The following is a 100,518-nucleotide window of genomic DNA, read 5'->3' on the forward strand; positions in this document are numbered from 1 at the left end:
CGCTCCAGTGGCTGGGAGAAGGTGAGCGCTCCGCTTTCCGGCGTCTCGCCATCATTCCCGGCGCTCACTTCGACGACGACCTCGCCGCGGTCGCGACCGGCACACCGGCGGACGAGATCGGCGCGGTGCTGGACTCGCTGGTCGAGATGTCGCTGATCAACGTCATCGGCGATCCCGTTCGACTTCAGTTCCACGATCTGGTCCGGCTGTTCGCGTACGAGTGCCGGCTCGACGAGGAACCGGAGGAGGAGCGGGACCGGCTCCGCGACGAGCTGTACGCCCATGTCCTCAGCCTGGGCACTGCCGCCGGCCGGCTCTTTCTCCCGACGGTGCGGGAGATCTCGGACGACTGTCCGTTCCGGTCGCAGCGGGAGGCAGAGGACTGGCTGGAAGAGAACGTCACGACGTGGTCCGAGGTGTGCAGGGAAGCCGTGCAGCTGGGCTGGCACGAACAGGTGTACGACTTCGTCTGGTCGTTGCACACCTACATGCCCGGCCGGGAGTACGGGTACGGCTGGAACAAGATCTTCGAGTGCGGACTCCAGGCGGCGCGAGCGCTCCGGGACCGCGTCAAAGAAGCCGAGATGCTCGCACTGATGGGCTGGACGCTGCACGCGTCCGCCGGTGAAAGCGACCGCGCGCTCAGCGTGCTCCACGAAGCACTGGCTCTCGCCCGGGAGATCGACCACCGGAGGATGGTCCTGGCGTCGCATTCAGCACTGGGGCTCACCTCGGCAGCGCTGGGGCGGCCGGCCGAAGCCGTCGAACACAGCAGACAGGCCTACCTCGTGTCGAAGGACCTCGGTTTCTTCGAGGAGCGCCTGTGGGCGACGCTGTCGTTCGGCACGTCGCTTCTGGCGGCGGGTGAGTTCCAGGAGGCTCTGGAGCTGCATAGCGCGTTGCTCGTCGAAACGAGGGATCGCAGTGATCAGACGAACCACGGCCTCGTGTCGAAGATGGAAGCGCACCTGCTCGCGCTGACGGGTGACTCCTTCGCCGGGCTGAACCGCTGGGAAGAGGCGGCGGAGTCCTACCGCGCGGCGCGGTCACAGCCGGGCATCGACCAGGCCCGCTACCGGAGTGAGGCAGAGCTGGCGCTCAGCGAGGGCGTCGCGTGGCGCAACGTGGGCGACGTCGACCGCGCACGCAGGTGCCTGACGTTCGCCCACGCCCGGTTGGACGGACCGGTCAACCAGTCGATGCGAGAACGCGTCGAAGCGGAGTTGGCGCTCCTGCCCGAGTGACCCGGGCGCACGGCTCACACCGCGGCGCGGCGGAGGCTGCCGATCGGTTCGTCACCTGGCGCGCACACCCCGGGTCTCGAAACGGAGTCCCTGGGAGGCCGGGTGCTAGGGCTGCTGGGCCGTGAGCCCGGCCTCGTGCGCCACGATCGCCGCCTGCACCCGGTTCTGCGCCCCGAGCCGGGTCAGGATGGCGCTCACGTGCCCCTTCACCGTGCCCTCCACCAGGTCCAGCCGCCGGGCGATCTGCGCGTTCGACAGCCCCTCCCCCAGCAACGCGAGCACGTCGCGTTCGCGTGCGGTCAGCGACTCGACCTGACCGCGCGCGGCGCCGACGCGGGAGGTGCGGAAGCGGGTGATCATGCGGGCGGCGACCTTGGGCGCGAGGTAGGCGCCGCCGGCGGCCAGTGCGTGCACGCCGGCGATGAGCTCGCGGGGGTCGCCGGACTTGAGCAGGAAACCGCGCGCGCCGCCGTCGAGGGCCTGTTCGAGGTAGGCGTCGTCGTTGAACGTCGTCAGCATCGCGACACCGAACCCGTGCCGCGCCAGCTCCTTCGCGGCGTGCAAGCCGTCCAGGCGGGGCATCCGCACGTCGAGCAGCACGACATCCGGGCGGTGCTTGAGCGCCAGGTCGACGGCCTCGTGCCCGTCGGCGGCCTCGGCGACCACCTCGATCGCCCCGTCGGCACCGAGGATGGCCCGCACGCCCGCGCGCACCATCGCCTCGTCGTCGGCGAGCAGTACGCGGATCACTGGTCCCCCGGATGTGGCAGCGTCGCGACCAGCTCGAACCTGCCCCCGTCGCGCGTGGTCCGCAGCGTACCCCCGGCCAGGCGCACCCGTTCGCGCAACGCGACCAGGCCCAGCCGGCTGCCCGTGCCGCGCCGCAGGCCGACGTCGTTGCCCGCCTCCACGACGGTCGTGGCGTCCGCAGTCGTGACGGCCAGCCGCAGCACCGAACGGGGCGCGTGCTTGGCGGCGTTCGTCAACGCCTCCTGCACGATCCGACACACGGTCGGCTCCACTGTGGACGGCAGCGGACCATCCGAAGTGAACTCCACGGCCAGCCCGGCCCGTCGCGCACCGTCCACGAGGTCCTGCACGCCACCGGCCGCGACCGGCTCGCCGTCGCGCAGCAGGAACACGAGGTCCGCCAGCCGTTCCGTGGCGCCGGCCGCCGACACCCGCAGCCGCGCGGCCGCTTCCCGGTGCTCCTCGGGCAGCGTCATCTCCAGCGCACCCGCCTGCAACGCCAGCAGGCTCAGCTCGTGGCCGAGCGTGTCATGCGCCTCGTGCGCGATCCGGGTGCGTTCCCGCAGGTGAGCGGCCTCGACGGTGGCGGCGGCGAGCGCGGCCTGCTGGTGCGCGACACGGCCGAGGAACCACGGCAGCGCCACGGCCAGCCCCACCACACCGAGCGCCAGGAACCCCGCCGCGCCGCTCAGCAGGAACAGCGCGGCCGGCCACGCGGACGCGGTGCGCCGCCCCAGGAGGAACGACACCGCGAACAGCGGCACCACGACCGCACCCGTCCACGGCGGCACGTTGTCGTGCATTGCGAACGACACGGCCACCGCCGCCGCCACGCACGCCGCGAGCGCCGCGGCCGCCTTCACCGACGCCACCGCACGACCGCCACACCGATGTTCATCACGCTGGACACGCCCAACCACACCACAAGCGGCAGTGAATAGTGCGCCAGTTGGAAGAACGTGATGTCGCGCCCGCCGCCGTACAGCAACCCGGTCATCGCCGGCAACGCCACCAGCACCCCCAGCGGCACGAACCGCACCACCTGCCACGCCTTGTGGAACCGCCGCGGCCGCCGCAACGCGCGGATGGTCAGCCCCAGCGACGACAACGTCAGCGCCGCCAGCACCAGGTCGATCGCCAGCCGCGGTGACGACGGCTCCGGCGGCACCGCGCCGTCGAGCAGGTCGGCGATACCGTCCTCCAGCCCCGACGTGCCCTCGTTGCCGAACCCGACGCCGCTGTTGGTCATGACCGCGATGCCGTACCCCGACTTCGTCAGCAGCTGCCCGGCCGTCCCGGTGAACCAGATGCCGCTGTGCCGCAACGACCCCCGCTCGTCGGCCGTCCAGCCCAGGCCGTCCCGCGGTGCCAGCGCCTGCTGCGCCGCCAGCCACCTCGCCATGTCCGCGGCGGTGCTGATCACGCCGTCGGACCCGGCGACGAACCGGTGCGGCTCGGCCGCCGCGACCGACACCCCGTAGGCGTAGACGTGGCCCTCCCGGTAGTCGGACGGCAGGTCGCGCGGCGTCACGTCGATCGCGACCGTCTCGTTCATGCCCAGCGGCTCGAAGATGTGCTTTTTCAGGTATGCGTTGAAGTTCTCGCCCGACACGACCTCCACCAGCCGCCCGGCCACGTGGTAGTTCGTGTTGGTGTACCGGTTCTGCACGCCGGGATCGGCCGCGAGCGTCGCCTGCCTGGCCCGTTGTACCGCCTCCGCGGGCGTGTTCGGCTGCGGCAGGCTCTTCTCCGGCAACGTCCGGTCGGTGATGCCCGAGGTGTGGTTCAGCAGGTGCCGCACGGTGATCCGCTCACCGCGCGGGTCCGCGACCTCGAAGTCGGGCAGGTAGGTGCGGACCGGCCGGTCCAGGTCGAGTTCGCCCGCGTCGGCGAGCTGCCGCACGGCCAGCGCGGTGAACGACTTGCTGACCGACGCGATCGCCATCTTCGTGTGCTCGGTGACCGGCGCGCCGGACGAGTCGTGGCCGTAGCCCTTGGCGGTGATCACCTGATCGCCCTTGGTGATCGCGACCGCGACACCCGGATACCCGGCCTCCGCGCGGTAGGAGGAGACATAACCGTCCACCGCGGACACATCAGGGGGTGAGAGGAGGGCGGCGACCAGGCCGATCGCCCAGATGCTGTTCATGGTCGCAACGGTAGGAAGCGCGGAGCGCCGGCACCCGACCCGGAAGACAGGGCGGACCCCCGACGAAAGTCGGGGGTCCGCGCCGGTACGAGCGGGAGGTCAGTGACCCGCGGCCAGCTCCGCCGCCAGCCGCTCGTCACCGCTCTGCTCCTTCAGCGGCTTCTCCTTGATGAACAGCACCGCGAGCAGCGCCAGCACCGCGAACGGCGCGCCCACCAGGAAGATCTCGGCCGTGGCGGTCGCGTAGATCTCGGCGATGACGGCCTTGACCTCCGGCGGCAGCACGGTGATGTCCGGCACCGCGTTCTCGCCACCGGCGGCGGCGATCGGGCCGAACTTCTCCTCGGTCAGCGACGTGACCTTGTTGGCCAGCACCGCGCCCAGCGCCGAGACGCCGATCGCGCCGCCCAGGGAGCGGAAGAACGTCAGCGTGGACGTGGTGGCGCCCAGGTCGCGGGCGGGCACGTCGTTCTGGGCGGCCAGCACCAGGTTCTGCATCAGCAGGCCGACGCCGACACCGAGCACGAACATGTCCACGCCCACCATGAAGACGGTGGTCTGGGCGGTGATCGTGGACAGCAGCAGCATGCCGCCGACCATGATGACGCCGCCGGCGACCAGGAACGCCTTCCACCGGCCGTACCTGGTGATCAGCTGACCGGCCACGGTGGACGACACCAGCAGGCCGAAGATCAGCGGCAGGCCGAGCAGACCCGCCTGGGTGGGGGTCTTGCCGAGGGAGAGCTGGAAGTACTGCGACAGGAAGACCGTGCCGCCGAACATCGCCACACCGACCAGCGCGCTCGCGAGGGTGGTCAGGCCGACCGTGCGGTTGCGGAAGATCGAGAGCGGGATGATCGGGTCGTGGGCGCGGGACTCGACCCACACCGCGGCGACGAGGAGCACCACGCCGAGCGAGACGAGCAGGGCGGTCCAGCCGGAGGCCCACTCGAACTTCTGGCCGGCTAGCGACGACCAGACCAGCAGCGTCGACACGCCGGACACGATGAGGAACGCGCCCAGGTAGTCGATCTTCGTGTTCTCGTTGCGCACGACCGGGAGGTGCAGGGTGCGCTGCAGCAGCCAGATCGCGGCCAGCGTGAACGGGACGCCGATGAAGAAGCACCAGCGCCAGCCCAGCCACGAGGTGTCCACCAGCAGGCCGCCGATCAGCGGTCCGGCGACGGTGCCGACACCGAACACGGCGCCGAACAGGCCGGAGTAGCGGCCGAGCTCGCGCGGCGGGATCATCGCGGCCATCACGATCGTCGCGAGTGCCGTCACGCCGCCGGCGCCGAGGCCCTGCACGACGCGGCTGACGATGAGCATCTCGATGTTCTGCGAGAAGCCCGCGATCAGGGAGCCGACGACGAACAGGCTGAGCGAGGCCTGGATGAGCAGCTTGCGGCTGTAGAGGTCGGCGAGCTTGCCCCACAGCGGCACGGTCGCGGTCATCGCGAGCAGCTCGACGGTGACGATCCAGGCGAAGATCGACTGCGAGCCCTTGAGGTCGGCGACGATGCGCGGCAGCGCGTTCGAGACGATGGTGCTGGCCAGGATCGACACGAACATGCCCAGCATGAGGCCGGACATGGCCTGCAGGACGTCGCGTTTCGAGTGGACTGGTCTGGGCGCTTCGGTTTCGGTGCTCATGAGGGTCCCCCTTCGTGGTGGTGCGGTGCGTGAGCCAGTCCGGCGCCGATCAGGTCGAGTGCCTCGCTGAACAGGTCGCCCAGGGCGACGTTGTCGTCGCCGGCCCAGCGCGACACCGAACAGCGGAACGCCGCCGTCGCCGCGGACACGAGCAGCCACGGGTACAGGTGGTCGGCCGGCAGCCCGGCCCGTTCCGCCACGGCGGCGCTGAGCAGCTGCTCGGCCTCCGCGCTGCTCGCGAACGCGCGCACCAGCAGGTCCGGGCGCTGCATCAGCACGTTCTTGCGCAACAGCCACAGGTCGCGGGCGTTGTTCAGCTCGTCGTCGATCTCCGCGAGCACGGCGGCGCGGAACGCCTCGAAGGGCGTGCCGGCGGCCACCGCCAGGACCCGCCCGGCGATGCGCGGCCCCGACTCCGGGTCCGCGCCGATCAGCGCGTCGTCCTTGCTCGCGAAGTAGTTGAAGAAGGTGCGCACCGAGACGTCGGCCTCGGCGGCGATCTCCTCCACGGTGACGTGGTCGAAGCCCTTCTCGGCGGACAGGCGCAGCGTCGCCCGCTCCAGCGCCGCACGCGTGCGGCGCTTCTTGCGGTCGCGCAGGCTCTCCCCCGACTGGTTCACGGGTGAACAGTACACGAGAGTTTTGCAGTCACTGCAACTTTGCAGTGTGTGAAGAACGTCGCTCCGCGTGCTCGGTCACGACCAGGGCGACTGGGGCCGCTCCTGCAGCTCGCCGTCGAGGTACAGGTCGACCTTCTCGCTGTAGAAGCACGCCAGCCCGGCCACCTTCTGGCTCTCCGGCAGCGGCGTGCGGTAGATCCACACGAGGTCCTCGTGCAGCACACCGCCGACCTCGACCGACCAGTACGTCGCCGTGCCCTTGTACGGGCACCGCGTCTGCGTGTCCGAGGGCCGGAGCAGGTCGAACCGGACGTCACTCAACGGCAGGTAGTACCTCGGCGGCAACCCGGTTTCGAAGAGGACGCGCGGCTGGGAGGACGCGGCCAGCGTCACGCCGTCCAGCGCCACCCGCACGTGCCGCGAGCTGCCCAGCACGTCGACGCGCGTGTACGGGTCGCGCGGGTGGACGTAGATCGGCTCGTCCTCCTCCAGCCACTCGTCCATCGCCGCGAACTCGAACCGCACGAGGTCCCGCAGCTCCTCGATCGGCGAGCCGGGGTACGTCAGCGCGGCCCCCTCGGCGACGCCCCCGCTGGTCACGACGTCGTGCACCACGCCCTCGCCCCTGCTGGGCGAGTGCCTGGTCTCCCCCGTCGGCTTCAGCTCGGCGCGCACCGACGCCAGCGGCAGGTAGTAGGCCGGGTAATACGGGATCTCCCAGACCAGGCGTGGCGCGGTCGTGTCAGCGACCAGATCGCCACCGGAGTACGTGCGGACCCGCTTCGCCGAGTGCTCCACGCGCACGCGGCCACGCTGCTCGTTGCCCATGCTCCAAGACAACACGGCGCGATCGAGCCCTGTTCCACGGCAACTGCCCACGCTCGGTGAAAATCCCCCGACCGGGGATCACCTGTTGGGGTACAACGGGTGTGAATTCCCCTTCGGGGCGCTTTGGGGGTCAACGACCGTGCTTACGCTCCTCGCATGCCGGAGGAAACCGACAATCCCGCTCCGACACCCCCTGCCGCACCGGCCGGGCCGGTCGTCATGGGCACGCCGATCCACGACCAGATCGCCGCGCAGCTCGGAGTTCGCCAAAAGCATCGCCGACCCGACTGAGCCCGGCTATGAATGGCTCCTCTGGCTGCAGGAGGGGGAGCTATGCGTGTCGTGGTGCTGGGGGCCGTCGTGGCGTTCGTCGTCGCACTCGCGCCACCCGCGGTGGCGTCGGTGCCGTCGATCACCTGGCAGGCGTGCGGACCGGAGCACCCCGGCTTCGAGTGCGCGCAGATCGAGGTGCCGCTGGACCACGACCACCCGCGCGGCGCCACGACGACGCTCGCGCTGACCCGGCTGCCGGCGCCGGACCGGGCGCGGCGGATCGGGTCGCTGCTGTTCAACCCCGGCGGGCCCGGTGCGTCCGGCCTCGACTACACGTGGGCGTGGGCCGCCCGGATGTCGGCGGGCACGCAGGGGCGCTTCGACGTCGTCGGGTTCGACCCGCGCGGCATCGGCCGGTCCGGCCCGCTGCGCTGCTTCGCCACCGAGCAGGAGCGCGCCGAGTACCTGGCGGACCTCCCGCTGTTCCCGTACCGGCCGGAGGCGGAGCGGCCGTTCTTCGACAGGTTCCGCGCTCTCGCGCAGAAGTGCGACCAGCCGATCGCACGGCACATGAGCACCGGCGACGTCGCACGGGACATGGAGCTGCTCCGCCGTGCGCTGGGCGACCGCAAACTCACCTACTTCGGCCACTCGTACGGTTCGTACCTCGGCACGACCTACGCGAACCTGTTCCCGGACAACGTCCGCGCGATCGCGATCGACGGCGTGCTGGACCCGGAGCGGTACTCGCGCGGCCGCCAGATCGAGTCGGACCGGGTCGCCGGACGGGAGGTCCTCGACGAGTTCTTCCGCCTCTGCGACGAGGCCGCCTGTCCGCTCGGACCGCACTCCCGGCAACGGTACGAGGCGCTGCTGGCGTCGGCACGCACCAAGCCGGTCCAGCTCGGTACCGAGGTGTGGACCTACGACCAGGTCGTGAGCTACGCACGCCTGACGGGCTACGCCTCGGAGCTGTGGACGGACATCGCGACCACGCTGGACCAGCTGGCCGACGCCGTCGCGAACCCGGTGGCCACCACGGTAACCACGACGACGGCGGCTCCGGCGTACGACAACATGTTCGACGCGAACCTCGGCAACACGTGCGCGGACATCGAGTTCCCGCGCGAGTTCGGTACGTACCGCGCCATCGGGCGTTATGCGCAGGCCGGCTCCGAGTTCGGCCCGTACTGGTGGTGGACGAACTCCGCGTGCGCGGACTGGCCCGTGAACGAGGACCGCTACACGGGCCCGTGGAACGCCCGCACGTCCGCACCGGTACTGGTGGTGGGCGGCTACTTCGACGGCGGAACGGACTACCGCGGCGCACAGGCCGTGGCACGGCAACTGCCCAACAGCCGCCTGCTGTCGTACGCCGGCTGGGGGCACGTGTCGTGGCGCCGCAGCCAGTGCGCGGCCGACCACATCCACGCCTACCTGCTGGCCGGAACGCTGCCCGCGCCCGGAACCGTGTGCCCGGCGAACCCCAGCCCGTTCCAGGCGCCCGCGAGCCCGGTGGCCGGTGACGACTTCCGGCGCTACCCGCACACCGCCGCCGCGCGGTAGGAAGAGCGCTTCGGCCGACACGAGGGGACCTGTCGATGCGGGCAACCGCGCCCGCGGCGCTCGTGGTCACGGTCTGTGGAAGGCGGTCCGCAACCGGTTCCGGCGCTTGTGTTCGATCCCGTGACCCACAAGCGCCGCAACGTTGTCGAACGCTGCTTCGACCGGCTCAAGCGGTTCCGGGCGATCGCCACCCGCTGCGCAAGACCGCCCTGTCCCACAAGCCATGATCGACCTGGCCGTCCTCACGCTCCGGCTTCGCAGACGGGCCCCAGTTCCTGCACCAGTTCGACCGCCGCCCGCGCCGGATCGTGGCCGAAGCGGCTGCCGAACGCGTCGTGCACGCGCCACCCCGCGTGGGTGAGCGCACGCCAGCGAGCGAGATGTGCCGGTGCCCCTTCGGGATGCGGGCGCGTCTCCACCGCCACGGCGTGCTCTTTCGCGCCGACGACGAGGTCGACGCGCCACTGCCCGACCGGATGTCCCGTGCGGACGGTGGCGCCCGCGGTCCGCAGCTCCTGGGCCAGCCGTGCGGTCCAGTCGTCGTCCGGTTCGGTGCCCTCGGTCTCGGTCGGCGGCAGCTCGGCGTGCCTGAGGTACTCGCCGACCAGGCCCGGCGGCTGCCGCACCGAGGTGATGACGTGCACGAGCTTGCGGGCGCGCGTGGTCAGCACGGCGAGCAGGTTGCGGTCGTTCACGAACCGCCACCCGGCCGGTTTCCCGTCCGCGGTCAGGCTGATCACGACCTCGTCGAACTCGCTGCCCTGCACGTCGTGCACGGTGCCGACCCGCACGCCGCCGGAGGTGATCTCGTCGAGCGACAGCTCGTTCAGCACCGCCTCCTCCAGCTCGTCGGCCTGCGCGCGGAACGGCGTGACCACGCCGATCGACCGCACCCCGGCCGCGACGCGCTTGCGCAGGTGCGCGAGGACCGCGTCGACCTCGGCCTGGTTCACGCCCTTCGCGTCGCGCTCGCCGGCCACGTGCTCGGTGTCGATGCAGTCGACGTCCGCGATCGCCGGGTGTGTGGTGAGCAGGGCGATCCTGCCCTCGTAGAACCGGGTGGCGGCGAAGCCGATCAGGTGCGGCGCGCACCGGTGGTGCTCGTCGAGCCAGTGCACGCCCGCCGCGGCGGCACCGGCGTCGAACAGGCTCACCTTCGGCACGTCGAGCCGGTCGCGCAGGTCCGCGGTGCCCTCCGCGTCGACCGCCGCCTGCACGGTCTGGTCGCTGACGAACGACACGTGCCGCAGCTGCCGCGGGTCCCCGCCGATGACGGCGGACCGGCCGCGCAGCAACGCCGGTCCGGCGAGCGGCTGGTCGACGTGGCTGGCCTCGTCGATGACGACCAGGTCGAACATGCCCGGCACGGGCGGCAGGATGTCCTCGACGTCGGCGAGCGTGCCGACCCACAGCGGCAACGCCGACACCAGGTGCCTGCTGTCGATCTCCGCGAGCCCCCGCCTGCGGGCCGCGCGGCCGGAGCGCAGCGCCGTCGCCAGCGCCGCGACCGCCCTGGCCGCGCCGTCACCCCTGCGGCCGACGGCGTACTCCCCGAGGTAGCCGGCGGTGGCCGCACGGCCGCGTGCGTCGAGTTCGGCGAGCAACGGGCGCAGCTCGGCGAACGTCGTGCCCTCCCGTGCCGCGACCCGCACCGCCGCGGCGGTCTGCTCGGCCGCCTCGACCGCGGCTTTCAGGTCCTCTGTGGACACTTGACCCGCACCGGTCAGCCGCCGTGCCCTGGACAGCGCGCGGTTCGTGCGGAACCCGCCCAGGAACCCGGTGCGCGGCGTCAGCAACCCGTACAACTCAACGAAGTCCGTGTCCGCCTCGAACGCTTTCGGTGCCACGGAACGATGTCCGGCCATCAGTGCGTTGTGCTTGCGTGCCTGTGCTGCCAGTTCCTCGTCCACGAGCGCGTTCGTGACGGCCCGCTCGACGCGCACGATCGCCGCGTCGGCCTCCCGCCGCTCGCGGTCGAGCGACTCGACCCGGTCCGGCTTGCCGAACGTGGCGGACAGCCCGTCGCCGAGTTCCCGGGCCATCGCCTGGCGCAGCTCGGAGTCGCCGAACAGCACCGGCACCGGCCCGCCCGCCTTGCGCAGCGCGGCACCGAGCACGTCGGCGGCGTTGCGCGTGCGGCTGGCCAGCAGCACCGACTTCCCCGCCGCCACCGCGTCCAGCGCGAGCGCGGCGAGCGTGTGCGTCTTGCCGGCCCCCGGCGGCCCGCCGACGACGGTGATCCGCGCCCGCCGGGCGTGCTCGACCGCCTGCTGCTGGCTGTGGCTGAGCGGCAGCACCGGCCTGACCGGCTCGTACCGGTCCACGACGGCGTCCCCGCCCCCGTAGAGCGCCGCGAACGCCGTCTCCTCGATGCCCTCCTTCGCCGCCCAGGCGTACAGCGCCGCACCGTGCTCGGTGCTGACCACCGGCTCACCGGCGTGCAGCCCCGCGCCCACGGCCACGACGAGCTCACTGCCCGAGATCAGCGTCGCGGGAGGCTCGTGCACCACCGGCACGTCGCGGAACCCGGCCGCCGCCAGCGTCGCCGTGATCCACTGCTCGGTCGGCGCGAGCGCGACCTCCCGTTCGGCGGCCTTGGCCTGGTCCTCGATCAACGGGAACACGGCGGTGTCACCGGCCACGTGGAAGGCGCAGTTGGACCTGAGCCCTTGGTGCAGCCGCACCGGCCGCGAGACCAGCGGCAGGCACACCCGCCGCCGCTGCCCGCCGATCTGCGCCGGACCGGTGAGGAACGCCCAGCTCACCCGCAGCAGCCGGTCCTCCTGGTGCAGGGCGTCGTACGCGGCGAGCCGCCGGACCTGCTCCTGCGCCTGTTTCGGCACGGTCCAGGTGATCGGCGTCCACCTCTCACCCGTCTGCACCGCCGTGATCGCCCGCCACGCCGCCTCGTGGTCGCCCAGCCAGAGCAGGCCGGCCGACTTGCGGAGGTCGAGCTGGGACTTCTGCGGCTGCTCGGCGGCACTGAGCCGGGCCAGGGTGCGCAGGACGGCGGGCACGTTCACGCGCACATCGTGCCATCGCGAGGATGGCACGATGTGCGCGTTGGCCGGCAGACCGGTCGACGGACCGGTCGGCCGACGACCTGCGACTTCCGTCGGGTTCGCGTCGCGTCACGCGGCTCAGCCGGCGAGCGCGAACAGCTCCTCCGGCCGGCCGGAGGACTTGAGCACGGCGATCGACTGCTTCTCCAGCTGGCGGATCCGCTCGCGGGTCAGCCCGAGCTCGTCGGCGACCTCCTGGAGCGTCCGCTCACGGCCGTCCTCCAGGCCGAAGCGCAGCCGCATGATCCGGCCCTGGCGTTCGGGCAGGACCTCCAGCAGGGACCGCACGCCCTCCACGAACTCCTGCTGCTCCACCAGGTCCGGCGCCGAGACGCCGTCGGAGTCCTGGATCAGGTCGCCCAGCACCGAGTCGCCCTCGGAGCCGACCGGCGTCTCCAGCGACACGCACGTGCGGGCCGCGTCGCGCAGGTCCTGCACGCGCTGCGGCGACACCTTGGCGTGCGCGGCGATCTCCTCCACGGTGGCCTCACGGCCGAACTCCGCGGAGAGCTTCTGCCCGACGCGGTTGAGCTTGTTGACCTCTTCCACGACGTGCACCGGCAGGCGGACGGTACGGGTCTGGTCGGCCAGACCGCGTTCGATCGCCTGGCGGATCCACCACATCGCGTAGGTGGAGAACTTGTAGCCCTTGGCGTAGTCGAACTTCTCGACCGCGCGGATCAGGCCGAGGTTGCCCTCCTGCACGACGTCCAGGAACGGCAGGCCGCGGAACGAGTGCTTCTTCGCGACCGACACGACCAGGCGCAGGTTCGCGCGGATCATGTGGTCCTTGGCGCGCTCACCCTCGGCCACCAGCCGCCGCAGCAGCCGCTTGTCGCGGGTGGTGTCGCCGGAGCTCAGCAACTGCTCGGCATAAAGGCCGACCTCGATCGCCTTCGCGAGCACGACCTCTTCCGAGGCGCTGAGCAGCGGCGTGCCGCCCACGTCGCGCAGGTACTGGCCGACCAGGTCCGCGTCCTGCTGTCCGGACGCGCGGTTCTTCAGTTCTGCAGGCATGACAGATCCCCCGTTTCCGATTGGCAGGTGGTTCGCGGGCCTCGCGTGCTCGTGTCGGGACGAGCTCGCCGTCTTCCGCTCCAGCGGCGGTCACGAACACCGCCGCCCCTGGTGTAACGGTTCAGACCGCCAGGTCATTCCGCGGTTTCGCCTGTGACCTCAACCTCACCCGCGTGATCGCGTGGTGTTCCACGCGCCTGACCTCGATGCGCCATCCCGAGACGTGCACCACGTCACCGGGCTCCTCCGGGATCCTCCCGAGGAGCACCAGCACAAGACCCGCGATCGTCGCGTAGTCGCCGTCCGGTGCGTCCGGCAGCTCCACCCCGACGTCAACGAGGTCGTGCACCGGAAAAGTTCCCGGCAGGACGATCGAGCCGTCCGCCTCCTTGCGGACGTCCGCTACGTCCCGGTCCGTCTCGTCGTAGATCTCACCGACGACCTCCTCGAGCAGGTCTTCCAGGGCCACGATGCCGCCGATCGCGCCGTGCTCGTCCACCACGAGCGCGAGCTGTTCGCGCTCGGCCTTCATGCGGCGCAACGCGACGGTGACGCGCAGCGAGTCCGGCAGCATCACCGCGGGCCGGGCGACGTCCTTCAACGCCGCCGTGTCCTCCAGCACATCGCGCAGGTGCACGATGCCGATCACGTCGTCCAGGTGCCCGTCACGAACCACCGGGGCCCGTGAGTGGCCGGACTGGGCCAGGGTTTCCCGTGCCGCGGGGATGGTCAAACTCGCATCGAGCACAACGACCTGCCGGCGGGGCACCAGCACCTCGCGCAGCCGCCGGTCGTGGATCTCCAGCGCACCCGTCATGATCTCGCGTTGTTCCGGGTTCAGGTGCTTCTGGACGGCGACGAGCTCACGCAGTTCATCGGCGGACATCTGTTCCTCGTCGGCGTTCGGATCGCCGCCGAACACCCGCACGACGAGGTCGGTCGACTTGCTGAGCAGCCACACCGCCGGACGTGAGATGGCCGACAGCACGTCCAGCGGCCGCGCGATGATCTTCGACCAGCGCACCGCGTACTGCATGGCCAGCCGCTTGGGCGCGAGCTCGCCGAACACCAGCGTGAAGAACGTCAGCACGACCGTGACCAGCGCGATCGCCACGCCGTCCGCCCAGCTGCCGAGGAACTCCAGTGCGGGCACCAGCGGCTGTGCGAGCGACACCGCCGCGGTCGCCGACGCCAGAAAGCCCGACAGCGTGATGCCGATCTGGATGGTCGCGAAGAACCTGTTCGGATCACGTGCGAGCCGCACGAGCGTGTGGTGCCCATCGCGCTCCAGCGACCGCAGCTGACCTTCACGCAGCGACACCAACGCCATCTCGCTGCCGGCGAAAGCCGCGTTGAGCAACACCAGCACCCCGACCAGCGCGAGGTCGAACCCGAACCCGTCCATGCGTTTGGGTTAGCACCCGCGGTGGTATTTCGCGACCTGACGGCCGTCTTGAGCATCCAGGAGGCCAGTGGCGTGAACGGGGTGGATCGAGATGGACGCTCCCGAGGTGCTCCGCACCTCAGCGCGATATCCCTTGCCCGACTCCGACCCGGATCTGGCGGAACTGCGCTCATGGGCAGCGACGTTGCTGCACGACGTGTCGGAGGACATCCGGCTCGACGTGCTGCTCGTGTGCACTGAACTGGCAAGCAACGCGTACGAACACGCAGACGGGCCACGGACCGTGCGGCTGGCACGTGTGGCCGAGATCATTCGAATCGAAGTCGATGACGGCACACCCGCCACGCTTCCTCAGCTCGGGGTGTCGCGGATCTCCGACTCGCGTGGCCGTGGTCTCGTCCTGGTCGCGCACCTCTCCCGGTGCTGGGGCACCCGCGAGGCCGCTGACGGCAAGACGGTGTGGGCGGAGATCAGCGCTTAGCCCGACCGCATGGTTCGGCCGTGCGTTTCGCACGGAGAAGTCGTGACATCGCGCGGATGGATGTTGCCGGGCGTCGGTTCGACGCTCAACGCATGACAACGACGACAACTCCCGCGTTCCGGCCGTTGGTGCGGCACGGCCTCGAAATGCTCGCGGCGATGCTGCTGGGGATGGCCCTCCTGGGACCGCTCTGGGCGCCGGACTCGATCGAGCTCACCGCCCTGTGGATGACGGTCTCGATGTCCGTGCCGATGGCGCTGTGGATGCGCTACCGCGGTCACGGGCGTGTGGTGGAGATGTGCGCCGCGATGGCGGTGCCGTACCTCGTGCTGCTCGTGCCGCACTGGCTCGGTGTGGTGGACCGCGGCACCGTGCTCATGGGCGCGCACGTGCTGATGGTGCCGGCGATGATCGTTGTGCTGGTCCGCTACCGCCACGAGCACGGTGCCGCCTCCGCGAACCCGGTTCTCCGGTTCGCAGGCGACCGCTGGCCGGCGGCGGTCGCTCTGGCGCTGTCGTTCGACTTCTGGCACGCGGCGTTCGTGCCGCCCGTGTGGACGCTGCTGGCCTGCCAGTCCGCCTACCTGGTCTGGGGCCGCCGGGCGCCCCGCGTGCAGCTGCTCGTGTTCGGCCTCTACGCGGTGCTCGCCGCCGTGGTCACCACCGCGTCGGCGGAGGTGGGTGTACTGCTGATCGCTGCCGGGTGGGGTGCGCACGCGGTCTGGGACCTCGTGCACCACGTCCGCAACGCCGTCGTGCCCCGCTGGTGGTCGGAGTTCTGCGGCGTGTTCGACCTGGTCGTAGCGGTCACGATCCTGATCGCGTGGCTCTAGGCTGATGGCGGTGAACGATCTTCCGCACACCGCGCTGCGCGGCACGCTGCACGCGCTGTGGCTGGGTTCGCTCGTCGTGCCGCTGGTCGCGGTGCTGCGGGAGCCCTCGGCGTCGCGCTGGCTGGGCGTGGTCGGCCTGGTGCTGCTGGCCGCGGCGTACGAGGTGGCGTTGCGGAACGGGAAGTTCTGGATCTCCGGTGTGGCCACGCTCGTCTCGATCCCGCTGGTCGCGCCGGTCGGCCCGGCCGAGCTGCACCCGTGGGCGTGGATCGGCGGGATCGCGGCCGGGTTCGCGCCGCTGCTGCTCACCGGGGTGTGGCGGTGGCTGACGGCGCTCGGGGCGGTGGTGCTCGCGGGAGCCGTCGGGTTCTTCGCGGACCGCGAGCCCACGACCCACCTGGTGATCGCCGCCGCCGTCGGCGCGACGATCCTCGCGACGGCCGGGCTGCCGGTGTGGTTCGCCGGGCTGCTGGAGCAGGCGCGGGCCGGTCGCGAGGCGCGGGCGGAGCTGGCGGTGAGCGAGGAACGGCTGCGGTTCGCCCGTGACGTGCACGACCTGCTCGGGCACCGGCTGACCGTGATCGCGCTCAAGGCCGAGCTGGCCGGCCGGCTGGCCGCGACCGACCCGGAGCGGTCGGCGGCCGAGGCGTTCGAGGCGCAACGGCTGGCCTCCTCCGCGCTGAGCGAGGTGCGCGACGCCGTGGACGGTTACCGTGCGGTCGACCTGGCCGAGCAGCTCGACGCGGTGCGCGACGTGCTGCGGGAGGCCGGGATCCGCTGCACCGTCACGGCGGTGCCGGTGGCGGGTGACGGCGCCACGCAGCTCGCGCTGGCGCTACGGGAGGCCTGCACCAACGTGTTGCGGCACAGCAGGGCGACGTGGTGCATGATCGACCTCGCCGAGCGGGACGGGGAGGTGCGGATGACGGTCACGAACGACGGTGTCGACCCGGCCGCGCCTGGCCGTCAGGGCAACGGTCTGCGCGGCATGGGCGAACGGCTGGCCGCGCACGGCGGCCGCGTGTCGGCGGACCGCTCGGACGGCACCCACACGCTGCGGGTCGTGGTGCCCACGTGATCAGGGTCCTGCTGGCCGACGACGAGGAGCTCATCCGCGACGCACTGGCGGCGCTGCTGGAGCTCGAACCGGACCTGTCGGTGGTGGCCCGCGCCGGTGACGGCCGGGCCGCCGTGGACGCCGCGCTGGCCCACCGCCCCGACGTCGCCGTGGTGGACCTCCAGATGCCGGAGCTGGACGGCCTGGAGGTCACCGCGGAGCTCGCCCGCGTGCTGCCGTCGTGCGCGGTGGTGGTCCTCACCGGCCGCGGCCGCCCGCCGCACCTGCAACAGGCCCTGCACGCGGGCGCGAAGGGCTTCCTGCCCAAGGGATCACCGGGCGGGCAGCTCGCCGACGTGATCCGGCGCGTGCACTCCGGCTCCCGCTGGGTCGATCCCGCGCTGGCCGCCGACGCGCTCGCCGCTCCCCCGTGCCCGCTGACGCAACGGGAGCTGGAAGTCTTGCGGCTCACCGAGTTCGGCACACCGGTGGCCCAGATCGCGGCCCGCACGTCGTTGTCGGCAGGAACGGTCCGCAACCACCTGTCGGCGGCGATGGCGAAGCTGGGCGTGGCGAGCCGCACCGAGGCGTTCCGGCTGGCGCGGGAGCACGGCTGGCTCTAGTGCCGCAGGCAGGCGGGCACGCTCAGGGTCGTGGACTGGCCGTTGGTCAACGTGCGCACGCTCGCGCCGAGCAGCAGCGTGCCGGCCTTGTCCAGCACGGCGCGGGCGACCCTGTTGCGGTCCTCGCCCCGTTCCAGCACCCGCATGACCCGTTCGCCGGTCCGCACGGCCCTGGTCCAGCCCTTCGAGCGCGGGACCTCCAGCCAGTCGGCCACCTCCTCGTCGACGACCTGGCGCACCATCGCCGCCACGACGCCGTCGAAAGCCTTGCCGGGGATGAACTTCTCGTACAGCGCGATGAGGTTCCTGGTCAGCTCGATGCCCTCGGCCGACGGCGCGTAGGAGGCGCGCACCATCGTGGCGCTGAGCTCCTCGGCCTCGGCGTACGACTCCGGCATGACGTCCGCGCGGATGCCGAGCACCGCGCCCGCGACCCGCCACACGTGGTAGTAGTCCTCGGCCTCGACCTCGGTCACGGAGATCCCGATGCGCCGCATGCCGTCGACGACCTGCACCGAGAAGATCAGCAACGCGCCCAGCAGGTCCTGCTGGCACACCGGCACGCCGTCGGTCGCGCTGTCCCACTCCGGTGAACGCGTCACGAAGTACCGCACGGCCGCGTGGATCAACCGGGTCTTCTGGATCGTCGGCACGAACCCGCCACCGCCGCCGAAGGCACCCGGCGCCATCATGTCCAGCACGAACTGCGAGGTCTCGCTCAGCCTGCGGTGCGGCTGGTTCAGCCGGTGCGTGAGCGCGAGCACCTTGGACGGCCGCGGCTGCGCGTAGCAGTTGACCATCGCGCCGAAGCTCAGCACCGACGCCACGTGCACGCCGTCGTCGAGGAAGAACTCGTGCGCGCGGGCGACCCGGCCCGCGTCCATCCACTCCGGCGGGTTGTCGGTCTCGTGCAGGAAGGTCCGCACGGACTCGGGGAGGTTCTCCGGGATCGGGGTGTCGTTGCCGCGGAACTCCGCCAGCACCCGGTTCACCTCACCGGTCCGGTCGCCGGCCACCAGGTCCGCGATCACCGCGTCGGCCAACGGGTCGCCCTCGTACATCAACGCGTTCAGATCCACCGCCCGAGCGTAGGGGCGTTCATCCACCCGTCGGCCTCACCATCACCCGCTCGGTCCAGTGTTTCCACGCGATGGAGCTAGTGACCCGAGGCCAGGACGTCGAAGGCGTGCTGACGGTGGGCCGCGAAGAGCCGCAACGCCCCCTCGACGTCCCCGTCCCGCAACGCGTCCGCCAGCGCGCGGTGCTCCGACCGCACCAGCTCCAGGTACCCGTGCGTGCTGACCGCGACGCGGGTCAGCAGGAACAGGTGCACCTGCGACCGGATCGCCTCCCACGCCTGCACCAGCCGCGAGTGGCCGGCGGCGGCGTACACCGCGTCGTGGAACTCGATGTCGAGCCGCACCATCTCGTGCGGGGTGCGGGCGTGCTCCATCGCCTCGGCCGCCCGCTCGATCGCGGTCAGGTCGCCGGCGCCGTCGACCACAAGACGCACCGCCAGCACCTCAAGGGCCCCGCGCAGGCTGTCGAGCTCGGCCACGTCCTGCGCGGACAGCTCCGCCACCGTGGCGCCGCGGTGCCAGCCGGTGCGCACGAGTCCCTCGCGTTCCAGCTGCTGCAACGCCTCGCGCACCGGCCCCCGGCTGACCTCCAGCGCCTGGGACAGCTCGACCTCGCGCAACGGGCTGCCCGGCGGGTACCGGCCGTCGAAGATCGCCGCGCGGACGGTGTCCGCGACCTCGTTGCTCAGTCCCCGCCTGCGGGCAGGCTCCAACGTCGCCATGCCGCTGATGTTAACAAGCGCAATGTTAACAAGCGCACATTCCGTCAGCCTGCAGCGTCGTCCTAATGTCAACATTAAGACAACCGAAGGGACACCCGTGAGCATCCCCCGCTTCCACCTCGCGATGCCCGTCGACGACCTCGCCGCCGCCCGCGCGTTCTACGGCGACGTCCTCGGCCTCGAACAGGGCCGCAGCTCCGACACGTGGATCGACTGGAACCTGCACGGCCACCAGTTCGTCACGCACCTCGCCCCGCGGATCGAGCGCGCGCACAACCCGGTCGACGGCCACGACGTGCCGGTCCCGCACTTCGGCCTGCTCCTGAGCACCGACGAGTTCCACGCCCTCGCCGCGAGACTCAAGGAGGCCGGCACGCGGTTCGTCATCGAGCCCTACCTGCGCTTCGCGGGCCAGCCCGGCGAGCAGTGGACGATGTTCCTGCTGGACCCGGCGGGCAACGCGCTGGAGTTCAAGGCGTTCGCCGACGACGCGCAGGTGTTCGCCACGTAAAGATGACCCAAAAATCTTGCACGATGCGCAAGTTTCGGTAGCGTGGAGGTGACACCGAGCGACGACCCCGTGACCACGCGGGGTCGAGGACGGGAGCGCTTCCATGACCACGGCAGAGCGGCAACGCAGCGCACAGGAGCTGCTCCGGCCCCAGTTGCCCGCGGAGCTGATCCAGCGCGGCCGGTGCCCGTTCGATCCGGCGAAGGGGCTGCTGGAGCTGAGCGGGCAGGGGCCGGTGCACCGGGTCGAGCACGGCGGGGAGTCGCTGTGGCTCGTCACCGGCCACGACGAGGCGCGGGCGGTGCTGGCCGACGCGCGGATGAGTGCCGACCGGTTCGACAACCCGCGGGTGCGGGCCAGGATGTCACCGGAGCTGTTCGCGGAGATGTTCCCGCCGGAGCGCCGCGCCGGGTCGTTCATCTCGATGGACGCGCCCGAGCACACGCGGTACCGGCGGATGCTGACCGGCCAGTTCACCGTGCGGCGGATGCGGCAGCTGGAGCCGCGCGTGCACGAGATCGTCACGCAGCAGCTGGACGCGATGATCGCCGCCGGGCCGCCGTCGGACCTGGTGCACGACTTCGCGCTGCCGGTGCCGTCACTGGTGATCTGCGAGCTGCTCGGCGTCGACTACGGCGACCGCGACGAGTTCCAGCGCAACACCTCGAAGCTGCTCAGCCTGAAGGCCACGATCGAGGAGCAGATCGAGGTCGGCACCGAGCTGCGCCGGTTCATGCGGGGCCTGGTGCGCGCCAAGAAGAGCCAGCCGACCGACGACCTGCTCTCCGGCCTGGTGACCGACACCGACCTCACCGAGAACGAGCTGATCGGCATCGCGAACCTGCTGCTGATCGCGGGCCACGAGACGACCGCGAACATGCTGGCGCTGGGCACGTTCGCGCTGCTCGAACACCCGGACCAGCTGGAGCTGCTGCGCGCGCACCCCGAGTTCACCGAGAACGCGGTCGAGGAGCTGCTGCGCTACCTCTCGATCATCGCGTTCGGCGTGCCGCGGTTCGCGAAGGAGGAGGTGGCGCTGGGCGGCGTCACGATCCCCGAGGGCGCGACGGTCCTGGTCGCTGTGCCCGCGGTCAACCGCGACCCCGGCCAGTACCCGGACCCCCACGAGCTGCGCGTCGACCGGCCGCGCGGGCACCACCTGGCGTTCGGGCACGGTATCCACCAGTGCCTGGGCCAGCAGCTGGCGCGCGTGGAGATGATCGTCGGGTTCACCGAGCTGCTGCGCAGGCTGCCCGGCCTGAAGCTCGCCGTGCCCGCGAACGAGGTGCCGCTGCGCACCGACATGGCGATCTACGGCGTGCACGCGCTCCCGGTCAGCTGGGACGCGTGAGCCCGGTGCCGAGCTGGTCGATCCACCGGTCGACCAGCTCGGCACCGGTCCACCGCCGGGTGGCCTCCGGCGAGTCGAGCCACCACTGCACCACCGCCCGCAGCGACGACGTGATCACCGACGCCGCCGTCACGGGGTACGGGTCGGCGCTCGGGTCCAGGCCGGTCCGCTCGGCGATCACCGCCGTCAGCTCCTGCTCGCGCGTGGCGTAGGCGGCCAGGACGTGCGGCAGCAGCGCCGGCGCCCGGCGCAGCTCCCTGAGCTGCCGCAACCGGTCCAGGTCCACGTGCTCGGGGAACGTCGACTGCACGGCCTCCCGCAGCGCCGTCAGCAGCGCCTCCTCGGCCGGCCGCGCCGCGAACGCGCGCACGAACGCCTCCGCCGTCGCCGAGTCACCGGCGACCACGGCCTCCTCTTTGGACGAGAAGTAGTTGAAGAACGTCCGCAGCGACACCCCGGCCGCCCGCGCGATCTGCTCCACGGTCACGCCGTCCAGGCCGTGCTCGACGCACAGGCTCCGCGCGGCGTCCCCCAACGCCTCCCGTGTCGCCGCCTTCTTGCGCTCCCGCAGGCCAGTCATGCCAGACACCCTAGAGGCTGCGGCCCGCCGGGACCGTGCACAGCCACCTGCCGAGACGGTGGAACCGGCAACCGGCAGCGGCCTGCCGAGACGGTTGCCGTCAACACCCGGCGCGGTGTCAAAATTGGTCTGGACCGGAAGCCGTCCGACCCCTTGTCCCCACGTGAACACCTCACTACGGTCCGTGAGATCGCTCTCACAGACCCACGGAGGACCGGGTGCGCGTAGTCGGAGTCGTCGTACTGGCCGGTGCGCTGCTCACCGCCGGCCAGGCCACCGCCTCGCCCCCGCGGCCTCCGCAGGCGGCCACCGCCGCGCCCGTCACGTTGATCACCGGCGACCAGGTGCTGCCGGACCGGCGGGCCGTGCGGCCCGCACCCGGCCGTGAGCACGTCCTGTTCACCTCCTACACCGCGCAGGGGCACGAGTTCGTGGTGCCGGACGACGCGATGCCGTTCATCGCCGGCGGCCACCTCGACGAGCGGCTGTTCGACGTCACCGAGCTCGCGGGCTACGGCGGAGCGCTGCCGGTGATCGTCACCTACCCGGAGGGCACCGTCGCTGCCCAGTCCGGTCTGTGGCTGCCGAGCGTCAACGGTGTCGCGTTCGACGCCGCCAGGACGCCGGTCGCCGGCCTGACCGCGAGCAGCACCTTCAGCCTGTCCGGTGTGCGGAAGGTCTGGCTGGACGCGCGGCGTCAGGCCACATTGGACAGGAGCGTCAAGCAGATCGGCGCCCCCGCGGCGCACGCCGCCGGCTACACCGGGTCGGGCACGACGGTCGCGGTGCTCGACACCGGTGTCGACCAATCGCACCCGGACCTCGCCGACCGCGAGATCGCCGAGCAGAACTTCAGCGGCTCACCGGATGCCGGTGACCACTACGGCCACGGCACGCACGTCGCGAGCATCATCGCGGGCACCGGCGCCAAGTCGGGCGGCAGGTACCGCGGGGTCGCACCGGACGCGCGGATCCTCGACGTGAAGGTGCTGGGCGACAACGGTTCCGGCCAGGACAGCCAGATCATCGCCGGCATGGAGTGGGCCGTCGAGCAGGGCGCCCAGGTCGTCAACATGAGTCTCGGCGGCTTCGACACCCCCGAGGTCGACCCGCTGGAGGAGGCCGTCGACCGGCTCACCGCCCAGAAGGGCACGCTGTTCGTGGTGGCGGCCGGCAACAGCGGCCCCGGCGCCGGCACGCTGGGCTCCCCCGGCACGGCGGACGCCGCCCTCACCGTCGGCGCCGTCGACGACCAGGACCGGATCGCCGAGTTCTCCGGCCGCGGCCCGTCGAAGGCCGGCACGCTGAAGCCGGACCTCACCGCACCGGGCGTCGGCATCGTCGCCGCGCTGCACGGCGACGGCCGCATCGGCGCCCCCGTAGAACCCGGCTACACCAGCCTCGACGGCACCTCGATGGCCACCCCGCACGTCGCGGGCGCCGCGGCGTTGCTCCGCCAGCAGCACCCCGGCCTGACCGGCGCCGAGCTCAAGGCCCGGCTGACCGGCAGCACCACGCCGACCGCGGGCCTCACGCCGTTCGACCAGGGCTCCGGCCGCGTCGACGTCGCCAAGGTCATCGCACAGAACGTCACCGGCGCGCCGGGCAGCATCGGCTTCGGCCGGCACCGCTGGCCGCACACCGGCACGCCCGCGCTGAGCAAGGAGATCACCTACACCAACGCGGGCACCGAACCGGTCACGCTCGACCTCACCACCGACACCACCGGCGCCGTCTTCTCCGTGTCCCCCGCCAGGCTGACGATCCCGGCGAAGGGCACCGCCACGGCCACCGTCACCGCGGACATCGCGAAGCAGCCCGCGGGTGGCGTGGTCGGCGGCGCGGTCGTGGCCTCCGGCGTCCGCACGGCCGTCGTCGTGGACCTGGAGAGGGAGAGCTACGACGTCACGGTGAACGCCATCGACCGCACCGGCGCCAAGCCCGGCTACCTCAGCGCGTTCCTGGTCGACGTCGACACCGGCGCCCGCTCGTGGCCGGACCCCGTCACCGGCATCGCCCGCGTCGAGAAGGGCCGCTACCTGCTCAACGGCAGCGTCCTGGGCTCGGCGGAGTGGACGCACGACTCGTTCAGCTACCCGGACCTGACCGTCACCGGCCCGATGACCATCGACCTCGACGCGCGCAAGGCCAGGCCCGTCCAGGTGAAGCCGCCGGTGGACGCCCGGCTCAGCCTGCTGCAGACCGGTTTCGAGCGGGTCCACAACGGCACGAGCTACGCCATCGGCAACTTCTCCGTCGGCGGCTCGATCGGCCACCTCGGTCTCGCCCACCTCGGCCCGGACTCGCCGGAGGTCACCGGCCAGGTCGCGACGTTCTGGACGGCGGGCCCCGACTTCTACGGCCTGGCCTGGTACCGCGCGGGCAGTACGTTCACCGGCCTCACCAGGACCGTGGATGCCGAGGGCCTCGCGACCGTGCAGGTCGACCTGCCACCGTTGAAGGACGGCCGGACCGCGTCCATCGGCCACACCGTCGCCCCGCGCGGCCGCGCGGCGTGGACGTACGGCTCGCTGGACGACCTCGTGCCCGGTCAGCGCACCGAGTACTACGGCGGCGAGGGCGCGGACTGGTCACGCCGCCTCAACCTGTTCGGCCAGAACGGCCTCATCGGCTCCCTCGACGGCCCGCTGAAGCACTACCGCCCCGGCAGGCAGTACTGGGAACCGGTCAACCGGGCCGTGTTCGGCCCGGCCCTGCCCGCGACGCGCGACCTGCCGCACTCCTTCCGCACCGGCGACCTGATGCGCGTCTCGATCCCGCTGTTCGGCGACAGCGCGGGCAACGCCGGCTACAGCCCGGTCACCTCGGCCCGCACCACCGTGTGGCGCGGCACGACCAAGGCCGTGGAGACCACCGACGCCGGCTGGGCCCTGTTCGACACCGAGCCGGGCACCGCGGACTACCGCGTGGTCACGGAGGCGGTCCGCGACAACACCTTGAGCACCAAGGTCTCCGGCACGTGGACGTTCCGCTCGGGCACCACCGCGACGCAGACCGCCCTGCCGCTGTCCGTCGTCCGCTTCACCCCGCAGCTCGACGACGACGGCACCGCACCCGCCGGCCGCGCGTGGGGCGTGCCGGTCTCCACGCAGTCGCAGACCGGCGACGTCCGGGTCACGTCCGTGGAGGTGTCGTACGACCAGGGCACCTCCTGGCGCTCGACGCCGGTGCACGGCAACCGGCTGCTGCTCGCCCACCCGCAGAACGCGAAGTCGGTGTCGTTGCGCGCACGGGCGGCCGGCAGCGGGCAGACCGTCGAGCAGACCATCATCAACGCCTACCTGCTGCGGTAGGCACCCGAACCGGCCCGCGTGTTCCGCACCCCACGAGGCGAAGGGGCACGCGGGCCTCCCTCCTCCCCACCGCTCTCTGGTCAACTGGAGAAGGGAGAGGGGCCGGCATGCGCGAACTGACCGACGAGATGGTCGCCGACTGGACCACTCCGCGCCCGGCGTCCGGCGCCCCGGACCACGGCCTGGTCCCCGGCCGCCACGTCGCGAGCGCCGCCGACGTCGCCCGGCACCCCGACGGCCGCCGAGCCGTCATCACCTGGTCGTCCCCGGAGATCGACCCCGGCCTGCTCAACCCGGCGCTGCACGTCGTGGCCCCGGACGGCACCGTCACCGACCTCGGCCCGGCCCCCGCCGACGCCCGCACGCCGGTGTGGTGGGGCGACCGGATCGTCTACCTGGCGCTCACCCCGCCGCACCTGCAGGGCGGGATGGCGGTGTTCGACCAGGACCACCGCAACCTCACCGAGGGCATGCCCGCCTGCCCGACCGACCTCGTGCAGACCGGCGGCGCACCCGTCGTGGTGGTCGCGACCGGGCTCGACACCGAGTTCCACCTCCTCGGCGAGGGCGCGTTCGCCCGCGTCACCGGCTCCCACCGCCCCGACCGCCGCGCTCCCCTCACCGACGTCCCGCTGGGCCACCAGGAACGCCTGCGCTACCGCGCTCCCGACGGCCTGGACCTCGACGGCCTCCTGGTGCTGCCGGTGGGCCGGACCCGCGCCGACGGCCCGTTCCCGCTCATCACGCTCGTCCACGGCGGTCCCTACGACCGCTGGGCCGACGACTTCCAGCTGAGCTGGGTCCCGTCCGCGCAATGGCTGGCGCAGCAGGGTTTCGCGTCCTTCCTGCCCAACCCCAGGGGTGGGCTCGGCCGCGGTCACGCGTTCGCCGCGGCCGTCGCCGGACGCGTCGGCCAGGAGGAGTGGCACGACATCGAGACCGGCATCGACCTCCTGGTCGCGCACGGCGTCGCGGACCCGGACCGGCTCGGCATCTCCGGCTGGAGCCACGGCGGGTTCATGGCGGCGTGGGCGGTGACGCGGACGGACCGGTTCCGGGCGGCGTTCGTCGGGGCGGGCATCTCCGACTGGCCGAAGCAGATCGCTCACGGCGAGTGCGGCGCGTTCGAGGCGGCGCTCGGGGACAGCGCGGAGCACAGTCCGATCACCTTCGCGGACCGGATCACGACGCCGCTGCTGATCGTCCACGGCGCCGCCGACACGAACGTCCCGGTCGAGCAGGCCGAGCTGCTGCACGCCGCGGTCGCGCACTCCGAGCTCGTCGTCTACCCCGGTGAGGGGCACGCGATCACCCAGCGCGCGAACAAGATCGATCTGCTGGACCGAGCCAGGAGGTTCTTCGCCACCCTCCACGACTTGCGCAAGCCTTGCGCAACACCCGCAACGACACCGCAAACCGGCGCAAGCGGGCGGATCGACACACCACCAGTTTCCTGGCAACGTTCGGACACGAACTGAAGCCACCCGACTTCACACCGTGGCTGGTGGTCGAGCCGACAGCCGTCGCCGACCCACCCGAACACCTGAACCGGGACCCGTCTTTCCTGTTCAGAGCGCTCTGTCGCAAATTTGCGCAATCACGTCGACATATTGCGGTAATCTGCTGGGCACTTCTACGGTGAGGCGCGCCACACCCCCTCGCGTCCCCACCGAGAAGGGCCCAGCACGCCATGTCATCGTCGACACGCGCTCGCTCCCTGCTAGCCCCGTTAGCCGCAGTCGCCCTCACCGCCGCGGCGCTCGTCATCGCTCCCGCCGCGCACGCCGCACCGGTCAGCCTCGACCTGCCGGAGGCGACCAGGATCGACCAGGTCACGCTCACCGCCGCCCGCAACGGCACGGAGACGTTCGCCGTGCAGACGAGCCTGGACGGCAGAGGCTGGTCCACGCTCGTCGCGGAACAGCCGCACACCTTCCGCGGCGGCAGGGTGACGTTCCAGGTCGACCCCACGCTCGTCCGCCACGTCCGCGCCACGAGGACCACCGCGAAGCTGGCCGTGCAGGAGGCGCAGGCCGGTGCGAAGCTCCAGGCGAGCCTCACCGCCAGCAGCGTCAACCAGGGCTACGGGCCCGGCAACGCGGGTGACGGCGACCAGTCGACGTACTGGGAGAGCGCCAACAACGCCTTCCCGCAGTGGCTCCAGGCCGACCTCGGTGCCGCCACCAAGGCCGACCGGGTCGTGCTGAAGCTGCCCGCTGCGAACTGGGGCCCCCGCACCCAGACCCTCGCCGTGCAGGGCAGCACGGACGGCACGAACTTCACGGACCTGGTGGCAGCGCGCGGCTACGAGTTCAACCCGGCCGCCGGCAACACCGTCACCATCGACTTCACCGCGGCCACCACGCGGTACGTGCGGCTGCGGATCACCGCGAACACCGGCTGGCCCGCGGGTCAGATCGGCGAGTTCGAGGTGCACGGCCCCACGACGGGTGACACGCAGGCGCCGACCGCACCGGCCAACCTCGCGCTCACCCAGCCGCAGGCCGGCCAGATCCGGCTCACCTGGAGCGCGAGCACCGACAACGTGGGCGTCACCGGCTACGACGTCTTCGCCAACGGCTCGCTGCGCACCACGGTCACCGGCACCACCTACACCGACACCCAGCCCGACGGCCTGCGCGTGACCTACCACGTGGTGGCGAAGGACGCGGCCGGGAACCGGTCCCCCGCGAGCGGCTCCGTGACCAGGGAGGGCGCCGCCGGCGAGAACCTGGCCCAGGGCAAGCCGGTCACGGCCAGCAGCACCGTGCACAACTTCGTCGCGGCCAACGCCAACGACGGCAACCTCACCACCTACTGGGAGTCCGGCGGCCTGCCCGGCACGCTGACCGTCCAGCTGGGGTCGAACGCCGACCTCAGCTCGGTCGTGGTCAAGCTCAACCCCGACTCCGCCTGGGGCGCCCGCACGCAGAACGTCGAGGTCCTCGGCCGCGAGCAGAACGCCACCGGGTTCACGAGCCTCGTCGCCGGTCGCGACTACCGCTGGGACCCGGCGAGCGGCAACAGCGTCACCATCGGGGTGAGCGCCCGCGTCGCCGACGTGCAGCTGCGGTTCACGTCCAACACCGGTGCGCCCGGCGCGCAGGTGGCGGAGGTCCAGGTGTTCGGTTCCCCTGCCCCGAACCCCGACCTCACCGTCACCGGCACGTCGTTCACGCCGGCCGCTCCCGTCGAGACCGACCAGATCACGGTGACCGCCACCGTCCGCAACGCGGGCACCGCAGCCAGCGCCGCGACCGACGTGACGTTCTTCCTCGGCACCACCGCCGTGGGCACCGCGCAGGTCGGCGCGCTCGCGGCCGGCGCGCAGGCGACCGTCGGCACCGCGGTCGCGGCCCGTCCCGCGGGCTCCTACCAGTACACGGCGAAGGTCGACGAGACGAAGAAGGTCGCCGAGCAGAACGAGACCAACAACGCCCGCCTGCACCCGGACGCACTCGTGGTCACCCCGGTGCCGAGCTCCGACCTGGTCGCCGTGCCGTCCTGGTCGCCCAGCAACCCCGGCAGCGGCCAGAGCACCACGTTCACCGTCGCGATCAAGAACCAGGGCACGGTCGCCAGTGCCGCGGGCGCGCACGGCATCACGGTCACGATCCTGAGCAACGGCCAGACCGTCCGCACGTTCACCGGCAGCCACACCGGCACGATCAACGCGGGCGCCACCACCGCCGCGGTCACCCTCGGCACGTGGGCGGCGGCGGACGGCCGGTACACGATCCGCACCACGATCGCGGCCGACGGCAACGAGATCCCGGCCAAGCAGGGCAACAACACCGGCGAGCAGTCGCTGTTCGTGGGCCGCGGCGCGAGCGTGCCGTGGCAGCACGTCGAGGCCGAGGACGCCGTCACCGCCGGTGGCGCGCAGGTGCTGAGCCCCAACCGCACGATCGGCGACCTCGCGGGTGAGGCGTCCGGCCGCCGCGCGGTCACGCTCACCGGCACCGGTCAGTCGGTCGAGTTCACGACCGGCGCCCCGACCAACACCCTGGTCACCCGCTTCTCCATCCCGGACAGCGCCGGCGGCGGCGGCATCACCGCGACCCTCAACGTCTACGTCAACGGCCAGTTCCACAAGACCATCGACCTGACGTCGAAGTACACCTGGCTCTACGGCAACGAGGCCGAGCCGGGCAACTCTCCGGGAGCAGGCGGCCCGCGGCACATCTACGACGAGGCGAACGTGCTGCTCAACTCCACGTTCCCGGCGGGCACGAAGATCAAGCTGCAGAAGGACGCGGCCAACACCACGAACTACGCGATCGACTTCGTGAACTTCGAACAGGCGACGGCCGCCGGGAACCCCGACGCCGCGCGCTACGCCGTACCCGCCGGGTTCTCCCACCAGGACGTGCAGAACGCGCTCGACCGCGTCCGGATGGACACCACCGGCACCCTCATCGGCGTCTACCTGCCCGCCGGCACCTACCAGACGGCGCAGAAGTTCCAGGTTTACGGCAAGGCCGTCCGGGTCGTCGGCGCCGGCCCCTGGTTCACCCGGTTCCAGGCACCGGCGACGCAGGAGAACACCGACATCGGCTTCAGCGCGCAGTCGTCCGCGAACGGGTCGACGTTCAGCGGGTTCGCCGTGTTCGGCAACTACACCGCGCGCATCAACGGACCGGGCAAGGTGTTCGACCTCGCCGGCGTGCAGAACATGACCATCGAGAACATCTGGGTCGAGCACATGATGTGCCTGTTCTGGGGAAACAACGTCGACAACAACGTCATCCGCGACAGCCGCATCCGCGACATGTACGCCGACGGCCTCAACATGACCAACGGGTCGGCGGGCAACCGGGTCGCGAACATCGAGGCCCGCTCGACCGGTGACGACGCGTTCGCGTTGTTCGCCGCCACCGACAACGGCGGCAGCGGCCAGCAGAACAACGTCTTCGAGAACCTGTCGGTGCTCACGCCGTGGCGCGCGGCCGGTCTCGCGGTCTACGGCGGCAAGCTCAACACCTTCCGCAACATCTACGTCGCCGACACGCTCACGTACTCCGCGGTGACGATCAGCTCGCTCGACTTCGGTTACCCGATGGAGGACTTCGGCCCGGAGCCGACGACGTTCAGCGGCCTCACCCTGGTCCGCTCCGGCGGCCACTTCTGGGGCGCGCAGACGTTCGGCGCGATCTGGATGTTCTCCGCCTCCAAGAAGTTCACCGGGATCCGGGTGAGCGACGTGGAGATCGTCGACCCGACCTACAGCGGGATCATGTTCCAGACCAAGTACAACGGCGCCGCCGAGAACGTCTTCCAGGACACCGTGCTGTCCAACGTGAGCATCTCGGGTGCGCGCAAGAGCGGTGACGCGTTCGACGCGAAGTCCGGATTCGGCCTGTGGGCCAACGAGATGCCGGAGCCGAACCAGGGCCCCGCGGTCGGCGAGGTCACGTTCAACGGCCTGCGGTTCAGCAACAACTTCCAGGACATCAGGAACACCACGACCACCTTCAAGATCATCATCAACAACTGATCCCCTGCCGCGGAGGAAAACCCCGTGAAGAACACGTTATTGAGGCGTGCGGTGAGCGCTGCGCTCGTCGGCGCGCTCGCACTGTTCGGACTGACACCGGCGGCAGGGGCAGCGGTCGCCCGGCTGTCCGCCACCCTGACCGCGTCGAGCACCAACGGCCCGTACGGCGCGGGCAACGCCGGTGACGGCAACCAGGCCAGCTACTGGGAGAGCGCGAACAACGCGTTCCCGCAGTGGCTCCAGGCCGACCTGGGTGCCGCGAGGAGCGTCAGCAGGGTCGTGCTGCGGCTGCCCTCGAACTGGGAGCAGCGCACGCAGACCCTGACCGTGCAGGCAAGTGCGAACGGCGCGCAGTTCAGCGACGTCGTCGGCTCTCGCGGCCAGACCTTCTCGCCCGGCGCGAACAACACGGTGACGCTGGACTTCGGCGCCACCTCCGCGCGGTACGTGCGGGTCACGGTCACCGCGAACACCGGCTGGCAGGCCGCGCAGCTCAGCGAGCTCGAGGTGCACGGCGAGCCCGGCCCGGTCGACCCGCCGCCGGGCGACAACCTCGCGGCCGGCAAGCCCGTCGAGGAGTCCGGGCACGTGCACGACTTCGTGCCGGGCAACGCCGTCGACGGCAACACCGGCACGTACTGGGAGTCCAGCGGCCTGCCGGGCAACCTGACCGTGAAGCTGGGCACGAACGCCGACCTCACCTCGGTCGTCGTGAAGCTCAACCCGGATCCGGCCTGGGGTGCGCGCACGCAGAGCTTCGAGGTGCTGGGCCGGGCGGCGGGTGCCACGGCGTTCGCGACGCTGAAGGCCCGTGCCGACTACCGGTTCGACCCGGCGAGCGGCAACAGCGTGACGATCCCGGTGAGCGGCCGCGCCTCCGACGTGCGGCTGCACTTCTACTCCAACACCGGCGCGCCCGGCGGCCAGGTCGCCGAGCTCCAGGTGTTCGGCGCGTCCGCCCCGGCACCCGACCTGACCGTCACGAACCTGACGTGGACGCCCGCGAACCCGAGCGAGGCCGACGCGATCCGGCTCACGGCGACCGTCCGCAACGGCGGCACCGTCGCGTCCGGCGCGACCACGCTGAACGTCACCCTCGGCGGCACCGACGCGGGCACCGCGCAGGTCGCCGGGCTCGCCCCTGGAGCCACCGCGAGCGTCAGCGTCGACGCGGGGCGGCGGGGTGCCGGGTCCTACGCGGCCGCGGCCACCGTGGACCCGGCCAACCAGGTCGCGGAGACCAACGAGGGCAACAACACCTTCACCTCCGGCTCCGCACTGGTCGTCGGCCAGGCACCGGGACCGGACCTGACCGTCGTCGGTGTCACGCCGAACCCGTCCAGCCCGGCGGCCGGTGCGGCCGTGACGTTCGCCGTGCAGGTCCAGAACCGCGGCACGGCCGCCGCCGGTGCCTCGGTGACGCGGGTCGTCGTGGGCGGGACCACGTTGAACGCGAACACCTCCGCCATCAGCGCGGGCCAGACGGTGACCGTCACCGTCGGCACGTGGACCGCCACCAACGGCGGCGCCACGGCCACCGCCACCGCCGACGCCACCGGCCAGGTCGCGGAGACCAACGAGAACAACAACACCGCGACCCGGTCCATTGTGGTCGGACGCGGCGCGGCGGTGCCGTTCACCACCTACGAGGCGGAGGCCGGCCGGTACCAGGGTCAGCTGCTGCAGGCCGACGCGAAGCGCACGTTCGGGCACACCAACTTCGGCTCGGAGTCCTCGGGCCGCAGGTCGGTGCGGCTGGACGCGCAGGGCCAGTTCGTGGAGATCACCTCGACCGTGAGCACGAACTCGATCGTGGTGCGCAACTCGATCCCGGACGCCGCCGGTGGCGGTGGCATCGAGGCGACGATCAGCCTGTACGCCAACGACCAGTTCGTGCAGAAGCTGACCCTGTCGTCGCGCCACAGCTGGCTCTACGGCACCTGCGACGACCCGGAGTGCCTCACCAACCGCCCCGGCGGCGACGCGCGCCGGTTGTTCGACGAGACGTCGGCGCTGCTGGCGAACAGCTACCCGGCCGGCACCCGCTTCAAGCTCCAGCGCGACGCCGGTGACACCGCTCAGTTCTACGTCATCGACCTGATCGACCTGGAGCAGGTCGCACCGGCGGCGTCCGCACCCGCGGGCTGCGTGTCGATCACGCAGTACGGCGCGACCGCGAACGACGACACCGACGACGCGGACGCCATCCAGCGCGCCGTCACGGCCGACCAGAACGGCCAGATCCCGTGCGTGTGGATCCCCGCCGGTCGGTTCCGCCAGGAGAAGAAGATCCTCACCCAGTTCACCAGCGGCGGCTACAACCAGGTCGGCATCCGCGACGTCACGATCCGCGGCGCGGGCATGTGGCACTCGCAGCTCTTCTCGCTGACCCAGCCGCAGGACGCCGGCACGATCAACCACCCGCACGAGGGCAACTTCGGGTTCGACATCGACGACAACACGCAGATCTCCGACATCGCGATCTTCGGTTCCGGCCGGATCCGCGGCGGTGACGGCAACGCGGAGGGCGGCGTCGGCCTCAACGGCCGCTTCGGCAAGAACACGAAGATCGCGAACGTGTGGATCGAGCACGCCAACGTCGGTGTCTGGGTCGGCCGCGACTACGCCAACCTGCCCGACCGCTGGAACCCCGGTGACGGCCTGGAGTTCTCCGGCATGCGGATCCGCGACACCTACGCCGACGGCATCAACTTCACCAACGGCACCCGCAACTCCAAGGTGTTCAACTCGTCGTTCCGCACGACGGGCGACGACGCGCTGGCGGTGTGGGCGTCGAAGTACGTGAAGGACCAGAACGTCGACGTCGGCAGCAACAACGCGTTCCTGAACAACACGATCGCGCTGCCGTGGCGTGCCAACGGGATCGCCATCTACGGCGGTTTCGGCAACCGCGCGGAGAACAACGTCATCTCCGACACGGCGAACTACCCCGGCATCATGCTGGCCACCGACCACGACCCGTTGCCGTTCTCGGGCACGACGACGCTGGCCAACAACGCGTTGTACCGCACCGGTGGCGCGTTCTGGGGTGAGGCGCAGGAGTTCGGCGCCATCACGCTGTTCTCCCAGAACCTGCCGATCCCCGGCGTCGTGATCCGCGACACCGAGATCGTCGACTCCACCTTCGACGGCATCCAGTTCAAGGGTGGCGGCAGCGGCATGCCGGACGTACAGATCACGAACGTGCGCATCGACAGGTCGAACAACGGCGCGGGCATCCTCGCGATGGCCCAGGCCCGCGGCTCGGCGCGGCTGACGAACGTCACCATCACCAACTCCGCCGACGGCGACATCGTGAGGGAGCCCGGTACCCAGTTCGTCATCAACTAGGAGATCGTTATTAGAACCACCTCCGCGCGGGTACCTCCCGCACGGAGGTGGTTCTCATGTCGACGGTCGTTGTCGGTGTCGACGGCTCGGACCTGGCTCGGCGAGCCGCTCTGTGGGGCGCCGCGGAGGCTGCGCGGTGCGGTGCGGCGTTGCAGCTGGTCCAGAGCGTGCGCGCCCCGCTGCCGGAGCCGGTGTTCACGCCCGTGTCCACGCCGATCCCGGAGTTCGTGACCGAGGAGACGATGGCCCGCTCGGCGGAGGACCACCTGGCCGAGCTCGCGGAGGAGCTCCGGCAGACGTGGCCCTCGCTGCGGGTCTCCACGCGGGTGCGGGTGGGCCGCCCGGTCGACGTGCTGGCCGACGAGCCCGGCGACCTGCTGGTGCTCGGCTCCTCCGGCCGCACCGGCATCGCCGAGGTGGTCCTCGGTTCCACCGCCGCCGAACTGGTCTCGATCGGTGGCCGCCCCGTCGTGGTGACGCGTTCCGGCCCGCTGGACGGCCGCGTGGTCGTCGGCGTCGACGGTTCCGACATCTCCGCGGAGGCCATCGGGTTCGCGTTCGCCGAACGTCACGGCCGTGACCTGCTCGCCATCCACGCGTGGACCGACGTCGGCTGGGCCGAGCTGCCCGAGCAGGAGTGGGACCACGTCCGCGTGGACCTCGCGAAGGTGCTCGAAGAACAGCTCGCCCCGCACCGCTCACGTCACCCGTCCGTGCACGTGGCGGCCGAGGTCGCCTTCGAGGCGCCCGCTCGCGCACTGCTCCAGGCGGCCGACGGCGCGGCCCTCCTGGCGGTCGGCAGTCACGGCCGCGGCACCGTGAAGCGTGCGATCCTGGGCTCGGTCAGCCACGCTGTGCTGCACCACGCGCCGTGCCCGGTCGCCGTGGTCCACCGGAGGTGACGTGAGATGCGCGGGTCGGCCGTGCTGGTGACGTGCTTGGCCCTCGGCGGATGCGCGGGCGCCCAACCACCCGGCGTGCCGGGCGGGACTTCGGAGATGTCCGTGACGTCGGTGACGTCGGTGACGTCCTCGGTGTCCGCACCGCCCTCCTCACCGAGCCTGCCCTCGTCGACCCCGTCCGGGACCACGACGCCCTCGCGGGCGCTGGAGCCCGGGATCACGGTGCGCGGCACGGTGTCCGGTGGCGTCGAGTCCGGCTGCCTGGTCCTCGACACCGGCACCGCGCAGTACCTGCTGCTCGGCGCCGACCCCGCGATCGCGGTGGCCGGCGCCGTGGTGGAGGTGAGCGGGCGGGCTGAGCCGGGGGCGATGACGACGTGCCAGCAGGGCACGCCGTTCCAGGTGACGCGGACCCAGCGGGTCAGTTCCTGAGCGCGTCGCCCAGGAACGCGACGGCCTGCTTGATCGCACCCTCGGCGGCATGCGTGCCGCGCAGCGCGTTGAGCATCACGAAGTCGTGGATCGCCCCGGCGTACCGGACGGCGGTGACGGGCACGCCGGCCTCCCGCAGCTTGTCCGCGTAGGCCTCGCCCTCGTCGCGCAGCACGTCGGCCTCGGCGGTGATCACCAGGGCCTGCGGCAGCCCGGCGAGCTGCTCCAGCGAGGCGCGCAGGGGTGAGGCGGTGATCTGGGCGCGTTCGAGCGGGTTGGTCGTGTACTGGTCCCAGAACCACTGCATGGCGTCGCGGCGCAGGAAGTAGCCCTCGGCGAACTGCAGGTAGGAGTCGGTGTCGAACGCCGCGTCGGTCACCGGGTAGAACAGCACCTGCGCGCGCAGCGGCACGTCACCGCGTTCCTTGGCCTGCAACGTCAGCGCCGCGGCCATGTTGCCGCCGACCGAGTCACCGGCGACCGCGATGCGCCCGGCGTCCAGACCGTGGGCGGCACCCTCGGCGACGACCCAGCGCGCGGCGGCGTAGTTCTGGTCGATCGCGACCGGGTAGCGGGCCTCCGGCGAGAGCGAGTAGTCCGGGAACACCACTGCGGCACCCGTACCGACGGCGAGCTCGCGGACCAGCCGGTCGTGGGTGTGGGCGTTGCCGAACACCCAGCCGGCGCCGTGGATGTAGAGGATCACCGGCAACGGGCCGGTGGCCCCGGCCGGCTTCACGACCCGCACGCCGAAGCCGTCCAGCGACACCCACTGCTCGTCGACCTCGGGCTTGTCGACCGCACCCGACTGCACCTCGTCGACGGCCTTGCGCCCCTCCCCCGGCCCCAGGTCGAACAGGTACGGCGGCTTGGCGGTGGCGGCGGCGAACTCGGCGGCGGCGGGCTCGAGAACAGGGCGCTTCATGGCTTCCTCCTGGCGATCCGGGCTGGACACCACAAAGGTATTGCACGATTAAATCGTGCACAACGTAACCACGCCCTCAGCGCGAGCGGGAATAACCCGCGGACTCCGGCACGGACCGCTCGGCGGTGGCCGCGGCCCGGCCGGTTCGTCAGCCGACCGTGAAGCCCGCCGTGGCGCCGGTGAAGCCGGTGATCTTGCCGGTCCAGCCGGACTTCTCGTCGCCGTGGTGCACGACCCGGTAGGTGCCCGCGGGCGTGTCCGCCGGGATCTGCCAGGTGATCGTGGCGTTCGAGAACGCGACGCCGACCCGTTCCCACCGGTAGCGCGTCGACCAGTCGCCGTCGTCCGCGACCCGCACCCACTGGCCGTTGACCTGGCGCTGCACCTCCAGGAACGTCCCGTTGCGGTGCAGGTTGTTCTTCGGGTGGCCGGTGACGAACACGGCCGTCACCGTCTCGCCGCGCGCGTAGGACGCCTTGGGGGCGCTGAGGACGTCGCCGTACCTCTTGTCGGCGGGCTTGTCGTCGAGCACGACACCGGTCTGCAGGTTGAGCTCGGTGAACGGCGGCTTGCCCGGGTTCGGGCCCGCGGGCAGGGCGGTGCCGGCCTTCATCGACGCCGCGAGCTTGCCGAACTCCTGCTGGTAGGCGGGCGTGGTGTTGCGGCCGAAGAGGGTGGAGCCGCCCTCGTACTGCTGTGAGTCGTACTCCTCCGGCGTGGTGATGTACTGGCTGTAGTCGTTGGCGTAGCCCTGGATCAGCACGTTCCGCAGCGGCACGCCCAGTTCGGCGGCCACGGCCTTGCGGATGCGCAGGCCCGCGGTGATCGTGACCTCACCGGGCACCGCGACGAGGTGCAGCTGTCCGATCCGGACGATCTGCAGCGGCACGACGTCCGGCGTCGCACCGATCAGCCCGGTCGGCACGAGCGAGGCTTTGGGGAACTGGCAGTCCCGCAGCCACTGCGGGACCTCCATCTGCAACGGCTCGAACAGCTTCTTCCACGGCGACTGCATGCCCTCGGAGAAGCCGGGGATCGCCGGGCCGTCCTCGACGCTGCCCGCGATGGTCGACGCGCCGACGACGCCGGAACAGGTCGTGCCCGTCTTGCCGTCGGCGGTGAAGCGGCCGTCGACCTGCACGGCCGACATGTCCACGAACCGCATCCGCGCGTCGACACCGCCCGAGACCGCGGCCTGCGGGCCGTTGTAGATCTCCTGCGCCTTGCGGTTCTGGCGCTCGCCGATGACGCGGGCGTTCTCCCACTCGTTCTCGGTGGGGCCGGAACCGGGCCGCAGGTTGAGGTTCGGCGACATGTCACCGGCGTTGGTGTTCGGGAACGCCGCCACGAAGCCCTTCGCGTCGTCCAGGTACCGCACGCCTTCGTCGTCGTGCTCCCACCGGTAGGCCGCGTAACCCTTGTTGTCCGGGCTGATCAGCGTGTTGGCGTTGGTGATCGACGTGTTGTGCGTGGCGAACCAGCTGATCGCGCCGACGTCATCGCCGGACTGCCGGAACCGCAGCACGGTCATCTGCGGGTCGATGCCCTGCGGGAACGCGGCCCTGTCGGGGTTGCGGTCGAACGCGACGCGCGAGCGGTTCACCGAGGCGTTGGTCAGCTCGCCGAACCCGAGGCTGATCGAACCCGGCCTGAGGTCCTCGTGCGCCTCGACGACCGACTCGGTGATGCCGTCGACCACGGCGGCGAGCGCCTGCGGCTGCATGCCGAGGATCGAGAGGTTGTAGGCGAGGTTGTGCGACTGGCCGCCGGGACCGGAGTGCGTGTGTGTCGCGGACAGCAGCAGGTTCTCGCGGGTGTAGGTGGTGCCGTACCGGGCCTGGAGCTTGGTGAGCACGCCCTCCTGGACCGCGCGGAAGATCATCGCGAGGTCGGCGTTGACGTACGCGACCCGCTTGTTCGTCGCCCGGTCGACCACGACGTAAGCGCGCGCCCGCAGCCGCTGGTGGATGCCCGTCGTCTTCTGGTCGAACTTCGAGTAGCCCATCATGCCGTTCTCGGCGGCCGGGCCGGTGACGTCCGAGATGCCCCTGCCGACGAGGTAGGGCTCGGGGTCCGCCCACGCGAACGGGCCGCTGACCAGGGCCGCTCCCGTCAGTGCCGCGACGACCGTCATGACTGCAGTCCGCATGGCCACCCCGCCGAAGTGAATGGGATTCACATTTCGGAAGCCACGGTAGGTGATCCAGACCACTTCGAGCAAGTCACGGCGAGTGCGTTCGCGGTGACGACGAGCAAGATTCCGGCCCAGTGGTGCAGGTCTAGCTCCTCGCCGAGCACCACCAGCCCGGCCAGCGCGGCGAGCACCGGGTGCACGCTCATCGCCAGCCCGAACAGGCGCGCGGGCACCTTGCGCAGCGCGATCACGTCGACCGCGTAGGGCACGACGCTGCAGAACACGCCGGCACCGACCGCGTACAGGACCGACATCCCGGTCAGCTTCCCGTGCAGCACCAGCAGCACCGCGACCGGCACGTAGAGCGTGGCGGACATCGCGGTCGCGACGGCGGGCGCCTGCAGACCGGGCAGCCGGGCCCCGACGAGCCGGTTGAGCAGGATGTACGCGGCCCAGCAGCCCGCCGCGAGCAGGCCGAGGCCGACACCGAGGTAGTCGCTGCTCGGGCCCGGCAGCACCAGCACGTACACGCCGACCGCCGCGATCAGCACGAACAGCACGTCACGGCGCGTGCGCGAGCCCCCCAGCGCCACGGCGAGCGGGCCGAGCACCTCCAGCGTGACGGCGAGACCGAGGCCGATCCGGTCGATCGCGACGTACAGGCTGAGGTTCATCGTCGCGAAGACCAGGCCGAGCGCGATCGTCGGCCACCACTGCGCCCAGGTGAAGCGGCGCAGGTTCGGGCGAGCCATCGGCAGCAGCACGGCGGCGGCCACGAACTGGCGCACGGCGACGACCCCGGCCGGGCCGATCGTGGCGAACGCGTGGGCGCCCACCGCCGCGCCGAGCTGGTTGCTGGCGGCGCTGGCGGTCATCGTCGCGAACGCCCCGGTGCTCTTCATGCCACCCAGCCTGCGGTTCTCCCGGCGCCGCGGGAAATGCACGGGCCGTGTCAGCTATACGCTGGACGCATGGATCTGCGGCACGTGCGCGCGTTCGTGGCCGTTGTGGACGCGGGCACGTTCACCGACGCGGCAAGGGAACTGGGTCTCACCCAGGCGTCGGTGTCGCGCTCGGTGGCCGCGCTGGAGACGACGCTGGGCGTGCGCCTGCTGCAACGATCGACCCGGCACGTCGCGCTCACCGCGGTCGGCACGCAGGTCCTCGCCGGCGCGCGGCGGGTGCTGGACGAGGTCGCCCACCTGCACCGGATCGCCGCGCAGTCGCTCACCGAGCTGCGCATCGGCTACGCCTGGTCCGCGCTGGGCAAGCACACCCGGCGCGTGCAGAAGGCCTGGGCCACAGCGCATCCCGGCCTGCCGCTGGTGTTCGTCCAGTCGAACTCGCCCACCGCGGGCCTCGCCGAGGGCACCGCCGACGTCGCCGTCGTCCGCAGGGCGCTCGACGACCCGCGCTTCGAGACGGCGCTGCTCGGCACCGAACGGCGCTACGGCGTGGTCGCGACGGACAACCCGTTGGCGCGCAAGCGTTCCCTGGAGCTCGCCGACCTCGCCCGGTACTCGCTCGCGGTGGACGACCGGACCGGGACGACCACACTGGACCTGTGGCAGCCGGGCACCGCGCCCGCCGTCGTGCGCAACACCCACAGCGTGGACGAGTGGCTGACGCTGATCGCGGCGGGCCAGGCCGTCGGCATGACGTCGGAGGCCACCGCGAGCCTCAACCCGCGCCCCGGCGTGGCTTACCGGGCCCTGCGGGACGCGCCGCCGATCGCGGTGTGGCTGGCGTGGTGGAAGGACCAGCCACCGCGGCACCTCACCGACCTGATCACGCTGGCGTGCGACGCGTACCGGGTGTGAGGAAACGTCGCCGGGCCGCACACGTCCTTTGCGCGCACAAGCAGGTCGTGACGGCCAGGGCCGAGCGGCGAGCTTCGCCTGCCCGCGGTGGTGGCGCGACCCGGTCAGGCAGGGGCACTCCGCGCCATCACCTCGTGCACCACGGCGATCAGCGCCCTGGTCGCCGCGGTCGGCGCGCGACCGGCCGGGCGGGCCAGCCCGATCGGCCAGCGCAGGTCGGCGCCGGTCACCCGCAGCGTCGTCACACCCGTTGCGCCACCGAGGATGTAGCCGGGTAAGAGCGCGATGCCCAGGCCGTTGCGCACGAAGTCGACGCCGGTGAAGATGTCCGACATCTCCAGGGTCACCCGGCGCGGCACGGCGGCGTCGGCGAACGCGCGGTCGGCGACGGCCCGGTTGCCGTAGCCCAGCGGCGAGTCGATGAAGTCCATGCCCGCGAGCTCCGTGATGGGCACCTCCGTCCGGCGTGCCAGCGGGTGGTCGTCGGGCACCACCAGGTCCATGACCGAGTGCGCCAGCTCGTCGAGGACGATCCCGTCCGGCACCCCGGCCGGCAGTGAGACGAAGCTGAGGTCGAGCCTGCGGTCCAGCAGCTGCTCGACCAGCCCCGCCGACCCCCCGGTCGCCGCACTCGTGCGCACCAGCACGCCGGGGTGGCGGCGGTGGAACTCGCCGAGCAGCGCGGGCAGGTCGATCAACGTCATCGCGGTCAGCGTGCCGATCCGGACAGTGCCGGTGAGCCCGCCGCTGACCTGCTCGACGGCGTTCCTCGCCTCGGTGGCGGCGTCCAGCACCGCCTGCGCCTTCGGCAGCAGCGCCTCACCCGCGTCGGTCAGCAGCACCCGCTTGGAGTTGCGGTCGAGCAGGGTCGCGCCGAGCTCCCGTTCGAGGGTCTTGATCGCCGCCGACACCGCCGACTGCACCACGTGCACGCGCGCAGCGGCACGGGTGAAGTTGCCCTCCTCCGCGACCGCGACGAAATATTCCAGCTGACGCAGGTCCACACCAGCGAGTATCTCAGAAAGTGATGATCACGAGCAGCAACTTTCGTTGGACGTGATGATCGCGCGAGCGCAGGGTGGTGGCATGTCAATGCTCCTCGACGCACCGGCCGCCCGCCCGGCCACCAGCAGGCCCCACGGGCGGGGCTTCTGGGCCGTCGCCTTCGCGTTCCTCGTCTCCATGGCCTACTCGACCGTCCCCTCCCCGCTCTTCCCGCTCTACGTGGCCCGTGAAGGCCTGTCGACCTTCGCCGTCACCGTCGTGTTCGCCGCCTTCGCGGCCGGCGTCGTGATCAGCCTCGTGCTCGCGGGCCACGTCTCGGACTGGGTGGGCCGCAAGAAGATCCTGCTCCCCGCGCTCGGCCTGGAGATCGTCTCCGCCGCGCTGTTCCTGACGAGCACGGCCCTGCCCGTCCTGGTGGTCGCCCGCGTGGTCAACGGCCTGGGCGTGGGCATGATCGCCGCGACCGCCACCGCCTACCTGCACGACCTGCACACGCGGCACCGCCCCGGCGCCTCACCCCGCCGGTTCGAGGTCGTCTCCACGGCCGCGAACATCGGCGGCCTCGGCATCGGCGCCCTGCTCGCCGGCGCGCTCGCGCAGTACTCGGCCACCCCGCTGAGCACCCCGTACGTCGTGCTGGCCGCACTGCTCGCCGTCGCCGTCGTCGCCGTCGCGCTGACCCCGGAAACCGTCGTGCGACAACGGGTGTCCTACCGTCCACAACGGATCAGCGCGGACCACGGCGACCGCAGGACCTACTTCGCCGCGGCGGCCGGAGCGGTCTCCTCGTTCGCGGTGTTCGGCGTGTTCTCGTCGGTCTCCACGGGTTTCGTGGCAGGCGAGCTGCACCACCCGTCACGCACGCTGGCCGGCCTGGTCGTGTTCACGGTGTTCGGCGGCGCCGCCCTCGCACAGACCGCGACCGGCGGCCTCTCCCTCACCGCCCGGCGCGCCACCGGCCTCGGCGGCCAGGCGGCCGGCGTGCTGCTGGTCGTGGCCGGCATGCACACGACGAGCCTGGCGTTGTTCCTGCTCGGCGGCGCGATCGCCGGGGTGGGCGCGGGCGTGCAGTTCAAGGCCTCGGTCGGCGCGGTCGCGGCGATGGCGGCCCCCGCACGCCGCGGGGAAGCCCTGGCGAGCCTGTTCTTCATCGCCTACCTGGGCATGAGCCTGCCGTCGCTGTCGATCGGCCTCGCCACCCGCTACGTCGCACCCACCACCGCGATGACGTGGTTCGCCGCGGCCCTGCTCGTGCTGCTCGGCGCGGTGGCGGCACTCAGTCGACGTGCAGCAGGACCGGGTGCCGCACGTCCCGCGGGCAGGTGAAGATGGTGAGGTTGCCCTCCCGGCCGAACTCCCACTCGACGTTGTCACCGGAGGGTTCATGGGTGCCGAGCGACACCATCTGCCGCAACGCGGTGCCGCACTGCGCGCACTCGAACTCGATCGGACCGGTCTGCCACCACGCCGTCCAGCCGCCGATCTTCGTGCCGCTCGACGTCTCCGGCCAGTCGGCGTCCCGCAGTTCCTCCGGCCGCTCGAACGGGCGCGCGTACTCGGTGATCCTGACCGGCTCCAGCACGGTGACCGTGGGCGTGTAGATCTCCTCCTGCAGTGACGGCTGCGGCTCCTCCTCGATCAGCTCGACCACCGCGGCGGAGTCGCGCCAGACGAGGCGCACGTCCGGCCCGTAGGCGTGGTCCAGGTCGTGGTGGAGGGTGCACAGGAACACCTGCAGCACATCGGTGCCGTCCGGGAACGGCAACTCCGGGAAGTCGCGCCGGTAGAGCTGCACGGCGCCGACGAACGGCATCCCCACACCCGCGATGTCCGCACCGGGCACCCCGGGCGACCTCCGGTCGTGAGCGGTCCCGTCGCACCACGGCCACGGCTCGTCGATCGGCCACAGCACCGGGCCGCCGATGTGGCTGTCGGCGTCCGTCGGGTCGCCCGCCAGCGGGTTGAGGAGCACGGCGGGCCTGGCCCACTCAGCCTTGGTCGACACAAGCGGGAAGGCTAGTGGCACGGGGGTAACGGCAACGGGCCCGTCTCCGACTCCGCAGGTATGAGGTTCTTGATCACCCCCGTGCTCCTCGCCGTCCTCGCGACGGGCTGCACGTCGGAGGTCACCGGTTCCGGTTCGGGCACCGCGGCGACCACCACCACTGCATCGACCACCGCATCGACCACTGCGTCGACCACTGCGGAGACCGACCGGCCCGACACCCCGACCACGACGGCCGGCAGGACCACCGCCCTCGACGGGGTGCCTCCCGAGCAGTACGAGAGCCTGCCCTCCCAGTTCTGCGACCGGCCCTTCCCCGGCGCGCAGGGCAAGCCGATGCTGGCCGTCGTCGTGGAGACCCCGAAGGGACGGCTGAACTGCGACCAGGCCGGAGCCGTGCTGGCCGACTACTACGTCCAGCGCCGGGAGCCGATGTCCGGCATGCCGCCGGTCGAGATCGGGACGATGTCGTGCAACCAGGTCGCCGAGGGCATCCTGCCCCAGGTCGTGTGCGCCGACGCGGAGAACGTCGTCTACTCGATGTGGCCGCAGACCTGACGCGTGCGGTGCGGACGGGGTGACGAGCCGCAGTCACGTCCGCAGCACCTTCACATCCCCCGTTCCCGAGCGGCCGCGTCGATCACCTCGTCCAGCACGGCACGGGAGGTGTGCAGGTCGGCGATCATCCGGTCGATGCGCGCGCGTTCGTCCTCCAGCTCCGCGACCAGCCGCGGTGTCGCGACCTCGGACGGACCGCCGTCGGCGTCCCGCAGGCAGGGCAGCATGCGCGCGATCTTCTTGCTGTGCAGGCCCGCCGCGAACAGCTCCTGGATCCGGATCACCCGGTCGACGGCGCTCTCCTGGTACTCGCGGTGCCCACCGGACGTCCGTGCCGGCACGAGCAGGCCCTGCTGCTCGTAGTAGCGCAACGACCGTTCGCTCACGCCCGTGCGCTGGGCCAGCTCACCGATGCGCATCGCGATTTCCCCCGCCGAAAGGCTTGAACTTGACATTGGTGTCAACTTCTACCTTCGCACCATGACGGAGAACAAGCTCTACGACTACTCGCCCATTGTCGACCGCCCGCCCCTCACCTGGCCCCACGGCGCGCGAGTCGCCGTGTACGTCGGCCTCAACGTGGAGCACTTCCTGCTCGGCACGCCGTCGACCAGCATCTGGCCGGGCACCGCCGACCTCACGCCCGACCCGCTCAACCACGGCTGGCGCGACTACGGCCCGCGGGTCGGCATCTGGCGCACCATCGACGCGCTCGACCGCCACGGTCTGCGCGCCAGCGTGCTGCTCAACTCCACGGCCGCCCGGCGGTACCCGCGGATCATCGAGGCCGGTGTCGCGCGCGACTGGGCGTGGCTCGCGCACGGCGAGACGAACTCCAGGCTGCACACCGGGCTGGAGCGCGACGAGGAACGTGAGGTGCTCGCCGGCATAGTCGGCACGATCGAGCAGGCGACGGGCACCCGGCCGCGCGGCTGGATGGGACCGGGGCTCACCGAGACCCACCACACCCCGGAGCTGCTCGCCGAGCTCGGGCTGGACTACGTGCTCGACTGGACCGCCGACGACCAGCCGTTCCGGCTGAACGTGCCGGGCATGATCAGCGTGCCGTACTCGGTGGAGCTCAACGACCTCATGCTGCTCGACCGGTCCGGCCCGGACTTCCTGCGGATGGTGGTGGACCAGTACGAGGTGCTGCACGCCGAGGGCGGCCGGGTGCTCGCGCTGGCGCTGCACCCGTTCGTCACCGGTCAGGCGTTCCGGCACAAGTACCTCGACCTGGCCCTCGCCCACCTCGCGGCCGCACCCGACGTGTGGCTCACGACCAGCGACGACATCGCCGAGCACTACCTGAGGCACAACTAACAGCCACCCCGGCGTGCATGTCCATACACGATCGTGCATAATCATAGTCGTGTCCAAGGTGCTCACTTCACTTCCCGCCGGCGAACGCGTCGGCATCGCCTTCTCCGGTGGTCTCGACACCTCTGTCGCGGTCGCGTGGATGCGTGAGAAGGGCGCGGTGCCGTGCACGTACACCGCGGACATCGGTCAGTACGACGAGCCCGACATCGAGTCGGTCCCCGGTCGCGCGGGCACGTACGGCGCCGAGATCGCGCGCCTCGTGGACTGCCGTGCCGCGCTCGTCGAGGAGGGGCTCGCGGCACTGGCGTGCGGCGCGTTCCACATCCGCTCCGGTGGTCGCGCGTACTTCAACACCACCCCGCTCGGGCGCGCGGTCACGGGCACCATGCTCGTGCGCGCCATGCTCGACGACGACGTCCAGATCTGGGGCGACGGCTCCACCTACAAGGGCAACGACATCGAGCGGTTCTACCGCTACGGCCTGCTCGCGAACCCGTCGCTGCGGATCTACAAGCCGTGGCTGGACGCGGAGTTCGTGACCGAGCTCGGCGGCCGCAAGGAGATGTCCGAGTGGCTGCTGGAGCGTGACCTGCCCTACCGGTCGAGCGTCGAGAAGGCGTACTCCACCGACGCGAACATCTGGGGCGCGACGCACGAGGCCAAGTCGCTCGAACTGCTCAACGAGGGCATCGAGATCGTCGAGCCGATCATGGGCGTCAAGTTCTGGGACCCGTCGGTCGAGATCGCCGCCGAGGACGTGACGATCGGTTTCGACCAGGGCCGCCCGGTCACGATCAACGGCAAGGAGTTCGGCAACGCCGTCGACCTCGTGCTGGAGGCCAACGCGATCGGCGGCCGCCACGGTCTGGGCATGTCCGACCAGATCGAGAACCGCATCATCGAGGCCAAGAGCCGCGGCATCTACGAGGCGCCCGGCATGGCGCTGCTCTACATCGCCTACGACCGCCTCGTGAACGCGATCCACAACGAGGACACCGTCGCCAGCTACCACACCGAGGGCCGCAAGCTGGGCCGCCTGCTCTACGAGGGCCGCTGGCTCGACCCGCAGTCGCTCATGCTCCGCGAGGCGCTGCAGCGCTGGGTCGGCTCCGCGGTCACCGGCGAGGTCACGCTGCGGCTGCGGCGTGGCGACGACTACTCGATCCTCGACACGTCCGGCCCGGCGTTCAGCTACCACCCGGACAAGCTGTCGATGGAGCGCACCGAGGACTCCGCGTTCGGCCCGGTCGACCGGATCGGCCAGCTGACCATGCGCAACCTCGACATCGCCGACTCGCGCGCCAAGCTGGAGCTCTTCGCGGGCCTCGGCATGGTCGGCACCCGCCAGTCGGCGCTCATCTCGGCGCAGGTCGAGCCGACGCAGCTGATCGGCGACGTGCCCGACGGCGGCGCCGAGGTCATCGCCTCGCGCGGTGAGGTCTCCGAGGCCGACGCGCTGCTCGACGCGGCGGCGATCGAGTCCGGCACCGACTGACGTTCTCCACGCACACCGGCGGGGTGAGCGGGCGATCAGCCCACCCACCCCGTCGGCGTCAGGTCTGCGGCCACATCGAGTAGATGACGTTGTCGGCGTCGGCGCACACGACCTGGGGCAGGACCGCCTCGACGGTCTGGTTGCACGACATCGGCCCGATCTCCAGCGGCGGCAGGTTCAGCGTCGGCTCACGGCGCTGGGCGTAGTAGTCGAACAGCACGGCCGCGGCCTGGTCGCAGGTCAGCCTGCCCTGCACGGTCGGTGCCGGCCGCGCGATCGTCGCCGGCGGCCGTCGACCGCGTTGCGGGACCTCGACGTCTCGACCCGCCGACGCACCGCACCCTGGACAGATGGGAGCGCGGCCACGGGACGTGATCGATTCCGTCCCGGTCTGTGAATTTCCCGGACGGAGAAGATTCGGCGAACAACCTGGACGTGAACGCAGTTCATGTACCACCTTCTGCCTCGCAAGCCTCTCCCCTGCTCCCGGAATCGAGGCCCCTGTTGAGGAAGAAGCTCCTCGCCGCGCTGACCGGCGCGCTCCTGATCAGCACCCTGTTCCCCGGCATCGCGCTCGCCGATCCGCCGCAGGCGATCCCCGCCAGCTTCACGGCGGAGGACGGCAAGTGGCAGCCGGCGTTCGACTACGACGGTGACGGCTGCTACCCGACGCCGGCGATCTCGCCGACCGGGCAGGTGGCGCCCGGCCTGAAGAACTCCGGCGCGTTGAACGGCAACTGCCACGACCGGTCCGACCTGGACAACACCAACTCCTACAGCCGCTCCAAGTGCAACAACGGCTGGTGCGCCCACCTCTACGACCTGTACTTCGAGAAGGACCAGGCCGTGCCGGGCTGGGACTGCTGCGGCCACCGCCACGACATCGAGCACGTGGTCGTCTGGGTGCAGAACGACGTGGCCCAGTACGTCTCGACGTCGGAGCACGGCAAGTACAAGACCCACCCGCGCGCCAACGTGCAGTGGGAAGGCACCCACCCGAAGATCATCTACCACAAGGACGGTGCCAGCACGCACTGCTTCCGTCTCGCGGGCGCCGGTGAGCAGGCGGAGAACCACTACGGGGTCTACCAGTACCCGGACCTGGTGAGCTGGGACCGGTTCCCGGCCGGTGTGCGGGACGTGCTCGTGAACGCGGACTTCGGCAGCGCGTCGCTGGCGATCAAGGACAGCGCGTTCAACCACAACCTCGGCATCGCCAAGCCCGCCGGGATCGCGTTCGACCCGAACGCCTGACCCACCCGATCCCACCGCCACACCGCACCCCTCGCCCCGGAGCGTCCACGCCGGGGCGAGGGGTGCCGCTCACCTGGCCACGCGGTCGAGCCACTCCGCCAGCAACGTCCGTTCCGCGGGCGACAGCGCCGCCGGCGGCTCGTCCTCCAGCGCGGCCCGCAACGCGATCGCCCTGCTCGGGATGTCCGTCGGCTCGTCCGGCGCGGACTCCGACGTGATCGCCCTGATCACCTGCTCGCGCGAGAACGCGATCAGCCCCAGGTCCCGCTCGTGCTCCGGCGTCGCGATCAGCGCCAGCACCACGCCCATCCCCGCCGCGTGCACGAACTGCGCTGCCTGCTCGACCGGCACGGTCAGCCGCCCCGCCGCGGCGATCCGGCCGATGATCTCGCGGAGCATCGCGTCCGCTGCCTGCCGCGCCTCCCGCTTGCGCGGCTCGCCGTACATCAGCAGGTAGAACGCCGGGCACGCCAGGCCGAAGCCGATGTGCAGCTCCCACCCGCGGCGCAGGTCGGCGACCGGGTCGTCGCTCGCCCCCATCGCCTGCTTGGTCGCGAGGTAGCCCGCGAACCCGTGGGCCGCCACGGCGTCGAGCAGGCCGTCCTTGTCACCGAACAGCCGGTACAGCGTGGGCGCCTGCACGCCCGCCGCCGACGCGACCGCGCGCGTGGAGACAGCCTCCTTGCCGCCCTCGACCAGCAGGTCGGCCGCCGCCTTCACCACGCGTTCCCTCGTGTCCACGTAACGACGATAACATGCGACCGGTAGCGTTGATTCGGTATCGATGATATGTTGATTGTGTTATCAGCGGAAACAGCAGCTAGGAGAACCGACATGACTCGCGTTGCCATCGTCACCGGTGGATCGAGGGGGATCGGGCGGGCGGCCGCCGAGCGTCTCGCCGCGGACGGACAGGTCGTCGTCATCGGGTACGCCGGCAACAGGGCGGAGGCCGACAAGGCGGTGCGGGAGATCACCGCGCAGGGCGGTCAGGCCGTCGCCGCGCAGGCCGACGTGGCCGACGAGCACGCCGTGGCCGCGGTGTTCGACCTCGCCGAGCAGACCTTCGGCGGTGTCGACGTGGTCGTGAACTCGGCCGGCATCATGCCGCTCGGCACGGTCGCGGACATGGACCTCGACACGTTCGACCGCGTCATGCGCACCAACGGCCGCGGCACGTTCGTCGTCGCGCAGCAGGCCGCGCGCCGGGTCCGCGACGGCGGCGCGATCGTCAACATCTCGTCGTCGGTGGTGGGCCTGCGGTTCCCGCAGTACGGCGCCTACGCCATGTCGAAGGGCGGCGTGGAAGCGCTGACCCTGGTGCTGGCCCGCGAGCTGCGCGGCCGTGACATCACCGTCAACGTCGTCGCCCCCGGCCCCACGGCCACCGACCTGTTCCTCGACGGCAAGGACCAGGCGACGATCGACCACCTCGCGCAGCAGGCGCCGCTGGAGCGCATCGGCACGCCCGGCGACATCGCCGAGGTCGTGTCCTTCCTGGCGGGCCCGGCCCGCTGGGTCAACGGTCAGGTCGTCCGTGCGAACGGGGGCATCATCTGATGGGCGAGGTCATCGTCGTCACCGGCGCGTCCAGCGGTTTCGGCGCGCTCGCGGTGCGCAGGCTGGGCCTGGCCGGTCACACTGTCTACGCGGGCATGCGGGAGACCACCGGCCGCAACGCCCCCGCCGTCGCCGAGCTCGCCGCGTACGCCAGCGAGCACGCCGCCGACCTGCACGCCGTCGACCTCGACGTGCTGTCGCAGGGGTCGGCCGACGCCGCCATCGCGCTGGTCGTCGCCGAGCAGGGCCGCCTCGACGTGGTCGTGCACAACGCCGGCCACATGGTCACCGGCCCGGCCGAGGCGTTCACCCCGGAGCAGTACGCGCAGCTCTACGACACCAACGTGCTGGGCACCCAGCGGGTCAACCGCGCCGCGCTGCCCCACCTGCGCGGGCAGCGTTCCGGGCACGTGGTGTGGGTCGGCAGCAGCTCGACCCGCGGCGGCACGCCCCCGTACCTGGCGCCGTACTTCGCGGCCAAGGCGGCGATGGACGCGGTCGCCGTGAGCTACCGGGCGGAGCTGCTGCGGTTCGGCGTCGAGACCACGATCGTCGTGCCGGGCGCGTTCACCCGCGGCACCAACCACTTCGCGCACAGCGGCACACCGGCCGACACCGCCACCGCCGAGGCCTACGAGGAGCACTACCCCGGCCTGGTGGACCAGGTCGGTGCCCGCCTCGCCGAGCTGGAGCCGGCGTGGGCCGACGCCGGTGCGGTCGCCGACGCGATCGTGACCGCGGTCGGTGCGGAGAAGCCGCCGTTCCGCGTGCACGTGGACCCGTCGCAGGACGGCGCCGAGGTCGTGAACGCGGTGGCGGACCGGGTGCGCGCCGAGTTCCTGCGCCGGGTGGGCCTCACGGACCTCGTCTAGCGGCCGGGCCGGGCCTGGAGCAGCTCGGAGACGGTGACGAACCGGAAACCGCGCTCCCGCAGCCCGTCGATCACCGGCCCGAGCGCCTGCCGCGTCTGGTCGCGCGCCGCGTACATCGGGTGCAGCAGGACGATCGAGCCCGGTCTGGTCTTCGCGAGCGTCTCCTCGACGACCCGCGCCGCGGCCGGGGTGCCCGCGGAGTCCGGCTCGACGTCCCACATCACCGTGGTCCGGTCGTGCTGGCTCAGGTAGTGCGGCAACGCGAAGAGCTTCTTGCCGTTCGGCGGCCGGAACCGGATCTCCCCGCCGTAGCCGGTCGCGCGGATCAACGCGTCGGTGTCCTCGACCTCCTGCGCCACGAAACCCGGTGTCACGCCGACCATCCGCTCGTGGGAGTAGGTGTGGTTGCCGACCTCGTGCCCGGCCTGGGCGATCCGCCGGCCGAGCTCCGGGTGCTCGCGCAGCTCGCGGCCCACCAGGAAGAACGTCGCCTTGACGTCCCTGGCGGCGAGGGTGTCGAGCACCTGCTGCGCACCGGCCGGGTCGGGGCCGTCGTCGAAGGTCAGCGCGACGACCTTCTCGCCGGTCTCGACCCGGTGCACCAGCTCACCGGAGAACTCCGAAGGTGCGCGAGCTGCTGACCTGCCACAGCCCGGCGGCGGCCGTGAGCACGACGACCACACCGGTCGCGGTGATGATCGTCGTCTTGTGGGACAACCACTTCATGCGCCCACCATGTCGAGCACGGCCGTGCCGAGGCGCAGCACCCCGTCGTCGAGCGGCACGCACCGCATGCCGCCCTTGCCCCGCAACGCCTTGAACGCGCCGGGAGCGATCACCGCGTCCATCCACGCGCACGGGTTCGCCGGCCGGTGCACCTCGAACCGCACCGGCCCGTCCCCGCTGTCCAGGCTGAACACGGTGCCGCGGGCCAGCGCGTCCACGTCGAACCCGCTGACGACCACGTTCCTGCGGGCCAGCAGCGGGTCCACCGGCCACCGGGCCAGCGACTCGGCGGCGATGACCGTGACCGCCGCGGTGCGGTGCGCCGGGTGGTTGAAGTACCGGTCCCCCACGATCCCGAGCCCCGCGCGCACCTCGACGTGGCCGCGCGACACGGGCCCGGGATCGGGACGAGGGCCGTCCGACGGACGGCCCTCGTAGGCGTGCACGGCGGAGACGTGCAGCGCGACGACCTCTACCGCTCGCCCAGCTGCCATTCCGGCCTGACGTAGTGGCAGGTGTAGCCGTTGGGGTAGCGCTCCAGGTAGTCCTGGTGCTCCGGCTCGGCCTCCCAGAAGTCCGACGCCTGGGTGACCTCGGTGACGACCTTGCCCGGCCACTTGCCGGAGGCGTCGACGTCCGCGATGGTCTCTTCGGCGACGCGCTTCTGCTCGTCGGTCTCGAAGAAGATCGCCGACCGGTAGCTGGCGCCGATGTCGTTGCCCTGGCGGTTGCGGGTCGACGGGTCGTGGATTTGGAAGAAAAATTCGAGGATTTGCCGGTAGCTGAGCTGGGCGGGGTCGAACACGATCTCGATGGCCTCGGCGTGGTTGCCGTGGCGGCGGTAGGTCGCGTTCGGCGTGCTCGGGTCGCCGGTGTAACCGACGCGCGTGGAGACGACTCCGGGGTGGCGGCGGAACAGGTCCTGCATGCCCCAGAAGCAGCCGCCCGCGAGAACAGCCTTCTCCGTCACTGTGAATCTCCTCTGCTCGGTGTTCACTCAGGAGAACGTTCGGGCGTGGCCGGTTCATCCCCGGCGAGTTGTGACGTGTCCATTACGGGCTCCGGTGCCGTCGACCGCGCCTCGATCACCTCGCCCAGGTACCGCACGACCACCGCCACGGCGGCGGCCACCGGCACCGAGAAGAACGCTCCCGCGATCCCGTACAGGCTGGTGCCGGCCGTGACGACCAGCAACACGACCGCCGCGTGCAGCCGCAACCCGCGTGACTGCAGGATCGGCTGCAGCACGTTGCCCTCGACCTGCTGCACCACGACCACGATCACCAGCATGATGATCGCCGTGGTCAGGCCGTTGCTGACCAGCGCCACCAGCACCGCCAGCGCACCGGCGATGAACGCGCCGACGATCGGGATGAACCCGCCCAGGAACGTCAGCGCCGCCAGGGGCACCGCCAGCGGCACCCCGAGGATCAGCAGCCCCAGCCCGATGAACACGGCGTCGATCAGGCTGACGACCGCCTGGCTGCGGATGAAGCTGCCGAGCGTGGCCCAGATCCGCTCCAGCACCGTCGTGAGGTGCCCACCGGCGCGCCGGCCGACCAGCCCGCGCAGCCACGGCGTGAACCGCATGCCGTCCTTGACGAAGAAGAACGCCAGCAGCAACGCCACCAGGCCCGTGACCAGCCCCGAGGTCACCGCACCGGCACCGGTCAGCAACCCGCTCGCGATCGACCCGATGCTCGACTTGACCTGGTCGACCCCCTGCGCGATCAACCGGTCGAGGTCGGTGCCCTTGAGGTTGAACGGCGGTCCCGCCACCCACTTCTGCGCCTGCTGCAACGCGTCCTGCGCACTGCGCGAGATCTCCGGCACACCCGAGGCGATCGACGACGAGATCGCCGCCACCACCCCACCCAGCACCACGAGTCCGCCGACCAGCACGATCGTCGCCGCCAACGCCGAGTTGAGCCCCTTCGACATCAACCACCGCGCCGGCGGCCACAGCACCGTCGTGATGAGCAGCGCCAGCAGCACCGGCATCACCACGACCCACAGCTTGCCGATCAGCCATGCCAGCATCCAGAAGCCGAGCGCCGCCAGCGCCACCCGCAGACTCCACCGCGCGAGCCAGCTCACGCCGTGCCCGATGGCCTCGCCCTTGTCCGTCCACCCGCGATTGCGATCCACGGTGCCCAGTTTGTCCTGCGGTGAGCCGAACGGGTGTCAGGACGCGCGACTCCGTTACGACTTCGCGGCCCGCGCCTTCTCGATCACCGCCCGCACCGATCTCGGTGAGCAGCCTGTGGCCCCGGGGTTGCACGTCAGCCATCACCGTGCAACCCCGGGTTGCAGATCAGGGACGGGTGCCGAGCGACCCGACCACCGCGGTGCTGACCGAGGAGCTGGACCGCACCGTGCCCTTGTCGAGCGTGCCCTTCTCGGCGACGGTCGACCGGCTACCGATGAAGTCGCCGTCGGCGGGATCGATGATGATCTCCTGGAAGTCCTCGTAGTACTTGATGCCGAGCGCGACGCCTTCCTCGCCGTCGAGGTTCGCCCGCTTCTCGGTGACCACGAGGCCCGGCAGCAACGCGAGCGCGCGGAAGATGTCCGCCCGCACCCGCGCGGGCATCCGGCCGGAGTCCAGCGCCTCCCGCGCCTGCATCAGCACGCCGGGGTCGTCGGTGCCGCCGTCGGCCTTGAGCTTCTCGTACAACGCCCGCGGGTCGGACGGCAGCGACGCCACGAACTCCGGCGTCGGGTTGCTGAACGAGCCGTTGGTGCAGCGGTCCGGCTGGCCCTCGGCGTAGTAGGAGTACTTGCCGCACTTGCCGCGGAACTCCTGCTTGCCCTTGAACCGCCCCGGATCGGGCTTGCCGTCGCCCTCGTGACCGGGCAGCCACTCGGTCGGGCCGGTGTCCTCGGTGCGCAGCAGCCACTCGTCGCGGTGGTCGGCGGGCACCCACTCCTCGGTCGCGGCGCCGGAGGTCCACGCCTTGTCCGAGCCGCTCTCCACGACGATGCCCCGGTAGCGGCTGCGCACGTAGAGGTACTGGCCGGGACCCAGCGGCGGCACGGTGACGCGGTCGGCGAGGTCGGCGGCGTGGATCAGCTCCTCGGCGGCGGTCGCCGACGGGCCCGTCCCGGTGTCGACGGTCGACGCGGCCAGGGCACCGGCGGTGAGGACGCCGACGGCGGCCGCGGCGGCGAGCCAGCGGGTGCGGGTGCGGCGCGACGTGAGGGACACGACGGGTGCGACGGCCGTGGAGGTCGCAGCACCGGCAGACGTGGTGTCAGCCGCCGGAGTGTCAGCGGGTGTGGTTCCGACGAGCGTGGAGCCAGCGGACGCAGCGCCGGCGGGCGTGGTGCTTGCGGACGCGGTCACGGCGGTCGAGGCGTCGGCCACGGCGGTGGCACCGAGCCCGCTCGCCGCACGTTCCCGCAGCGCCTGCCGCAGCGCGAGCTTCCCCGCGGCGACGTCGAACGGCACCGGCTCCCCCGCGGCACGGGCGAGTGCCGCGTCGAGCACGCGGTCGAGCTTCTCGGAACGGTTCTGCTCAGACATGGCTGTCCCCCGGGAGGTCGTGGTCGATGTCGTGACCGGTGGCGGCGAGGCGGGTGCGCAGTCGGGCGCGGGCGCGGTGCAGGCGGGTGCGCACGGTCGCGACCGGCACGGCGAGGGCGACCGCGATCTCGGCCGGCGTCAGCTCACCCCAGGCGGTGAGCAGCAGCACCTCGCGTTCCTCGACCCGCAGGTCGGCGAGCCAGCCGGTGAGCGGACCGGCGAGCACGTCGGCGTCGGCCGCCGCGCTCGCCCGTTCCCCGACGTCGTCCTGCACCGAGCGGGCGGCGTGCGCCCTGGTCCAGGCGCGGAGCTTGCGGTCCTCGGCACGCACGTGGTGGCGCAGCAGGTTGGTGGCCACGCCGTAGAGCCAGGCGCGCAGGCCGTCGGTATCGCACGACTGGCCGGCACGCTTGTCCCACAGCACCAGGAACGCCTCGGACACCACGTCCTGCGCGGCGTCCGGGCCGATGCGGCCGGTCACGTACCGGTGCAGGCGCTCGGCCGTGGACTCGTAGAGGTCGAGCAGCGCCGGCTCGTCCAGCACGCCGGGCGCGTGCCCCTGGGTCGGCGCCTCGGGCGCCACGTCGGTTTGCACACGACCACCTGCCCGCAGACCCCGCGGGCGTTCCCGGTGTGTGCTCACCGCCACATCGTGGGCCAGCCGGTCAGCTCCCGCCCGGGAAGGGGTGCCTCGCCGCGTGCTCGGCCGCCGTCAGCCCGAACAGCAGGACGTCGTGGTGTCGGCCGAGCATGTACTCGTGGTCGCGCAGCCGGCCCTCCTCCTGGAAGCCGAGGCGGCGGTGCAGGGCGATCGACGCCTCGTTGAACCCGATGACGCTCGACTCGCACTTGTGGAACCGCCGCTCGCCGAACATGAAGCCCAGCAGCAACCGGACGGCGTCGGAAGCGTAGCCGCGGCGGTGGAAGGCGTTGCCGATCGCGATGCCGTAGGAGAACCGCCCGGCCCGGTGGTCGACCTCGTGCGTCGAGGTCATCCCGACGAGCCGGCCCTCGTCGAGGGACTCGATCGCAAGCTGCACGGTGTCGCCCTGCGGCTTCTTGAGCGCCGCCTCCTGCGCCCACTCGCGCTGGCGGGCCGCGGAGAAGGGCGGGTGGATCATGTCCGCGGCCCGCATGTCGTCGGTGTGCTCGTCGAACGACCGGAACGACTCCCAGTCCTCCGGTTCGACGCCGCGCAGCCGGACCCGGTGTCCTGTCCAGAAAGATGTCATGATCCGCAGTCCTACCAGGGTCGTCCGCATTCACACGAACGAGTTACGGCTAGGATCGTCCCGGTGACCACCTACGACGATCTTGAGCACCTCGACACGTCGGTGCTGCCGGAACGCCAGCAGAAGATCCTGGTCGCCATCCGCGACTGGGTGGTCGAGCACGGCTACTCCCCCAGCACCCGCGAGATCGGCGACGCGGTGGGCCTGCGGTCCTCCTCCTCGGTCTCCAAGCACCTGGCGGCGTTGGAGGACAAGGGTTTCCTCAAGCGCGGCACGTCGGTGAGCCGGCCGATGGACGTGCGGATCTTCCTGCACGAGACGAGCTCCGCCGCCGTCGCGGCCGACTCGATCGCGGTGCCGGTCGTCGGCGACATCGCCGCCGGTGCGCCGATCTCGGCGATCGAGCACGTGGACGACGTGCTGAACCTGCCGCGCGGGCTGGTCGGCCGCGGCAGCAACGTGTTCGCGTTGCGCGTGCGCGGTGACTCGATGATCGACGCGGCGATCTGCGACGGCGACATGGTCGTGGTGCGGCAGTCGCACGAGGCCCACAGCGGGCAGATCGTCGCCGCGATGCTCGACGACGAGGCCACGGTGAAGGTCTACCAGCGCAGGAACGGCCACGTGTACCTGGAACCGCGCAACCCCGCCTATGAGGTCATAGACGGGGACAAGGCGACCGTTCTCGGGATTGTCGTGTCGGTGCTGCGCAGCGTCTAGAGCTGCACGAGGCCCAGCTGCTGGGCGGCCCACAGACTGTCGGCGTTGGCCCAGTACTCGGCGATCAGGCCGTCCCGCAGGCGCAGGACGTCCGTGCCGTAGAAGGAGATCGGGCCGGCCTCGGGGTGGGCCGCGGTGGCGTGCCAGCGCAGCACCAGGAGGTCGCCGTCGGCGATCGGTCCGACCTGGACGGTGAACTCCAGTCCCGGCAGCGCCTCGTGCGCGCCGCTCACCCAGGTGTGCAGGTTCGCCCTGCCCACCGAGTCCCGCGGCGGGCCGCCCAGCAGCGGGGCGGCGTGCGAGACGAAGTCCTCGCGGACCGTGCGGTCCACCAGGGACAGGTCACCGTTCCAGATGTCCTTCCAGGCCTCGGCGATCGTGCTCATCACGCGTCACCGTGCTTCCCGGGGGCGGCCGAGCCGCTGTACTCGCCGAGGTCGGACACGAGCTGGGTGAGCTCGGGGTCGCTGTCGTAGCGCTTCTGGTGCAGCGCGGCGATCTTCGCGCCGATCTCGGGGTCCGCGTCGTCGGTGATGTCGAACGAGGAGAACTTCTCCACGAGCGGCAGGCCGACCCGGTCGGTGTTGCGGTGGGCGGGGTGGACCAGGTACTCCCAGTACCCCTCCAGGTCCTCGATGACGAACGTGGCGCCCCACTCGTACTCGCCGCCGAAGTCGCGGCCGACGACGAACTGCTTGACCGACGGGATGACGCGGCCCTGGTTGCGCAGGCTCTCCAGCGCCTCCTCGACCTGCTCGGGCGAGGCGTCCGCGCGCAGCGTGAACCGGTTGCCGTGGTAGATCATTTCTTCTCCTTCGTGACGAGCGCGGCGATCGCGCCCAGGGTGGTGACCGCGCCGGTCCAGGCGAACGCACCGGCGATCCCGGTGAGCTCGACCAGTGGCGCGACGACGAGGGGTGAGAGGAACTGGCCGAGGAAGATCCCGGCCACCAGCCCGCTGAGCGCGCGGCCGCGGTGCTGCGGTGCGGCCATCCCGGCGAGCTGGACGTTGAGGTGCGGCACGACGAGCCCGACGCCGACGCCGCCGACCAGCAGCCCGGCGACGATGCCGGGCAGGGTCCCGGTGCCGGCCAGCAGCCAGCCGAGGCCGAGCAGCCCCGTGCTGGTCGCGACGGGTCGGGGCGGTGGCCTGAGCAACGCCCCGGCCGCGCTGGTGACCGTGCTGCCCGCGATGACCACGCCGATGAGCGCGGGGCTGACGTGCAGGCCGGCCAGCAGGAACGGCAGCTGCGTCGGTGCCATGTAGAACACGAGCGTCGCGGCGAGTGCGAGCACGTAGATCCCGACGGCCTGCCCGGTCGGCCGGAACTTCCCGGTGGTGGCCGCGTGCGCTCGCGGTTCGTCGTGCAAAGCGGCGATCGCGGCCAGTGCGACGACGGCGGCCACCGAGTAGAGCCAGAACGGCGCACGCCAGTCGATCCCGGCCAGCAGGCCCGCGAGCGGCAGGAACACCACGCCGCCCAGGCTCGCGAACGCCTGCTGCAACCCGAGGAACCTGGCTCGCCGCTGCCCGTCGAACCAGTCGGTGACCAGCGCGCTGACCGCCGTCATCACGCCGCCGACCGCCAGCCCCAGCAACGCCCGGCTGAGGAGCAGCACGGTCAGGTCGCCGATGAAGAACCCGGCCGTGCCGCTGACCGCGTAGAGCACCAGCGCCCCCACCAGCAGCGGCTTGCGGCCGACCCGGTCGGCGAACGCACCGGACAGCGGCGCGCTCACCGCGATGGCCAGCGAGGTGGTGGTCAGCGCGAGCCGGACCAGCACGCCCGCTCCGTAGACGTCGCTCATCGCGGGCAGGCTCGGCGCGATGATCGCGGCGGCCATGATCGTGAGCGTCGCCGCGCCGAGCACGGTGCCCTTGGCGAAGGTCGTTGGCGCAGTTCGTGTGGTCACACCGGAAACCTTCGTCGCCGACCCTTGTTCTTCGCGTCGGCAGGAACTACGTAGGTGACCGGTTTACGTAGAGTTCGGTCATGCCCCTGCTGCTCGGCCGCACCGACGAGCTCCGCTGCCTGGACGGCCTGCTCGCCGCTGCCCGCGAGGGCAGCGGCGGCGTGCTGGTGCTGCGCGGCGAGGCCGGCATCGGCAAGAGCGCGTTGCTCGGCCACGTCCGGGAGGCGGCGGGGTTCCGGCTGGTGGAGGCGTCCGGCTCGGAGTTCGAGACGGACCTGCCGTTCGCGGCGCTGCACCAGCTGTGCCTGCCGGTCCTGGGGCACCTGGACGAGCTGGAGCCGCAGCGGCGCCGCGCTCTCGAGGTGGCGTTCGGGATGGCGGAGGGTGCGCCGGACCTGTTCCGGATCGGGCTCGCCGCGCTCGACCTGCTCGCCGCCGCCGCACGGGAGCTTCCACTGCTGTGCGTGGTGGACGACGCGCACTGGCTCGACACGGCGTCGGCGAAGGCGTTGTCGTTCCTGGCCCGGCGGATCGGGGCCGAGCCGGTGGCGATGGTGCTCGCGGCACGGGAGGGGCTGACCGAGCTGCCGTCGCTGGAGCTCACCGGGTTGTCCGACGCCGACGCGCGCACCCTGCTGGGCGGTGTGCCGGACGACCGCGTGCTGGCCGAGGCGCGCGGGAACCCCTTGGCGTTGCAGGAACTTCCGAAGGCCGGGTTCGGGCTGCCGGACTCGTCGTCGGTCGTGCACCGGGTCGAACGCGGCTTCCAGGCCAGGCTGGCCGGTCTGCCCGGCCGTGACCTGCTGGTCCTCGCGAGCGCCGACGCCACCGGTGACCCCGCCCTGCTCTGGGCGGCGGCCGAGGTGCTCGGGCTGCCGACCGACGCCGACACCGGTGACCTGGTGACGATCTCGACGAAGGTCCGCTTCTGCCACCCGCTCGCGCGGTCGGCCGTCTACCGGGCGGCGACCGCGGCCGAACGCCGGGCGGCGCACCGGGCGCTGGCGGAGGTGACGACGGACCCGGACCGCAGGGCGTGGCACCGCGCCGAGGCGACCGCCGGGCCGGACGAGGCGGTGGCGGCCGAGCTGGAGGCCGCCGCAGAACGGGCGGGGGCGCGCGGAGGGGTGCGGGCGTCGGCGGCGTTCCTGACGCGGGCGGCCGCGTTGTCGCTGGACCCGGTGGCACGCACGGACCGCGCGTTGCGGGCCGCCCAGGCCGAGCTCGACGGCGGCGCGGCGGACGCCGCCCTCGACCTGCTGTCCACTGTGGAGCCTCGGGACGACGTGCAGCACGCCCGCGCGGACCTGCTGCGCGGGCGGATCGCGTTCGTGCGGCAGGAGGACGGCCCCGCGCTCATGCTCGGCGCCGCGCACCGGCTGGCCGCGATCGATCCGCGGTGGTCACGCGACTGCTTCCTCGACGCGCTGGAGATGGGCCTGGTCGTGGGGCGCGCGAACGGCGTGATGGACACCGTCATCGCCGAGGCCAGGTCCGCGCCGCCCTCGGAACAGCCGGACGTCCTCGACGCGCTGGTGCTGCTCACCGGCTCCGGGCACCGGGCGGCGGCACCGTTGCTGCGGCGGGTGCTCACCGACCGTGCCCTGTGGACCCGCCGGCCCGCGCTGGCCACGATGATCGCCGGTGAGCTGTGGGACCTGGACGCCCACGTGGAGGTCACCCGCTGGCTGCTCGCGACCGGCCGTGACACGGGCACGCCGTGGATGCTGCGGCTCGGGCTCGCGCAGGAGGCGGTCGCGGCCACGCACCGGGGCGAGCTGACGGCGGCGGCGAGCCTCGTGGCCGAGGAGGAGGCGATCGCGGACGCGTTCGGCGACCTGCCCATGACGTACGCGCGGGTGCACCTGCTGGCGTGGCGGGGCGAGCTCGGCCCGCTCGACGCGGCGCTGACCGACGCCGGCGCCCGCGGCAAGGGGCAACTCGTAGCGAACATCCACTGGGCGAAGTCCGTGCTGTACAACGCGCGCAGCGACTACCCCGCCGCGCTGCGGGAGGCGCGGGCCGCGGTGGAGGCGGGTGACCTCTACCTGGCGGGCATCGCGTTGCCGGAGCTGGTCGAGGCGGCCGTGCGGTGTGGCGAGGACGCCTCTGCCGCGCTGGCGGAGCTCAGTGCGCGTTCATCGGCCAGCGGAACCGCGTGGGCTCGTGGTGTCACGGCGTGCGCACGGGCGTTGGTGTCCGGCGTCGAGGACGACTACGTGGAAGCCGTGGAGACCGGCAGTCCGGCGCCTTATCGCGCACGCGCACACCTGCTCTACGGCGAGTGGTTGCGCCGCGCGGGTCGTCGCAAGGACGCGCGCGAACACCTGCGCACCGCACACGAGTCGTTCGCGGACATGGGTGTGCTCGGGTTCGCACAACGTGCGGCGGACGAGCTGAAGGCGACGGGCGAGGTGGCGCGCAGCCGTTCCGCGGACGCCTTCGAGGCCCTGACCGCCCAGGAGGCCCACATCGCCCGCCTCGTCGCGACGGGGGCGACGTCGAAGGAGGTGGCCGCGCGCCTGTTCCTCAGCCCGCGCACGGTCGACGCCCACCTGCGCAACGTCTACCGCAAGCTCGGCATCAACTCCCGCCGCCAGCTCCGCACGTCCGTCGGCTGACCGCATCCCGCCGGATCAGAGTGCGGTCCAGTCGCGTGACCGCAGGTGGTCCACGACGACCTCGACGGCCGGGGTCAGCTCACCGCGTGTGACCAGGTACAACGTGTTCAACGGCGGAACCTCCGGCCGGTGCAGCAGCTCCACCGACCCGGTCGCGAGCGCGGGCTCCGCGAGGTAGCGCGGCAACGCCGACACCCCGGCCCCGGCGACCACCGCCGCCAGCACCGCCCGCAGGTCCGGCACGACCACGGCGACCGGGTTCGGTGGCCGACGGCCGAACTCGCTGCGCCAGTACCGCCGCACGATCGGCAGGTCCGCCGAGTACGCGACCAGCGGAAGGTGTTCGAGCGCGCGCACCGGGTCCTCCGCGAGCAACGCGGGCGAGACCGTCTGCGCCAGCACCGGCGGCCCGACCAGCAGGAACTCCTCGTCCGCGAACGGCGTGACGGTGAACCCGGCTCCTGGGCGCACCGACGAGAGCACCACGTCCAGCCGTGCGTCGCGCAGGGCGGCCAGCAGGTCGGCGGCCAGTCCGAGCGTGACCTCGAACCGCACCCCGCGCTGGGTGAGCGGCGCCAGCGCCGGCAGCCCGCGGGCCGTCATGAACTCCGCCGCTCCCCCGATCCGCACCACGCCCTCCAGTGCGGCGACCGGGTCGAGCGCCGACCGCAGGTGGTCGAGGTGCGACCCCACCCGCCGGGCCAGCTCGTCCGCGCGCGGCGTCGGCGTCACCCCGCGGCCGCCGCGCACGAACAGCCGCGCGCCCACCTCGTTCTCCAGCCGCGCCAGCTGGCCGCTCACCGCGGGCTGTGTGAGCCCGCGCCGCGTGGCCGCCGCCGTGAGCGAGCCGCCGCGGTAGATCTCCAGGAAGGTCGCCAGCAGGTCCAGGTCCGTCACGTCAACTCCTCAGCCATAAGCCAGCTTATGGCTTGCGCTGCCGAGGTGGATGATCCGTGATGGGATTGTGGTTGTGCCGGACAAGCACCCAGCGAGAGGAAGCACGATGAAGAAGGTCCTGATGGTCGTCACCGGCGCGAACGAGCTGAAGCTCGCGGACGGCACGAGCCACCCCACCGGTTTCTGGGCGGAGGAGGTCGTCGAGTCGCACCGCGTGCTCACCGAGGGCGGCGCCGAGGTCACCGTGGCGACGCCGGGCGGCGTGGTCCCGACCGTCGACGCCGGCAGCCTGGAGGGCACCGACTTCGCCGGGCCCGCCGCGGCCGTCACGCGCGACCCCGCGAACCTCGGCGAGGTCGACGCCGCCGACTTCGACGCCATCTACGTGCCCGGCGGCCACGGCCCGATGACCGACCTGGCGTTCGACGCGGGCCTGGGCCGCCTGCTGACCGAGTTCCACGACACCGGCAAGGTCGTTGCCGCCCTGTGCCACGGCCCGGCCGGCCTGCTCCCGGCGGTGCGCGCGAACGGCGAGTTCGTGTTCGCGGGCAAGGAGATGGCCGTCTTCAGCGACGAGGAGGAACGCCAGGGCGGCCTCGACGTGCCGTACTCGGTCGAGGGCAGGCTGCGCGAGCTCGGCGCGAAGATCGCCACGGGCCCGGCGTGGTCGAGCACGGTCGTCACCGACGGCCGGTTCGTGACCGGCCAGAACCCGCAGTCCACCGTCGCCACCGCCCAGGCCGTGCTCGCGCTCCTGTAGACCGGGAGCCGCAGCACCCCGAGCACCCGGCGGATCGCCGCCGACCGGCACACGGCCTTGAGCCCACCCGCCAGCCGGTCGGCGGCGACGACCGTCCCGACCAGGTGCACCACCGGCACCCACGCGACCTCGCCGCCCCGCCTCACCAGCACCTCGCCGATGCCCCGCACCTCTGAACAGGTGATCAGGGCGGCGGGAATAGCTCGGCCCCCCACGCGTTAAGGTAGATGCAAACGCATAGAACTTCAGACAGAAGGAGGCGGGGACCGTGCAGTTCGGAGTGTTCTCGGTGAGCGACATCACCAGGGATCCGGTGAGCGGCGAGACCCCCAGCGAGGCCGAGCGCATCGACGCGATCGTCCAGATCGCGCAGAAGACCGAGGAGGTCGGGCTCGACGTCTTCGCGATCGGCGAGCACCACAACCCGCCGTTCTTCTCGTCCGCGCCGACGACCCTGCTGGCCGCCATCGCGGCGACCACGAAGAAGCTGGTCGTCAGCACCGCGACGACGTTGATCACGACCAACGACCCGGTGCGCATCGCCGAGGAGTACGCGATGCTGCAGCACCTGGCGAAGGGTCGCATGGACCTCATGCTGGGCCGCGGCAACACCGCCCCGGTCTACCCGTGGTTCGGCGCGGACATCCGGCAGAGCCTGCCGCTGGCGCTGGAGAACTACAACCTCCTGCACCGGTTGTGGCGCGAGGACGTCGTGGACTGGGAGGGCAAGTTCCGCACCCCGTTGCAGGGCTTCACCTCCACGCCGCGGCCGCTGGACGACCTGCCGCCGTTCGTGTGGCACGGGTCGATCCGCACGCCGGAGATCGCGGAGCAGGCCGCCTACTACGGCGACGGCTTCTTCGCGAACAACATCTTCTGGCCCAAAGAGCACTACATGCGGCTGATCAAGTTCTACCGCCAGCGGTACGCGCACTACGGCCACGGCACGGAGAAGCAGGCCATCGTCGGTCTCGGCGGGCAGGCCTACATCGCGAAGAGGTCGCAGGACGCGCTCGACGAGTTCCGCCCGTACTTCAACGAGGCACCGGTCTACGGGCACGGGCCGAGGATGGAGGACTTCATGGAGCAGACGCCGCTGTCGGTCGGCAGCCCGCAGGAGGTCATCGACAAGACGCTGACGTTCCGCGAGCACTTCGGCGACTACCAGCGGCAGATGTTCCTGATGGACCACGCCGGCCTGCCGCTCAAGACCGTGCTGAACCAGCTCGACCTGCTGGGCGAGGAGGTGGTTCCGGTGCTGCGCAAGGAGATCGAGGCGCGGCAGGACCCGGAGACCGCCCAGCCGCCGACGCACGCGGTGCGGCTCAAGGCCAAGTACGGCGACGGACCGGCCCGCCAGCCGCGCCCGAACGCCAACCGCGGCGACAACGTCACCGGCGGCTCGCCCTACCAGGACTCCGAGTGAGGTAAGGGCCGTGACCAGGGCGAACGAGGCGTGGGAGTCACTGATGACCGCCTACGCCGTGCTGATGAAGCGGTTCAACGCCGAGGACGTGTGGGGTGAGCTGAGCATGCGCGAGTACGACGTGCTCTACACCCTGTCCAAGTGCGACGGTCCACTTCGGATGAGTGAGCTCAACCGGCACGTGCTGCTCAGCCAGCCCGCCCTGTCCCGCATGGTCGACCGCCTGGTCGACCGCGGGCTGGTGGACCGCTGCACCGATCCCGGTGACCGCCGGGGTGTGCGCCTGTCGCTCACCCCGGCCGGCCGCAAGACCCAGCAGGAGATCGGCCGCCCGCACGCGCGCAGCGTCACGCGCGCGTTGGGCGTGCTGACCCCGCGGGAACTAGACCAGCTCGCCGCGATCTGCGGCAAGCTCAGCCAGAGCGAGGAGCAATGAGCACCACCTTCCAGCTCGCCGTCGTGTCGGCGGGCACGAGCGACCCGTCGTCCACCCGCCTGCTCGCCGACCGCGTCGCCGGCCGGGTCACCGCACTGGCCGGGCAGCGGTCGCAGACCGTGCGGACCCAGGTGGTCGAGCTGCGCACACTCGCCTCCGAGATCGCCAACGCCCTGGTGTCCAACCACATCGGCGCCGGCCTGCAGAAGGCCATCGCCACGCTGCAGCACGCCGACGCCATCGTCGCGTCGACCCCGGTCTACAAGGCGGGCGCGAGCGGCCTGTTCACGTCGTTCTTCCAGGTCCTCGACAACGACCTGCTGATCGCGAAGCCCGTCGTGCTCGCCGCGACCGCCGGCACCGCACGGCACGCGCTCGTCGTCGACGACCAGATCCGCGGCCTGTTCGCCTACCTGCGGACCGTGGTCGTGCCGACGTCGCTGTTCGCCGCGACCGAGGACTGGACGGACCCGGCGCTGAACAAGCGCATCGACCGGGCCGCGCTGGAACTGGTGGCGCTCATGGCCTCCGGCTTCGAGAAGCAGGTGCGCGAGGAGTCGTGGGGCCGCTACCAGCACGAGTTCGGCAGCGCGGGCGGGACCGAGGTCTCGATCGACCTCGACTCCGACCTCATGCGCCTCGCCGCGGGCGGCGCCGCGAGCTAGAAGTCCGCGCCGCGCGAGAGCGACCCGTGCGCGCGCAGCCCGTTCTCGTACAGGACAACGGCGGCGTCGTATTCGGCGCCGCCGTTGCCTTCCAGGAAGACCGGCGGCGGAGGCCACCACCCCGGCGTCGAACGGGTTCACGGCGTCCCCTGGTCGGTGCGTTCGCGCCCGGCAGCCCGGTCTACTACTACCTGCCGTGGGCGCCGCTGGGGCTCGCGGTGGCCGCCGCGCTGCTGTTGATCACGAGCCGACGGGCGCAGCTCGGTCCGCAGTGACCGGCCGGTCCCGGTCTCACCCGCGGGGCGCGACCTCCATCTCACCCAGCCGCGACCAGTCGTCCTGCTCCAGCACGGCGTTCACGATCCTCGGCGTCTCCGCGAGGTGGGGCGGCAGCTCCTCCTGCGCGTTCCTGAAGTGCTCCGACCGCACGTGCGCCGCACCCGCGTCGCCGTCCCGGAACGCCTCCACGAGCACGTACTCGTTGGGGTCGTCGAGGCTGCGCGACCAGTCGAACCACAGGCAGCCCGGCTCGGCCCTGGTCGCCTCGGTGAACGCGCGGGAGATCTCCGGCCAGGCGTCGGCGTGCTCGGGCAGCACCTGGAACTTGGCGGTGATGAAGATCAAGACGGCCTCCTTCTGCGTGGTACCCCGACCCTAGGCCGCACCGCCACGCCCCGCGCAACGCCTGCCGGGCCACGACCAGGTGACCGCCTGCCACCGGGCCCGTGCACGCGCTGCGCGGCCCCCGAACCTGCGCGATCATCGGCGCCGTGCCCGAGATCGACTCACGCAGGCGGAACCTGGTCGTCGCCGCCGTCCTGCTCGCCATGCTGCTGGCGGCGCTCGACCAGACCATCGTCTCCACCGCCCTGCCGACGATCGTCGCGGACCTCGGCGGCGGCGCGCACCTGTCGTGGGTGGTGACGTCGTACCTGCTGGCCGAGACGATCATGACGGTCCTGATCGGCAAGTTCGGCGACCTCTACGGGCGCAAGAAGACGTTCCTGATCAGCGTGGCGCTGTTCCTGGTCGGCTCGTTCTTCGCGGGCTGGTCGGAGTCGATGGGGATGCTCATCGCGTTCCGCGCGGTGCAGGGGCTCGGCGCGGGCGGGCTCATGGTGACGTCCACGGCGATCATCGCGGACGTGGTGCCGCTCAGGGACCGCGGCAAGTTCCAGGGGTTCGCCGGGGCGGTGTTCGGCATCGCGACGGTGGCGGGGCCGTTGCTGGGCGGGCTCTTCGTGGACCACCTGAGCTGGCGGTGGGCGTTCTACGTCAACATCCCGCTCGGTGTCGTGGTGATCGCCGTCGCCGTCGCCGCGCTGCCCACCATCCGGACCGAGTCCCGGCCGCGGATCGACTACGCGGGCATCGCGCTGATCGCGCTCGCCGCGACCGGGCTGACGCTGGTCACGAGCTGGGGTGGCACGGAGTACCCGTGGACGTCGCCGACGATCCTGTGGATGGCGGCGGGGTCGGTGGTGCTGCTGGCGGCGTTCGTGTTCGTGGAGCAGCGCGCCGCGGAACCGATGCTGCCGATGCGGTTGTTCCGCAGCCGGGTGTTCACGGTGTCGGGTGTCCTGAGCTTCGTCGTCGGGTTCGCGATGCTCGGCGGCATCACGTACCTGCCGATCTACCTGCAGTACGTGCGCGGCGAGTCGGCCACGGCGTCCGGGTTGTGGATGCTGCCGTTGATCGCGGGGCTGATGGCCACGGCGCTGCTGACCGGCAACACGATCAGCCACACGGGCAGGTACCGGATCTTCCCGATCGTCGGCTCCGCGGTGCTGACAGTCGGCCTCTTCCTGATGTCGAACCTCGCCACGGACACCGGCTACTGGCTCATGGGCCTGTTCATGATGGTGCTGGGCGCGGGCATCGGGCTGGTCATGCAGGTGCCGGTGATCGTCGTGCAGAGCACCACGAGCTACAGCGACCTCGGGGTGGCGACCTCGGGCATCAGCTTCCTGCGCACGATGGGCAGCTCGTTCGGCGTCGCGATCTTCGGCACGATCTACGCCAACCAGCTGCCGAAGCACCTCGTGGTGCCGCAGGGCGTGGACCCGCGGGCGATCGCGAGCCCCGCGGCCGTCCACGCGCTGCCCGACGTCGTCAAAGCGCCGATCGTCGCCGGGTACGCCGAGACGGTGCAGATGATGTTCCTGATCGCCGCGCCGATCGGGCTCGTCGCACTGCTGGTCGCCGTGTTCCTGCCCGAGGTGCCGCTGCGGGACACCTCGCGCGCGGCCGCGACGGGCAACAGCGGTGTGGGCGAGAGCTTCGCGGCACCGCCGTCGAACTCCTACGACGAGTTGCGCAAGCTGGTGTCCACGGTGGTGTCGAGGTCCGCGGACGACCCCGGTGCGGCCGTGCTGCGGCGCTCGGGCGTCGACCTGCCGCTGGAGCAGGCGTGGCTGCTCGGCCGGATCTACCGGGCGTCGACCGACGACGGCGTGGCGACGCTCGACGAGATCGCCGAGCTGACCAGGGTGCCCGGCGGCATCTTCGCGCCCACCGCGCAGGCGCTGGTCCGCTCCGGGCACCTGGCGTTCAACGACGACGGCTACCGGTTCACCGACCTGGGCGCGGAGGTGTTCACACAGCTCGTGCGCGCGTGGCGGCGGTGGCTGCTCGACCAGTTGGAGGACTGGCACGAACCCGACCACCGCGACTTCGCGCGGGCGCTCGACTCATTCACCGACGAGCTGATCGAGAGCGGCCGCGCGATGAGCCGCGTCTGACGCCTCCGCCGCGCGGCCCTGCGCCTCGTACAGCTCGGCCGCGCGCGCCAGCGACGCCCGTGCCTCGGCGTGCTCGCCCACCGCGACGAGCACGTCACCGAGGTGCGCGAGCACGGTCGCCTCCTCGTAGGAGTTGTCCAGCGAGCGGTACAGCGCCAGCGCCTCGCGGTAGTGCGCCACCGCGTCGGCGTCACGGCCGTCGTGGTGGGCGATGTGCGCGAGGCTGTCCAGCGTGGCCGCCGCGCCCTCGGGGTGGTTGAGCTTCCGGTGCAGCAGCATGGCTTCGTCGCAGTAGGACCGTGCCTGCGCGTACCGGCCGAGGCACGCGTACCGCCAGCCGACCTCGTTCAGCGACTCCGCCTCGCGGACGTCCTCACCGGCCGCGCGGAAGCACTCCAGGCCCTTCAGCGAGTGTTCCAGCGCCGTCTCCAGGGCGCCCTCGAACTCCGCCGCCCACGCCACCGCCCGGTGCGCGGCGCCCAGCGCGGTGTGGTCGCCGGTCGGCCCGAACAGCTCCAGGCTCCGGTCGAGGTGCTCGTGCCCCCGTGCCGACTGGCCCAGCTCGACGTGGTTGACGCCCAGGCACATGTGCGCGGTCGCCCGCTTCACCGGGTCGTCCAGCGCCTCCGCGGCGCTCAGCGCGACCTCCCACGCGTCGACGTCGTCGTGCGTGCGGCCGCGCCGGAGGTGGTAGTTGTTCATGGACCGGCCGAGCAGCCACGCGACGTCGTGGGACGCACGCCGTTGCACCGCCATCAGGCACTCGTGCTCGGCGTCGAACCACGCCATCGCACTCGCGGCGTCCGTGAACTCCAGCGCGTACGGGCTTTCGTGCTCCGGCACCGTCTTGTGCGGTTCCAGCGCCAGCGCGGCCGCCCGCGCGGTGGCCGCGTAGAAGCCGACCAGCCGCTCGGTGCCCTCCGCGGAGCCGAGGTCCGCCGCGTACAGCCGCACCAGGTCGTGCATCCGGTAGCGGCCGGGCACGTGCTGCTGCACGAGGTGCGCGTTCTCCAGCTCCCGCAACACCACCCGCGTCCGCGGCACGCCGAGGCCGGCCAGCGCCGCCACCGCCGCGAGGCTCACGTCGCCCGTGCGCACGACCCCGAGCAGGCCGAACACCCGCGCCGCCGCCTCCGACAGGGCCGCCACCGACCACGAGAACACCGCGCGCAGGTTCGTGCCGATCTCACCCGCGTCCAGGGCGTCCAGCCGGTCCTGCTCGGCGCGCAGCTCGTCGGCGAGCGCGGTCAGCGGGAAGTCCGGTTCCATCGCCGCGCGCGCCGCGATGATCGACAACGCCAGCGGCAGCCCGCCGCACCAGCTCACCAGGTCCGCGACCACCTCGGGTGCGGCCCGGTCGGCACCGAGCCTGGCCTCCAGGAACGCCCGCGCGTCCGCCGGGTCGAGCACGTCCAGCGACACCGACCGCGCGCCGTGTGCCGCCACCAGTCCCGGGAGCCGCAGCCGGCTCGTGACGAGCACCGTCGCGTCCGGGCCCGGCAGCAGCGGCACGACCTGCTCGGTGTCCCGCGCGTTGTCGAGCACCACGAGCATCCGCCTGCCCGCCACCAGGCTGCGGAACCGGGCGGCCCGCGCGTCCAGCCCGTCCGGGACCGACTCCTCCCCCAGCGCCTCCAGGAACCCGCGCAGCGCGACCTCCGGCGGCGTCGGACCGGCCGACGGGTCGAAGCCGCGCAGGTTCACGTACAGCTGGCCGTCCGGGAACGCGCCGAGGTTGCGGTGCGCCCAGTGCAGCGCCAGCGCGGTCTTGCCGATGCCGCCCGTGCCGCCGAGCGCGGTGATCACCACCGTGCCGTCGCCGAGCTCGGCCAGCTCCCTGGCGCGTCCGGTGAACCACGGGTGCGGTGCGGGCAGCTGGCGCGGCACGTCACCGGCCGGCTCGCCGGCGAGGATGCGCCGGTGCACCTCCCGCACCGGCTTGCTCGGGTCCACACCCAGCTCGTCGGCGAGCCGGTGCCGCAGGTTCTCGTAGTGCCGCAACGCCTCCGCGTCGTTGCCCGTCCGGTGCAGAGCCTGCATCAGCTGTGCCGCAAGGCGTTCGTCGAGCGGCCGCAGCTCGGCCTGCTGCCGCAGCTGCGGCAGCAGCGCCGCGTGCCGTCCCCCGGCGAGCGCGAGGTCGTTGCGGTCCAGTTCGGCCGCGACGCGTTCGGCGTGCAGGCTCTCGCGCAGCACGTCGAACCACTCCGACTCCAGGCCCTGCAGCGCATCGCCGCGCCACAGCAGCAAAGCGTCGTCGAGCCGGCCCTGCCGCACGAGTGCGCGGAAGCAGAACAGGTCGACCTGCTCGGGCGGGACGGTCAGCCGGTAGCCGCCCGGCTCGCGGTCGATCCTGGCGAACCGCCGCAGCTTCGACACGTACCCGTACAGCGTCTCGCGGGCCCGCAGCGGCGCTCGCTCGCCCCAGACCCGGTCCAGCAGCCGGTCCACCGGCACCGGACGTCCTGCCTCAACGAGCAGTGCGGCCAGCACCGACCGCTGCCGCACGTGTCCGGCGTCGACCAGTTCGCCCTGGTCACGAACCTCGACGGCGCCGAGCAGCCGGAACTCCAAGTCAACCCCCAGCAGCAGATTCCAGGTTCATCCTAGGTCGGCCGGGCACTGTGACAGCGGTGGAAGGCCCCAACCCACAAACCCATCAGCCCAGGGGCCTTCCACCACCGGCTGTCCACCGAGGACCACCTCGCGGCGTGACCTGGGACCTGTGTCCTAGACGGCGACGTTCCAGGCCGCGGCACCCAGCATCCGTTGCGCGCGCGGGAAGTCCCGCAGCTGCGCCGACAGCAGCTCCAGTGCGGGTGGCAGCACCTGCGCGGGCACTCCGCGCGCGGTGAGCACCTCGCTGGTCCACGACAGGAAGCCGCGGAACAACCCGTCGTCGTCCAGGTAGAGCGCGGTCGAGAGGAACTCCACGATGTGGGCGAGGTCCTCCGCGGTGCGCTGCCGTTGCTCGTCGTCGTAGGAGCGCATCGCGGGCACCCGGTCGGCCAGCCCGCGGTACACCGAGCGCACCAGGTCGTTCGCGGTGCGCTTGACCAGGGTGTACTCCTGGTCGGCCAGGTGCGGCAGGTGGTCGATCGGCTGGTGCGGCGTGCTGGGCAGCGGCAACGACCGCGACACCAGCATGTCCGCGGCGGAACGGGCGTTGGCGGCCCAGGCGTTGGCACCGAAGCGCCGCGCGTAGTCGCCGTCCACGCCGAACGCGGCCCCGCCGACCATCACCGGCACGCCGGCCGCCTGGCACGCCGTCATCGTGGCGTGCGCGGACGGCAGCCGGGTCGCGATGGAGCTGGACAGCGCCACCACGTCCGGACCGGTGCGGTGCAGGTACGTGATCAGGTGCGGCGTCGGGACCTGCGCGCCCAGGTAGTCGACGGCGAAACCGCGCAGCGACAGCACCTCCGCCAGCAACCGTGCGGGCAACGCGTGCCACTCGCCGTCCACGCACGCGACCGTGACGCGCCCGTGCACCGGCTTCTGCCGCGGCCGGGTGAGCGTCAGCGCCGTGACCGCGCGTTCGTTGATCGCGGTGATGGCGTGCTCCTGCGCCACGCTGATCCGGTTCGCGGCCCACTCCCGGCCGACCCGCTGCTGCACGCCGCCGATCACGTCGAGCAGCACGTGCTCGTGCCCGTGCTCCTCGGCCGCCGCGAGCACGACGTCGGTCGCGTGGTGCTCGTCGCCGTCGACGACGGCCTCCCACAGCGCGTCGAGCGCCTTCACCTGGACCTCCGCCGCGGAGCGGTGATCGCCACCACCGCGATGTCGTCGTGAGCGCCCGTGCCGACCCAGTTCGCCGCGAGCATGTGCACGTGCTCGACCAGCGCCTCGGCCGGCATGCCGCCGCACGCCGTCAGCGCGCGCCGCAGCCGTTCCTCGCCGAACTCCTCGTCGCCGAGCGGGCCGCCCACGGCCTCGATGATCCCGTCGGTGTGGAGCAGGCACGAGTCGCCCGGCCCGAGCAGCACCTCGTCGGTGGTCGTCTTGATCTCCGGCAGGATGCCGACGAGCGTGCCGCGCGTCTTGGCCGGCTCGACCGCGCCGTCCGCGCGCACGATCAGCGGCGGCGGGTGGCCGCCCGAGGTCAGCGTGAGGTGCAGCCCCTCGTCGACGGGACGGACCGTGGCGACGACCACGGTGATGAAGCGGGACTGGTCGGTGGTCAGCAACGCCTGGTTGAGCGCGCGCAGCATCCGGTCGTGGTCGTCCACGACCTGCAGCAGCGCGTGCAGGGTCGTGCGCACCTTGCCGGTCTGCACGGCCGAGTCGAGCCCCTTGCCGCACACGTCGCCGAGCACCACGAACAGCTCGTCGCCGGGCAGCTCGTGCACGTCGTAGAAGTCGCCGCCGACCCGTTCGGACTCCGCGGCCGCCCGGTACCGCCCGGCCAGCTCGACCTTGTCGTAGCGGCGCAGCACCGGCGGCAGCAGGTCCCGGGTCAGCCGTTCCGTGATCACCGCCTGCTGGGTGAACAGGCTCGCCGCCGACATCGCGACACCCGCACGCGAGGCGAACAGCCGCGCGAACGCCTCCTCACCCTCGCTGAACTGCTTGTCCCGCCGCACGAGGATCAACGCACCGGCCGGCACCCCATGACCGGGCAGCGGCGTGACGACGATCGACACCACGTCCCTGGCCAGCCAGTCCGGCGCCGCGGCCGGGTCGATCCACCGCGACGGCACCGGCGGGAAGCCGCGCAACGCCTCGCTGAGCCCCATGACCTCCTCGACGTCGAGGTGCTGCAGCTCGTGCGTCGGCGTCCCGCCCCGCACGCACCGCGTGATCGGGTGGCCGTGGTCGGCCCGCGGCGCGATCACGAGCGCCTCGTCCGCGAGGTGGGTGGCGGCGAGCTCCGCCACCACGTTCATGCACCGCTCCGGGTTGAGCGAGGTCATCAGCGCGCTGGACATCCGCGTCAGCAGCGCCGTGCGCGCCCGTTCGAGCTCCAGGTCCGTCTCGTCCAGCAACCACCAGGTGACGGAGCCGTCCTCGTTATCCACCCGGTGGGCCGCGTAGCTGCGCTCGGCGACCCGCACGGACTCGCCGTGCCGCCATTGCGGCTCGGAGACCTGCTGGGGAAAGAGGTTTCTGGCTGCCTCGTTCATGCCGTGCACGGCACCGGCGGAATCGACGACGAGTGCGGGGCACGGCGAACGCAACCAGTTCATGACCGCGACCACGCCTGGAGTGTGTCATCCGCGGCCGATCACCGACAACGTTTGACCGCCGCGCGCCGTGGGTAGCAGAGCTCAGACGACCTCGACTGTTACCTCGATCATGTCGCCGGGACCGACGCCCTCCTTCTTGCGGATCGCGGCCTTGACCGGCAGGACGTAACAGCCGCTCGCCTTGTCCGGGAACACCGACGTCGACCATCTGCTGCTGCCGACGCCGGCCCGCACCTTGACCGACCCGAAGCCCGCGCCCGGCGTGGCCAGGTCGCGGATCTCGTCCGAGACGTCCCCGGGGAGGGTCACGAAGGTCCAGGTGTCCATGCGGCGGGCGTCCCAGATCCAGAGCTCGGCGTCGAAAACGAACATCCGCGGATTGTCCCGCACCGCGCGCCGGACACCGTGGCGGCTTCCGGCCTTGCTGGCGTTCCGTAGCCGGTCGTTCACCACGGGACGTTGATGTGGTGCCCACTCGCGTCTTCTGATGACAGGCGGTTATGGATCTACCGTCATCAAACCAAGCCGTTCCTCCGTTACGGTGACGAACACCACCGACCAGATCGGTCGGTTTACCTACCGAACCGGTCGGTAAACACCGTAAAGTCGGTCGCATGCCACGCCTGTCCAGGACCGGTGTCGACGAGACCATCCTCGACGCCGCAGCCGCGTTGTTCGCCCGTCACGGCTTCGAGCAGACCTCGCTCAAAGCCCTCGCGGACGCCGCCGGCCTGTCCAAGGCGGGGCTGCTGCACCACTTCCCGAGCAAGGACGCCCTGTTCGGAGCGGCGTGGGAGCACAGCCGGGAGCTGTGCCGCCACGTCGTCGACCTCGTCTCGCCGATGCCGCCGGGACCCGCACGTGAACGCAGGGCGCTGGAGCTCCTCACCGACTACGCGCTCGACCGGCCCGGCCTGGTCTCCCTGATGTTCCGCTCGATGACCGCACCGGGCGAGGACCCCCAGCAGGGCCAGGACGAGCTGCTGCTCAACGAGATGTTCGTCGTCGACCCCGGGAACGAGCCGGAGCGCGCCGTCCGGATCGTCGGCGCGCTCAGCGCCATGGCCGTGCTGACGCTGCTGGCCAACCAGGTCGGCGAGAAGACCACGTGGCGCCCCTTGATCCTCGCAACCTGCACAGACGCACTCGGGCACCGGGAGGCCTGAACACCATGGCGAAACTGCTCTACCGGCTCGGACTGGGTGCCCACCGGCACCGCCTCCCCGTCGTCCTGATCTGGCTGCTCGTGCTGGTCGGCTCCGGCGTCGGCGCGTTCACGCTCGGCGGTGAGACGTCGAACTCGATGTCCATCCCCGGCCAGGAGTCGACCACCGCGCTCGAACGCATCCAGCAGACGTTCGGCACCGGCGAGACCGCGTCGGCCCGCGTCGTCGTGCACGCGCAGGACAAGCTGCCCGCGCACGCCAAGGCCGTCACCGAACTGGTGGCGGACCTGGGCAAGCTCGACGGCGTCTCGTCGGCGACGAACCCGCTCGACCCGGCGAAGCCCAGCGTCAACCGCGACGTCGACACCGGCTACAGCACCGTCACCTACGACGTGAAGCCCGGTGAGGTCACCGCCGACCAGCGCACGGCGTTGCTCGGTGCCGTCGACAAGGCGCGGGCGACCGGGCTGACGATCGAGGTCTCCGGTACCGCGATGCAGGCGCCGCCGCACGTCGGTGGCCCGACCGAGGCCATCGGTGTGGTGCTCGCGCTGGTCATCCTCGCGCTGACCTACGGCTCACTGGTGACCGCCGGCATGAACCTGCTGTCCGCCGGTATCGGCGTCGGCATCGGCACGCTCGGCATCACCATCACCAGCGGGTTCCTGGACCTGCAGTCGACCACGCCGATCCTCGCCTCGATGCTGGGGCTCGCGGTCGGCATCGACTACGCGTTGTTCATCATCAACCGCTACCGCCAGGAGCTGCGCCGGGGCGCCGACGTCGGCCACGCCGTCGCGACCGCGGTCGGCACCGCCGGTTCCGCCGTCGTCACCGCCGGTCTGACCGTCGTGATCGCGCTGGTCGGCCTGGTGATCGCGGGCATCCCGTTCCTCACGCAGATGGGTGTCGCGGCCGCCGCCACGATCGTCGTCGCGGTGCTGATCGCCATCACGCTGGTGCCCGCGGTGCTGAGCATGCTCGGCCGCCGCGTGCTGACCCGCAAGGAACGCGCGTCCACCGACGTCGAGCCGAAGGACCGCGGCGTCATCCGCGGCTGGGCCGGCCTGGTCACCAAGCGCCGCGTCACGGCGTTGCTGCTCTCGGTCGTCGTGCTCGGCATCGCCTCGATCCCGGTGGCGTCCATGGACACCACGCTGATCCAGAAGCCGCCGGCCGGTTCCACGCAGGAACGCGCCGACCAGCTGCTGGCCCGCGGGTTCGGCGAGGGCTTCAACGGCCCGATCATCGTGCTCGTCGAGGGCTCCGACGCCGCCGCCACGGCCACGAAGGCCGCGGGGCCGATCGCGAAGCTGACCGACGTCGCACTCGTGACGCCCGCCCAGCCCAGCGCCGACGGCAACTCCGCCCTGCTCACCGTGATCCCGAAGTCCGGCCCGGACACCGCGGCCACCGAACAGCTCGTCGCCGACCTGCGCGCCGAACTGGCCGGCCTGGACGGCGGCAAGGCCTACGTCACCGGCGCCACCGCCGTGAGCGTCGACGTGGCCACCTCGCTGGACCGAGCGCTGCCGATCTACCTGGCCGTCGTCGTGGGCCTGGCCCTGGTGCTGCTGGTGCTGGTGTTCCGCTCGCTGCTGGTGCCGCTGGTGGGCGTGCTCGGCTTCCTGCTGACCATCGGCGCCTCCCTCGGCGCGACGGTGGCGGTGTTCCAGTGGGGCTGGCTCGCCGACGCGGTCAACCTCGACGGCACCGGCCCGTTGATCAGCCTGACGCCGATCCTGGTGATCGGCATCCTGTTCGGCCTCGCCATGGACTACCAGATCTTCCTGGTGTCGCGGATGCACGAGGCGCACCACCGCGGCGCGTCCCCGCTGGAGGCCATCACCACCGGCTTCCGCCAGGCCGCACCGGTCGTCGTGGCCGCGGCGCTGATCATGTTCTCGGTGTTCGCGGGCTTCGTCCCCGCCGGTGAGCCGACGGTGAAGTCCATCGCCTTCGCACTGGCCGCGGGCATCTTCGTGGACGCCTTCGTGGTGCGGATGATCCTCGTGCCCGCCGCGCTGGCCCTGATCGGCGAGCGCGCCTGGTGGCTGCCCTCGTGGCTGCGCTGGCTGCCCGAGCTCGACGTCGAGGGCACCGCGCTCGACGCCATGCCGGCCGCGAAGAAGCCGCAGGAAACCGTTGCGGTGAGCTGATTCCGCTGACACGTCCGTCATGCCCGTGGTCTGCTCGCGGGCATGACGGACGTGTCACGTCCCACCGAGGTGGTGCTCTCGACGAGTCCTGGCCACTCAGCTCGTCGACATCGGCAGGCCTGATGACCACCACGCACAGGCTGCCTCATACTCCATCCGAGTGAAGTTTCGAGCTTCGTCCAGGGAATCTCGAAGTCTGCCCCGGCGATGTGGGCACGTGCCGTGGGAGCGAGACCACGGTTCACAACCGTGTCAGGCGCACGACGAACGGACCATCCGCGGTTCGGATCGATGATTCACCGCCGTGAAGGCAGTTCGCCGGCAGGCGGTGTCCAGGCGACTGTCCATTCCCGCCGGAGAACTCCCACCGCACCTCGCGCACGGCCGAACCGGTTCGAACTGAACAGACACGGCGACCAAGGGCGATCCGGGCGATTCACGCTGACGCTCAACGGGTCCGAATGCACTTCTCCAAACTGAACGCCGCCACCGCATCCGATGATCGCTGTCGTGTTCGCGGCCACGGGCTTTCCGTTGCACGCTGGACACAACCTCAGAAGGAGAGCGGTATGGAGCTGCGCGTGAAGTTCACCGCGTGCTGTGGCTGGCCCGAGATCGTCAGGGCCGCACGCGGTGTCCGGTCGGTGATCGTCATCGTGGTGGTCGTGCTCGTACTGGACGGCCGCCTCGTGCTCGACGCGCTGGTCAGGTGAGCGAACGGGACGCCGGCCCACTCCCGGCGTCCCGTCGTCACACGCGCAGAACCCGGATGAACGGCGGCTGCGAGTGGGTGGAGCGGGTGACGACCTTGCCGTCGAACTCCACCCAGGCGTGGAACCGGTTGGGGTTCTCCGCGACGCCCATCACCCACGACATCCTCCGTCGCCGCACTCCGGCGGCGAACACGGCCCCGAGCGACCGTTCCAGGCAGGCGGCACGACCCGGGTAGCGGTCAGCGGCAGACTCCACCGACGCGACCGCGCTCAACGCCTCCGCGCAGCTCGCCGGACGCGTGCACCACTTCTCGGCCAGCACGCCGACAACCCGCAGGGTGTACCGGAAAGGCAAGCGCAGCAACAACAAGGCCATGAGCAGGCTCCACCCCGCGAGCACCGCCGTCGCCGCGGAGGTGCGTGCGGTCGCCTGCACCACGCCGGACGTGCGCCCCTTCGCGGCAGTCCATCCTGGTTGACCGCCTGGACCGGTGGCCAGCAACCGGTTGGCGAACATCTGGTTCACCACGTCGTGCGCATCGGAACGGAACCGGTCAACCGTCGTCGGGGGAAAGCTCTCCGCAAGCAGGTCGACTCCCGTTTCGACATCACCGGCCTCCACGACTGTCCGCCACAAACGCGCTGCCGTGGAGTTGAGCACCATCCACCGGCCTGAGTGGCCGTCGAGCACGTATGCCATCCCGTCCTGCCCGTCCGCGACGTGCAGGTGCGACGGCAGGTGAACCGGGCCGGTCATGACATGCACCGCAGCCACACGTCATACGCCACCAACCGGTTCAACGCCGGAAACGGCATCTCCGTGCCGGCCGAAGCCCGGTGCAGGGTCGAAAGCACGGCATCCGGATCGATCAGGCCGAGCTCGGCCAGCGGTGAGGTGGGCAGGCGTTGGCGGAGTTCCCGTGCGGCACGCCGCACGCCCAGGTTGTCCTCGGCGCAGTAGTTGCCCTTCGACTGACGCGTCAGCACCGCGGAAGGCACTCGTTCGCGCATCGCCTCGCGCAGCAGCGGTTTGAGCGTGGCGCCCTGCGCCCGTTGCCGAGTCGGCACACGTGTGCACGCGCGGATCACGTTGTTGTCCAGGAACGGCGCCTGCGGCCAGATCCGGTGCTCGCGGGCCAGCCGGTCCAGCCGGTGCTGAACCTCGGCGGACCGCCGCAGGTCGTGCGCGGCCTGGAAGTCCGCCACCCCGCGCCGTTCGTCGCCCCGGACCGCTTCGGCCCGCTGTCTCACCAGCTCGACCAGGGTCGTCCGTGCGCGCGGAGCGAGCCAGCTCGATTCCACGCCGGGCCCGGGCCACCACGAGATGGCGTCGATCCACCTGGGATGCCTGACGTGCGACCGGTCGAGCTCGGTCGCGTACAGCCGCAGCGCCGCGGACATCGACGTCTTCGCGAGGCGCACCGCACGAGCGACGATCGCGGCGGACGACTCCTGCCGCGCCGCGCCCCAGGCGGAGGCGTCCGCCACGAGTTGCCGGAACTGGAACCGTCCGGCGAGGTCACCGAGGTAGGCCGGCGGCGCCACCAGCAGCGCGTCGGCACCTTCGCCGCCGAGGTGCAGGAAACTGCCCGAGGCCGCGGCATGTCTGAGCCGCAACCGGTTGCGCGCGTGCACGGCTACCGCGAAGTCGGGCACGTCCGTCGGTGCCGCCGCGGTGAGGTCCTGGTATGCCAGCGTGTCGCTGCCGCCCCGCACCACCGTCAGTTCCAGCAACGGGTTGAGCCGAGCGCCGGACAGCGCGTGCGGCAGGTCGCCGGCATCCGCAGCCGGGTGGCTGTACACGAAGACCGGAAGCCGGCGGTCCTGACGGTGCCGCACTGCGAGGAAGGCGACCGACGTCGAGTCGAGTCCACCGCTGAAGTCCGCGCTCACCCGGGGGTGAGCGCGCATCCGCCAGCCGACCGCGGTGTCCAGCTCCGAGGCAAGACCAGCGGCACAGCCGGCAACGTCCTGCCCCTCGTCGTGGCCGAGTTCGTCGTAGGTCCAGAGGCGCAGGTCTCCGGCGGCGGTCACGCGCATCGCCTGAGCGGCTTCCAGCCGCCGCACACCCACCACCGGTGTCCGGCCGGGAACCAGGGACGGAACCGCGGCGCAGAAGATCTCCGCCAGCACCACCTCGGCGTCTGGTGCAGCGGGCAGGCCCGCGGCCGCCGCCGTGGCGAGCAACCCGGTGCCGAACACCAGCCTGGTGCCGTCGTGGTGGAAGTAGAGCGGGTGCTGACCCGCGAGATCGCTGAAGGCGACGAGCTCGTCGCGGGTGCGGACCAGCACCAGGTAACTGCCCGGCCACCTGGTCAGTGCGGTCAGTTCGCCGGTCCGGATCGCCTCGGCGAGGTCTTGGCGGACCTGGTCGTCGCCGACGGGGCACTGACCGATCAGGGTCAGCACCGCACCGGCGCATTCGATCGAACGCAGTTCGCCCCGGTGCCACGGACCCGCGACAACGAAAGGGCCGGAGCCGTGGCACGGAAAGGTGCCGACGAGGCTGGGGTGCTCAGCGGTGGACTGCACGGGCTCAACGCCGTTCCGGTCTCACCAGTAGTACTGCGAGTTCGCGTCGGCGTTGCCGCTCGGCGAACTGCCCAGCGTGATTCGCCGGACGTGGCCCGGCGTTTCGAGCACAGGCGGTTCGTAGTCCACGTCCACGACGTGGAACCGGGTGGTCTTCCTCATTTTCGGAGGACGCGTGGCCAGCAGCGAAAGAAGTCGCAAGAAGGACATCGGATTGCCTCGTGGTATCAGGGTAGCGGAGAGTGCCGCCCCGGAGACGCTGAGCGACAGGCGAGGAGCCTAGACTATCCCGCATGCAGTCACGCTTGAATACCCTGCTCACACTTCCGATATCCACACCAATGAGTGAGATGTTACTGATCGTCGACAAAGGTAATTCTGAACGATGAACTGAATCCACACCCAGGAAACGACTTCAATTTGAAGTCCAAGAACGGAGGCCGAGCACGAGAGCACCGTGAGCTTCCGCATGCGGGCTCAGCGCGCTCAACCCGAGCTCGAAGTCGAGCGGTTCGCTGGTCGCGCCGTGCAAAGCGTGACGCCGCAGTTCGTAGTCACACGGACCGAGCACCATGTCTCCCGCGGCAGCGAGCTCTCCACCGATCACGATCCGGTGCGGGTTCAAGAGGTTGCACAGCTGGGCAAGGCCGAAGCCCAGCACCCGGCCCGCGTCGTTGAGGACCCGGCGGCACACCGCGTCGTCGTCCTTCGCCCTGGCGATCAGGTCCGCGAGCGAGTCCGGGTTCTCGCGGTTCGTGCCACGGTGCGACTGCCTCACCTTCGCGAGCAACGCGTCCGCGCCGACCATGGTGTCGAGACACCCGCGCCCGCCGCACAAGCACATCCGCCCGTTGAGGTCGACGGCCAGGTGTCCGAGTTCGCCGGCCATGCCGCGTTGGCCGCGCACCAGGTTCGGTCCCAGCATGATGCCGGCGCCGACACCGGTGGACGCCTTCACGTACACGATGTGCTCAACCGGCTCGTCCGACCCGTAGACCTGCTCCGCCAACGCGCCGAGGTTCGCGTCGTTGTCCACCGCGACCCGCACCGACAGGGCCTGCGACAACAATGCCGCCGGGTCGTCGGCGGGATCCCACGGCGGCAGCACCGGCTCGGTGAACCGGCCCGTGCGCGAGTCGACCATGCGCGGCACGGCGAGACCGGCGGACACGACCTCGCCCATGTCGTGTTCGGTGTCGGCGACCGTTTCCTCGACCATCGCCAGCACGGTCGGCAGCAGCTGAGCCATCCCCAGGTTCACGCCCGGCTGGCTGCGCCGCTTCGTGGCCTCCTCCGCCGCGTGGCCGAGCGGGCGCGCCACGACGGAGGTGTGGTTGAAGCCGATGTCGATGCCCACCGCGACACCGCGCATTTCGCCGAGCCGCACCTTGTCGCCCCGCGACCGGTCCACCACGCCGAGGCGACCCAGCTCCTTGATCGCCTCGGACACCAGTCCCTGGGAGTAACCGGCGCGCTTGGACAACTGCACCTGGTTGCCAGGCTTGACCATGACCTCGACCATGACCTTCTTGAGGCTCTCACGCACTGAGGCCGCCTGTTCGAGCAACTCACGTGCGTCGCGCATGGGCGGTGTCCTTCTGAGGAATTCGATTGTCGAAGTACCTCAGGCTAGCACCACCACTTCAATCTGAACGCGATGTCGACTTGATGGAGCAATCATCCGTTCATGCCACTCCACTTGGCAATTCCGAACTCGTCGGCAATGCATCGAATCATGCGGCAAAAGTGGACACTAAAAGGCCAAATTCAGGTCATCCGGCACGTGCGACGTCCGGTAGCCGATGCCCGCCCGCGAGCACGCGCCGCACCCACCGCGCCACCGTGCGCGGTGGCGGTTCGACCGCTCCCCCGAGGTGTTCCACCACGGTGAGCTCCGCCGTGCCCGGCTCCTCGACCGCGATCGCCCAGCCGTGGCACTCGGTCCACAGCAGCGCCACCTCCCGGTCGGGGTGGTCCGGCAGTCGTCCCTCCACCGCGATGTACACGCGCAGTGGCTTGTCCCGGTCGACACAGGAGGACTCACCGCTCAGGCCGAGCTCACGCGTGACGCGCAGTGCGTAGTCCAAAGCCGGCGTCATCATGGCCGTCACCACCTCTCACACCAACGGGGCAACAACGCCGACTGCTTGACGCAGGGCCGGTGTACCCCGTTTCGGGGTGTGAAAAACGGCGAAGCCGCCACAACGCCCGCAAGGAGCAGCCCGGCGGCCTTGGAAACTCACCCTCCGCGTACGCGTGCACGACTTCGGCGCCGACCGGCGCGCTCCGCCAGCGTCGAGGACAGCTCTGCCCCTATCTCCTCCGGCGCCGGGAAGATCGTCCAGCGGCGCCGAAGTCCGGATACGCTCGGGATCGCACGAGCACCGTCCCGCAGCGCTTCCGACCGGGCAGCGACGAGTTCCCAGGAGACGACCGTGGGCCTGCGCAGCGAGCACTGGTACGCCGGAGACGACCGCAACGCCTACATCCACCGGGCCTGGATGCGCCGCGGTACGCCGGACGACGCGTTCTCCCGGCCGCAGATCGCCATCGCCAACACCGCCTCCGACCTCACACCGTGCAACGCGCACCTCAACGAGGTCGCCGCGGCCGTGTCGAACGGGGTGCGGGAGGCCGGCGGGATCCCGTTGAACCTGCCGGTCGTGTCGCTCGGGGAGACCAACGTCCGCCCGACGGCGATGCTGTGGCGCAACATGGCCGCGATGGCCGCCGAGGAGATGTTGCGCGCCAACCCGGTCGACGGCGTGGTGCTGCTCGGCGGGTGCGACAAGACGATCCCGGCGCTGCTGATGGCCGCCGCGTCCGTCGACATCCCGGCGGTGGTCGTGCCCGGCGGGCCGATGCTGACCGGCACGTTCCGCGGGGTGCCGCTGGGCTGCGGCACGGACGTCTGGCGGCTGTCGGAGGAGGTCCGCGCGGGCACGTTGTCGCAGGAGCAGTTCAACCGCTCCGAGTCGGCGATGATCCGCAGCCGCGGCCACTGCAACACCATGGGCACCGCCTCGACGATGGCGCTGGTGGCGGAGGCGCTCGGCACCGTCGTCCCCGGCGTCGCGGGCACCCCGGCGCCGGACAGCAGGCTGCTCGAAGCCTCCCACGGCACCGGCCGGCTGGTGGTCGAGCTCGTGGAACAGGACCGGCGGCCCAGCACGTTTCTCTCCAGGGCCTCCTTCCACAACGCGATCGTGGCGCTCGCGGCGATCGGCGGGTCGACCAACGCCGTGGTGCACCTGCTCGCCATCGCGGGCCGCCTCGGCATCGACCTGACGCTGGACGACTTCGACCGCATCGGTTCCGGTGTACCGCTGCTGGTGGACCTGCAGCCCGCCGGCCGGTTCCTGATGGAGGACTTCCACCGCGCGGGTGGCCTGCTCGCCGTGCTGCGCGAGGTGCGCGACCTGCTGGACCCGCACGGCCTGACGGTCACCGGCCGCCCGCTGGTCGAACACCTGGACGACGCCCCCATCTGGGACGCCGAGGTGATCCGCAGCCGGTCCGCGCCGATCATCGCCGAGGGCGGCATCGCGGTGCTGCGCGGCAACCTCGCCCCGAGCGGTGCCCTGGTCAAACCGGCGGCCGCCTCGCCGAACCTGTTGCAGCACCGGGGAAAGGCCGTGGTGTTCGACAGCATCGAGGACTTCCACGCCCGCATCGACGACCCGGACCTCGACGTGGACGCGGACTCCGTGCTGGTGCTGCGCGGCTGCGGCCCGCGCGGCTACCCCGGCATGCCGGAGGTGTCGAACATGCCGTTGCCGAAGAAGCTGCTGGAGCAGGGCGTGCGCGACATGGTCCGGATCTGCGACGGGCGCATGAGCGGCACCGCGTACGGCACGGTCGTCCTGCACGTGGCCCCCGAGGCGGCCGCGGGCGGACCGCTCGGCCTGGTGCGCACCGGTGACGTCATCGTGCTCGACGTGGCGAACCGGCGCATCGACGTGGAGGCACCGGACTTCCTCGACCGCACGCCGAGCCAGGAGATGACGGCGGCGTTCGCGGCGCCCGCACGTGGCTGGGAGCGGCTCTACGTCGACCACGTGCTCGGCGCGGACACCGGAGCTGACCTGGACTTCCTCCTCGGGTCCAGCGGCTCGGACGTCAGCCGCGAGTCGCACTGACCGCCGGCCGGGTCAGCCGGGCTGTTCGGCCGGCGGTGCGACCGGCCACCGGGACTTCAGCGCCGTCCACAGGAAGGCCGGTCCGCCGAGCAGCCACACGAGACCGAACACGCCGTGGTGCAGGTGGTCACGCTGCTCACCCTGGTCGGCCATCAGGGACACCAGCTTCGCGAGGTTGTCCGAGAGGTTGAACCCGATCAGCATCACGAGGAACCCGGCGACCACCCGGATGCGGACCGGTTTGGGCACCAGCCCGGCGATGAAGCAGCCGAGCGCGATCGGACCGGCGAGCGTCACCAGCCAGGCGGCCTCGGCGAGCTCGGGCGCGGTGTCGCCGCCCCACAGGTGGAGCACGGACAGCAGCGCGCCGCCGGCCACCGCGAGCACGCCGAAGAACCCCAACGCGAACCTGAACACAGTCGTCCCCCTTTGATCCCCCTCGGCTGCAACCCAACCCGCGTGCCCCGGTCAGGTGTGCAACCGTTCAAAGCCGCCTGGCGGCACGGTCAGACCTTCAGCACCGCTTCGACGATCACGTTGTCGCGGTAGCTGCCCGCCACGCGGTCGAAGTCGCCGCCGCACGTGACCAGCCGCAGCTCCGACAACGGCGTCGGCCCGTACACGCCCGCGGTGGGGAACGCCGTCTTCTGCGCCGAGTAGGACTTCTGCACCACGAACGTGAGCGAGCTGCCGTCCTCGCGTTCCACCAGCACCTCGGCGCCCGGCCGCAGTTCCGGCAGCCGGAAGAACACCCCGGGCCCGGTCTTCGAGTCGACGTGGCCCGCGATCACCGCCGGGCCCGCGTCCCCCGGTTTCACGCCCTTCGCGTACCAGCCCGCCTGGTCGGAGCGCGTCGGCGGTTCGAGCGCCCCCGAGCCGTCGACCGCGAGGGCCTGCAACGTCGTCTCCACCCCGATCGCCGGGATCCGCACGGTCACCGGCTCCGGCGCCTGCCCCGCGCCGGGACCCTTGACGACGTAGATCAGCGTGACCACGATGGCCGCGGCCATCACGAGCTTGCCCTTGCTCATCAGCCGAACCGGAACATCCGGCCACGCACCGAGTACATCGCGATGCCCACGACCAGCGCGATGACCAGCGCCGACAGCCAGTCCCAGCCACCGGCCATGCCGCCGAACCCGGTCTCCTGCCCGCCGCCGGGCACGACCTCGGCGCCCTTCGCGTCCGTCCGCAGCTCGATGCGCCGGGCGCTCACCAGCACCGAGTACACGGCGCCCGGCTCGATCGTCACGTCGAGCTGCGTCGAGTCCTTGCCGCGCGGGAGGACCTGCAACGGGTCGTCGTCCGGCAGCAGGACCACGTACCCGGTCGAGCTGTTCGCCTGCACGGTGCGGTGGATGAACGCACCGGCGCGGACCAGGTCCATCTCGGCGTCGCCGCCGTTGATCACCCGCAGCCGCGCCTGCCCGTTGACCGGCAGGCTGACGTCGTCCTCCAGCACCTTCATCGAGCTCGCCAGGTCGACCACCGTGTACGCCTTGCCCTCGCCGGCCTGCACGAGCACCGAGCGCAGCAACGGCGCGTTCGGGTCGGCCGTGCGGAACTCGACGACGTGCTCGCCCGGCGCGACCCGCCGGTAGTCGTCGAGCGCGGCGTAGTCGAAGCTGCCGAGCTTCGTCCCGTCCAGGCTCACCTCGACCCGCGCCTGGTCCATCGAGAAGTGCCCGACGCGGATGTACGTGCCGCTGGCCGCCTGCGCAGGCGCGGCGCTCAGCAGCAACAACAGCACAACGGCGATCAACCGCACGCCAGACCTCCCCTCACCGGACGAGACCAACGGTAGCGCGCCGCACCGACATTTCCCGCGTCCTGCCGCCCGCTCACAGCCGCCCCAGCTCCGGTCGCCCACCCGGTCGCGTGACCGTGTCACCCGATGCCTTCACAGCGAGCCGTGCGGCCTCATCGGGCGTGGCACCGTTCGTGAGCGCGTAGGTCAACGCGGCGACGAACGCGTCTCCTCCTCCGGTCGTGTCCACGACCTCGGCGTCGTCCAGCGGCAGCACGAGCTCGCCGCCGTCCCACACGAACACGTTGCCCTCGCCGTTGACCGCGAAGGCCACGAACCCCGGCCCTTCGAGCGCACGGGCCGCCGCCAGCGCGTCGTCGGTGGTCGTGATCTTCCGGCCGGTGAGCAGCTCCGCCTCCTGGTGGTCGGCGCGCAGGACGTCCGCGCGGGCCAGCAGCTCTCCGGCGTGCTCCTCCGGTGCGCCGTCGAGCACCACCAGCCCACGCGCCGACCGCGCGGCCCTGAGCGCCACGTCGGGCGGTTGCTGCAGCTGCACGACGACGGCCTTGGCACCGGCGATCACGTCGAGCGGCAGGTCCTCCTCGGTGAGCGGCTCCGGCAGGTGCTCCAGGTACCGCCACCCGTCCGCCACGAGGTCGACGATCAACGCGGACTCACCCCGCCGCGCCACGTGCCCGGTGCCGATCCCGTCCGCCGCCGCCCGCGCGACCAGCCGTTCGCCGACGTCGTCCGTCCCGACGACACCGACCAGCTCGACCGCGGCACCGAGCTGGGCGAGGCCGACCGAGATGTTCGCGCCCTTGCCACCGAGCATCTCGCGGCGCTGCCGCACCTGGCTCGTGCCACCGCTGTCCGGCACCTCGTCCACGACGAGCACCAGGTCGCGCGCTATCTGCCCCACCACGACGATGTTGTCCACGGCGGCGGGGTACCCAGCCGACACGAAGTCTGCTCACACTTCCGTGTGCAGCTGATCGGGCTGACGACGCGGCCTGGACAAGCGGCCGCACAACGTCGAATTGTGCTTGCGCGCCACCGCATACTGGCCAGGTGATGCGACACCTCGCTGAACTGACCCAGATCAAGCGACAGCGGCGCGCCTTCCACCCCGGCCACGAGCGCGCGGCGTTCAAGGAGCAGCTCCGCGCCCACCGCAGGGCGCTCGCGGAACGCCAGGCCGTGCTCGCGACCACCTTGCCCGCGGGACAGCGCGCGGAGTCCGCACTGCTGCACTTCGCCTCCGCCAACGGTCACCCGGCCCGGCTCTGCCCCGAGCTCCCCGACCCGGCCTCCTACGACGTGGTGGTCACGTTGCCGCGGGTCCACGTGCTGAACCGGGCCGAGGCGTTCTCGTTGCGGGCCCACAAGTCCGCGGCGCTGAAGCGGACCGTGCTCGGCGCGCGTGAGATGTTCGCTTCCGTGTTCGGCCTCACCCACGCGTCGACGCACTCTCTCGCGCCCATGGGCCGGTTCGTGCACACGTCACCGCATCCCGTTCGCGGGCGCGACTTCGCGACCGACTGACTCAGCTGCGGGTGAACCGGTCCGTCACGTCCTCGCCGTCGGGCAGCACGGCGAACAGGTCGACGGGCGCGCGTTGCGAGACCAGCTCGCTGTGGTGCAGGCGTTTCAGCCGGTCACGTGCGACCGCGACCTCCTGCCTGCGGCCGGACAGCACGAGCACCGGTACCGCGCCGTGCCGCACGTGGCCGTGCACCCGTTCCGCCGGACCGCGGCCGAACTTGAGCACCTTGCCGTACCGCACCAGGTACAGCAGCTGGGTCTCCTCGGGCCGCGAACGCTTGCGCAGCAACGCGACTTCGCCGCTGTCGTCGTTGCGGCCCCACGTGCCGTGCGACTTCGTCAGCCAGCGAAAACCCGTCCACGGCAACCCGTGCACGTCCGTGGCGAGCACGGTCCAGCCGGGCTGCTCGTACTTCGCGAGCCGGATCTTCACCGTGGTGGCGGCGATCAGCTCGGAGTTCTCCCGCCACGTCCCGGTCAGGTCCAGCCGGGCCGCGATCCGCTGCACCGCCGGGTCCGGCACCGACCGGTCGTCCAGGCACACCAGGCACCGCGTGCGGAAACCCGGTCCGCACGACCGCGTTGTGCCGCACCAGCCGCACCGGTAGATCTGCACGTCGGCGCCACCGGGCCGGTCGTGCAGCAGCTTCATCTGGTCGGCGGTCACCTGCCGGCACGGCGCGCACAGCCGGCACCAGGCGACTTCCTGGAGTTCCTTGCGCGGCAACCTGGTCATGCAGTTGATGCACTGCTTCACGTCGTCGTCCTCCCCCGCGGGGAAGCCTATTGCAACGCGCGGCGCAGGCGCGAGGAAACCAGTGCGTGCCGCGGGTCGGTGGCCGGGAGCAGCAGGTGCAGCCGTTCGAGCACTTCGGCATCCTCCACGCTGTCCGCGAACGACATCAGCGCGTCGACGTCCCCGGCGTCGAGCGCCTGCCTGCGCAGTGCCGCGGCCAGGTCGTCGCGTTCCTCCCGCACGACCGGCGCGTCCGAGCGGGCCAGCAGGTCACCGGGGTAGGCGGCGACGGACCGGCCCTCGCGCAACGCCGTGCGCACGTCCAGGAAGTCGCCGCTCAGCTCGGCGTCGAGGCGGTACGGCCTGGTCAGCAGCACGGTGCCGAGCTGGGCGCGCAACCGGTGCAGCTCGGCGCGGACCGTCGTCGGGTTGCCGCGCTCGCCGTAGAGCTGCAACGCCAGCTGTTCCGCGGTGAGGCCGCGCGGGTGCAACGCGAGCGCCGTGAGCACCTCGGCGTTGCGCAGCGTCAGCGCCAGCGGGCGGCCGTCGAGCGTCGCGGCGACACCGCCGAGGAAGTTCAGCGACAGCACCGGTCTGCGCGGCCGCAGGTGCGTGCGCAGGTGGTGCTCCGCGAGCTGCGCGGCGGCGGACACGAGCGGGGCGACCGCCGGGTGCATGGTCTTCAGCGGGCCGCTCACGTCGACCACGCCCAGCAACGTGCCGGTGTGCGGGTCGCGGATCGGGCTCGCCGCGCACGTCCACGTGTGGTACCTGCGCACCAGGTGCTCGTGGGAGTGCACCGTCACCGGACGGCCGGTCGCGAGTGCCGTACCCATCGCGTTCGTGCCGATGACCTCCTCGCTCCACCGCGAGCCCTCGGTCAGGTGGACGCGCTCGGCGGTGTGCCTCGTCTTGTTGTCGCCCTCGCACCACAGGATCGTGCCCGCGGTGTCGGTGACGATCATGATCGTCTCGTCCATCGCGAGGGTGTGCCGCAGCAACGGCACGGCGGCGGCCAGCGGGTGTTCGCCGCGCAGGTCGGCGACCTCGGCCGGTTCCAGCACCACCGGCGCCTCGTGCCGGTCCGGGTCGACGCTGGCCGCGAGGGACCGTCGCCAGGACTCGGCGATCTCCGGCCGCGCCACTTCGCGACGCTCCATCCGTCCAGGATGACGGGCCCCGGCGCACCCGTGACTACTCCTTTCGGATGCAACGTCGATGAAACGTTGCCCTGCCTAACGTCAGTGCCCTGTTCGCAACGACGCGGGAGGCGAGACGATGACGAAGTACGCGGCCCCAGGTCAGCCCGGCAGCGTGGTGACGTACCGCGACCGGTACGACCACTTCATCGGCGGCGAGTACGTCCCTCCCGCGAAGGGCGAGTACTTCGCCAACCCGACCCCGGTGACCGGTGAGGAGTTCACCGAGATCGCCCGCGGCACCGCGGAGGACGTCGAGCGCGCCCTGGACGCCGCCCACGGCGCCGCCCGCGCGTGGGGCAAGACCTCCCCCGCCGACCGCGCCCTGGTGCTCAACCGGATCGCGGACCGCATCGAGGAGAACCTCGAAGCGCTCGCCGTGGCCGAGAGCTGGGAGAACGGCAAGCCCGTCCGCGAGACCCTGGCCGCCGACCTGCCGCTGGCCGTGGACCACTTCCGCTACTTCGCCGGCGTGATCCGCGCCCAGGAGGGCGGCATCTCGCAGATCGACGAGGACCTGGTCGCCTACCACTTCCACGAGCCGCTGGGCGTCGTCGCCCAGATCATCCCGTGGAACTTCCCGCTGCTCATGGCCACGTGGAAGCTCGCACCGGCCCTGGCCGCCGGCAACGCGGTCGTGCTCAAGCCCGCCGAGCAGACCCCGGCGTCGATCCACGTGCTGATGGAGCTCATCGCCGACCTGCTGCCACCCGGTGTCGTGAACGTCGTCAACGGCTTCGGCGTCGAGGCGGGCAAGCCCCTCGCGTCCTCCCGCCGCGTCGCGAAGGTCGCGTTCACCGGCGAGACCACCACCGGCCGCCTGATCATGCAGTACGCCAGCGAGAACATCATCCCGGTGACGCTGGAGCTCGGCGGCAAGTCGCCCAACGTGTTCTTCGCCGACGTGGCGGCCTCCCGCGACGCCTTCTACGACAAGGCGCTCGAAGGCTTCACGATGTTCGCGCTCAACCAGGGCGAGGTCTGCACCTGCCCGTCCCGCGCGCTGATCCAGGACTCGATCTACTCCGACTTCCTCGGCGACGCCGTCGAACGCACCCGCGCGATCAAGCAGGGCAACCCCCTCGACACCGAGACGATGATCGGCGCCCAGGCCTCCAACGACCAGCTGGAGAAGATCCTGTCCTACATCGACATCGGCAAGCAGGAGGGCGCCCGCGTCCTGACCGGCGGCGAACGGGCGGACCTCGGCGGCGAGCTCTCCGGCGGCTACTACGTCACCCCGACGGTCCTGGAGGGCGACAACAAGATGCGCGTCTTCCAGGAGGAGATCTTCGGCCCGGTCGTCGCCGTGACCTCGTTCTCCGACTACGACGACGCGATGAAGACCGCCAACGACACCCTCTACGGCCTGGGCGCCGGCGTCTGGTCCCGCGACGGCGGCACCGCCTACCGCGCCGGCCGCGACATCCAGGCCGGCCGCGTCTGGGTGAACAACTACCACGCCTACCCCGCCCACGCCGCGTTCGGCGGCTACAAGCAGTCCGGCATCGGCCGCGAGAACCACCGCGTCATGCTCGACCACTACCAGCAGACCAAGAACCTGCTGGTCAGCTACTCGCAGAACGCACAGGGCTTCTTCTGATGGCACGGGTCGACCTGACCCCGGAGGCGGCGGACCTGCTCCGCCGCCTCCGGGCGTCGCACGGGGAGCTGATGTTCCACCAGTCCGGCGGCTGCTGCGACGGCTCGGCACCGATGTGCTACCCGGCGGGCGAGTTCCGCACCGGCGGGTCGGACGTGCACCTCGGGGACCTCGCCGTCTCGTCCGGCCCGGAGTCCGACGCGTTCTCGGTGCCGGTGTGGATGTCCGCCGCGCAGTTCGAGTACTGGAGCCACACGCACCTGACGATCGACGTCGTGAAGGGGCGTGGGAGCGGGTTCTCACTGGAGGCACCGCTCGGGGTGCGGTTCCTGGTCAGGTCGCGGCTGTTGACCGACGAGGAGCTGTAGGGCGATCACCCGATCAGGTGGCCACGGCCGAAGTTGATATCGCTCGAAGCAGCCGCTGTTGTAGTTTTCCTCCTCGGTGGCCGCGGCCGCCGAGGAGGCTCCTCCGCAGCCCGGCTGGAGTGGGTGCCTCCAAGTACACCCAGGGGTGTGCACCGCATCTGACCACTTCACGCTGCCCGAGGGTTGACCTCACGATCTCAGCAGCGCTGGCCGGGAAGCGCCTGCGGAGGATCGTCGTCATGAGCGACCCCCTGATCCCACGTCCGGATCGAATCGCCCAGCGCCGCCGGTGCACCGGCGAGTCCGCTTGGACCGTGCAGGACCAGCTGCGGGACGAGCCGGGGCCGCTGATGCCCGTGCCGGCCAGCCGCGAGCAGGTCGAGCTGGAGGCCGCACTGCTGCGCGTCTGGACGCACACAGTCGCACTGCTCGGCTACCAGCACTCGGGTTCGGCCGGTGCCGCGCTGATCAAGCAGGTGTGCCCGAGCCGGCGCATGCTCACCTTGGAGATCGACCAGCGAGCGCTCTGCCTGTTCGTGGCGGCCGCGCTGCCGTCGATCGCGAACGGGCGGGTCACCGGGATCCCCGGCCTCCGCGTGCGGCCGGACCGCAAGCACGTCGACCTGGTCCTGATCGGCGGCAAGGAGTCCGCCGAGCCCGTCGTGCGGCTCAAGGGCGTCACGAGAGAACGCTGGCGGGAAGCCGAGCACTGGATCCGGCGTGACCGGACGACGGCGTGGCTGGGCAGAGCCGCCGAGCTGCACCAGGCAGAGGCCGCGCCCCTCCAGCACCACCACACCGAGTCCGACGTCCTGATGAGCGCGGTGCTCCGCCGCGTGCCGATGTGGAGTGACGTAACCTGGCTCGACGTCCAAGTGCACGGCAGGTCGCTGCTGCTGTACTGGCGAGGCGGCCCGACGTCGGCGAGCGTGTCGGACACGCTCGAAGACCCACTGTGCGGGATCGCCGGCACCACGGTCGTGACCTGTCAGTTGCCCGGCGCACTGCGGGGGGTCGCAGTCACCTGTTCGGACGCGACGACGTCCGAGATGCTCGCGGCCGAACTGGCGGCGGCCGCACCGGCGCACATCCAGCCCATTCTCGCCGAGGTGTGGGACCAGCAGGAGATGCGGGACGCGCTGGCCCGGCGGGAGATCAGCTCGGTCTACCGGCTGCTCCGACGGCACGGTGTGTCCCAGCGCCAGATCGCGGCGCTCACCGGCCAGTCGCAGTCCGAGGTCTCGGAGATCCTCAAGGGACGCCAGGTCATGGCCTATGACGTCCTCACCAGGATCGCAGTCGGCCTGGGTGTGCCCAGTGGGTCCATGGGCCTCGCGTATGACGAGACGACCGCGGTGAGAGTTGCCGCCGCCGCGGGCACGTCTCGTCCCGATGACGAGGAGTCGGTGCGGCGGCGGAAGTTCCTCGCGCACGCCGCCGCCGTGACAGTCGGCGCGGCCGTGTTCGGAGCGGACTCCGGGTCGTGGGTCTCACACCCCACACAGACTCCGGCTGACGTGCGGCAGGTCGAAGCGGCCACCCGCGCTCTGCGTGCTCTCGACCTCCAGTACGGCGGCGGCTCCTGCCGCGAGGCAGTTGCCGCGCAGCTGTCCTGGGCTCGGCAGGTGCTCGTCGGCAAACCTGTGAACGACGCGGTGAAAGCCCGTCTCAGTGCGGCGATCGCCGATCTGCGCAGCCTCGCCCGGTGACCCGCGTGGACACCCTGCTGGTGCTGGCTGCGGTCGTCCCCCTGCTGGTGGTCGCATACGTGGCGAGCAGGAAGCGGCGCAAGCGCGGGACGTCCCGCTCGGCCACCGGCGACACGGTCGGCGAAAGCGTCGCGGTGCAGGCGGAGACCATCAACGGCGGCGTGCACGTCTACGCGACCATGCCGCCTCCACAACCGAGGACCGGCAACGCTTTCGCGGACCTGGTCAGCGCGCTGCTCGCGGTGCCGTGCGTGCGGGACGAGGCCGGCCGCAGACTCCTGCTGTCCCGGCTGCGGCCGGAGATCTCCTCCTCGGTACCGCACCAGCCGCGCGCCCGGCTCCAGGTGGTCGAGCTCGTCCACACCTGCCTGCACTACGACGCGGGCCTCGACGACCTGCTGCGCGTGCTCCGAGAACTGGAGGGCGACTCCATCCCGGTGCGGCGGGCGGCCACGGCGTTGGCCGTGTTCCAGAAGGAGACCACGACGTCATAGCCCGCAGGTCGCTCTACCGCGCTGATCCCTGGAGAACCGACGGGTCCGTGAACGCGGGATCGCGCGGTGCCGCCGGACGGAAGTCGTCGGAGTCCTGCTCCTCCTCCCCCGCCAACCGCTCGATCAGCTCGAAGAACCGGCTCTCGACCGGCCGCAGCCCCGCCACCACGTCGGTCAGGTCCCGTGTGGCGACGAACCGCGCCCCGTCCTTGCGCACGGACAGCACCGAGAGCCAGCCGGTGGCGTCGGCGGGCCAGAGGTTGGCGCCGGTCTCGGCCCAGAACAACACCGTGTCCTCCTCAGGCTCGGACTTGAACTCCCCTGCCGCGGCAAGCATCAGCAGGGCCGTGTGGACGCTCCACCGCACGTATCCCAGGTGGAACAGGTACGCCTCCAGCGCCCCGTCGCGGTACAGCAGGACGCCGCAGTCACCGCCTGCGGAGGCCTCGACCCTGTCCGCGAAGAACTCCCGCGGTGTCATGCCGCCGACGGACTCCCACCCGGTGTCCGCCCGACGGCCGGTCCACAGCCACCCGTCGAACATCTCGGCGGGGTTCTCGATCACCCCCACGTCCGCCACCGGCGTGCCCAGCCACGCTTCGAACCCCTCCCGTGACATCGGAATCCGAGCAGCCACCAGGAAACTGTCCGACACGATCCTCCCCCTTCTCGACGCTCCACCACACCGAACCGGACTACAGCCGCCACCACCAAGCTTCGAGATCATCGCCGGACTCCGCCGGACAGGCGTAGGGCGACTCCCGTGCGATGGACAGCGCATCGGTTCGGCGCACGACAGCACGCAGCTCCCGCACCGCCGGCATCGATGCCAGCTCGTCGACGTCGAGGATCATGCCGCCGACGAGCGCCTCGCAGCCGAACGCGTACCACAGCCCGACCAGCTCGCGGTCCTGCTTCTCCTCGGCGGCCACGGCGATCTCCCCGACCACCTCCACGAGCGGGGTGCGGCGCAACGGCACGGTGTCGGGGCCGCGGAGCTCACCGGCCGCCACCATGCGGCGCCACAGGTCGGTGCCGGCGTCGCAGTACAGCCACGGCGGGTCGACGTACCCGTCCTCCAGCCAGGACCCGTACCCGGCGAAGTCCGGCGCGTCCTCGTCGAACTCACGTAAGGGAGTCAGCGCGGCGAAGTACGCCGGGTGCGACGCGTGGTCGGGATGGCGTTCCACGGGAAAGCGGTACGTGTGGCCACGGCGCAGCAGGGCGTCCAGCACCCGGAACCGCGTGAACGAGCAGTCGAAGCCGCTCTCGAACGCGTACAGCGCCGCGAACCAGTCGCGGACGCGCGGGTCACCCGGCTCGGTGTGTCCATCCAGGACCACGACCGAGTCCGCCACCAGGTCCTCGATGAGATGCTCGGACATCCGGGTTCCCCTTGCTCGCGCAACGCCTCGTCCACCTCACCGTAGAGGGCACCACCGACAGAAAACGGCACCGGGAGCTACCGTGGCCGCCATGACGATCGACTCGCTGCACGACGCCGGCCTGCGTGCCTTCGCCAGTGACAACTACGCCGGGGTGCACCCGGAGGTGCTCGCCGCGATCGGCGCGGCCAACGGCGGGCACCAGGTGTCCTACGGCGACGACGTCTACACCGAGCGGCTGCGGGAGGTCGTGCGCGAGCGGTTCGGTGAGCGCGCGGAGGTGTTCCCGGTCTTCAACGGCACCGGTGCGAACGTCATGGCGCTCACCAGCGTGCTGCCGCGCTGGGGTGCCGTGGTCGCGGCCGCCACCGCGCACATCAACGTCGACGAGGGCGGTGCGCCGGAGCGGATGGCGGGGCTCAAGGTGCTGACCGTGCCCACCCCGGACGGCAAGCTGACGCCGGAGCTGGTCGCGACGCAGGCGTTCGGGTGGGGCAACGAGCACCGCGCGCAGCCGTTGGCCGTGAGCGTCTCGCAGACCACCGAGATGGGCACGCTCTACACGCCCGGCGAGCTGCGCGCGCTCTGCGACTTCGCCCACGAGCGCGGCATGGCGGTGCACGTCGACGGCGCCCGGCTGTGGAACGCGGCGGCGGCGCTCGGGGTGCCGTTCCGCGAGTTCACCACCGACGCGGGCGTGGACGTCGTCAGCCTCGGTGGCACGAAGGCCGGTCTGCTGGGCGTGGAGGCCGTGGTGGTGCTCGACCCCGATCGTGCGACCGGTCTGCGCTACCTGCGCAAGCTCATGATGCAGCTGCCGAGCAAGATGCGGTTCGCGTCCGTGCAGCTGCTCGCCCTGTTCGACGACGACCTGGGCGTGCGGTCCGCCGCGCACGCGAACGCGATGGCGGCCCGGTTGCGCGCCGCGCTGGAGTCCGTGCCCGGTCTGGGGTTCACGCAGGAGACCGCGGCGAACGCGCTGTTCGTGACGTTGCCGATCGAGGTGGCGGACCGGATCCGCGAGCGGGTGCGGTTCTACGACTGGGACCGGGCGCGGGGCGAGGTGCGCTGGATGACCGCGTGGGACACCACCGAGTCCGATGTGGACCGGTTCGTCGCCGTGATCCGCGAGGAGCTCGGCGTGTGAGCACCGGGACGGGGGCCGGTCCCAACCACAACGTCAGGGAAGTCCCAAGTTTGCCTGGGTGAGCTGGACCACAACCGGCGGCGGGCTGACGATCCCAGCCATGAACGTCCTGCTGGCATTCGCTCTCGCCGCCGCGAGCGTCACGACGCCCGTGCACCTGCCTCCGACGGCGCCGTGCCCGGCGAACGTCCCCGCCGACACCTCCTGCTACGAGGGCCGGGACGCGAACGGCGCGTACTACACGATCGCCGTGCCGAAGCACTGGAACAAGACGCTGGTCGTGCACTCGCACGGCGGACCCGACCTCGGCGACCCCACGCCCGAGCGCACGCGTGACGACCTGAACCGCTGGGCCGTCATGGTGAAGGAGGGCTACGCCTGGGCGGGCACGTCCTACCGGCGTGGCGGATACGGCACGCGCATGGCCGCCGAGGACACCGACAACCTGCGCAAGCTGGCGGGCTCCATGCTGAAACCGCGCAAGGTGTACCTGCACGGGCAGTCGTGGGGCGGCAACGTCGCGGCCAAGACCATCGAGCTGTACCGGGATTACGACGCGGCGCTGCTCACGAGCGGCGTGCTCGCGGGCGGCTCGCGCGGCTACGACTACCGGGTCGACCTGCGCGTGGTCTACCAGTACTACTGCGGCAACCACCCGCGCCCGTCGGAAGCGCAGTACCCGCTGTGGATGGGGCTGCGCAAGGACTCCACGATGACCACGGCCGGGTTGCGCGGCCGGGTCGAGGAGTGCCTGGGCACCACGGGCAACCGCACCGCGGAACAGCAGCAGAAGCTGAACGACATTCTCGCCGTCACGAAGATCCCCGAGTCCACCTTGGCCTCGCACCTGAACTTCGCGACGTTCACGTTCCGCGACATCGTCCACAACCGGCTCGGCGGGCGGAACCCGTGGAGCAACGCGGGTGTGCGGTACCAGGGCTCGCACGACGACGCGGCGCTCAACGCCGGTGTCGAGCGGTTCTCCCCCGATCCGCGGGCACGCGCGGAGCTGGTCCACGACAGCGACCTCACCGGCAAGATCGACATCCCGGTGCTGTCGGTGCACGCGATCGGCGACCCGACGGCGTTCGTCGAGCACGAGTCGGCCTACCGGCAGCAGGTGCTCAAGGCCGGGCGGTGGTGGAACCTCGTGCAGACGTTCACCACGGAGTCCGAGCACAGCGCGCTGAGCGACTCCGGGTACGCCTCGGCGATCCAGTCGCTGGAGCGGTGGGAGAAGACCGGGCTGCGGCCGAGCCCGTCCAGCGTCGCCGCCAGGTGCCCGCGCAACGACGCGACGTACGGCACGGGCTGCTTCTTCGACCCGTCCTACCGGCCGAAGCCGTACGAGTCGCGGGTCGCACCGCGGGCTTGACCTCCACCTCGCTGGAGGTAAGACGATCTCCGCATGAGTGACACGACAGAGATCGAGCAGCTCGTCGCAACCGTGCAGCACGCACAGCAGAACGAGCTCGCGGAGGAGTTCATCGGGCTCTTCCGCGCGGACGCGATCTGGACGACCGCGCACGGCAAGCGGCTGACCGGCCGCGACGAGATCGCCTCCTTCACCCGCCAGGTGCTGCCCGGCGCGGCGAAGGAGGCGACCGCCACGTACGAGGTGGCGCACGTGCTGTTCATCCGGCCGGACGTGGCGGCGGTCAAGATCCGCCAGCGCCCGGTCCGGCCGGACGGCACGCCGATCACCGGCCAGAACGAGGGTTCGCCGCTCTACTTGTTGTCCAAAGAGGACGGCGAGTGGCGGATCGCGGCCGGGCAGAACACCATCGTGCTCTAACGGCCCTGCAGTCGCTTCACGTTGTCACCGAAGGTCCAGCCCTTGGAGCCGTCCCAGTTGACCGACCACGTCATCAGGCCCTTGAGCTGACCACCGAGGCCGTTCCACGCCTGCCCGACCAGCGACGGCGACATGTACCCGCCACCGGCGCCGGGCTGGGCGGGCAGGCCCGGCACCTGCTTGTCGTAGGGCACCCGGATCGTGGTGCCCTGCACGACGAGACCCTTGTTGAGGCACTGGGTCTGCGCCACGAAGCCCTGCACGGTGCCGGCGGAGTAGCTGTCACCGGCGCAGCCGTACATGGAACCGTTGTAGTACTGCATGTTCAGCCACCACAGGCGGCCGTTGTCGGCGTACTTCTTGATGATCGGCAGGTACGCGCCCCAGATCGAGCCGTAGACGACGCTGCCACCGGTGACGTAGGCGGTCTCCGGCGCCATCGTCAGGCCGAACCCGGCCGGCATCGCCGCGAGGACGCCGTCGATGATCCGGATCAGGTTCGCCTGGGACGGCGAGAGCTGGGTGATGCTGCCGCCGCCGACCAGGCCGGTCTCGATGTCGATGTCGATGCCGTCGAAGTTGTACTTCTTCAGGATCGGCACGACGGTCGCGACGAAGCGGTCGGCGACGGCCGTGGAGCTGAGGTCGATCCCGGCCGCGGCACCACCGATGGAGAGCAGGATCGTGGCGCCCGCGGCCTTCGCGGCGCACATCTCGGCCGGGGTCGCGACCTTCACGCCCGCGTCCATGCCGTCCTCCCACAGCACCGTGCCGTCGGAGCGGATCACCGGGAACGCCGCGTTGAGCACGTTGTGGCCGTGCTGGGCGATGCGGCTGTCGGTGATGGGGGTCCAGCCGAACGGCGGGTGCACGCCGTTCGAAGCGCCGTCCCAGTTCTCCCAGTAGCCCTGCAGCACTTTTCCGGCTGGGCGGGGCTTGAGGGCGCACGTGTCGGCCGCCTGGGCGGCGGTCGACGGGAGCAGGACGGCGGTCATGAGCAGAAGCAGGGCTGTCAACACCGAACGTGCGGACATTCGCTCACCTTTCGCGATCAGGCGGCGACCCGCTGTCATTCAAGCACGAAATGGTCCAGACCTCTAGTCGTGCTCGGCGCACAGGCACGCGACGCCGGGCGCGATCCACTCGCGGCCCTCCCACTCGGGGTGCCGCGCGACCAGCACCTCCCGCACCTCCTGCGCCACCAGCTCCGAACCGCGGCGGCGCCACGTCTCGTCGCGCAGCTCGGCCAGGTAGGACCGCACGTCCGCGAGCACCTCCGGGCCACCGATCCCGCCGTGCCCCGGCACCACGACCGACGGCCGCGTGCCGATCAGCCGGTCGAGCACGCCGATCCAGGCGAGGCCGGAGACGTCGGTGTCGTGCGGCGGGAACCACGGGAAGATCGCGAACTGCCCGGTCTCCGCGAGGTCGCCGGTGAACAGCACCCCGGCGTCGGGCACCTCCACCACCTGGTCGCCCAGCGTGTGACCGCGGCCGGTGGCCCGCAGGCGCACCACGCGCCCGCCCAGGTCCAGGTCGTACGAGTCGTGGACGACGTCCGGCACCGGCACCTCGACGCCTTCGAGGCGGCGGGCGACCACGTCGGCCAGCCCGCGGAACATCTCCAGGTAACCGGCGCCCTTGCGTTCGAGGTCGAGTGCCTGCGCGCGGTTCACCAGGTAGGTGGCCTCGCCGGCGAACACCTGCGCGCCGAACGCGTGCTCGGGGTGGAAGTGCGTGGTGGTCAGGTAGATCCGGCGGCCGCGCGCGACCTCTGACGCGAACGCGAGCACCTTCGTGGCGTTCTCGACGCCGAGGCCGGTGTCGACGACGAGCACGGCCTCCGTGCCGCCGATGACACCGATGTTCGGCACGAGCCCCACGCGCTCGTTGGGGACCACCAGCAGGTCGCGGGCGATCTCGACCGCGCCTTCCACCCGTACGACCGGGTCGTTGAGTTCCATGATCACCAGCACACCCGTCCGTGGACACGGTGTCCAAGACCGGCTCGGCACACCCGATACCGGGCCGGTATCGTCGCTGCTCGTGGAGCTGCGCACCCTGCGGTACTTCGTCGCCGTCGGCGAGGAGCTCCACTTCGGCCGCGCCGCCGCCCGGTTGCACATGAGCCAGCCGCCGCTCAGCCGCGCGATCAAGCTCCTGGAACACGACCTGGGCACCGTGCTGCTGCACCGCTCCCCCACCGGCGTCACGCTCACCGCCGCGGGCGCCCTGCTCCTCGCCGAGGCACGTGACCTGCTGGCCAGGGCGGACCGGCTGCGCGACCGCGTCACGGGCGCCGCCACGATCACGATCGGCGTGCTCGCCGACAGCTCCGACCGGGGCGCCACCCGGCTGGCCGCCGCGTTCCGGCGGCAGCACCCGGACGTCGAGGTGCTGGTGCGCGAGACCGACCTCACCGACCCGACCTGCGGCCTGCGGGCCGGGCTGGTCGACGTCGCGCTGACCAGGGCACCGTTCGACGAGACCGGCCTGCGGGTGCACGAGCTGCGCCACGACCCGGTCGGCGTGGTGCTGCGCACCGACGATCCCCTGGCACGGCAGGGGGAACTGCGGCTGGCCGACCTCGCCGGCCGCCGCTGGTTCCGGTTCCCCGACGGCACCGACCCGGCCTGGCAGCGCTACTGGCACGGCGGCGAACCACGCGAGGGCCCCACCGTGCGTGCCGTGCAGGAATGCCTGCAGGCCGTGCTGTGGAACGGAACCGTCGGCATGACCCCGCTGGGCCACACGCCTCCGGCGGAGCTCACCGTCGTGCCGCTCGCCGACATGGCACCCAGCCGCGTGGTCGTGGCGTGGCAGAGCGGCGACCCGAACCCGTTGATCAGCTCACTGGTTCGGATCGCCGCCGCGTCGTACTCCTAGGGCCTGTCCTCAAAGCCAGAGGGTGAGGGTGGCCAGGTCGATCATGGCTTGATAAGACAGGGCGGTCTTGTCGTAGCGGGTGGCGATCGCGCGG

General features: G+C 71.3%; 95 protein-coding genes (1 of these 95 running past the window's edge). 44 read left to right on the forward strand and 51 right to left on the reverse strand.

The genetic code is table 11. The annotated features are described in order from the left end of the window. On the forward strand, positions 1-1,244 hold the 3' portion of the coding sequence (locus ADL03_RS22460) for an XRE family transcriptional regulator (protein WP_053735479.1). The gene continues 1,012 nt to the left of window position 1, outside the view; only the last 1,244 of its 2,256 coding nucleotides appear in the window; its start codon lies off the left edge, out of view; the stop codon is at positions 1,242-1,244. Positions 1,245-1,349: 105 nt separating this feature from the next. Here ADL03_RS22460 and ADL03_RS22465 read toward each other — a convergent pair whose 3' ends face one another. The 6 genes from ADL03_RS22465 to ADL03_RS22490 form a co-directional block, all read right to left on the reverse strand. Then, complete coding sequence (locus ADL03_RS22465) at positions 1,350-1,994, reverse strand: response regulator transcription factor (RefSeq protein ID WP_053735480.1); 645 nt, start codon at positions 1,992-1,994, stop codon at positions 1,350-1,352. Continuing rightward, a complete protein-coding gene (locus ADL03_RS22470; RefSeq protein ID WP_197288553.1) occupies positions 1,991-2,857 on the reverse strand; it encodes a sensor histidine kinase in 867 nt (288 codons plus the stop codon). Before ADL03_RS22470 ends, ADL03_RS22465 begins: the two co-directional genes overlap by 4 nt. Next, positions 2,854-4,143: a serine hydrolase gene (locus ADL03_RS22475; RefSeq protein WP_053735482.1), complete on the reverse strand. Its 1,290-nt coding sequence runs from the start codon at positions 4,141-4,143 to the stop codon at positions 2,854-2,856. Before ADL03_RS22475 ends, ADL03_RS22470 begins: the two co-directional genes overlap by 4 nt. Before the next feature lie 99 nt (positions 4,144-4,242). Continuing rightward, positions 4,243-5,796: an MDR family MFS transporter gene (locus ADL03_RS22480; protein WP_053735483.1), complete on the reverse strand. Its 1,554-nt coding sequence runs from the start codon at positions 5,794-5,796 to the stop codon at positions 4,243-4,245. Beyond that, positions 5,793-6,416, reverse strand: a complete 624-nt coding sequence (locus tag ADL03_RS22485) for a TetR family transcriptional regulator (protein WP_053735484.1) — start codon at positions 6,414-6,416, stop codon at positions 5,793-5,795. The genes ADL03_RS22480 and ADL03_RS22485 overlap by 4 nt, the downstream gene beginning before the upstream one ends. Before the next feature lie 75 nt (positions 6,417-6,491). Further along, positions 6,492-7,244 carry a DUF427 domain-containing protein gene (locus ADL03_RS22490; protein WP_053735485.1) on the reverse strand — a complete coding sequence of 251 codons (753 nt, stop codon included), beginning with the start codon at positions 7,242-7,244 and terminating at the stop codon, positions 6,492-6,494. A gap of 156 nt (positions 7,245-7,400) precedes the next feature. Here ADL03_RS22490 and ADL03_RS50250 point away from each other — a divergent pair, with 156 nt between their 5' ends. Together ADL03_RS50250 and ADL03_RS22495 are read left to right on the forward strand one after the other, a co-directional pair. Further along, positions 7,401-7,535, forward strand: a complete 135-nt coding sequence (locus ADL03_RS50250) for a hypothetical protein (protein ID WP_255353388.1) — start codon at positions 7,401-7,403, stop codon at positions 7,533-7,535. A 42-nt stretch (positions 7,536-7,577) separates the two neighbouring features. Beyond that, complete coding sequence (locus ADL03_RS22495; RefSeq protein WP_053735486.1) at positions 7,578-9,083, forward strand: alpha/beta hydrolase; 1,506 nt, start codon at positions 7,578-7,580, stop codon at positions 9,081-9,083. A 242-nt stretch (positions 9,084-9,325) separates the two neighbouring features. Here ADL03_RS22495 and ADL03_RS22500 read toward each other — a convergent pair whose 3' ends face one another. From ADL03_RS22500 to ADL03_RS22510, 3 genes are all read right to left on the reverse strand, one after another. After that, complete coding sequence (locus ADL03_RS22500) at positions 9,326-12,106, reverse strand: AAA domain-containing protein (RefSeq protein WP_053735487.1); 2,781 nt, start codon at positions 12,104-12,106, stop codon at positions 9,326-9,328. Positions 12,107-12,223: 117 nt separating this feature from the next. Further along, positions 12,224-13,162: an RNA polymerase sigma factor RpoD/SigA gene (locus ADL03_RS22505; RefSeq protein ID WP_053735488.1), complete on the reverse strand. Its 939-nt coding sequence runs from the start codon at positions 13,160-13,162 to the stop codon at positions 12,224-12,226. A gap of 121 nt (positions 13,163-13,283) precedes the next feature. Then, entirely contained in the window at positions 13,284-14,567 is a 1,284-nt protein-coding gene (locus ADL03_RS22510) for a hemolysin family protein (protein ID WP_053735489.1), read from the reverse strand. 91 nt (positions 14,568-14,658) lie between these two features. Between ADL03_RS22510 and ADL03_RS22515 the strand changes: the two genes are divergently transcribed. From ADL03_RS22515 to ADL03_RS22530, 4 genes are all read left to right on the forward strand, one after another. Further along, positions 14,659-15,048: an ATP-binding protein gene (locus tag ADL03_RS22515; protein WP_053735490.1), complete on the forward strand. Its 390-nt coding sequence runs from the start codon at positions 14,659-14,661 to the stop codon at positions 15,046-15,048. 92 nt (positions 15,049-15,140) lie between these two features. Beyond that, positions 15,141-15,881 carry a hypothetical protein gene (locus tag ADL03_RS47280; protein ID WP_063798672.1) on the forward strand — a complete coding sequence of 247 codons (741 nt, stop codon included), beginning with the start codon at positions 15,141-15,143 and terminating at the stop codon, positions 15,879-15,881. Positions 15,882-15,891: 10 nt separating this feature from the next. After that, positions 15,892-16,959, forward strand: coding sequence for a sensor histidine kinase (locus ADL03_RS22525; RefSeq protein WP_197288554.1), 1,068 nt, complete (start codon positions 15,892-15,894; stop codon positions 16,957-16,959). Continuing rightward, entirely contained in the window at positions 16,956-17,561 is a 606-nt protein-coding gene (locus ADL03_RS22530; protein WP_053735493.1) for a DNA-binding response regulator, read from the forward strand. Before ADL03_RS22525 ends, ADL03_RS22530 begins: the two co-directional genes overlap by 4 nt. On the opposite strand, the gene ADL03_RS22535 is transcribed toward ADL03_RS22530, so the two are convergent. Together ADL03_RS22535 and ADL03_RS22540 are read right to left on the reverse strand one after the other, a co-directional pair. Then, the gene (locus ADL03_RS22535; protein WP_197288555.1) at positions 17,558-18,640 is read right to left on the reverse strand and encodes an oxygenase MpaB family protein; all 1,083 of its coding nucleotides are present in this window, start codon (positions 18,638-18,640) and stop codon (positions 17,558-17,560) included. The two genes, ADL03_RS22530 and ADL03_RS22535, sit on opposite strands and share 4 nt — an antisense overlap. Before the next feature lie 77 nt (positions 18,641-18,717). Then, entirely contained in the window at positions 18,718-19,362 is a 645-nt protein-coding gene (locus ADL03_RS22540) for a GntR family transcriptional regulator (RefSeq protein WP_053735494.1), read from the reverse strand. A 97-nt stretch (positions 19,363-19,459) separates the two neighbouring features. Between ADL03_RS22540 and ADL03_RS22545 the strand changes: the two genes are divergently transcribed. Together ADL03_RS22545 and ADL03_RS22550 are read left to right on the forward strand one after the other, a co-directional pair. Then, on the forward strand, positions 19,460-19,873 hold the full coding sequence (locus ADL03_RS22545) for a VOC family protein (RefSeq protein ID WP_231642125.1): 414 nt from the start codon (positions 19,460-19,462) through the stop codon (positions 19,871-19,873). A gap of 103 nt (positions 19,874-19,976) precedes the next feature. Next, complete coding sequence (locus tag ADL03_RS22550; protein ID WP_053735495.1) at positions 19,977-21,224, forward strand: cytochrome P450; 1,248 nt, start codon at positions 19,977-19,979, stop codon at positions 21,222-21,224. Here ADL03_RS22550 and ADL03_RS22555 read toward each other — a convergent pair. Then, a complete protein-coding gene (locus ADL03_RS22555; protein ID WP_053735496.1) occupies positions 21,208-21,804 on the reverse strand; it encodes a TetR/AcrR family transcriptional regulator in 597 nt (198 codons plus the stop codon). The two genes, ADL03_RS22550 and ADL03_RS22555, sit on opposite strands and share 17 nt — an antisense overlap. A gap of 218 nt (positions 21,805-22,022) precedes the next feature. On the opposite strand from ADL03_RS22555, the gene ADL03_RS22560 reads away from it, so the two are divergent. The 6 genes from ADL03_RS22560 (at position 22,023) to ADL03_RS47285 (ending at position 35,300) form a co-directional block, all read left to right on the forward strand. Continuing rightward, on the forward strand, positions 22,023-25,118 hold the full coding sequence (locus ADL03_RS22560; protein ID WP_053735497.1) for a S8 family peptidase: 3,096 nt from the start codon (positions 22,023-22,025) through the stop codon (positions 25,116-25,118). Positions 25,119-25,225: 107 nt separating this feature from the next. Beyond that, entirely contained in the window at positions 25,226-26,596 is a 1,371-nt protein-coding gene (locus ADL03_RS22565; protein WP_053735498.1) for a S9 family peptidase, read from the forward strand. A gap of 212 nt (positions 26,597-26,808) precedes the next feature. Next, the gene (locus tag ADL03_RS22570; RefSeq protein WP_082373379.1) at positions 26,809-30,615 is read left to right on the forward strand and encodes a discoidin domain-containing protein; all 3,807 of its coding nucleotides are present in this window, start codon (positions 26,809-26,811) and stop codon (positions 30,613-30,615) included. 51 nt (positions 30,616-30,666) lie between these two features. Next, positions 30,667-33,966, forward strand: a complete 3,300-nt coding sequence (locus ADL03_RS22575; protein WP_231642127.1) for a CARDB domain-containing protein — start codon at positions 30,667-30,669, stop codon at positions 33,964-33,966. Between the two features lie 56 nt (positions 33,967-34,022). Next, entirely contained in the window at positions 34,023-34,868 is an 846-nt protein-coding gene (locus ADL03_RS22580) for a universal stress protein (RefSeq protein WP_053735500.1), read from the forward strand. A 6-nt stretch (positions 34,869-34,874) separates the two neighbouring features. Then, entirely contained in the window at positions 34,875-35,300 is a 426-nt protein-coding gene (locus tag ADL03_RS47285) for a hypothetical protein (RefSeq protein ID WP_157529092.1), read from the forward strand. Here ADL03_RS47285 and ADL03_RS22595 read toward each other — a convergent pair. From ADL03_RS22595 to ADL03_RS22605, 3 genes are all read right to left on the reverse strand, one after another. After that, the gene (locus ADL03_RS22595) at positions 35,290-36,225 is read right to left on the reverse strand and encodes an alpha/beta hydrolase (protein ID WP_053735503.1); all 936 of its coding nucleotides are present in this window, start codon (positions 36,223-36,225) and stop codon (positions 35,290-35,292) included. The genes ADL03_RS47285 and ADL03_RS22595 overlap by 11 nt on opposite strands. A 148-nt stretch (positions 36,226-36,373) precedes the next feature. Further along, a complete protein-coding gene (locus tag ADL03_RS22600; protein ID WP_053735504.1) occupies positions 36,374-38,374 on the reverse strand; it encodes a neutral/alkaline ceramidase in 2,001 nt (666 codons plus the stop codon). A gap of 26 nt (positions 38,375-38,400) precedes the next feature. Next, complete coding sequence (locus ADL03_RS22605) at positions 38,401-39,261, reverse strand: DMT family transporter (protein ID WP_053735505.1); 861 nt, start codon at positions 39,259-39,261, stop codon at positions 38,401-38,403. 69 nt (positions 39,262-39,330) lie between these two features. Between ADL03_RS22605 and ADL03_RS22610 the strand changes: the two genes are divergently transcribed. Further along, positions 39,331-40,179, forward strand: coding sequence for a LysR family transcriptional regulator (locus tag ADL03_RS22610; RefSeq protein WP_053735506.1), 849 nt, complete (start codon positions 39,331-39,333; stop codon positions 40,177-40,179). A 104-nt stretch (positions 40,180-40,283) separates the two neighbouring features. Here the strand turns inward: ADL03_RS22610 and ADL03_RS22615 are convergent, their stop codons facing one another. Further along, positions 40,284-41,183 (reverse strand): LysR family transcriptional regulator, encoded by a 900-nt coding sequence (locus ADL03_RS22615; RefSeq protein WP_053735507.1) that lies wholly within the window; start codon positions 41,181-41,183, stop codon positions 40,284-40,286. Positions 41,184-41,265: 82 nt separating this feature from the next. Here ADL03_RS22615 and ADL03_RS22620 point away from each other — a divergent pair, with 82 nt between their 5' ends. Beyond that, a complete protein-coding gene (locus tag ADL03_RS22620) occupies positions 41,266-42,510 on the forward strand; it encodes an MFS transporter (RefSeq protein ID WP_053735581.1) in 1,245 nt (414 codons plus the stop codon). Here the strand turns inward: ADL03_RS22620 and ADL03_RS48575 are convergent. Beyond that, a complete protein-coding gene (locus tag ADL03_RS48575; RefSeq protein WP_197288556.1) occupies positions 42,461-43,189 on the reverse strand; it encodes a DUF1963 domain-containing protein in 729 nt (242 codons plus the stop codon). The genes ADL03_RS22620 and ADL03_RS48575 overlap by 50 nt on opposite strands. Positions 43,190-43,249: 60 nt before the next feature. On the opposite strand from ADL03_RS48575, the gene ADL03_RS48580 reads away from it, so the two are divergent. After that, positions 43,250-43,747 (forward strand): hypothetical protein, encoded by a 498-nt coding sequence (locus ADL03_RS48580; protein WP_053735509.1) that lies wholly within the window; start codon positions 43,250-43,252, stop codon positions 43,745-43,747. A gap of 50 nt (positions 43,748-43,797) precedes the next feature. Here ADL03_RS48580 and ADL03_RS22635 read toward each other — a convergent pair whose 3' ends face one another. After that, positions 43,798-44,166 carry a MerR family transcriptional regulator gene (locus ADL03_RS22635; protein ID WP_053735510.1) on the reverse strand — a complete coding sequence of 123 codons (369 nt, stop codon included), beginning with the start codon at positions 44,164-44,166 and terminating at the stop codon, positions 43,798-43,800. Between the two features lie 61 nt (positions 44,167-44,227). Between ADL03_RS22635 and ADL03_RS22640 the strand changes: the two genes are divergently transcribed. Together ADL03_RS22640 and argG are read left to right on the forward strand one after the other, a co-directional pair. Beyond that, entirely contained in the window at positions 44,228-45,070 is an 843-nt protein-coding gene (locus tag ADL03_RS22640; protein WP_053735511.1) for a polysaccharide deacetylase family protein, read from the forward strand. Between the two features lie 49 nt (positions 45,071-45,119). Next, positions 45,120-46,565 carry an argininosuccinate synthase gene (gene argG / locus ADL03_RS22645; RefSeq protein ID WP_053735512.1) on the forward strand — a complete coding sequence of 482 codons (1,446 nt, stop codon included), beginning with the start codon at positions 45,120-45,122 and terminating at the stop codon, positions 46,563-46,565. 58 nt (positions 46,566-46,623) lie between these two features. Here argG and ADL03_RS22650 read toward each other — a convergent pair whose 3' ends face one another. Further along, complete coding sequence (locus ADL03_RS22650) at positions 46,624-46,821, reverse strand: hypothetical protein (protein ID WP_053735513.1); 198 nt, start codon at positions 46,819-46,821, stop codon at positions 46,624-46,626. Positions 46,822-47,069: 248 nt separating this feature from the next. Between ADL03_RS22650 and ADL03_RS22655 the strand changes: the two genes are divergently transcribed. Continuing rightward, entirely contained in the window at positions 47,070-47,819 is a 750-nt protein-coding gene (locus ADL03_RS22655) for an NPP1 family protein (protein WP_231642130.1), read from the forward strand. Between the two features lie 69 nt (positions 47,820-47,888). Here the strand turns inward: ADL03_RS22655 and ADL03_RS22660 are convergent, their stop codons facing one another. After that, positions 47,889-48,560 (reverse strand): TetR/AcrR family transcriptional regulator, encoded by a 672-nt coding sequence (locus ADL03_RS22660; protein WP_053735514.1) that lies wholly within the window; start codon positions 48,558-48,560, stop codon positions 47,889-47,891. 93 nt (positions 48,561-48,653) lie between these two features. Between ADL03_RS22660 and ADL03_RS22665 the strand changes: the two genes are divergently transcribed. Then, positions 48,654-49,379 (forward strand): SDR family oxidoreductase, encoded by a 726-nt coding sequence (locus ADL03_RS22665; RefSeq protein WP_053735515.1) that lies wholly within the window; start codon positions 48,654-48,656, stop codon positions 49,377-49,379. Beyond that, complete coding sequence (locus ADL03_RS22670) at positions 49,379-50,251, forward strand: SDR family NAD(P)-dependent oxidoreductase (RefSeq protein ID WP_053735516.1); 873 nt, start codon at positions 49,379-49,381, stop codon at positions 50,249-50,251. The genes ADL03_RS22665 and ADL03_RS22670 overlap by 1 nt, the downstream gene beginning before the upstream one ends. On the opposite strand, the gene ADL03_RS22675 is transcribed toward ADL03_RS22670, so the two are convergent. From ADL03_RS22675 to ADL03_RS22705, 7 genes are all read right to left on the reverse strand, one after another. Continuing rightward, positions 50,248-50,853 (reverse strand): polysaccharide deacetylase family protein, encoded by a 606-nt coding sequence (locus tag ADL03_RS22675; protein WP_369809001.1) that lies wholly within the window; start codon positions 50,851-50,853, stop codon positions 50,248-50,250. The genes ADL03_RS22670 and ADL03_RS22675 overlap by 4 nt on opposite strands. Positions 50,854-50,973: 120 nt before the next feature. After that, positions 50,974-51,471, reverse strand: coding sequence for an MOSC domain-containing protein (locus ADL03_RS22680; protein WP_053735517.1), 498 nt, complete (start codon positions 51,469-51,471; stop codon positions 50,974-50,976). After that, positions 51,450-51,974, reverse strand: a complete 525-nt coding sequence (gene msrA, locus ADL03_RS22685) for a peptide-methionine (S)-S-oxide reductase MsrA (protein WP_255353389.1) — start codon at positions 51,972-51,974, stop codon at positions 51,450-51,452. The genes ADL03_RS22680 and msrA overlap by 22 nt, the downstream gene beginning before the upstream one ends. After that, the gene (locus tag ADL03_RS22690; RefSeq protein ID WP_197288557.1) at positions 51,971-53,125 is read right to left on the reverse strand and encodes an AI-2E family transporter; all 1,155 of its coding nucleotides are present in this window, start codon (positions 53,123-53,125) and stop codon (positions 51,971-51,973) included. Before ADL03_RS22690 ends, msrA begins: the two co-directional genes overlap by 4 nt. Positions 53,126-53,291: 166 nt before the next feature. Then, positions 53,292-54,503, reverse strand: a complete 1,212-nt coding sequence (locus tag ADL03_RS47295; protein ID WP_053735520.1) for a CU044_5270 family protein — start codon at positions 54,501-54,503, stop codon at positions 53,292-53,294. Continuing rightward, the gene (locus ADL03_RS22700; protein ID WP_053735521.1) at positions 54,496-55,098 is read right to left on the reverse strand and encodes an RNA polymerase sigma factor; all 603 of its coding nucleotides are present in this window, start codon (positions 55,096-55,098) and stop codon (positions 54,496-54,498) included. The genes ADL03_RS47295 and ADL03_RS22700 overlap by 8 nt, the downstream gene beginning before the upstream one ends. A gap of 70 nt (positions 55,099-55,168) precedes the next feature. Continuing rightward, positions 55,169-55,735, reverse strand: a complete 567-nt coding sequence (locus ADL03_RS22705) for a GNAT family N-acetyltransferase (RefSeq protein ID WP_053735522.1) — start codon at positions 55,733-55,735, stop codon at positions 55,169-55,171. A gap of 63 nt (positions 55,736-55,798) precedes the next feature. On the opposite strand from ADL03_RS22705, the gene lexA reads away from it, so the two are divergent. After that, positions 55,799-56,455, forward strand: coding sequence for a transcriptional repressor LexA (lexA, locus tag ADL03_RS22710; RefSeq protein ID WP_053735523.1), 657 nt, complete (start codon positions 55,799-55,801; stop codon positions 56,453-56,455). Here the strand turns inward: lexA and ADL03_RS22715 are convergent. From ADL03_RS22715 to ADL03_RS22725, 3 genes are read right to left on the reverse strand one after another with little or no spacing between them, the layout of a single operon-like run. After that, positions 56,452-56,841 carry an ester cyclase gene (locus tag ADL03_RS22715; protein WP_053735524.1) on the reverse strand — a complete coding sequence of 130 codons (390 nt, stop codon included), beginning with the start codon at positions 56,839-56,841 and terminating at the stop codon, positions 56,452-56,454. The two genes, lexA and ADL03_RS22715, sit on opposite strands and share 4 nt — an antisense overlap. Then, positions 56,841-57,260: a Dabb family protein gene (locus ADL03_RS22720; protein ID WP_053735525.1), complete on the reverse strand. Its 420-nt coding sequence runs from the start codon at positions 57,258-57,260 to the stop codon at positions 56,841-56,843. Before ADL03_RS22720 ends, ADL03_RS22715 begins: the two co-directional genes overlap by 1 nt. Then, positions 57,257-58,369, reverse strand: a complete 1,113-nt coding sequence (locus ADL03_RS22725; RefSeq protein WP_053735526.1) for an MFS transporter — start codon at positions 58,367-58,369, stop codon at positions 57,257-57,259. Before ADL03_RS22725 ends, ADL03_RS22720 begins: the two co-directional genes overlap by 4 nt. Before the next feature lie 80 nt (positions 58,370-58,449). On the opposite strand from ADL03_RS22725, the gene ADL03_RS50520 reads away from it, so the two are divergent. Continuing rightward, the gene (locus ADL03_RS50520; RefSeq protein ID WP_053735527.1) at positions 58,450-60,990 is read left to right on the forward strand and encodes an AAA family ATPase; all 2,541 of its coding nucleotides are present in this window, start codon (positions 58,450-58,452) and stop codon (positions 60,988-60,990) included. A 15-nt stretch (positions 60,991-61,005) separates the two neighbouring features. Here ADL03_RS50520 and ADL03_RS22735 read toward each other — a convergent pair whose 3' ends face one another. Next, positions 61,006-61,887: a LysR family transcriptional regulator gene (locus tag ADL03_RS22735; protein WP_053735528.1), complete on the reverse strand. Its 882-nt coding sequence runs from the start codon at positions 61,885-61,887 to the stop codon at positions 61,006-61,008. Between the two features lie 106 nt (positions 61,888-61,993). Here ADL03_RS22735 and ADL03_RS22740 point away from each other — a divergent pair, with 106 nt between their 5' ends. The 5 genes from ADL03_RS22740 to ADL03_RS22760 all read left to right on the forward strand — a co-directional run bounded on the left by ADL03_RS22740 (position 61,994) and on the right by ADL03_RS22760 (position 65,449). Further along, entirely contained in the window at positions 61,994-62,647 is a 654-nt protein-coding gene (locus tag ADL03_RS22740; protein ID WP_053735529.1) for a type 1 glutamine amidotransferase domain-containing protein, read from the forward strand. A 268-nt stretch (positions 62,648-62,915) separates the two neighbouring features. Beyond that, positions 62,916-64,073, forward strand: a complete 1,158-nt coding sequence (locus ADL03_RS22745) for an LLM class flavin-dependent oxidoreductase (protein WP_053735530.1) — start codon at positions 62,916-62,918, stop codon at positions 64,071-64,073. 10 nt (positions 64,074-64,083) lie between these two features. Continuing rightward, positions 64,084-64,509 (forward strand): MarR family winged helix-turn-helix transcriptional regulator, encoded by a 426-nt coding sequence (locus tag ADL03_RS22750; RefSeq protein ID WP_231642132.1) that lies wholly within the window; start codon positions 64,084-64,086, stop codon positions 64,507-64,509. After that, positions 64,506-65,174, forward strand: coding sequence for a CE1759 family FMN reductase (locus ADL03_RS22755; protein ID WP_053735531.1), 669 nt, complete (start codon positions 64,506-64,508; stop codon positions 65,172-65,174). Before ADL03_RS22750 ends, ADL03_RS22755 begins: the two co-directional genes overlap by 4 nt. Before the next feature lie 26 nt (positions 65,175-65,200). Continuing rightward, positions 65,201-65,449, forward strand: coding sequence for a hypothetical protein (locus ADL03_RS22760; RefSeq protein WP_053735532.1), 249 nt, complete (start codon positions 65,201-65,203; stop codon positions 65,447-65,449). A gap of 16 nt (positions 65,450-65,465) precedes the next feature. Here the strand turns inward: ADL03_RS22760 and ADL03_RS22765 are convergent, their stop codons facing one another. Beyond that, complete coding sequence (locus tag ADL03_RS22765) at positions 65,466-65,798, reverse strand: putative quinol monooxygenase (protein WP_053735533.1); 333 nt, start codon at positions 65,796-65,798, stop codon at positions 65,466-65,468. A gap of 146 nt (positions 65,799-65,944) precedes the next feature. On the opposite strand from ADL03_RS22765, the gene ADL03_RS22770 reads away from it, so the two are divergent. Next, entirely contained in the window at positions 65,945-67,915 is a 1,971-nt protein-coding gene (locus ADL03_RS22770) for an MDR family MFS transporter (RefSeq protein ID WP_231642134.1), read from the forward strand. Here the strand turns inward: ADL03_RS22770 and ADL03_RS22775 are convergent. From ADL03_RS22775 to ADL03_RS22790, 4 genes are all read right to left on the reverse strand, one after another. Continuing rightward, positions 67,865-70,486, reverse strand: a complete 2,622-nt coding sequence (locus ADL03_RS22775; RefSeq protein ID WP_053735534.1) for a BTAD domain-containing putative transcriptional regulator — start codon at positions 70,484-70,486, stop codon at positions 67,865-67,867. The two genes, ADL03_RS22770 and ADL03_RS22775, sit on opposite strands and share 51 nt — an antisense overlap. Before the next feature lie 156 nt (positions 70,487-70,642). Beyond that, positions 70,643-71,656 carry a B12-binding domain-containing protein gene (locus tag ADL03_RS22780; RefSeq protein ID WP_053735535.1) on the reverse strand — a complete coding sequence of 338 codons (1,014 nt, stop codon included), beginning with the start codon at positions 71,654-71,656 and terminating at the stop codon, positions 70,643-70,645. Continuing rightward, entirely contained in the window at positions 71,653-73,101 is a 1,449-nt protein-coding gene (locus tag ADL03_RS22785) for a PP2C family protein-serine/threonine phosphatase (RefSeq protein WP_053735585.1), read from the reverse strand. The genes ADL03_RS22780 and ADL03_RS22785 overlap by 4 nt, the downstream gene beginning before the upstream one ends. An 81-nt stretch (positions 73,102-73,182) precedes the next feature. Then, entirely contained in the window at positions 73,183-73,473 is a 291-nt protein-coding gene (locus tag ADL03_RS22790) for a DUF1905 domain-containing protein (RefSeq protein WP_053735586.1), read from the reverse strand. Between the two features lie 242 nt (positions 73,474-73,715). Between ADL03_RS22790 and ADL03_RS22795 the strand changes: the two genes are divergently transcribed. The 3 genes from ADL03_RS22795 to ADL03_RS47300 all read left to right on the forward strand — a co-directional run bounded on the left by ADL03_RS22795 (position 73,716) and on the right by ADL03_RS47300 (position 77,139). Continuing rightward, the gene (locus ADL03_RS22795; protein WP_053735536.1) at positions 73,716-74,267 is read left to right on the forward strand and encodes a TetR/AcrR family transcriptional regulator; all 552 of its coding nucleotides are present in this window, start codon (positions 73,716-73,718) and stop codon (positions 74,265-74,267) included. A 5-nt stretch (positions 74,268-74,272) separates the two neighbouring features. Then, positions 74,273-76,426, forward strand: a complete 2,154-nt coding sequence (locus ADL03_RS22800) for an MMPL family transporter (RefSeq protein ID WP_053735537.1) — start codon at positions 74,273-74,275, stop codon at positions 76,424-76,426. Between the two features lie 569 nt (positions 76,427-76,995). After that, the gene (locus ADL03_RS47300) at positions 76,996-77,139 is read left to right on the forward strand and encodes a hypothetical protein (protein WP_157529098.1); all 144 of its coding nucleotides are present in this window, start codon (positions 76,996-76,998) and stop codon (positions 77,137-77,139) included. Between the two features lie 37 nt (positions 77,140-77,176). Here the strand turns inward: ADL03_RS47300 and ADL03_RS22805 are convergent, their stop codons facing one another. From ADL03_RS22805 to ADL03_RS49725, 5 genes are all read right to left on the reverse strand, one after another. Further along, positions 77,177-77,896, reverse strand: coding sequence for a lasso peptide biosynthesis B2 protein (locus ADL03_RS22805; protein WP_053735538.1), 720 nt, complete (start codon positions 77,894-77,896; stop codon positions 77,177-77,179). Then, positions 77,893-79,548: an asparagine synthase-related protein gene (locus ADL03_RS22810; protein WP_157529100.1), complete on the reverse strand. Its 1,656-nt coding sequence runs from the start codon at positions 79,546-79,548 to the stop codon at positions 77,893-77,895. The genes ADL03_RS22805 and ADL03_RS22810 overlap by 4 nt, the downstream gene beginning before the upstream one ends. Positions 79,549-79,692: 144 nt before the next feature. Then, positions 79,693-79,833: a lasso RiPP family leader peptide-containing protein gene (locus ADL03_RS47305; protein WP_197288558.1), complete on the reverse strand. Its 141-nt coding sequence runs from the start codon at positions 79,831-79,833 to the stop codon at positions 79,693-79,695. A gap of 253 nt (positions 79,834-80,086) precedes the next feature. After that, complete coding sequence (locus ADL03_RS22815) at positions 80,087-81,256, reverse strand: ROK family protein (RefSeq protein WP_053735540.1); 1,170 nt, start codon at positions 81,254-81,256, stop codon at positions 80,087-80,089. 187 nt (positions 81,257-81,443) lie between these two features. Then, positions 81,444-81,773, reverse strand: a complete 330-nt coding sequence (locus ADL03_RS49725; protein WP_053735587.1) for a DUF6292 family protein — start codon at positions 81,771-81,773, stop codon at positions 81,444-81,446. A 333-nt stretch (positions 81,774-82,106) separates the two neighbouring features. Here ADL03_RS49725 and ADL03_RS22825 point away from each other — a divergent pair, with 333 nt between their 5' ends. Continuing rightward, positions 82,107-83,810, forward strand: a complete 1,704-nt coding sequence (locus ADL03_RS22825; protein ID WP_053735541.1) for a dihydroxy-acid dehydratase — start codon at positions 82,107-82,109, stop codon at positions 83,808-83,810. A 12-nt stretch (positions 83,811-83,822) separates the two neighbouring features. On the opposite strand, the gene ADL03_RS22830 is transcribed toward ADL03_RS22825, so the two are convergent. From ADL03_RS22830 to ADL03_RS22845, 4 genes are all read right to left on the reverse strand, one after another. Further along, a complete protein-coding gene (locus ADL03_RS22830) occupies positions 83,823-84,227 on the reverse strand; it encodes a hypothetical protein (protein WP_053735542.1) in 405 nt (134 codons plus the stop codon). Positions 84,228-84,316: 89 nt separating this feature from the next. After that, entirely contained in the window at positions 84,317-84,841 is a 525-nt protein-coding gene (locus ADL03_RS22835) for a class F sortase (protein WP_082373382.1), read from the reverse strand. After that, on the reverse strand, positions 84,841-85,578 hold the full coding sequence (locus ADL03_RS22840; RefSeq protein WP_053735543.1) for a DUF4397 domain-containing protein: 738 nt from the start codon (positions 85,576-85,578) through the stop codon (positions 84,841-84,843). The genes ADL03_RS22835 and ADL03_RS22840 overlap by 1 nt, the downstream gene beginning before the upstream one ends. Before the next feature lie 73 nt (positions 85,579-85,651). Next, the gene (locus ADL03_RS22845) at positions 85,652-86,521 is read right to left on the reverse strand and encodes a PfkB family carbohydrate kinase (protein ID WP_231642136.1); all 870 of its coding nucleotides are present in this window, start codon (positions 86,519-86,521) and stop codon (positions 85,652-85,654) included. A 107-nt stretch (positions 86,522-86,628) separates the two neighbouring features. Here ADL03_RS22845 and ADL03_RS22850 point away from each other — a divergent pair, with 107 nt between their 5' ends. Then, entirely contained in the window at positions 86,629-87,102 is a 474-nt protein-coding gene (locus tag ADL03_RS22850; protein WP_053735544.1) for a hypothetical protein, read from the forward strand. A 1-nt stretch (position 87,103) separates the two neighbouring features. Here ADL03_RS22850 and ADL03_RS22855 read toward each other — a convergent pair whose 3' ends face one another. Further along, positions 87,104-87,859: a hypothetical protein gene (locus tag ADL03_RS22855; RefSeq protein WP_053735545.1), complete on the reverse strand. Its 756-nt coding sequence runs from the start codon at positions 87,857-87,859 to the stop codon at positions 87,104-87,106. A 26-nt stretch (positions 87,860-87,885) separates the two neighbouring features. Further along, positions 87,886-88,998, reverse strand: a complete 1,113-nt coding sequence (locus ADL03_RS22860) for a GAF domain-containing protein (RefSeq protein ID WP_082373383.1) — start codon at positions 88,996-88,998, stop codon at positions 87,886-87,888. A 118-nt stretch (positions 88,999-89,116) separates the two neighbouring features. Between ADL03_RS22860 and ADL03_RS22865 the strand changes: the two genes are divergently transcribed. The 4 genes from ADL03_RS22865 (at position 89,117) to ADL03_RS22880 (ending at position 93,211) form a co-directional block, all read left to right on the forward strand. Next, on the forward strand, positions 89,117-90,640 hold the full coding sequence (locus ADL03_RS22865; RefSeq protein WP_053735547.1) for an aldehyde dehydrogenase family protein: 1,524 nt from the start codon (positions 89,117-89,119) through the stop codon (positions 90,638-90,640). Beyond that, complete coding sequence (locus ADL03_RS22870) at positions 90,640-91,008, forward strand: DUF779 domain-containing protein (RefSeq protein WP_053735548.1); 369 nt, start codon at positions 90,640-90,642, stop codon at positions 91,006-91,008. Before ADL03_RS22865 ends, ADL03_RS22870 begins: the two co-directional genes overlap by 1 nt. Before the next feature lie 239 nt (positions 91,009-91,247). Continuing rightward, positions 91,248-92,717, forward strand: a complete 1,470-nt coding sequence (locus ADL03_RS48585; protein WP_197288560.1) for a helix-turn-helix transcriptional regulator — start codon at positions 91,248-91,250, stop codon at positions 92,715-92,717. Continuing rightward, positions 92,714-93,211, forward strand: coding sequence for a hypothetical protein (locus tag ADL03_RS22880; RefSeq protein WP_053735549.1), 498 nt, complete (start codon positions 92,714-92,716; stop codon positions 93,209-93,211). Before ADL03_RS48585 ends, ADL03_RS22880 begins: the two co-directional genes overlap by 4 nt. A gap of 13 nt (positions 93,212-93,224) precedes the next feature. Here ADL03_RS22880 and ADL03_RS22885 read toward each other — a convergent pair whose 3' ends face one another. Together ADL03_RS22885 and ADL03_RS22890 are read right to left on the reverse strand one after the other, a co-directional pair. Next, entirely contained in the window at positions 93,225-93,848 is a 624-nt protein-coding gene (locus ADL03_RS22885; RefSeq protein WP_157529104.1) for a hypothetical protein, read from the reverse strand. Between the two features lie 58 nt (positions 93,849-93,906). Beyond that, a complete protein-coding gene (locus tag ADL03_RS22890) occupies positions 93,907-94,596 on the reverse strand; it encodes a hypothetical protein (RefSeq protein WP_053735551.1) in 690 nt (229 codons plus the stop codon). A gap of 91 nt (positions 94,597-94,687) precedes the next feature. On the opposite strand from ADL03_RS22890, the gene ADL03_RS22895 reads away from it, so the two are divergent. The 3 genes from ADL03_RS22895 (at position 94,688) to ADL03_RS22905 (ending at position 97,538) form a co-directional block, all read left to right on the forward strand. Further along, the gene (locus tag ADL03_RS22895; RefSeq protein WP_053735552.1) at positions 94,688-95,743 is read left to right on the forward strand and encodes a low specificity L-threonine aldolase; all 1,056 of its coding nucleotides are present in this window, start codon (positions 94,688-94,690) and stop codon (positions 95,741-95,743) included. 100 nt (positions 95,744-95,843) lie between these two features. After that, a complete protein-coding gene (locus ADL03_RS22900; RefSeq protein ID WP_053735553.1) occupies positions 95,844-97,118 on the forward strand; it encodes an alpha/beta hydrolase in 1,275 nt (424 codons plus the stop codon). A 33-nt stretch (positions 97,119-97,151) separates the two neighbouring features. Further along, a complete protein-coding gene (locus tag ADL03_RS22905; RefSeq protein ID WP_053735554.1) occupies positions 97,152-97,538 on the forward strand; it encodes an SgcJ/EcaC family oxidoreductase in 387 nt (128 codons plus the stop codon). Here ADL03_RS22905 and ADL03_RS22910 read toward each other — a convergent pair. Both ADL03_RS22910 and ADL03_RS22915 read right to left on the reverse strand, forming a co-directional pair. Next, the gene (locus ADL03_RS22910; RefSeq protein WP_053735555.1) at positions 97,535-98,572 is read right to left on the reverse strand and encodes a chitinase; all 1,038 of its coding nucleotides are present in this window, start codon (positions 98,570-98,572) and stop codon (positions 97,535-97,537) included. The two genes, ADL03_RS22905 and ADL03_RS22910, sit on opposite strands and share 4 nt — an antisense overlap. Before the next feature lie 63 nt (positions 98,573-98,635). Further along, positions 98,636-99,502, reverse strand: a complete 867-nt coding sequence (locus tag ADL03_RS22915) for an MBL fold metallo-hydrolase (RefSeq protein ID WP_197288561.1) — start codon at positions 99,500-99,502, stop codon at positions 98,636-98,638. An 82-nt stretch (positions 99,503-99,584) separates the two neighbouring features. Between ADL03_RS22915 and ADL03_RS22920 the strand changes: the two genes are divergently transcribed. After that, entirely contained in the window at positions 99,585-100,424 is an 840-nt protein-coding gene (locus ADL03_RS22920) for a LysR substrate-binding domain-containing protein (protein ID WP_157529106.1), read from the forward strand. Positions 100,425-100,518: the final 94 nt, after the last annotated feature.

It is taken from the genome of Nocardia sp. NRRL S-836 (assembly GCF_001279525.1).
Taxonomy (GTDB): domain Bacteria; phylum Actinomycetota; class Actinomycetes; order Mycobacteriales; family Pseudonocardiaceae; genus Lentzea.

Bases quoted from the DNA above. Each gene is read 5' to 3' on its own strand.
- ADL03_RS22475 (WP_053735482.1), bottom strand. From the start codon at position 4,143: ATGAACAGCATCTGGGCGATCGGCCTGGTCGCCGCCCTCCTCTCACCC.
- ADL03_RS22480 (WP_053735483.1), bottom strand. From the start codon at position 5,796: ATGAGCACCGAAACCGAAGCGCCCAGACCAGTCCACTCGAAACGCGAC.
- ADL03_RS22490 (WP_053735485.1), bottom strand. From the start codon at position 7,244: ATGGGCAACGAGCAGCGTGGCCGCGTGCGCGTGGAGCACTCGGCGAAG.
- ADL03_RS50250 (WP_255353388.1), top strand. From the start codon at position 7,401: ATGCCGGAGGAAACCGACAATCCCGCTCCGACACCCCCTGCCGCACCG.
- ADL03_RS22495 (WP_053735486.1), top strand. From the start codon at position 7,578: ATGCGTGTCGTGGTGCTGGGGGCCGTCGTGGCGTTCGTCGTCGCACTC.
- ADL03_RS22505 (WP_053735488.1), bottom strand. From the start codon at position 13,162: ATGCCTGCAGAACTGAAGAACCGCGCGTCCGGACAGCAGGACGCGGAC.
- ADL03_RS22510 (WP_053735489.1), bottom strand. From the start codon at position 14,567: ATGGACGGGTTCGGGTTCGACCTCGCGCTGGTCGGGGTGCTGGTGTTG.
- ADL03_RS22515 (WP_053735490.1), top strand. From the start codon at position 14,659: ATGGACGCTCCCGAGGTGCTCCGCACCTCAGCGCGATATCCCTTGCCC.
- ADL03_RS47280 (WP_063798672.1), top strand. From the start codon at position 15,141: ATGACAACGACGACAACTCCCGCGTTCCGGCCGTTGGTGCGGCACGGC.
- ADL03_RS22540 (WP_053735494.1), bottom strand. From the start codon at position 19,362: ATGGCGACGTTGGAGCCTGCCCGCAGGCGGGGACTGAGCAACGAGGTC.
- ADL03_RS22550 (WP_053735495.1), top strand. From the start codon at position 19,977: ATGACCACGGCAGAGCGGCAACGCAGCGCACAGGAGCTGCTCCGGCCC.
- ADL03_RS22555 (WP_053735496.1), bottom strand. From the start codon at position 21,804: ATGACTGGCCTGCGGGAGCGCAAGAAGGCGGCGACACGGGAGGCGTTG.
- ADL03_RS22565 (WP_053735498.1), top strand. From the start codon at position 25,226: ATGCGCGAACTGACCGACGAGATGGTCGCCGACTGGACCACTCCGCGC.
- ADL03_RS22570 (WP_082373379.1), top strand. From the start codon at position 26,809: ATGTCATCGTCGACACGCGCTCGCTCCCTGCTAGCCCCGTTAGCCGCA.
- ADL03_RS22580 (WP_053735500.1), top strand. From the start codon at position 34,023: ATGTCGACGGTCGTTGTCGGTGTCGACGGCTCGGACCTGGCTCGGCGA.
- ADL03_RS47285 (WP_157529092.1), top strand. From the start codon at position 34,875: ATGCGCGGGTCGGCCGTGCTGGTGACGTGCTTGGCCCTCGGCGGATGC.
- ADL03_RS22595 (WP_053735503.1), bottom strand. From the start codon at position 36,225: ATGAAGCGCCCTGTTCTCGAGCCCGCCGCCGCCGAGTTCGCCGCCGCC.
- ADL03_RS22600 (WP_053735504.1), bottom strand. From the start codon at position 38,374: ATGCGGACTGCAGTCATGACGGTCGTCGCGGCACTGACGGGAGCGGCC.
- ADL03_RS22605 (WP_053735505.1), bottom strand. From the start codon at position 39,261: ATGAAGAGCACCGGGGCGTTCGCGACGATGACCGCCAGCGCCGCCAGC.
- ADL03_RS22610 (WP_053735506.1), top strand. From the start codon at position 39,331: ATGGATCTGCGGCACGTGCGCGCGTTCGTGGCCGTTGTGGACGCGGGC.
- ADL03_RS22620 (WP_053735581.1), top strand. From the start codon at position 41,266: ATGTCAATGCTCCTCGACGCACCGGCCGCCCGCCCGGCCACCAGCAGG.
- ADL03_RS48580 (WP_053735509.1), top strand. From the start codon at position 43,250: ATGAGGTTCTTGATCACCCCCGTGCTCCTCGCCGTCCTCGCGACGGGC.
- ADL03_RS22635 (WP_053735510.1), bottom strand. From the start codon at position 44,166: ATGCGCATCGGTGAGCTGGCCCAGCGCACGGGCGTGAGCGAACGGTCG.
- ADL03_RS22640 (WP_053735511.1), top strand. From the start codon at position 44,228: ATGACGGAGAACAAGCTCTACGACTACTCGCCCATTGTCGACCGCCCG.
- ADL03_RS22665 (WP_053735515.1), top strand. From the start codon at position 48,654: ATGACTCGCGTTGCCATCGTCACCGGTGGATCGAGGGGGATCGGGCGG.
- ADL03_RS22670 (WP_053735516.1), top strand. From the start codon at position 49,379: ATGGGCGAGGTCATCGTCGTCACCGGCGCGTCCAGCGGTTTCGGCGCG.
- ADL03_RS22680 (WP_053735517.1), bottom strand. From the start codon at position 51,471: ATGGCAGCTGGGCGAGCGGTAGAGGTCGTCGCGCTGCACGTCTCCGCC.
- ADL03_RS47295 (WP_053735520.1), bottom strand. From the start codon at position 54,503: ATGTCTGAGCAGAACCGTTCCGAGAAGCTCGACCGCGTGCTCGACGCG.
- ADL03_RS22705 (WP_053735522.1), bottom strand. From the start codon at position 55,735: ATGACATCTTTCTGGACAGGACACCGGGTCCGGCTGCGCGGCGTCGAA.
- ADL03_RS22715 (WP_053735524.1), bottom strand. From the start codon at position 56,841: ATGAGCACGATCGCCGAGGCCTGGAAGGACATCTGGAACGGTGACCTG.
- ADL03_RS22720 (WP_053735525.1), bottom strand. From the start codon at position 57,260: ATGATCTACCACGGCAACCGGTTCACGCTGCGCGCGGACGCCTCGCCC.
- ADL03_RS50520 (WP_053735527.1), top strand. From the start codon at position 58,450: ATGCCCCTGCTGCTCGGCCGCACCGACGAGCTCCGCTGCCTGGACGGC.
- ADL03_RS22740 (WP_053735529.1), top strand. From the start codon at position 61,994: ATGAAGAAGGTCCTGATGGTCGTCACCGGCGCGAACGAGCTGAAGCTC.
- ADL03_RS22755 (WP_053735531.1), top strand. From the start codon at position 64,506: ATGAGCACCACCTTCCAGCTCGCCGTCGTGTCGGCGGGCACGAGCGAC.
- ADL03_RS22785 (WP_053735585.1), bottom strand. From the start codon at position 73,101: ATGAACTGGTTGCGTTCGCCGTGCCCCGCACTCGTCGTCGATTCCGCC.
- ADL03_RS22790 (WP_053735586.1), bottom strand. From the start codon at position 73,473: ATGTTCGTTTTCGACGCCGAGCTCTGGATCTGGGACGCCCGCCGCATG.
- ADL03_RS22795 (WP_053735536.1), top strand. From the start codon at position 73,716: ATGCCACGCCTGTCCAGGACCGGTGTCGACGAGACCATCCTCGACGCC.
- ADL03_RS22800 (WP_053735537.1), top strand. From the start codon at position 74,273: ATGGCGAAACTGCTCTACCGGCTCGGACTGGGTGCCCACCGGCACCGC.
- ADL03_RS47300 (WP_157529098.1), top strand. From the start codon at position 76,996: ATGGAGCTGCGCGTGAAGTTCACCGCGTGCTGTGGCTGGCCCGAGATC.
- ADL03_RS22805 (WP_053735538.1), bottom strand. From the start codon at position 77,896: ATGACCGGCCCGGTTCACCTGCCGTCGCACCTGCACGTCGCGGACGGG.
- ADL03_RS47305 (WP_197288558.1), bottom strand. From the start codon at position 79,833: ATGAGGAAGACCACCCGGTTCCACGTCGTGGACGTGGACTACGAACCG.
- ADL03_RS22815 (WP_053735540.1), bottom strand. From the start codon at position 81,256: ATGCGCGACGCACGTGAGTTGCTCGAACAGGCGGCCTCAGTGCGTGAG.
- ADL03_RS49725 (WP_053735587.1), bottom strand. From the start codon at position 81,773: ATGATGACGCCGGCTTTGGACTACGCACTGCGCGTCACGCGTGAGCTC.
- ADL03_RS22835 (WP_082373382.1), bottom strand. From the start codon at position 84,841: ATGAGCAAGGGCAAGCTCGTGATGGCCGCGGCCATCGTGGTCACGCTG.
- ADL03_RS22860 (WP_082373383.1), bottom strand. From the start codon at position 88,998: ATGGAGCGTCGCGAAGTGGCGCGGCCGGAGATCGCCGAGTCCTGGCGA.
- ADL03_RS22865 (WP_053735547.1), top strand. From the start codon at position 89,117: ATGACGAAGTACGCGGCCCCAGGTCAGCCCGGCAGCGTGGTGACGTAC.
- ADL03_RS22870 (WP_053735548.1), top strand. From the start codon at position 90,640: ATGGCACGGGTCGACCTGACCCCGGAGGCGGCGGACCTGCTCCGCCGC.
- ADL03_RS48585 (WP_197288560.1), top strand. From the start codon at position 91,248: ATGAGCGACCCCCTGATCCCACGTCCGGATCGAATCGCCCAGCGCCGC.
- ADL03_RS22890 (WP_053735551.1), bottom strand. From the start codon at position 94,596: ATGTCCGAGCATCTCATCGAGGACCTGGTGGCGGACTCGGTCGTGGTC.
- ADL03_RS22895 (WP_053735552.1), top strand. From the start codon at position 94,688: ATGACGATCGACTCGCTGCACGACGCCGGCCTGCGTGCCTTCGCCAGT.
- ADL03_RS22900 (WP_053735553.1), top strand. From the start codon at position 95,844: ATGAACGTCCTGCTGGCATTCGCTCTCGCCGCCGCGAGCGTCACGACG.
- ADL03_RS22905 (WP_053735554.1), top strand. From the start codon at position 97,152: ATGAGTGACACGACAGAGATCGAGCAGCTCGTCGCAACCGTGCAGCAC.
- ADL03_RS22910 (WP_053735555.1), bottom strand. From the start codon at position 98,572: ATGTCCGCACGTTCGGTGTTGACAGCCCTGCTTCTGCTCATGACCGCC.
- ADL03_RS22915 (WP_197288561.1), bottom strand. From the start codon at position 99,502: ATGGAACTCAACGACCCGGTCGTACGGGTGGAAGGCGCGGTCGAGATC.